Origin of the sequence: Vibrio cholerae ATCC 14035, from assembly GCF_000621645.1 — a bacterium.
GTDB lineage: Bacteria > Pseudomonadota > Gammaproteobacteria > Enterobacterales > Vibrionaceae > Vibrio > Vibrio cholerae.
In genome coordinates this window covers 115,344-208,622 of the sequence record NZ_JHXR01000009.1, presented here as the reverse complement: position 1 = coordinate 208,622, position 93,279 = coordinate 115,344, and the positions used below count along the sequence as shown (strand labels likewise).

71 protein-coding genes, 3 pseudogenes and 1 riboswitch (1 of these 75 cut by a window edge) are annotated in these 93,279 nt (G+C 47.4%); of the genes and pseudogenes, 37 read left to right on the top strand and 37 right to left on the bottom strand.

Translation table 11 applies throughout. The annotated features are described in order from the left end of the window. From tnpA to T411_RS0106920, 3 genes and pseudogenes are all read right to left on the bottom strand, one after another. Positions 1–225, bottom strand: a pseudogene (gene tnpA, locus T411_RS1000000120100) (IS200/IS605-like element IS1004 family transposase); the annotation flags it as partial. A 118-nt stretch (positions 226–343) separates the two neighbouring features. Continuing rightward, a pseudogene (rlmF, locus tag T411_RS0106925) lies at positions 344–1,204 on the bottom strand (23S rRNA (adenine(1618)-N(6))-methyltransferase RlmF); the annotation flags it as partial. After that, the gene (locus T411_RS0106920) at positions 1,201–1,707 is read right to left on the bottom strand and encodes a M48 metallopeptidase family protein (RefSeq protein WP_000553153.1); all 507 of its coding nucleotides are present in this window, start codon (positions 1,705–1,707) and stop codon (positions 1,201–1,203) included. The pseudogene rlmF and the gene T411_RS0106920, both read right to left, overlap by 4 nt. Positions 1,708–1,880: 173 nt before the next feature. Here T411_RS0106920 and T411_RS0106915 point away from each other — a divergent pair, with 173 nt between their 5' ends. Further along, entirely contained in the window at positions 1,881–2,114 is a 234-nt protein-coding gene (locus tag T411_RS0106915; RefSeq protein WP_000832721.1) for a glutaredoxin family protein, read from the top strand. A 29-nt stretch (positions 2,115–2,143) separates the two neighbouring features. Here the strand turns inward: T411_RS0106915 and T411_RS0106910 are convergent, their stop codons facing one another. Continuing rightward, positions 2,144–3,013 carry a LysR family transcriptional regulator gene (locus T411_RS0106910; protein ID WP_000453906.1) on the bottom strand — a complete coding sequence of 290 codons (870 nt, stop codon included), beginning with the start codon at positions 3,011–3,013 and terminating at the stop codon, positions 2,144–2,146. Positions 3,014–3,118: 105 nt separating this feature from the next. On the opposite strand from T411_RS0106910, the gene T411_RS0106905 reads away from it, so the two are divergent. Together T411_RS0106905 and T411_RS0106900 are read left to right on the top strand one after the other, a co-directional pair. After that, the gene (locus T411_RS0106905) at positions 3,119–4,336 is read left to right on the top strand and encodes an MFS transporter (RefSeq protein ID WP_000571083.1); all 1,218 of its coding nucleotides are present in this window, start codon (positions 3,119–3,121) and stop codon (positions 4,334–4,336) included. 56 nt (positions 4,337–4,392) lie between these two features. Next, complete coding sequence (locus T411_RS0106900; RefSeq protein ID WP_000102804.1) at positions 4,393–4,941, top strand: DUF1415 domain-containing protein; 549 nt, start codon at positions 4,393–4,395, stop codon at positions 4,939–4,941. Positions 4,942–5,050: 109 nt separating this feature from the next. Here T411_RS0106900 and T411_RS0106895 read toward each other — a convergent pair whose 3' ends face one another. Beyond that, positions 5,051–11,464 (bottom strand): choice-of-anchor K domain-containing protein, encoded by a 6,414-nt coding sequence (locus T411_RS0106895; protein WP_027694889.1) that lies wholly within the window; start codon positions 11,462–11,464, stop codon positions 5,051–5,053. 420 nt (positions 11,465–11,884) lie between these two features. Between T411_RS0106895 and T411_RS0106890 the strand changes: the two genes are divergently transcribed. Continuing rightward, positions 11,885–13,198, top strand: a complete 1,314-nt coding sequence (locus tag T411_RS0106890) for a TolC family outer membrane protein (RefSeq protein WP_001911385.1) — start codon at positions 11,885–11,887, stop codon at positions 13,196–13,198. 1 nt (position 13,199) lies between these two features. Beyond that, positions 13,200–13,838 (top strand): OmpA family protein, encoded by a 639-nt coding sequence (locus T411_RS0106885; RefSeq protein ID WP_000023794.1) that lies wholly within the window; start codon positions 13,200–13,202, stop codon positions 13,836–13,838. 135 nt (positions 13,839–13,973) lie between these two features. Here the strand turns inward: T411_RS0106885 and nspC are convergent, their stop codons facing one another. From nspC to T411_RS0106845, 8 genes are all read right to left on the bottom strand, one after another. Continuing rightward, the gene (nspC, locus tag T411_RS0106880; RefSeq protein WP_000910117.1) at positions 13,974–15,107 is read right to left on the bottom strand and encodes a carboxynorspermidine decarboxylase; all 1,134 of its coding nucleotides are present in this window, start codon (positions 15,105–15,107) and stop codon (positions 13,974–13,976) included. Positions 15,108–15,372: 265 nt separating this feature from the next. Beyond that, positions 15,373–16,617, bottom strand: a complete 1,245-nt coding sequence (locus T411_RS0106875; protein ID WP_000025716.1) for a carboxynorspermidine synthase — start codon at positions 16,615–16,617, stop codon at positions 15,373–15,375. Positions 16,618–16,630: 13 nt separating this feature from the next. Beyond that, positions 16,631–19,516, bottom strand: a complete 2,886-nt coding sequence (locus T411_RS0106870; protein ID WP_000100694.1) for a pyridoxal phosphate-dependent class III aminotransferase — start codon at positions 19,514–19,516, stop codon at positions 16,631–16,633. A gap of 597 nt (positions 19,517–20,113) precedes the next feature. Continuing rightward, positions 20,114–21,262, bottom strand: a complete 1,149-nt coding sequence (gene nhaA / locus T411_RS0106865) for a Na+/H+ antiporter NhaA (protein ID WP_001281946.1) — start codon at positions 21,260–21,262, stop codon at positions 20,114–20,116. Between the two features lie 278 nt (positions 21,263–21,540). Beyond that, positions 21,541–22,659 carry a lipocalin-like domain-containing protein gene (locus tag T411_RS0106860; protein WP_001252418.1) on the bottom strand — a complete coding sequence of 373 codons (1,119 nt, stop codon included), beginning with the start codon at positions 22,657–22,659 and terminating at the stop codon, positions 21,541–21,543. Then, a complete protein-coding gene (locus tag T411_RS0106855; protein ID WP_000964609.1) occupies positions 22,660–25,113 on the bottom strand; it encodes an ABC transporter permease in 2,454 nt (817 codons plus the stop codon). Then, positions 25,094–25,765, bottom strand: a complete 672-nt coding sequence (locus T411_RS0106850) for an ABC transporter ATP-binding protein (RefSeq protein WP_000939696.1) — start codon at positions 25,763–25,765, stop codon at positions 25,094–25,096. The genes T411_RS0106855 and T411_RS0106850 overlap by 20 nt, the downstream gene beginning before the upstream one ends. Before the next feature lie 125 nt (positions 25,766–25,890). Then, positions 25,891–27,267, bottom strand: a complete 1,377-nt coding sequence (locus tag T411_RS0106845) for an MATE family efflux transporter (protein ID WP_000117911.1) — start codon at positions 27,265–27,267, stop codon at positions 25,891–25,893. 127 nt (positions 27,268–27,394) lie between these two features. Between T411_RS0106845 and T411_RS0106840 the strand changes: the two genes are divergently transcribed. Continuing rightward, positions 27,395–28,831 (top strand): DUF2867 domain-containing protein, encoded by a 1,437-nt coding sequence (locus T411_RS0106840; RefSeq protein ID WP_000757236.1) that lies wholly within the window; start codon positions 27,395–27,397, stop codon positions 28,829–28,831. A gap of 103 nt (positions 28,832–28,934) precedes the next feature. Here the strand turns inward: T411_RS0106840 and T411_RS0106835 are convergent, their stop codons facing one another. From T411_RS0106835 to rsuA, 3 genes are all read right to left on the bottom strand, one after another. Next, positions 28,935–29,594 carry a DUF2913 family protein gene (locus T411_RS0106835; RefSeq protein ID WP_000024969.1) on the bottom strand — a complete coding sequence of 220 codons (660 nt, stop codon included), beginning with the start codon at positions 29,592–29,594 and terminating at the stop codon, positions 28,935–28,937. After that, a complete protein-coding gene (locus tag T411_RS0106830; RefSeq protein WP_000108084.1) occupies positions 29,594–30,799 on the bottom strand; it encodes a Bcr/CflA family multidrug efflux MFS transporter in 1,206 nt (401 codons plus the stop codon). The genes T411_RS0106835 and T411_RS0106830 overlap by 1 nt, the downstream gene beginning before the upstream one ends. Positions 30,800–31,117: 318 nt before the next feature. Then, positions 31,118–31,813, bottom strand: coding sequence for a 16S rRNA pseudouridine(516) synthase RsuA (gene rsuA, locus T411_RS0106825; protein ID WP_001234866.1), 696 nt, complete (start codon positions 31,811–31,813; stop codon positions 31,118–31,120). 133 nt (positions 31,814–31,946) lie between these two features. On the opposite strand from rsuA, the gene radD reads away from it, so the two are divergent. From radD to rplY, 5 genes are all read left to right on the top strand, one after another. After that, positions 31,947–33,731, top strand: coding sequence for a DNA repair helicase RadD (gene radD / locus T411_RS0106820; RefSeq protein ID WP_000288439.1), 1,785 nt, complete (start codon positions 31,947–31,949; stop codon positions 33,729–33,731). Positions 33,732–34,001: 270 nt separating this feature from the next. Continuing rightward, positions 34,002–34,403: a PepSY domain-containing protein gene (locus T411_RS0106815; protein ID WP_001165430.1), complete on the top strand. Its 402-nt coding sequence runs from the start codon at positions 34,002–34,004 to the stop codon at positions 34,401–34,403. 11 nt (positions 34,404–34,414) lie between these two features. Then, on the top strand, positions 34,415–35,074 hold the full coding sequence (locus T411_RS0106810) for a response regulator transcription factor (RefSeq protein ID WP_000699609.1): 660 nt from the start codon (positions 34,415–34,417) through the stop codon (positions 35,072–35,074). After that, positions 35,064–36,437 (top strand): ATP-binding protein, encoded by a 1,374-nt coding sequence (locus T411_RS0106805; RefSeq protein WP_001121900.1) that lies wholly within the window; start codon positions 35,064–35,066, stop codon positions 36,435–36,437. The genes T411_RS0106810 and T411_RS0106805 overlap by 11 nt, the downstream gene beginning before the upstream one ends. A gap of 157 nt (positions 36,438–36,594) precedes the next feature. Then, positions 36,595–36,873: a 50S ribosomal protein L25 gene (gene rplY / locus T411_RS0106800; protein WP_000667185.1), complete on the top strand. Its 279-nt coding sequence runs from the start codon at positions 36,595–36,597 to the stop codon at positions 36,871–36,873. A gap of 149 nt (positions 36,874–37,022) precedes the next feature. Here the strand turns inward: rplY and T411_RS0106795 are convergent, their stop codons facing one another. Continuing rightward, complete coding sequence (locus T411_RS0106795; protein ID WP_000547542.1) at positions 37,023–37,796, bottom strand: EAL domain-containing protein; 774 nt, start codon at positions 37,794–37,796, stop codon at positions 37,023–37,025. Between the two features lie 91 nt (positions 37,797–37,887). Beyond that, a complete protein-coding gene (locus T411_RS0106790; RefSeq protein ID WP_001143309.1) occupies positions 37,888–38,289 on the bottom strand; it encodes a ribosome recycling factor family protein in 402 nt (133 codons plus the stop codon). Between the two features lie 274 nt (positions 38,290–38,563). Here T411_RS0106790 and T411_RS0106780 point away from each other — a divergent pair, with 274 nt between their 5' ends. After that, positions 38,564–40,270 (top strand): methyl-accepting chemotaxis protein, encoded by a 1,707-nt coding sequence (locus tag T411_RS0106780; RefSeq protein WP_001908182.1) that lies wholly within the window; start codon positions 38,564–38,566, stop codon positions 40,268–40,270. 385 nt (positions 40,271–40,655) lie between these two features. Next, positions 40,656–41,846, top strand: a complete 1,191-nt coding sequence (locus T411_RS0106775; RefSeq protein WP_000549490.1) for a DUF3103 domain-containing protein — start codon at positions 40,656–40,658, stop codon at positions 41,844–41,846. Between the two features lie 116 nt (positions 41,847–41,962). Here the strand turns inward: T411_RS0106775 and T411_RS0106770 are convergent, their stop codons facing one another. Continuing rightward, positions 41,963–42,571 (bottom strand): HAD family hydrolase, encoded by a 609-nt coding sequence (locus tag T411_RS0106770; protein ID WP_001007814.1) that lies wholly within the window; start codon positions 42,569–42,571, stop codon positions 41,963–41,965. Positions 42,572–42,741: 170 nt separating this feature from the next. Next, positions 42,742–42,906, bottom strand: coding sequence for a hypothetical protein (locus T411_RS1000000121080; protein ID WP_000470863.1), 165 nt, complete (start codon positions 42,904–42,906; stop codon positions 42,742–42,744). 229 nt (positions 42,907–43,135) lie between these two features. On the opposite strand from T411_RS1000000121080, the gene T411_RS0106760 reads away from it, so the two are divergent. Then, positions 43,136–44,899, top strand: a complete 1,764-nt coding sequence (locus T411_RS0106760) for an SgrR family transcriptional regulator (RefSeq protein ID WP_001281667.1) — start codon at positions 43,136–43,138, stop codon at positions 44,897–44,899. Positions 44,900–44,979: 80 nt separating this feature from the next. Here the strand turns inward: T411_RS0106760 and vesC are convergent, their stop codons facing one another. Then, entirely contained in the window at positions 44,980–46,626 is a 1,647-nt protein-coding gene (gene vesC / locus T411_RS0106755; protein ID WP_001043985.1) for a GlyGly-anchored extracellular serine protease VesC, read from the bottom strand. 327 nt (positions 46,627–46,953) lie between these two features. Here vesC and T411_RS01000000119130 point away from each other — a divergent pair. Next, positions 46,954–49,373, top strand: a pseudogene (locus T411_RS01000000119130) (M9 family metallopeptidase). Between the two features lie 33 nt (positions 49,374–49,406). Here the strand turns inward: T411_RS01000000119130 and T411_RS0106745 are convergent. The 3 genes from T411_RS0106745 to T411_RS0106735 are packed head-to-tail and all read right to left on the bottom strand — an operon-like array spanning position 49,407 to position 56,279. After that, positions 49,407–51,068, bottom strand: a complete 1,662-nt coding sequence (locus T411_RS0106745) for a response regulator (protein ID WP_000290511.1) — start codon at positions 51,066–51,068, stop codon at positions 49,407–49,409. Positions 51,069–51,079: 11 nt separating this feature from the next. Continuing rightward, entirely contained in the window at positions 51,080–52,834 is a 1,755-nt protein-coding gene (vieA, locus tag T411_RS0106740; RefSeq protein WP_002034356.1) for a two-component system response regulator VieA, read from the bottom strand. 4 nt (positions 52,835–52,838) lie between these two features. Further along, entirely contained in the window at positions 52,839–56,279 is a 3,441-nt protein-coding gene (locus tag T411_RS0106735; protein ID WP_001889586.1) for an ATP-binding protein, read from the bottom strand. Between the two features lie 521 nt (positions 56,280–56,800). After that, a riboswitch (M-box (ykoK) riboswitch) is annotated at positions 56,801–56,970 on the top strand. 102 nt (positions 56,971–57,072) lie between these two features. Between T411_RS0106735 and T411_RS0106730 the strand changes: the two genes are divergently transcribed. After that, entirely contained in the window at positions 57,073–58,425 is a 1,353-nt protein-coding gene (locus tag T411_RS0106730) for a magnesium transporter (RefSeq protein ID WP_001912515.1), read from the top strand. Positions 58,426–58,507: 82 nt separating this feature from the next. Here the strand turns inward: T411_RS0106730 and T411_RS0106725 are convergent, their stop codons facing one another. After that, positions 58,508–59,371, bottom strand: a complete 864-nt coding sequence (locus T411_RS0106725) for a DMT family transporter (RefSeq protein ID WP_001260369.1) — start codon at positions 59,369–59,371, stop codon at positions 58,508–58,510. Positions 59,372–59,707: 336 nt separating this feature from the next. Between T411_RS0106725 and T411_RS0106720 the strand changes: the two genes are divergently transcribed. From T411_RS0106720 to T411_RS0106700, 5 genes are all read left to right on the top strand, one after another. Continuing rightward, a complete protein-coding gene (locus tag T411_RS0106720; protein ID WP_000655352.1) occupies positions 59,708–60,961 on the top strand; it encodes an aromatic amino acid transport family protein in 1,254 nt (417 codons plus the stop codon). Positions 60,962–61,129: 168 nt separating this feature from the next. Next, positions 61,130–62,077, top strand: coding sequence for an HlyD family secretion protein (locus T411_RS0106715; protein WP_000616209.1), 948 nt, complete (start codon positions 61,130–61,132; stop codon positions 62,075–62,077). A gap of 9 nt (positions 62,078–62,086) precedes the next feature. Then, a complete protein-coding gene (locus tag T411_RS0106710; RefSeq protein WP_001286637.1) occupies positions 62,087–63,013 on the top strand; it encodes an ABC transporter ATP-binding protein in 927 nt (308 codons plus the stop codon). Next, positions 63,010–64,107, top strand: coding sequence for an ABC transporter permease (locus T411_RS0106705; protein WP_001086615.1), 1,098 nt, complete (start codon positions 63,010–63,012; stop codon positions 64,105–64,107). The genes T411_RS0106710 and T411_RS0106705 overlap by 4 nt, the downstream gene beginning before the upstream one ends. A gap of 164 nt (positions 64,108–64,271) precedes the next feature. Continuing rightward, entirely contained in the window at positions 64,272–64,487 is a 216-nt protein-coding gene (locus tag T411_RS0106700) for a hypothetical protein (protein ID WP_000828213.1), read from the top strand. Between the two features lie 5 nt (positions 64,488–64,492). On the opposite strand, the gene T411_RS0106695 is transcribed toward T411_RS0106700, so the two are convergent. Continuing rightward, on the bottom strand, positions 64,493–64,759 hold the full coding sequence (locus T411_RS0106695) for a DUF1289 domain-containing protein (protein ID WP_000436139.1): 267 nt from the start codon (positions 64,757–64,759) through the stop codon (positions 64,493–64,495). A gap of 146 nt (positions 64,760–64,905) precedes the next feature. Between T411_RS0106695 and T411_RS0106690 the strand changes: the two genes are divergently transcribed. The 5 genes from T411_RS0106690 to T411_RS0106670 all read left to right on the top strand — a co-directional run bounded on the left by T411_RS0106690 (position 64,906) and on the right by T411_RS0106670 (position 69,660). Beyond that, complete coding sequence (locus T411_RS0106690; protein WP_000778133.1) at positions 64,906–65,349, top strand: META domain-containing protein; 444 nt, start codon at positions 64,906–64,908, stop codon at positions 65,347–65,349. Positions 65,350–65,556: 207 nt separating this feature from the next. Next, entirely contained in the window at positions 65,557–66,705 is a 1,149-nt protein-coding gene (locus T411_RS0106685; protein ID WP_000738534.1) for an ABC transporter substrate-binding protein, read from the top strand. A gap of 13 nt (positions 66,706–66,718) precedes the next feature. Next, positions 66,719–68,419 carry an ABC transporter permease gene (locus tag T411_RS0106680; RefSeq protein ID WP_000946515.1) on the top strand — a complete coding sequence of 567 codons (1,701 nt, stop codon included), beginning with the start codon at positions 66,719–66,721 and terminating at the stop codon, positions 68,417–68,419. Further along, complete coding sequence (locus T411_RS0106675) at positions 68,385–69,047, top strand: ATP-binding cassette domain-containing protein (protein ID WP_000577782.1); 663 nt, start codon at positions 68,385–68,387, stop codon at positions 69,045–69,047. Before T411_RS0106680 ends, T411_RS0106675 begins: the two co-directional genes overlap by 35 nt. Beyond that, positions 69,040–69,660, top strand: coding sequence for a CDP-alcohol phosphatidyltransferase family protein (locus T411_RS0106670; protein ID WP_000887116.1), 621 nt, complete (start codon positions 69,040–69,042; stop codon positions 69,658–69,660). Before T411_RS0106675 ends, T411_RS0106670 begins: the two co-directional genes overlap by 8 nt. 58 nt (positions 69,661–69,718) lie before the next feature. Here T411_RS0106670 and T411_RS0106665 read toward each other — a convergent pair whose 3' ends face one another. Continuing rightward, positions 69,719–70,426: a TIGR01621 family pseudouridine synthase gene (locus T411_RS0106665; protein WP_000459673.1), complete on the bottom strand. Its 708-nt coding sequence runs from the start codon at positions 70,424–70,426 to the stop codon at positions 69,719–69,721. A gap of 107 nt (positions 70,427–70,533) precedes the next feature. Continuing rightward, positions 70,534–71,868, bottom strand: coding sequence for a sodium-dependent transporter (locus T411_RS0106660; RefSeq protein ID WP_059443372.1), 1,335 nt, complete (start codon positions 71,866–71,868; stop codon positions 70,534–70,536). Between the two features lie 567 nt (positions 71,869–72,435). On the opposite strand from T411_RS0106660, the gene cls reads away from it, so the two are divergent. Continuing rightward, on the top strand, positions 72,436–73,890 hold the full coding sequence (gene cls, locus T411_RS0106655; protein ID WP_000362111.1) for a cardiolipin synthase: 1,455 nt from the start codon (positions 72,436–72,438) through the stop codon (positions 73,888–73,890). 80 nt (positions 73,891–73,970) lie between these two features. Continuing rightward, entirely contained in the window at positions 73,971–75,161 is a 1,191-nt protein-coding gene (locus tag T411_RS0106650) for a cystathionine beta-lyase (RefSeq protein WP_001288985.1), read from the top strand. 86 nt (positions 75,162–75,247) lie between these two features. Here the strand turns inward: T411_RS0106650 and T411_RS0106645 are convergent, their stop codons facing one another. From T411_RS0106645 to pspA, 7 genes are all read right to left on the bottom strand, one after another. Beyond that, positions 75,248–75,829, bottom strand: coding sequence for a DNA-3-methyladenine glycosylase I (locus T411_RS0106645; RefSeq protein ID WP_001881458.1), 582 nt, complete (start codon positions 75,827–75,829; stop codon positions 75,248–75,250). 86 nt (positions 75,830–75,915) lie between these two features. Further along, positions 75,916–79,014 (bottom strand): efflux RND transporter permease subunit VexK, encoded by a 3,099-nt coding sequence (vexK, locus tag T411_RS0106640; RefSeq protein ID WP_000003254.1) that lies wholly within the window; start codon positions 79,012–79,014, stop codon positions 75,916–75,918. Then, on the bottom strand, positions 79,007–80,086 hold the full coding sequence (locus T411_RS0106635) for an efflux RND transporter periplasmic adaptor subunit (protein WP_000691878.1): 1,080 nt from the start codon (positions 80,084–80,086) through the stop codon (positions 79,007–79,009). Before T411_RS0106635 ends, vexK begins: the two co-directional genes overlap by 8 nt. 1 nt (position 80,087) lies before the next feature. Beyond that, the gene (locus tag T411_RS0106630; protein ID WP_001044376.1) at positions 80,088–81,119 is read right to left on the bottom strand and encodes an efflux RND transporter periplasmic adaptor subunit; all 1,032 of its coding nucleotides are present in this window, start codon (positions 81,117–81,119) and stop codon (positions 80,088–80,090) included. Positions 81,120–81,290: 171 nt separating this feature from the next. Continuing rightward, entirely contained in the window at positions 81,291–81,680 is a 390-nt protein-coding gene (gene pspC, locus T411_RS0106625; protein ID WP_000043976.1) for an envelope stress response membrane protein PspC, read from the bottom strand. Continuing rightward, entirely contained in the window at positions 81,673–81,906 is a 234-nt protein-coding gene (gene pspB / locus T411_RS0106620; RefSeq protein WP_000093876.1) for an envelope stress response membrane protein PspB, read from the bottom strand. Before pspB ends, pspC begins: the two co-directional genes overlap by 8 nt. A 13-nt stretch (positions 81,907–81,919) precedes the next feature. Beyond that, complete coding sequence (pspA, locus tag T411_RS0106615; RefSeq protein ID WP_000511053.1) at positions 81,920–82,588, bottom strand: phage shock protein PspA; 669 nt, start codon at positions 82,586–82,588, stop codon at positions 81,920–81,922. Positions 82,589–82,797: 209 nt separating this feature from the next. Between pspA and pspF the strand changes: the two genes are divergently transcribed. From pspF to T411_RS0106580, 7 genes are all read left to right on the top strand, one after another. Next, positions 82,798–83,814 (top strand): phage shock protein operon transcriptional activator, encoded by a 1,017-nt coding sequence (gene pspF, locus T411_RS0106610; protein WP_001187692.1) that lies wholly within the window; start codon positions 82,798–82,800, stop codon positions 83,812–83,814. A 152-nt stretch (positions 83,815–83,966) separates the two neighbouring features. Continuing rightward, positions 83,967–85,550: an ABC transporter substrate-binding protein gene (locus T411_RS0106605; protein ID WP_000173173.1), complete on the top strand. Its 1,584-nt coding sequence runs from the start codon at positions 83,967–83,969 to the stop codon at positions 85,548–85,550. Then, a complete protein-coding gene (locus tag T411_RS0106600; protein WP_000498493.1) occupies positions 85,550–86,512 on the top strand; it encodes an ABC transporter permease in 963 nt (320 codons plus the stop codon). Before T411_RS0106605 ends, T411_RS0106600 begins: the two co-directional genes overlap by 1 nt. Next, positions 86,499–87,386, top strand: a complete 888-nt coding sequence (gene sapC / locus T411_RS0106595) for a putrescine export ABC transporter permease SapC (protein ID WP_000947600.1) — start codon at positions 86,499–86,501, stop codon at positions 87,384–87,386. The genes T411_RS0106600 and sapC overlap by 14 nt, the downstream gene beginning before the upstream one ends. Next, positions 87,386–88,381 carry a peptide ABC transporter ATP-binding protein gene (locus T411_RS0106590; protein WP_001128844.1) on the top strand — a complete coding sequence of 332 codons (996 nt, stop codon included), beginning with the start codon at positions 87,386–87,388 and terminating at the stop codon, positions 88,379–88,381. The genes sapC and T411_RS0106590 overlap by 1 nt, the downstream gene beginning before the upstream one ends. Beyond that, on the top strand, positions 88,378–89,166 hold the full coding sequence (locus T411_RS0106585) for a peptide ABC transporter ATP-binding protein (RefSeq protein WP_001275032.1): 789 nt from the start codon (positions 88,378–88,380) through the stop codon (positions 89,164–89,166). The genes T411_RS0106590 and T411_RS0106585 overlap by 4 nt, the downstream gene beginning before the upstream one ends. Next, positions 89,167–89,937, top strand: coding sequence for a DUF2927 domain-containing protein (locus tag T411_RS0106580; protein ID WP_012034275.1), 771 nt, complete (start codon positions 89,167–89,169; stop codon positions 89,935–89,937). Positions 89,938–89,954: 17 nt separating this feature from the next. Here the strand turns inward: T411_RS0106580 and T411_RS0106575 are convergent, their stop codons facing one another. Together T411_RS0106575 and T411_RS0106570 are read right to left on the bottom strand one after the other, a co-directional pair. Continuing rightward, complete coding sequence (locus T411_RS0106575) at positions 89,955–90,344, bottom strand: DUF2750 domain-containing protein (protein WP_000070239.1); 390 nt, start codon at positions 90,342–90,344, stop codon at positions 89,955–89,957. Positions 90,345–90,478: 134 nt separating this feature from the next. Then, positions 90,479–91,384 (bottom strand): manganese-dependent inorganic pyrophosphatase, encoded by a 906-nt coding sequence (locus T411_RS0106570; RefSeq protein WP_000604829.1) that lies wholly within the window; start codon positions 91,382–91,384, stop codon positions 90,479–90,481. A gap of 185 nt (positions 91,385–91,569) precedes the next feature. Here T411_RS0106570 and T411_RS0106565 point away from each other — a divergent pair, with 185 nt between their 5' ends. Both T411_RS0106565 and T411_RS0106560 read left to right on the top strand, forming a co-directional pair. Continuing rightward, positions 91,570–92,778 (top strand): putative manganese transporter, encoded by a 1,209-nt coding sequence (locus tag T411_RS0106565; RefSeq protein ID WP_001896851.1) that lies wholly within the window; start codon positions 91,570–91,572, stop codon positions 92,776–92,778. 63 nt (positions 92,779–92,841) lie between these two features. Further along, positions 92,842–93,279: the 5' portion of a substrate-binding periplasmic protein gene (locus T411_RS0106560; protein WP_000464739.1), read on the top strand. The gene runs 294 nt beyond the window's last position; only the first 438 of its 732 coding nucleotides appear in the window; its start codon is at positions 92,842–92,844; its stop codon lies off the right edge, out of view.

Genomic DNA, 93,279 nt, shown 5'->3' with positions numbered 1-93,279 from the left:
CGAAATCGATACTTTGGGCGGAATTATCGCAACTAAGTGGACATGACCTGGCTGAACATTGAGTTCCAAAACTTCACAATCTTTCATATTACAAAGAATGTAGATCGAACGATTTAGCTCTTTGGCAACATTACCTTTTAAGATCTTAAAACGAAATTTTGGTGTCCAAACGATATGATATTTGCAACGCCAATAGACGTGTGATGAACTTCTGTAGTCGCCCATGTTATTTGAATCCTCTTACTTATGGTGAATAAGAGTTTGTCTTCTAACATGGGCGCATTTTCGGGCAAAAGCCCCTAGGGACAATTACCACCGCTAAAAGCGGTGGTTTAGGGATGACAATGAAAGCCGCTTCTCCTCCTGGACACCATAACTCGGCTTTCTGACCACCAAAATTTAACCTTGAGTGGCTTAACGTTGGCGTTGCTAAGCGGCCTTTCTTGCGCTGATTTGCCTGTAAGTTGGTCAACTTTCGCTGGGTTCCTTGCTGAGCGTCAGCTAAGGATGCATGAAAAGGCGGGTTGCAAGTCGTCAGCGTATAACGCTCATTCGCCCCAATAATGCCGTTAAAAATATGTTGGCTGTTCTTTTGCAGGCGAAATTCAATATGGCCTTGCAGCTTCGAGTTGCTTTGAACAATCAAACTCGCTTGTTGTATTGAGACAGGATCGACATCACTGCCAACCCATGACCATCCGTATTCCGTCACTCCAACAATCGGATAGATACAATTTGCGCCCACGCCAATATCCAGTGCTGTGACTTGCGAAGGGTTTAATTTTGGATTCTCCTTAAGCAGCAGATCGGCCACGCGATGAATGTAATCCGCACGACCCGGAATGGGCGGGCATAAGAAGCCCTCTGGAATATCCCAATAGGTGACACCGTAATGCAGAGCCAAAAGCGCTTTATTGAGTAACTTGACCGCGATCGGATCGGCAAAATTAATCGTCCATTGCCCTTTAGGATTTTTCATAACATGGGATTGCAACTCTGGCACGACCTTAATCAGTGCCGGAAAATCATACTGCCCGCGATGACGATTGCGTGGATGTAACCCAGATTTAACGGCAGCGACTTCCTCACCTTGTACTTTGTGGGTTGGCGGCTGCTTAGTTTGCTGCTTTTTCACAACTGGCTTATTGGCTTTCGGTTTTTGATTTGTTTTTTGCCCATGTTTTGGCTTAAGTGGAGTGTTCATGCTTTGCCTGCCTTGAGCTCTAGCACCATCATGTATAACCGTGCATCCAGTTCAAGCTGATGATAATTCGGTTCCATATGGCAACAGAGCTGATAAAACGCTTTGTTGTGTTCTTTCTCTTTTAAATGCGCCAGTTCATGCACTACCAACATGCGCAGTAGCGGTTCAGGTGCTTGTTTAAACACATTGGCAATACGGATTTCATTTTTTGCTTTCAGTTTATTGCCATGCACCCGTGAAACGTAACTGTGTAGCCCCAGCGCATTATTAATAAGATGAATTTTTCCGTCATACACCACTTTACTGAGCGGAGCCGTTTTCTTCATATATTGGTTTTTTAAAGCCATGGTGAAGTCAAACAGCGCTTTTTCACTCTGGATATCGTGCCGCTCAGGATATCGCTGCTCAAACCAAGGTATCAGCTTGTCGTTTGCGATCAGTTGAGCAACTTGTTCAACAATGTGTTGGGGATATCCCTGAATGTACTTCAGTGCAGGGTGCATACTCATTTCGCGTGCTCAGTTCGGGTTACAAAAAAGGTCGGCAAGTTTACTCAATTTCCACTTAAGAATCACCTACACCAATAAGCATGATCGCTTCAAGTAGGAAGAGGATATTTGCATCTCAAGCCGACACTCGATACACTTTGCGCCCTTTTGATACATGAGAGACTCCAATGAAACGCGTGGTTTTGTACATAAAAGATAAATGCCCACACTGCAAAGACGCCCAACGTTATCTGGACTCAAAAGGCATTAAGTACCGCTTATGCAATGCGAAAATGGAACGCGGCCGCAAAGAGCTTGATGCTCTCGGCGCTCGCAGTGTACCAGTACTAAAAATTGGTGATCGTTTGATGATCGGCTGGAACCACACCAATTTTGAACGTATCTACAGCAGTAAAGATTAATAGCAGCAAAGATGAATGCTCTTCTGGCGCTAAACGTACTTTTTCACAAACTCGATGAAAGTACGGTCGGCATTGGACAGATAACCTTCTTTACGCCAAGCCAATGCAAGATCAAGCCACACCGGCGGTTCAAACGGAATCGCCTTCACTTCCGGTTCATTGCTGGACACCAACTCCAGCAGCGCGGTAATCGCATATTCATGTTTCACTATGCTTAAAATCATAGGTAACAAATTGGTTTCAAAAGAAAAATCTGCAGTAAACTTATGTTCTCGGCACACTTTATCGATAAAATCTCGGTGAAAATAGCCGGGTTTAAACATTACCAGTTCATGCTCAAAAAACTCGGCAAAAGTAAGATGCCGACGTTCAGCTAGTTCATGATTTTTGCCGACTACAGCAACCATTTGCGAAGAGAGCAGCGGATCTGCAGCCAAATCGTCCGGCAGATCGTGATTCAAAATCACCCCAATATCCAACTCGCCTGAGAGCAGCATTGTACGGATCGATTGAGTACCCGCTTCAATCACCGTCATTTTCAGATTCGGAAAGTGGCTTTTAAACGCCATAATGATTTGCGGGAAAAAGTAAGAGCCCATCATGCTTGGCGCGCCAAGACGCACCTCGCCTTTCACAACACCTTTGAGCTCATCAACCGCCAATTGGGCATCATTGACTTGTTGCAAAATGCGCTTGGCATGTTCAAGCAACACTGCACCTTCATGGGTCAGCGCAACTTTTCTTTCATCCCTTTTAAACAGAGTAACACCGAGCTGCTGCTCAAATTTTTTAATCGAAATACTCAGTGCAGGCTGCGCAATATGTAGTTGCTGCGCGGCTAAGGTAAAACTTTCCCATTCAGCCACAGTCACAAAGTGACGCAGTTGTCGAACTTCCATTATATATCCTGTATATCACAACCATATTTTTAATATATTTCATTAATCGAGATTCCACTGCTATCGTGATCACATCACCGCCTTTTCGCACCTTGGATCCGCTGTATGATTGAACTGCATTCTCCTCAATATTTAAAAGTGACCTTTGCCCTCGCTTTCGGTTCATTTTTAGTTTTCTGCAATCTTTATCTTTTCCAACCCATGCTACCTTATTTGGCGAATCACTTTGCGGTTTCGGAAACCCAAATTAACTGGTTGTTTGCAGCTTCCACCTTAGCTTTATCACTTTGCCTCGTGCCTTGGGCGGTCACTTCGGAAGCCGTTGGGCGACGCTTAGTGATGCTGACCGGCTTATTTGCTATGCCTGTGATTGGCTTAGCCATGCTTTATGCTGAGCAATTTTGGTTTTTGGTACTCACCCGAGCTTTAATGGGCGTGGCTTTAGCGGCTTTTGCTTCGGTTGCGGTGGCGTACATGGTGGAAGAGCTTTCTCCGCAAGCGTTTGGTAAGGCGATTGGTGGCTATATCGCGGCAAACTCATTGGGCGGTATTACCGGCCGCATTGCTGGAGGGTTACTCACCGATGCCCTTGGCTGGCAACATGCGGTCGTTGCGATGGCCATTTTTACTCTGCTCGGCGCGCTTTTGGTCGCGTATTTGCTGCCCATTCAACAGCATTTTAAACCGCAACGTGGGCTGTTTTTCCATCACAATCGTGCGTTAGTCAAACATCTGCAAAACCGCACACTCTGGCTAGCTATGTTGATTGGCGGTGTTAACTTCGCACTGTTTGTTAACCTCTATTCCGTGATGGGATTTCGTTTAGTCGCCGAACCCTACTCACTGCCCATAGGTATTGCTTCACTGATTTTCGTCTGTTATTTAGCTGGAACACTGAGCTCAAAGCTCACCGCCAACTGGAACCGGCGTTTCTCGGCGATTCCCGGCATGATGCTTGGCGCACTCATCAGTATGGCAGGCATGTTGATTGCGTTGATTGAAGCGATACCCGCCATGCTGGTCGGCTTGATTTTGATTAGCTTCGGCGCCTTTTTCACCCATACTTTGGCTTACGCTTGGGTCAGTCAAAAAGCCACACAAGCCAAAGCCACCGCGACTGCACTTTACTTGGTTCACTATTATATTGGCGGTAGTTTAGGCGGTTTTTACCTGCTGTACTGTTGGCAACACGGTGGTTGGGAAATGGTCACACTCGGCGGGTTGGGGCTTTACTTCATCTTGTTTATCCTTGGTTGGCGCTTAAGCCGACAAAATAAACAAACGCCACAGGGCAGTCAGGCTTTGGCCAGCCCTTCGGCCTAAGTTGTGCTATGCTCAGCGCCAAATGATAAATGTAAAACGAAGAATCTGAGCTCAACATGTCAACGGAAACCATTATTCAAGAAGTCGATCATTGGCTTAATCAGGTCGTGATCGGCTTAAACTTATGCCCATTTGCCGCAAAACCACAGCGTAATCAGCAAATTAAAATCTATGTCAGTGAAGCCCGTGATGAAGAAGCACTGCTGCAACATATTTACGATCAGTTGCTTGAACTTGATACGAAAGAGCCGCAAGAGCTTGAAACCACGCTCGTTGTTGTCCCAAACCTGCTGCACGATTTTGTTGATTACAATTTTTACATCGACTGGGTGGAAGCATTAATTCGCCAACAAGACTGGGAAGGTGTGTTTCAAGTCGCGACGTTTCATCCTGATTACTGCTTTGCAGGCACAGATCCAGAGGATGATGAGAACCTCACCAACCGCTCACCCTACCCGATCTTTCACCTGATCCGCGAAGAGAGCATGGAAAAAGTGCTGAAACACTATCCAAATCCAGAAGCCATCCCAGAGACCAATATTGCAAGAGTCAGCAGCCTTTCTGCACAAGAAAGAAAACAGCTTTTCCCTTATCTGTTTCTCTAAACACATCAGCATATTGATGGCTAATCGTGCCAACTAACAGGAAGTAGACTTCATTCTCTCCAGAGACAAAAATCCCGCCAGTTAGCGGGATTTTTATTAAAGGCAAGTGCTAGTCTTCTTTAATCTGAATTATAGATGCTAGGTTGTTAATAAGTTCAACGGACGACACGCCATCTAATTGAATTGTCACCGAAGAACCATCATTTTTCTCTACTTTGAATGACGATGAATGATCATCACCCTGCACCGTTGATTTAATGCTATCCAATAGTGCCGTCACCTCTTGCTCTGATGGATTATCGAACAAATCACTTAAATCAATCTTATCCTTCTCAGATAAATGGAAATCAGTAATTCGATCTGTACTTCCATCCAGATCTCCATCAACCCATTTGAAGAGATCTTCTCCTGAGCCACCGGTTAAAATATCATGGCCAAGACCACCAATAAGAACGTCATTGCCTGAATCACCACGTAAAACGTCATTACCACGACCTCCTGAAAGATAGTCATTATCCGCACCACCTCTGAGTGCATCGTTGCCATCACCGCCAATCAGAGTGTCATTACCCGCTCCGCCATAAGCGGCAAGGTTTCCACCTCCGCCATAAACTGTATCGTTACCACTACCTAAATTCACCGTATCAGTGATCGGCTGAATTTGGCTTTGTACCGATTGTAATAACACACCATCATGATCAGTAATCACGTCATTTTTCATAAACGCGCTATCCGCCAGTGTAGATTGTGACGGCGTGGAATTATTAAAGTTAGGAATTGAGCTACCGGTATAAACCGTATTATCCGCGCGACTAATACCTAAATCGATATAATCGTTACTATTTCCTGAATGAATCACCAAGTCCGTATCAATCGTTACTGCTACTTGTTGCGTCACAGGTGCGACCGCTGTGGTGCCTTCATAATAAGCATTGAGAGCAATATTTAAGTTAGCATTATCGCCATTGCTTTTGGTCAACAAGAAAGAGTCAACACCGCCACGTCCCAAATACTCATTAGGATGTAATACCGTGACCGGAATTGTCGCACTCGTCGTTGCACTATCTTGGTTACTGCTTTCAGTCGCCGTAGCTTCAACAGTAATATTGAAATTACCATGGTTCGGCGTTTTAATTTGTAAGCTGCTGTAATCCCATCCTGTAATATCTACCTCACCGTTTGAACCCACTGTAACTTCATGACCTTTATCGTCTTTCAAGATCGACCCTTCTGGCATTCCTTTTAATTTAAGACTCAAGGTTTCAGAGGTATCGGTATCATTCAGTGAAGTGGAAATTTCACTCAGTTTAATGAAATCTCCGCGGTAGCCCATATTATCAACAACTTTAAACGCCAAATTATCTAAAATCGCCCCATAGCTATTAGCATCATCGCTTTCAAACAACAGACGATATTCCCCAGTTTGATCAATAGGGAGCGTAACTTTTTGATCTCTCAACCAGTTCGCATTGGTTGGATTGAAATCATAAAGAGTGATCGCCTCGGCAAGGATAGGAACACCGTAAGCATTCAGAGGAACAAGCTTAATGGTTAAACCTGAACTGTTCACAGAACCAGCACGAGCTGCAATATCAAAATCTAGCTCATAAAAACGACCCGCTTGAGCATGAATATCGGTATACAGCGTCTTGTCACCGTTATTGAACTCAATTTCCATGACTTTATTTGTTGAAGAACCACCGGAGACATAGATATTTTCGTAACCGATTTCAACTTTACCGCTATTATTGCTGGTATGCCACGTTCCAATCGTGTTCAGACCTTTAATCTGATTAGCAACCACGCCATCCCAACTGCCATTCAATCTCGCATCCTCGAAATTGATTGCAGCAACAGAGGTATAGCCATTGATAGTCAGGTTCGGCACATCAGCCACCGCCTCAACATGAATGTTCAGAGTTCCAGTTGCTCCGGTATTGGTGGTATAGGTAATTTCTGGTAGTGAGCCACTCCAGTTATCTTTTGGATCAAAGGTATAATCACCATTTGCCTTAAGCACTAAAGTACCTTCAGCCAGCTGATACATCGTATTACCAGCGGTATAAACACCATTGACTCCCTCAACATGGAAGCTGGTGACTGAGAGAGCGCTGTCTATATCGCAATCGTTGGCCAGCACATTACCCGTCGCAATAGTATCTTCTGCAATCGACTTATGATCAGGTTGAGTAACCGTCGCATCATCAACAGGGGTGATGGTGATGGCGAGTGTGCTCGTTTTTCCAGTGTGGGTTGTGTAGGTAATAACCGGAACTTCACCATTCCAGTTATCTGCTGGCTTAAATGTGTAACTGCCATCCGAATTAAGCGTCAGCTCACCTTGCTCTAAGCTAACAGGGCTACCCACCACGTGAGAAGTGGCATCATTACCTACCGTGAAATGATCCACTGAGGTATTTTTGCTTCCATCATTGTCTAACACATTACCGGCCACCACGGTGTCTTCCAAACCAACCTTGTGATCTTGGTTAGCATTGAAATCCGCCATCGTAACTCGGTTCACATTGATAGAAAGTAACGCAGTTGAGGTATCACCATCACCATCTTTCATGGTGTAAGTGAAAATCTCGATTGCATCATTAGGAATCGAAGATGCATTCGCTGTCACTTGGTATGTGTAGCTACCATCAGCGAGCAGGATCAAATTGCCATACAGGCCCGCAATCATAGATCCAACGCTGCCTGAGACACCGGAACTCACGTGATTACCAGAGGCTGCTCCGACAACCGTCATATCGACATCTGCCCCAGAAACATCATTGGATAATACGTTGCCTGATGTGGATGGCAATTCATACCCCTCACCAGGTCCAACACGTACAACCAATTCATAGCTGTTAGTTGCGTTTTCACCCGTTCTAATTTCCGTCACAATTTGATTGGTGCCAGGAATCCTAAAGCCAATCACTTGCAAGGTATAGAGAGCCCCTGCATTCTCAAAAGTCACATTGGTATTACCAACTTTAATGATGTCTTTTGAGGCTTCTGGATTATTGGTATTTGGCGTTTCATTGTGATCAAAATTCAGTTTCAACGTTACAGGTGTAAGTACGCCGTGGGCATCTGTCACTGAGAACGCAACATCCATACTGGCACTGGTAATCGCACCACCTGAATAAACGGGATAATTGTAATGAGTAAAAGTACCCAAAATAATATCTTGGTTTAAGGCAAACTCACCGTTTAGCGCACTATCATTATCGATAAATCCGTAGCCAGAGCTGTATGAGCTAGCGGGTTGACCCCAACGGATTTGGTCTTTGCCACTGTCATTATCTAAGCCACCACCATTTGGTGCATTAGTTCCATCAAACGTGGTTACGTTGGTACCATTACTCCATGATGTCCAGTTAGCAACCACACCAGAGACCGTGAAACTGTCAACAACAATGTCCACTTCACCACGGTCATCAAGAGCCGTAGAAGCATCATCAACAATTTTAACGTCTAAGCTATCTGTGATCTGGCTGCCATCCACATCAATCACAGTCACAGAGATATGATCGGTATAGTCCGTGTCATTTGCATTGGTGGCTGAATCGTTATCCACATTTTCGTTCAACGTATATTCGTATTGAACTGTTCCACCAGTGAGATCACCACTGAACCCCGTCAAGGTGAGTTCACCATAAGGCGTTGAAATTGTTGCTTCAGATGAATTCAACGCAAGAAGTTCTGCCACATTAAAACTATGACCCGCGATTACTAAAGACGCTAAGCCGTCAATAGAAGTAAAACTGAAACTCCCAACTTTGCTAAGAGCAGAGTGATCTGGCGACGAACCACCTGAAAGATTAGATTCATGGATAGTTAACTCAGCATTAGCTCCATTCAACCCTGAAATACTAAGCTCTTCATCAATGTTCTGCTCGTTGAGCTTGACTGTGATGTCGGTGGTCTTCACGCCCCCCAGACCTGCGTCTTCGGTCGCAGTCACCACCAAGCTGTGCACGTTGGCCAGCGCCTCAAAGTCGTTCGCCGCCGCCTCTGCACCTTTCGCAGTCAGGGTGATCACGCCCGTGGTCGCATCAATCGCAAACCAGCCGTTGTCGTTGCCTGACTTGATGCTGTAGGTCACCGTCTCTTTATCCGCATCGGTGGCCTTGACCGTGCCCAGTACGGTGTCCGCCGCGCTGTTTTCGTCGTAGCTGAAGCTGTACTCACCGTCGGTGGTGCCTTCAAACTTCGGTGCGTTGTCATCGATGTTGGTTTCGTTCAGCGTCACCTCGATGGTGTCTGTGGTGTCCGCGCCCGAACCGTCTGTGCCCGTCGCCGTCACCGTGATGGTGTGCGTGTTTCGGCCAGACTCGTAGTCGTTGGTGAACGCTTTCTCACCCGCCTCGGTCAGACTCACATTGCCGTTCGCATCCACCTGGTAGAACGGACGCTCTTTATTCACATCATCCGCCGCGTACACGTTGTGCTCTTGCGCGATGCTGTAACTGATGCTGTCGCCATCGGCGTCGGTCGCTGTGACTTTGCCCAGCGTTACACCCGCCGCCGTGCCTTCCGCATAGTTGAACGTCTCACTCTCTTTGGTGAAGACCGTGTCACTGTCGTTGACGTTAGTCAGGTTGAGTGTGATGTCTGCAGTGTCTTTGTTCACGCCGTCAGTCGTTTCGACTTTCAGGACGATTGACGTGGCACTCTCGTAATCCAACTTCGTGGTATCCAGCACGGTGATCTTACCGGTGCCTGGATCGATGCTGAACGCACCGTCTTCACTAGTAGTGCTACGGGTGTTGTTGCTGTGCACGAAGGTGTATTGCAGTGCTTCACCATCGAGGTCGGTGTCGTTGCCGGTGCGCGCTTCATGTACGTCGTACACTTCGGTGCCGTTCGCGATGCTCTCTGACAAGTTATTCACGGTCGCGTCGTCGATGACCGGCGCGTTGTCGTTATCGACGATGGTGCCGATCGCCTCTTTGCCACCGATGGTCAGCTTGACGGTTTCGTCGGCTTCCTCGATGCTGTCGTTGGTAGTAGGTACGTTGACGGTGAAGCTGGTCACGCCAGTCGGCACGGTGATCTTGCCGGTGCTGGCGTCGTAGGTCACACCGTTGCTGAAGCTGGCCGCACCGTAGTCGTCGGACGTGGCGGTGCCATCTTGCAGCAGGAAGTCGAAGGACGTGCTGGTGCTGCTGACATTGCTCAGTTTCACCGTGAAGATCAGCGCGTCGCCTTCGGTCGCGGTCACATCGCCGGTGCCGATCGACTTGATGGTCGGTACCTCGTCGTTGTCGACGATGGTTCCGGTCGTGGTAATCGCCGTCCCTTGAGTCGCGGTCTTTCCGCTCAGTGTGAAGCTTTCGCTCCCTTCATATACGTTATCGTCGGTGGTTTGAACCGAGATACTGAACGTGGTGTCACCCGCTGGGATCGCCACTTCGAAAGAACCATCGCCATTGACGGCCACGGTTTGTGTGGTGCCATCTTGATAAGTGATGGTCACTTCGCTACTGGTGAAGTCTGTGCCTGCAGTCGCGCTGCCACCCGCCAATGTCAAAGTGACGGTGGTCGCTGTTGTGCTGGCGTTGCTCAGGCTAACGTCAAACGTTGCGCTTTCCCCTTCTGATACGGTTGGGCTGCTGATGCCATTTACTACTGGGCTGTCGTCTGTGCCGCCGTTGCTGCCATCATCAGTGATGGTCGCTGTACCTGTGACTATGCTATTTGTGCCCGCACCACTTAGGGTGAAGGTCTCATTTCCTTCGTAGATATTGTCATCAATGGTAGAGACTTGAACGCTAAAGCTGTTTGTATTGGTCGGCACTGTTACTTGGAAGGTGCCATCTTCATTAACTGGCACTGTCTGGCTCACACCATTAATAACGACAATAACTGACGTACCATTGAAATCGACACCTTTGGTCGCAGTGTCACCAGCCAGTGTCAGCACAATTGTAGTTTCCGCGGCAGTAGTACCTGATAGGCTCACGGAAAAGGTATTGTTGCTACCTTCGGCTGCGTTATCGCCTGTAATACTGCTAATTACAATGGGAGAGGCAGGCTCTTCTGGATCAACTGGTGGAATAGGGGTAATTGGAGCCGTAGGAGCTTGCAGTAGGTTCAGCAAACTCAAGCTTTGCGTTCTTGATAGGCCAATGGCTTCGAAGCCGGATGTATCAAATTGTGTTGACGCGATGGTTTCAGCACCATCACGCTCAATGGAGGCGCTACCCGTGATGGATGACCCTTGAAGGCCACCTGCTGCTGGGGCGAGATCATCTAGTGCAGTCGGGTCTGCGCCTTCTTCTAATGCGGCTAAAATCTGCTCTATATCGTCGGTGATCGGCTGGACGTTACCCTCAGCATCCACCAGTTGTGCTACGGGCAGTGGCTCCTGCTCAGGCATCAAATTGTTACTATTCGGGTCGAGGATAATCGCACCTTCAGGAACCGCCTCTCCTGCGTTGATGATCGCGATATTTCCGTTTTTATCAATCACGAGCAGCTGATTTGCTGCTAGATTTGTTAAAGACAACAAAGCATGAATTCCCATATAAAGCCTCAGACCCTAATACTTTTGAGTGTATTGATAATTGACACTCTTCCTTCGCCACAAAATCAGTTCAGATAAACGCTAACTTTAGTTAAAAACATGTTTAAATCTTTACATCACAGACGTACCGCTTATGCTGTCTCATCTAGCAACAACATAAATCTTGAACTAAAGTCACATCACAACACTTTGGAAGTGTTAACTTTATTCCAAAATCATCCACAACTGAAATGATTTAATACTTTTAGTTTACATCGTTATGACTGGTTCACAGGGGTTTATTTAAGTAAATATGTGATACGCTTCTCGCGTGCGTCATATTGTTGACGTCAAATATCCTATATGTCTTATAAATGATAATGAATCTGGATTAGACTAAAGGTCATTCATTGAGTAATGGCCCACACTGGGGAGAACGTTTTGAAAGGATTACCATTAAAGGCGATTGCGCTCGCTATCGCATTGAGCAATCCGGTTTCTGCGCAAACGTTGGAGCAAGCTGTATCCATCACGTTGGCATCCAACCCGGAGCTAAAAAGCGCATTTAATCAATTTAAAAGTCGTGAATATGATGCAGAGGCATCGTCAGGCGCTTACTTACCGAAAATCGATCTTGATGCAGGTATCGGTTATGAGGCAATTAATCCTGCAGAATCTAGTGGTAATAGAAACACAGATTTAACTCGTAAAGATGCTACCCTTACCCTCACTCAATTGATTTGGGATGGGTCTGCCACACTGAATGATATGGATAGAACGGCAGCGGAAGCTGAGGCGGATCGCTATCAGTTATTAGCCGATGCCTCTAACATGGCTCTGGAAGTCGCCAAGATTTATCTGGACGCAACCAAAGCTTCTGAAATTCTAACGCTGTCAGAAAACAATCTGGCTATTCATAAAGATATCTACCGCGATATTAAAAAGCGCGCCGATTCAGGGATTGGCTCTACGGCCGATGTGACTCAAGTTGAGGCTCGTTTAGCAAAAGCGCACAGCAACTTGGTGGCTGCACAAAACAATCTTTTTGACATCTACACTCAGTTTCGCCGTTTAGTGGGTCAAGAACCTGTGAGCTTAGAGTTTCCTCGTGCCGATCAAAATGCGATACCGCCGACATTAGAAAATGCTTTAAATATGGCGCAAGAAAATCATCCAGTGATTAAGGTTGCTCAAGCGGATGTGGATGCAGCACGCTTCCAGTATAAGCAGTCTAAAGCGCCAAATTACCCCACACTCTCTTTCGAAGCGGCTCAAAGCTGGCGTAATGATGCAGGCGGTATTGAGGGCAGCAGTGATGAGCTCAGTGCGATGCTCCGTTTGCGTTACAATCTCTACAATGGCGGCAGTGACAGTGATCGTACAGAAAGTGCGGCTTATCAACTCAATCGTTCCAAGGATCTGCGTGAAAAAACCTTCCGTACCGTTGAGGAAGGGCTTCGCTTATCTTGGAGTGCCTTGGATCTCACTCTGCAACAGAAACAGTTTTTGGCAGATCACGTTGATTCTGCATCCAAAACGGTTGTTTCGTATCGTAAACAGTATCAAATCGGCCAGCGTACATTGCTCGATCTCCTCAACACTGAGAATGAGCTTTTCGAGGCACGCAAGGACTACCTCGATGCACGATATGCTGAACAATATGCAAAATATCGTGTCATGAATGCATCTGGTAACTTGTTAGATGCCTTAAGAGTCGATATCCCGCAGGAATGGACAGCTAAGGTGGAGTACTAATATGTCAATCAAATCATGGGCTCTGCCACTATTTCTTTGCACTGTAACCACGTCGGCATTGGCAAATCAAGGTCAATATACAAAGCACGAAGGTGATGAGTACGACTATCGTCCAACTCCACTCGCGAATCAGATTGCGGATCTGCAAGATGACGATAGAGACGGTGTTATCAATGCTCGCGATCTTTGCCCTGATACACCTAAGGGCTCTGAAATCGATAATGATGGCTGTGGCACCTTTGTCAAATCATCACAGATGCAGCAATTACATATTCTGTTTGCTAATGACTCGAGCTCGATTGAGCCTGCGTTTTTAACGCAAATCCGTCAAATGGCTGAGTTTTTGCAAACCTATCCTTCAACATCTATTGAGTTACAAGGCTACGCGAGCAAAGTAGGCAGCGCGGAACATAACCTTGCCCTCTCTAAGCAGCGTTCAGAAGCGGTTCGTGACCAATTACTGCGTTATGGCGTAGCGCCAGAGCGCGTGAACATTGTCGGATACGGGGATAGCGTTTTGGAAGTAGAAGGTACCGATGATGTGAGCCACGCTCGTAACCGTCGTGTTACTGCAACAGTTGTTGGCTACAAAGGTGAAGTGGTCAAAGAGTGGACGATTTTTACGACACTTCCTATGTAATCACTATCTTCACACATCAAAAAGCCGTGATTACTCACGGCTTTTTTGTTGTTTTTTATTGGCTATCGTCATCAAGGGTGAGTAATCCTAATCGCTTAACCTCACCGCTTCGAGTCCAGACAAAATATGTACTCGCTACTCAATTGACCATAAAGATAAGGTGCGTTTGAAATCCTCATAGCCAAACTGGTTGATCTTCTGGATTTGACCATTTTTGCGCTCACAATAAACCGACGGCATTTTCAGGCCATTGAACCAATTGAGTTTAACCATGGTGTAACCCGCGCTGTCCAGGATATGCAGTTTCTGCCCGACCTGAAGCGGCTCATCAAACTTAGCCACACAGAACTGATCGCCCGCTAAGCAAGAACAAGAGCCAATAACATATTCGTGCTGTCCCTTGTCACTGGCTTCCAACACCGATGCAGGCTCTTTATAGATCAGCGTATCTAAGCGGTGCGCTTCCGTTGCGGAATCGACAATCGCGGTTTTCATCCCGTTTTCCACAATGTCTACCACTGTCACCACAAGATCCGTGGTTTTGGTAATGATCGCCTCACCCGGTTCAAGATAGAGCTGAACAGCGTGACGCTCAGCAAACGCTTTCAGTGCTGCGCCCAATTTCTCAACATCGTAACCTGGCCAAGTAAAGAAGACGCCCCCACCTAAACTCACCCAGTCTAATTTATCGAGATAACGACCAAAACGTTCGGAAATGGCATCCAGTAAGCCAATAAAGGCATCAACGTCTTTATTTTCACAGTTCATATGGAACATCACGCCATTAATCGAATCGAAGACACTTTCATCGATATGATCGGCCTGTACCCCTAAACGCGAAAACTGACGCGCGGGATTAGCAAGGTCTTGACCTGCATAGCTGACGCCGGGGTTGATACGCAAACCTAGCGATGCTTTGCCTTCCACAAGATGGCGATAAGCGGCCAGTTGCGATTGTGAGTTGAAGATCATTTTGTCACAAATATCAATGACTTCTTTTACATCCTCTTCACTGTAACCTACTGAGTAAGCATGAGTTTCACCACCGAAAGTTTCATAGCCTAGTTTTACTTCAAACGGACCCGAACTGGTTGTGCCATCCAGATAGGGTTTGATGATGTCAAAAACACCCCAAGTTGAGAAACACTTCAGTGCCAACACCATCTTCACACCCGAAATCTCCTTCAGGTGCTTAGCAATTTCTAGGTTAGCGATGAGTTTTGCTTCATCAATCATGAAGTATGGGGTTCTCAATTCGTCTTTTAGCATGTTTGTTCCTATATCCTGCAATGTTTCCATTCATGCTTGTGATGGCAAATATCTCGATAACAAGAATGGAAAAACAGCCATAACCTTTCGGTTATAGCTGTTTATACCCAAACTACTTGGAGTTACAGGTAAGCGGCAAGTGATTTCATCCCCATGAGCATAGATACACTATGTGATTGGGGTGAACGAACGTAGCCAACACCGCTGCAGCTTCAAGTAGGAAGGGTATAGAGTTAATCACTGAGGTTTTCACTCTCAGTGTGCATTATTTCACCACTTGAATATCTGGCTGTCCGGGCTCCAGTTCCATCACATCCCAGCCTAGACCGATCGATGGCATCGTTTCTAGGAAAGGATCAGGATTAAGCTGCTCCATATTGAATACACCCGGCTCTGCCCATTCACCACGGAAAAACTGCAATGCCGCGGTAATCGCAGGCACACCCGTTGTATAGGCAATCGCCTGGTGCTCCACATCATGGTAAGCCACTTCATGATCAGCATGGTTATAGATGAAAACGCTACGCGCTTTACCGTCTTTTTTGCCCTGTACCCAAGTACCAATGCAGGTCAGACCTTTGTATCCCGGCGCAAGCGATGTGGGGTCGGGCAACATCGCTTTCAATACTTGCAGGGGCTTAACAACCGTTCCATCTTGCAGAGTCAGAGGCTCAGGGCTCAATAAGCCAATATCACGCATCACATTGAAATAATTCAAGTAGCGATCACCAAAACCCATCCAGAACTCAATGCGCTTGGCAGGAATGAACTCTTTCAGCGAACGCAGCTCATCATGCGACATGGAGTACACTTTGAATTTGCCACATTTAGGGAAATCAAACTCCAACATCCGAGTATGGCAAGGTACGCGTTTCCACTCCCCTGCATCCCAATAGATGGAGTCACCCTGAATTTCCAATAGGTTGGTTTCAGGGTCAAAGTTAGTCGCAAACTTCTTGCCGTGATCGCCAGCGTTAATGTCTAAAACGTCAATGGTGTCGATTTCATCGAACAGATATTTCGCTGCGTAGGCCGCAAATACGCTGACTACACCCGGATCAAAACCCGCACTTAAAATCGCGGTGATACCGGCTTGCTTAAATTTGTCGCGAAACGCCCATTGTGCGTCATACGCCTCAGGTACTTGCTGGCCTTTGGAACAGAGATCGACCGAAACGGAGGTGTCCAAATAGGAAACTTTCGCTTGGTAACACGCTTCCATAATGGCGACGTTGACCCATGGTGGCCCAGCATTAATGACTAAATCTGGTTTTACTTCATTAATCAGTTTCACCAGTGATTCGATATCATCCGCGTTAACCTGACGCGCTTCTAGTTTCTTGGAAGAGTCTTTAAGGTTGTTTTTACCCTTAATCGACTCAATGATTTTTTCACACTTCGCAATCGAGCGAGACGCAATAGTAATATCACCCAGCACATCGTTGTTTTGTGCGGCTTTGTGCGCCACCACCCAACCAACACCGCCTGCACCAATCTGTAGAATAGACATAGTTCCTTTACCTTTAGTTCGCTAGCTCAGCAGCTAGAGCTTCAATTTTAGCCAGTAGAGAGTCGAAATCCGACATCGTCAAGCATGGGTTCAAGATTGTGAATTTTAAGGCCGTTTTGCCATCCACTATGGTTTCGCCAAGCACAGCGACACCACGTACCAGCGCCTGTAGACGAACGGCTTTGTTCAATTCATCCAGATCAGCAGCTTGTTCATTTACCGCGCGGAATAACACGGTAGACAAAGATGGCTCAGCTAAAAGCTCAAAGCTTTGATGCTGACGTACCAGTTCCGCCACCTGCAATGTTTGAGCGAGCAGGTGATCGTACATGGCGCCCAGTTGTTTAGGTCCCACGTTTTGCATGGTCATAAACACTTTTAGGGCATCAAAACGTTTAGTAGTCGAAATCGATTTATCGACTAGGTTTGGCAGCGTATCGTGCTCACGGTTTAGGTAATCTGCATGGTGCAGCAGATACTTAAAGTTATGCTTGTCTTTGAGCAGCAATGCGCCACAGCTAATGGTTTGGAAAAACAGCTTATGGAAATCCACACTGATGGATTGAGCGCGCTCGATGCCATTGAGGCGATCTTTATGACTGCTCAGGATCAGTGCGCCACCATAGGCACTGTCCACGTGCATCCACAGTGCGTGCTTCTCAGCCACATCGGCGATCGTCACCAGATCATCAATCGCACCATGGTCGGTAGTGCCTGCGGTACCCACAATGGCAAAGGGAATAAGCCCTTCAGCTTTGGCTTGTTCAACCGCAGCTTCAAGCTTAGTCACATCCATCGTGCCATTAGGTAGAGCGTCAACAGCAAGAATGGCTTTCTCACCGAGGCCCATCCAAGATGCCGATTTTTGTACCGTGAAGTGAGATTTCTTCGAGCACACAATACGCAGTTTGTCCGCATACTCAGGTAGACCCAATTTCTGGATTGAATGGCCACTGAGCTTATCGGCGATCCAGTCACGAGCCAGCATTAAGCCCATCTGGTTGCTTTGCGTGCCACCGCTGGTGAAAATACCGTCCGCTTGCGCGCCCAGTTCATACTTTTCACACATCCAATCCACCACTTTCTGCTCAACAAAGGTTGCTGCAGAAGATTGATCCCATGAGTCCATGGATTGGTTCAATGACGCAATAATGGCTTCAGCAACAACGGAAGGCATTAAGGGTGGCGTGTGCAAATGCGCAATACAGTCAGGGTGTTGAACCATGATGGAGTTCTTCGCGATCAACTCTGCGGTTTCAGAGATAACTTCTTTTAGTGACGCATTTTTGTTATCCAGATCCACCGCGTAAATCGCTTCTTCCAGCACTTTAGGATCAAGGCCTGAATAGGGTGCTTTCACCTCTTCAAACACGGCTTTCATCGCAGCGGTCGTATGGTTCATCACTTGTGAGAACTCTTGGCTGCCCATGTGGCCAGTGTGAATAAAGTGTTTTTTCCACTCTTGATTAACTTGCTCAGGATCTTTTTTGCCGCCGCCTGCAGCAAGAATCGCCTCTTCAAGCACGCGTAACGCGAAATCGAGCTGTTCAAACGAGATGATGACTGGTGGCAAGAAACGAATCACGGAACCATCACGGCCGCCTTTTTCTACCATCAAGCCGCGCTCAAGTGCCGCACGTTGAATTGCCAGTGTCAGTTGTGGTGCTGATTTTGGCTCACCAAACTTGTTCAGTTCGCCGCTTGGATCTTTAATCTCAAGACCGAGCATCAAGCCTTTTCCACGTACTTCGGCAACACAGTTGACTCGGCTTTGGATTTTTTCTAGGCCAGCGCGTAGGTATTGACCCGCAATACGCGCATGCTCAACGAGGTTATCACGCTGAATGATTTCAAGCGCTTTAGCGCCAGATACCATTGCAAGCTGGTTGCCACGGAAGGTTCCGGTATGCTCACCCGGACGCCATGTGTCGTGTTTTTTGTTGATAACCAGAATCGACATGGGTAAACCGCCGCCGATCGCTTTTGATAAGCAAAGTACATCAGGAATAATGCCGGACTCTTCAAATGCAAAGTTGTGGCCTGTTTTGCCTACACCACATTGGATTTCGTCAAAGATCAACAGGATGCCGTGCTCATCACAAATGCGGCGCAGTTCGCGCAACCAGAATGCTGGCGCAGGGATAACACCTCCCTCACCTTGTACGGGTTCAACGATGATCGCAGCAGGTTTCATGATCCCCGCTTCATCATCATTCAGCAGACGTTCGATGTAGCGGATACTGGCTTTCGCACCCTCATCACCCCCTAAACCAAACGGACAGCGTAAGCTGTACGGGAAAGGCATAAAGTGCACATCAGACATCAAGCCCGTACGGCGCGCTTTGGTATTGAGGTTACCCATCATCCCCATCGTGCCGTTAGTCATACCGTGGCAGGCACCACGGAAGGCAAACATGGTGTTACGCCCCGTGGTTTGCTTGGCAAGCTTAATTGCAGCCTCAACCGCATCGGCACCCGATGGGCCACAGAACTGGATCACACAATCTTCACCCAAGGCCTTAGGCAAAAAGCCTTTCACGGTCTTGATGAAATGGGTTTTCGCTTCGGTTGCAATATCCAGAGTTTGGTATGGCAGACCAGAGTCGAGTTGTGCTTTCAGTGCTTGATTGATTTCTGGATGGTTATAACCGAGCACCAAAGTACCTGCACCGGCTAAGCAATCCAAGAAAATCTGCCCACGCGTATCTTCCACCAAACAGCCATAGGCTTGCTTAATGGCAATAGGAATACGGCGTGGATAAGAACGCACTTCAGATTCATGCGCAGCTTGATCGAGCAGCACTTGGTCTGGAGTGAGATCGTAAAGACCGTCTAGCAACGGCACTTGAGTTGAAAACAGAGTTGCGATGTGGTTATCGACTTCAAAGGCTGTACTCATCTTTTTTCCCCTTGAGATGATTCGTTTCCGCCTTTCCGGTTTAGGTTATGGAAATGGCGAATAGCAAAATGCTCCGCGTTTGCGCATAGGCAAGCCGGAATGTGGGTCATCGCTTGGATGACGAATTGCTAAATCAGAGAATCAAGGTTCAGTAATGCTACTGTCCTGTTGAACAGGGCATAAAGGAAGTACAAAGCTGATTAATGTGTATAAGTTAAGTGAGTTCAATGTTGGGTTTCCCATTCACATGCCGCTCCGCAGCAAGAGTATCCCGTCTATCGACAAAAGGACTTGTCGATACCTACCCTACGTGGTGTCACAATCAGCCTGAATGGTCACCACGCGTGTCCCCCAGAAGCTCAGTCCGAGATTGGCGCGAACCTTATCATAAAAAGAAAGTCAAGCGCAATCGTTTTTAATAATTATTCGCATCGGTTGCATAGCCTTATTGATATGAATGGTTATAAGAATTTTTGCACTTTAACTTCACTCTAGGTTCTCAATTGAGTTGCAAACTCAGCACACTGCCATAGTGTGAAACTACAAAAAAGCCCCCGCATTGCGGAGGCTAGAATTGTTCAAAGCCTGATGAAATGATTACGCTTTTTTGAGCGGCAGAGAGAGTCGTAGTAAAGAATAACCAAGTAATGCCGCGGTGGTTGACCCCATTAAAATACCTAAGCGCGCATAAGTATCATAAGCTTCATTCGCTTGACCAAAGGCCAGTGATGAAATGAAGATCGACATAGTAAAACCGATGCCACACAGTACCGATACTGCAAAAATATGCTTGAAGTTGATCCCTTCTGGCAGTTTTGCTACCCCGAGTTTAACCGCAGCCCAACTGAAGCTAAAGATGCCGAGTGGTTTACCAAGGAACAGACCCAGTGCTACACCCAGTGGCAGCATAGAAGTAAGCCCTGCTAATGACACGCCTTGCAGTGAGATACCAGCATTGGCAAAAGCAAACACAGGTAAAATCGCAAAGGCAACATAAGGATGCAGTGCATGCTCAAGGTGTTTCAACGGTGAATGCTCACCCTTATTGCCTTTCAGCGGAATAGCAAATCCGATCACTACTCCAGCCAATGTGGCGTGGACACCCGACTTTAATACGGCGATCCATAGGATGAGGCCTGCCACCAAATAAATACTCAATTTAGTAACGTGCTTGGCATTAAGCATAAACAGCACACCCGTCATGATAAAGCCGATAGTGAGTGCAATGGTTGATAAATCACTGCTGTAAAACAGAGCGATGATCACTACTACGCCAAGGTCATCAATGATCGCCAGCGCCAGCAGAAACACTTTCAAACTCACAGGCACACGCTTACCCAGTAGCGCCATGATCCCGAGCGCAAACGCAATATCGGTGGCCGCAGGAATCGCCCAACCTTGAATGGCAGCCGGATCGTTAAAATTGAAGGCTACATAGATTAATGCAGGAGCGAGCATACCGCCTACCGCCGCTATCGCAGGGAAAATCGCTGTTTCACGGGATTTCAGCGCTCCTTCCAGCAGTTCACGTTTGACCTCTAAACCGATCAATAAGAAAAACACCGCCATTAGGCCATCATTAATCCAGTGTGAAACCGACATACCAAAGACATAGGTATGTAAAAATGCTTGGTACCCTTCACCCATTGCTGAATTGGCAATGACCATAGCAATCGCCGCCGCAATCACCAGCAGAATGCCCCCCGCAGATTCCATCTTGAAGAAATCTCGAATCATGTCAGACATAGGTTTGTCCTTAAATTATGTTAATAATTGATTAACAAAAGAATGTTCCAGAGTGTAGCTAGGCTTAGTGTAATGGAAAAATCGATTGTAATGAGGATTTACTTCGGTTTTTTCGAATCCATGAGTATTTCACTGCGAATTTCACCTTAATTGAGTATAGACAGTCTCAGTTTCATACCAAGATCAAAAATAGTAACTGATTGTTTTATCTTGTTCTCATAACCAAAAAAGCGCTTAACGCGCCTTTTTGTCAAACCCTAAATAATCATCACAGGAAATTAATAGCCTGATAACTGCATAAAACCGGTCTGATTGTGGCTTCCAAGCACTTTAATACGCCCTTCCCAATACGGAATTAAGAATGTCTGCCAAGCGTCACGATCCAATGGCTCAATAGATACATTCACTTGATACTTAGGAATCGCTAACCGCCAACGTAGAGGGACTCGCTTTCCATTACTCAATGAAGAGGAAGAAAGCGCTTCGAGTTGAATATCCCGATTCAACAACGCGACACTCTTACCGTTGAGGTTATGCAGCATGCCGTACACAGAATCTGGCACTCCACGGTGGCGAAAGCGATTCACCGTCAACCACTGCTTATCATTGAGTGGGATGACGAAACTATCCGTGCCCGCTAGCTCGTTAGCGACTAACTCACTGCCCCACTCTTTACTCAACCAAGCGCGTCCGCGGACTCTCAATGCGGGTAGCTCAGGACTTACCACCAAATCGCCATGAACTGCGATATAGGGCTGTTGAAACTGGTAACTCGCAAGAGAAAGCAGTTCTTGTTTGACCTGATAACCGTGATCCCCCGATAACACATAAGGACCAAGAGCGCGCAGTTGCATATTTAGAGCGAAGTGATCGGTGCTGAGGTGCAAATTACCGGGTAAAGGTCCCATGCCCAATGAACGCCAAGTCCAGTTATCAATCCACATCCGAAAAGGCTGATCGCCCATTCCGGCTTGACCAATGCCGCCACGAGCTATTTTTTGATCGCGTAGGCTCACTTTCTTGCCATTAATCACGATAGAAGAAAAATAAAGCTGAGGCGTCTGCCATCCTAACGTATCACGCTCATCCTGCGCCAAACGCAAAAAGTTCCATTGCACACTAAGCGGATTGCCTTGTTCATCCTCCAGCAACGCGTATAGCTTCCACCACTCTTGTTCAAATTCAGGGCGAGAGGCAAAATCAGCCGGTAAACGAACGGGATGATTGGGTAAAACGGGCTCAAACACTGCCTGTACCGTCGAGTGTTCAGGATCAGCCGAGTGCAGTAACATGCTGTGATACTCCTCCTGCTCATAGCCAATAAAGCCCACCATAAAAAACAGAGCGCCGAGGCAGAGCCATACCCAAGGTTTCAAGCGCAAACGAAAGCGGCGCATTTACAAAGCCTCTCGCAGTGATTTCATCGGTGATTTTCTTGCCAAGCGAATAATCGGCAAAGCGCCCGCCAAAATTAAAGCCATCATAGACCACACCACTGTGTACACATACTCTCCCGGCACCATTTGCAACTGCATAGTCCATCCAAACGAATGCTTGATCACCACATCAATCACTAATTTGGCCAAAGTTAATCCCAAGGGCAGTGCAATCAATAAAGAGATAGCGCCGAAAACAAATAACTGCATACCGCCGATCAGCACTAGCTCTTTACCTGACACACCAAGGCAACGCAACAAAGAGATATGGCGTAAACGCGATGTTTCTCCCGCTAGAGTTGAGAAGAAAATGCCACAGACGGCGATAAATAAGGTGATATTGCCCAGCGTTCCCGCAATCGAAAACGTGCGATCAAAAACCCGCATCGCATGGCTATGAATATTGGTGTTATCAAAGATACGATCCGCATCCAGCCTGAAAATGGTATCAAGGCGTTTTTTGACGCTTTCTCCGGTGAGCCCTTCTTTGAGCACAACCGCCAAGGCCACGTTGCCAGTGCCGGCAAAGGCTTTCATCCAGTTTTGATGGGACATCATCACTTGATGATAAGGATTGCCGTAATCGTAATAGACCCCAAAAACCGCCCACCCCGAGCCCATCGGCTCCGGTAAATCGATCAGGTCACCGGGACGAATCCCGAGCTTCAACGCCATCGATTCACTGATCATTACCCCCCGCGCATGATGCAAATGGTACCAATAATTAGGCACGCCCAGTTTGACGGTTAATGAGTCTAGCTCACCATCCGAAGCGCCCGTACTGACGATTTGTACTGGCCCGTGTTGCGATGCGAAATCTTTTTCCCAACGCCACCAAACCGCGTCAACTTCAGGTTGCTGGCCAAGCCATTGGCTCATACGAGAAGCGACACTGTTACTCGGATAAAGGTAGATATCGGCCGCAAGGCGCTGGCTCAGCCAGCGATCTGTGGTATCTCGGAAACTGCCGACCATGGTTTCAACACCAATATTGGCCGCTAAAGCGACCATAAATGCCATCGTGGCCACACCACGATAACTCATACTCGCGGCGGCATCGGCAAAAAACCAACGCACTTTGACCCAGCGCAGCGTGTAAGAAAAGCTGGTGAATAACGTCCAGATAATGTAGGGAGTAAACAGCGCAACGCTCAGCAGCATTAAGCCAATAATCGCAAACCCTGATTGCTGACTTTTCGGGGCTTGATAAATCGCGACCGCCGCCACACACAAAGCACAGGCCAATAGCGCTTGTAGCTTAAACTCTTTCCCCGCAAAGCGAACCAATGACAGGCGTGCCGATAAGCGAATGGGTTGAGAACGCAACAAACGCACCAAAGGCCATGTACAAGAAGCAAAGGCCGCCAATAGTGCCATCAAAAGACTGTAACTGCTCCATGACCAATCCCAACCAATCGCTAAGTCCACATTGGCGTTATACAGATAACCCAAACTGCTCGCGACAGATGGAATTAATTGATTGGCAAGCAGTAAACCCAAGACGTTACCGCATACCCAACTCACCAATACCAATACCAACAGTTCAATCAGCAATGCTTTGGCCAGTTGCCAACCATTAACACCAATTTGTCTTAGCGTGCCCACCAAAGGCTGACGCTGCACCATAGACAGTGACATCGCTTGATAGAAAATAAAGATACCGACTAAAAAGGCCAACATGCCCATCGCGGTTAAGTTGAGATGGAAAGCTTGCGTTAAAGACTCCAACTCTGAACGTGTACTTCGGGTGAGCGTTAAGCCATTGGGCAAGCTTTTTTTCAGTTTATCGAGCTTGGCCGGTGGCATATCCGCACACGCGATCACCGTCAATCCAGAGCCTTTTTTGAGCATACGGACCAAAGATAGGTCGGCCACTACTCGCATTCCCGTGACTTGGTTATGTCTATCAATCACAATCGGGCCAAGCTGAGAACCATCCGTCAGCGCGATGTAGTCCCCTTCTTGCCAATCTTGCAGTTTGGCTAACTCTTGACTCACCATGACCGGATATGGCGGGTTCATCAGTTGCAAACCACTTTGTTGAGCTAAGGGTTTGCCGTTGTCGATAGAGAGTAAAGCGACGGGATCAATCCCTTGTAAAATCAGATCTAAACCTGATGTGGTACTAAAACGGTAATCATCGAAAGGAACACACTGCTGAAAACCGTCACGACGTAACTGAATATATAAGCCTTGCGGAATTTTATTAGCAATATGCTTGGAGCGAATACGATAGGGTAAAGGATTAGAAAATAGCTTCTCACCATGCTCATAACTTTGTCTGGCATGATGGTTAATGGCTGTAACGCCCACCAATAGAGAGACACCGAGAGTCAAGCCAAGCCAGACCAGACAAATCTGTAATGGATAGCGACGATAATGACCCAATAGCGCCTTAACTACGGGCCATAACATGCAGCTGTCCTCCTTGCAGACGAATACAGCCATCCATGTGCTGCGCAACTTTTTCACTGTGCGTCACCAAAAGCAAGGCACAATTGAGCTGACGAGTCAGAGTCGTGAGCAAGCGCATTACCGCCTCGGCATTGCGTTCATCTAAGCTGCCGGTCGGCTCATCCGCAAGTAAAATCTTCGGTTCCATATACAAAGCGCGCGCAATCGCCGCTCTTTGTTGTTGACCACCAGACACCTCTTCAGGGTAGCGACCCAGCAAAGGCATGAGATCGAGAGCCGACAGAATTTGTCGCCACAAACCAGCATCTTCAGGTAAGCCTTTCAGTTGACGACAGAAACGAATGTTATCGGCAATGTTGAGTGTGGGTAGCAAGTTATATTGCTGGAAGATTTGGCCAATATTGTCACGACGAAATGCCGTGCGATGATGCTCAGAAGTGTGATGCATGGGAAATCCGGGAAACCAGATTTCCCCCGAGTCAGCACTATCCAGACCAGCGATCAAGTTCAGCAGAGTACTTTTACCAGAGCCACTCTCGCCCATGAGCGCCAGCTGATCACCTTGGTTCAACGTCAACTCAGCTCCCTGCAAAACGGGATGAAATTCATCACCATCTACATAGCCTTTGCATAGGTCTATTAGCTGTAACATCGAACCACTCATTGCCGAAAATGAAACCGGACACAGAATCTACACCAAAACCCTAAGCGGAGAAAGTATTTTGGCTAGCAGATCACACTATATGCATTAATTTGCACCAATCGAACGATGAGTGTCTAATTTTCAATCAAATTCTTCATCCACTTCTTGCTTTTCATGCGATGTAGTGAGCCAAACCACTTCACCACTTCTTCAGTCAAAAACAGCAGGTAAATCCACTCCGGTTCGACCTTTAACACTAGCGCAGCAAAGGCGGCTAACGGGATACCAATACACCACTGCGCGACGATGTCTTGGCCGAGACAGAATTTTACATCGCCGCCCGCGCGCAACACGCCAACGATCGCGGTCATCGGGAATGAACGCAGCACGATACCTAAACACAAGATCAGCATGAATTTTTCTGATAACTCGCGCGTTTCAGGCGTTAACGCCGTAAACGCACCAAGCACCGGAATTTGCACCAGATACAGACCAATCGCGACAACAATACCGACCAGCACACTGCATGCGGTTACACCTATCGCTTGGTAGTACACCGCTTCATAGTTTTTCGCGCCAAGTTGATTGCCCACCAAGACGGCCGCCGCAGTAGACATGCCAATCAGTAAACTCAGGGAAATCGATTCAACCGGAGTCATGACGGATAGCGCAGCAAGCCCCTGAACCCCCGTCTGCCCCATGATAGCGTGGTAGGTAAATAAACCGGCAGCCCAGATCAGAAAGTTAAAGGTGGTGGGTAATGACAAACGTAGAAAACGGCTAATTTTCGGCCAATCAATTACCGCTTTGATGTCTTGCCAGCCAAAGGCCATCAAATGTTTTTTGCCATACAAGTAACTGTACAAACAAGCAATTTCAATCGCGCCACTCAACACGGTGGCAATCGCCGCCCCTTGAATACCCATCGCTGGGAATCCAAATTTACCGAAAATTAAGATCCAGTTCAGTACCACGTTAGACACAATGCCGATACCGCTGAAAAACGTGCTTACCCCGGGCTTGTGCATCGCGCGAAGTCCGACTGCCATACTGCTGACACAAGCCACCGCAAACATAGTGAACGAGGTGATGATCAGATATTGACTACCCAGCGCATTAACTTGCTCCGAATCGGTCGTTAACGACATGATTTGCTGTGGGAAAAACAGGAACAGCAATACCGTGAAAAAGGCAAAGAAGTTAGAGACTAACCAAGTCAGTGCCGTACTTTCACGCACACCTTTGCGATCGCCCGCCCCCCAATATTGCGCCGTGAGCAGTGCGCCGCCTGTGGTCACGCCCACCAGCATAATCGTAGTCACAAAGGTCGCTCGTGCCGCGACACCCACGGCGGCAATTTCGGCCTCTCCCAGTTGCCCGAGCATTAGTACATCGACCAAACCGCGGCTGGAGAACATGATATTTTGTAGCGTGATCGGCAGAGCAATCGCGATCAAGCGGCGGAAGAAATCCCCTCTCATGTGGGATAAAACTTGAGAGACAACAGACACAGTATCACTCCAAAGTGTGAGGACTCCCTATTACCTGTTAAGGTTAAGGACATAGTAGGCAGAAAAAACAGCCGCTATTATACTCACGCACGCATAAGCACAACAAACGATTAAAAAGGACCGTCGGATGAAAAAGGTATTAGTGTTAGGTGCATCAGGTTATGTAGGGGCGCAGTTGCTGCCACTGCTACTGAATGCGGGATACCATACCACGGCCGCCTCTCGTCATATCGAGACATTGCATGCGCGCTTGCCCACTCATCCCAACTTAACTCGGCTCACGCTGGATTTAGCGGATCGTCAGAAAACGCTCGCCACCATCCCCAATTATGATTTGGTCTTTTTCTTGGTTCATGGCATGGCGCATGGCGGGGATTTTGTCGATTACGAGCTTTCATTGGCACAAAACGTAAAAGACGCGCTCGATCTTGCGCATAGCCAAGTACGACATGTGATCTATTTAAGCTCGCTCCAACCGGAGTCTGGCCGCTCCCCTCATTTACAAGCACGTTACGCTACTGGGCAGATACTGCGCCAGTCATGTGTCCCGATCACGGAGCTGAGAGCGGGGGTTATCATCGGCCCTGGCTCGGCTGCATTCGAAATCATGCGCGATTTTGTCTACAACTTGCCAGTACTCATTACGCCTAAATGGGTTGACTCCCAAGCCAATCCGATTGCTCTGGCTAATCTCAACACCTATTTACTGAAATTTGCCGAAGAGCAGCCAAAGATGCATCAGACGTTTGAGCTTGGCGGGCCTGATATTCTCAGCTATCGCGAACAGTTTCAGATTCTGTGTGAATTGACCGGGAAACACTATCGCTTATGGTCGACGCGCTTTCTCACTCCAAGCATGGCTGCACGCTGGCTCGGTATGGTGACTTCGGTGCCAAGCTCAATTGGACGCTCGCTGCTGGAAGGGTTAACACATGATTTTATTGCCGACACCCAAGCGATTGAAGCACGCTATCCACAGCCCTTGATCGCCTATCGAGAAGCGGTCAAAGCGGCGATCAGCAGCGAAGGGACCTTTGTGCGTAGCCAAGTATGGGGATTTGACCCTCACGCGATTGTCCGTTGGCAACCGGGCTTTGGTTATTACCCCAAGCAAGCGGGGGCCAGCATCGAAACCGAGTTAAGCAGCCATGCGCTGTGGAAAGTCATCCGCACTATAGGCCGCCGCGATCAAGGGTATTTTTTTGCCAATATTCTGTGGCGTACTCGTGAATGGTTGGATGTGCTGTTTGGTGGTGGCAAACCGATTCGTCGCTATCCCGCTGGCGCTGAACTCGCAGTGGGAGATTATATCGACTCTTGGAAGGTGATCCGCTGCCAACCGCAGCAGTTTTTGTCCTTACTGTTTGGTATGAAAGGTCCGGGGCTAGGACGTTTGGAATTTACCATCGATGATTTGGGCGATAAGCGACGCCTGAATGTAACGGCATGGTGGCACCCACAAGGTTTTCTCGGCTTGATGTACTGGTATGCCATGATGCCAGCGCATCTGTTTATCTTTCGTGGCATGGTAAAAGCAATCATAAAAAAATCCCGCCGAGATTAAGCGACGGGATGAGGTTTTCTTCAGTCAGGCTTTTGAGCGCCGTTTTTCAAACTGATCTAACTGAGCTATTTAGTTAGCATGAAAAGTTAGTTAGCACGAAAAGTTAGTTAGCACGAAAAGAAATCGGAATTTCCGCCAACTGAGTACCTTGGTTGGCGGGGAAAATCAGGTACTCACCATGGTATTTCACATTCGATTTGTAATCGGTTTGCTTGTGCACCATAAATCCCGCCGCAAAGGCTTTCTCAATAAAGCCAGCGTGGTGACCGCGCACAAACCAGTTCATTGGTTTCACTAACCGTTCACCATCAAAACAAGCTTCACACTGCACAGAGCAAAGAGCCAATGAATTCTGGCCGTCAGTAAAAATCTGCACTTTTCCTGCATTGACTAACGGCTCAGAGGTGGAAACTTCCCAACCGGCTTGCTCCATCTCATCCAAAAACGCTTCTATTTGTTTATCCGTGATCGGTGTGTGCTCTTGCTCTGCAAAAAAATGCGCGTAATACGCGGAGATGCGTTGAAAGGTCGGTAACAGTTGTGATTCTGTTCCTTTTGAGCGCCCCGCTTTCTGCCACTGAGTTAAATCATCACCCACGCAGCGGTGAAAACGTTGTGCTTTCAGCGCTTTCGTCACCCAATGCACTAAAAAATGGTTGTTAGCCACTGGCGCATTGGCAAGCTTGCCCGCTTTATGTTCGGCCTCTAATTCTGCCAGTGCAGTATTGACCACATTTTGAATTTCTAAATGGTAATTCGCCATTACGCTTTTCTTCCTAACGTCCAGTAAAAGGCACCTGATAACACAGAACAAGCCGCCATCACAAATATCATTGGCCATGTTTCAGTACCCGGCAACGCTGCCACGACAGCGCCGATGATTGAGCCCGTACCAAAACGCAATGTGCCCGCTAATGATGATGCGGTTCCCGCCATACGCGGGTATTTACTCAGCAACAACCCCATCGAGTTACTGCCAATGGTTGAGATTGTACCGACAAACAACACCACGAATGGTACGGTTCCCCATAATCCCCAATCCAGAACCCAGCTAACAAACAGACCAATCCCCGCCATCAACTGTAAAAAGAGTGCGAAGCGTAGCATGTTGTGTGAGCCGATTTTTTTGACAAAACGGCCATTGATCGTGGTCAACGCAATCATCGCGACAATATTAAGGCCAAACAGGTATCCGAAACCGTCTGGGCTAACACCATAAATATCGATGTACACAAACGCGCCGGCTGTCAAAAACGCGAACATACCCGCAAACGAAAATGCGCCAGAGAAAATCAGCCCCATAGCTACAGGGTTTTTACACAAATCAAAATAGTTGCGCATGGTGCTACGAAAACGCAGCGGCTGACGATTTTCAGGGCTCAGTGTTTCCGGGATTTTCCACATCACCATCGCGATAACGAGTGCCGCAAACAGCGCCAACACCCAGAAGATAGAACGCCAGCCAAACCAAATCGCCAAATGCCCACCGATCATGGGCGCCACCAAGGGAGCCAAAGTCACCACTAAAGTAACAAACGACATCGCCCGCGCAAAATCTTCGCGGTCAAACATATCGCGTACCACCGCTTGAATGACCACGGCCGCCGCCGCACCCGCAAAACCTTGCGCGGCACGAATATAGGTTAAGGCTTCAATACCATTGGTCGTCGCGCTCACTATAGCGGCAATACCAAAGAGGAAGATACCGCACAGCATCACCGGACGGCGACCATAACTATCGGCTAGCGGACCATGCAGCAATTGGCCAATGGCAAAGCCTGCCGTATAGGCAGTTAGAGTAATTTGCACCGCACCAGCGTTAACGCCGAAATCACGGGCAATGGTCGGCATAGCTGGCAAATACATATCGATCGCCAGCGGTGTCAACGCACCGAGCGCACCGAGCACAATATAAAGCAACAAACTCATTTGCGGTGTTTGTTGGGTATTCACGGTTGAGGTAGACATACTTCTCCGTAGAGTTAAATTGGTTTTTTCGCCTACACCCATAAGTGTATGCGAATTAGAGATTGCTTGATGAGGCAATAAAACGTGGGAGGACTTAACGCTTAAATTCAGCGCTAAGTCCTATCGGTCTATACCCTTCCTACTTAAGCTGCAGCGATGTTGGCTACGTTCGTTCACCCCAATCACATAGTCTCTCTATGCTTAGGGGGACTCACTTGCCGCCTACCTGCAACTCCAAGTTGTTTGGGTATATGATCTTAATAATCGCCGCGATTAACTAGTGCTAATTCAGAAACAATCTATTTCCTAAATCTTGGTTTATTTCCAGATTGAGGCCACTTCTTCTTCCGTCAAATAGCGGTATTCCCCCGGTTCAAGGGTTTCATCTAAGGTAATCTGACCAATGCGTTCACGATGTAACCCTATGACTTTGTTACCCAAAGCGGCAAACATACGCTTCACTTGGTGATACTTGCCTTCATGGATGGTCAATAGCACTTCCGTTTCACTGATCACCTCCAGTTGCGCAGGCAAAGTCAGCTCACGTTCACCACGCAATTCAATACCTCGGTTAAATTGCTCTGCGTAATCAGCTTGAATGGGATCCGCCAACCACACGCGGTAGGTCTTCTCGCACTTATGTTTTGGTGACGTGACTCGGTGCGACCATTGCCCATCATCAGTGATCAGCAGTAAACCTGTGGTATCGACATCCAAGCGGCCTGCAAAGTGCAAATCTTCAACATTCACTTCATCAAGCAAGGTAAACGCCGTTTGGTTAAAACCATCTTCATGTGAGCAGACCACGCCATCTGGTTTGTGCATCATGATGTAACGCGGACCATGCAACATAATTTCACGGCCTTGCCACTCAACGCACGACGTCTCTTTGAGTTTGAATGCACCGCTTTTTTGCACCACATCATCGACGGTTACTTCACCACTTTTGAGAAGTTGAGTGGCCTCTTTGCGCGTTGTACCGAGCGCATCACACAGGAATTTGTCTAAACGCATGCTTACCTCATCTGCTGGAAGTCGGCTATTATACAGACCTCACACAATAATTACCCAGCGCAATTGCTTGCGGCCGACATCAAACGATGCAAAAGCCGTCAATTGCCCAGATAACCTCGGTAACTCCCAGCGGATGTATACGTTACGACCTTATCAAGCCGACTCAGTGAAAGCCGTCGTGCACTATTTTCGCCAGCACTCTACCCCGGCCGTGATTGTGCTTCCGACCGGCGCAGGAAAAAGCTTAGTGATCGCAGAGCTTGCGCGCCTTGCCCGTGGCCGCGTATTGGTGTTGGCCCATGTCAAAGAGTTGGTTGAGCAAAACCACGCCAAATATGAAGGCTATGGCTTAACCGGCGCGATTTTTTCCGCAGGCTTGGGGCGCAAAGAAACCGATCAACAAGTGGTGTTTGCCTCAGTGCAATCGGTGGTGCGCAACTTATCTGAGTTCCAAAACCAGTTCTCTTTATTGGTGATTGATGAGTGCCACCGCGTCCCCGATGACAAAAACAGCAGTTATCAAAAAGTGATCACGCATTTGCTGGAACTCAATCCGGGCATGAAAGTGCTCGGACTGACCGCAACCCCCTATCGACTCGGGATGGGATGGATTTACCAGTATCACACTCGTGGTTTAGTGCGCAGTGAAGAGCCGCGTTTTTTCCGCGACTGTATTTTTGAGCTCCCCATTCACTATTTATTGGATGAAGGTTTTCTCACCCCCGCTCAATTGATTGATACCCCCGTCATGAGCTATGACTTTTCGCAGTTGAAACCAGCCAATACCGGGCGCTATCGTGAATCAGAACTCGACTTGGTGATTGAGCAGTCACAGCGCGCCACTCCGCAAATTGTTGCCCAGATCATTGAGCTTGCCAAAGCGCGACAAGGGGTGATGATTTTTGCGGCGACCGTGCGTCACGCCGAAGAGATCTACCGTTTACTGCCTACCGAGCACGCTGCTTTAGTGATCGGTGATACCCCGACGCCAGAGCGTGATCGCATTATCCAAGCGTTCAAACAACAACAGATTAAGTTTTTGGTCAATGTGTCCGTGCTCACTACCGGATTTGATGCGCCGCATGTCGATTTGATTGCGATTTTAAGGCCAACGGAATCGGTCAGTCTCTATCAACAAATTGTCGGCCGCGGGCTACGCCTTGCGGCGGGCAAATCCGACTGTTTGGTGCTCGACTATGCGGGTAATCAGTACGATCTGTATCAACCTGAAGTGGGCGATCCGAAACCCGATTCAGACAGCGAAATCATCACCATTCCCTGCCCCGCTTGCGGTTTTAACAATAACTTTTGGGGCAAGCTCGATGCGAACGGCTTTCTGATTGAGCACTATGGCCGCCGCTGCCAAGGCTATTTCACCGATGATGAGACGGGTGAGCGCGAGCATTGTGGCTACCGTTTTCGTGCGAAATACTGCAATGAATGTGGTGCGGATAACGACATCGCCGCTCGCATCTGCCATGAGTGTGACACCACGTTAGTGGACCCCGATAAGAAACTCAAAGAGGCACTCAATCTTAAAGATGCGCTGGTGTTTGAATGTACCGACATGAGCCTAAAAGTTCATAAAGACGCCAAAGGGAAAAGCCAGCTTCAAGTGACTTACCACGGGCAAGATGCGGTGCAAGTACACCAGTTTTGGCCACTGAATACGCCGCGCCAAAAGCAGCAATTTCACGACCAATTTGTACGTCCACATCTGGCTGACAAACATCGGCCTTTTGAGGCAGCAACGCCCGCCAAAGTCGTGGATCATCAGCACCGTTTTCGGCCACCCCTGTTTGTGATTGCGCGAAAATCGGGCCGCTTTTGGACCATTCGCGACAAAGTATTTGCCGATGAGTTCGCCTCCCCAATCGACGTTCACTTATCAAACCGAGCTTATACCATTCCTACTTGAAGCTGCAGCGGTGTTGGCTACGTTCGCTCACCCCAATCACATAGTTTATCTATGCTCATGGGGATTCACTCTCTTGCCGCCTACCTGCAACTCCAAGTAGTTTTGGTATAGACAAACCAAAATTAGACAGAGAGTGGGAAAGCCGAGACTAGGCAAACCCAAAGCAGACGTTCATCATCTAAACCATAGCGATGGGGGTTTCGCAATTCACTTTCTGTTCATTTTTATCTCGTTATACTCGGCAACAGATTCAACATTCAGGTATTGACTATGCAGATTTTTCGTATTCAGCAAAGACCGCAAGCCAGCCTCCTACTCCTATTGTTGTTGCTAGGGTTTGCACTGCCTACTCACGCTGATAACAAGGTGCGAGACTGGGAACAAGGCTCGTATCGTGAAGGGACGCAAATTGAAATTGATGAAGACCAAGATGACGTTTATCGCGCCGTCCAAAAAGGGTTGATTCGCCCTTTTGCCGAGCTCTATGCCACGGTCGATCAGCAGTTGAATGGGCGTTTGATCAAAGTCGAGCTTGACGAAGATGACGATGAGTGGATTTATGAGCTGAAATTGGTGTATGACAATCAAGTCTTTCGTGTCGAATACAACGCCGCTACATTGGAGTTGATGTCCATTCGCGGACGTAATGTGATTCGTGCCATCAAAAAATAATCGAGCAGACCATGAAAATATTAGTTGTTGAAGATGATGTTCAGTTAGGCCAGCAGATCCTCTCGGCGTTAGAGCAAACAGGTTGGGTTCCCGAACTGGCACAAGATGGCATCGATGCCTTATACCGCGCCACCGCGGAAGAGTGGGACGTCATCGTACTCGATCTCGGTCTACCGAAATTGGATGGTTTGACCGTCCTTAAAGGCATTCGAGACGAAAACATCAACACTCCTGTGGTGATTTTGAGTGCACGCGACACCCTCACTCAACGGGTCGAAGGTTTGAATGCAGGAGCGGACGATTACCTCACCAAACCCTTTGAAATGGTTGAGTTGATTGCTCGTATTCGCGCCCAACTGCGCCGTGCGTCCGGCAATGCCTCCCCAGTGATGCAAGTCGGTGACCTGAGTTTAGATACGCGCACTTCCAAAGTAATGTGGCAAGGGCAAGCGGTTAGCCTCACCGCCCTCGAATATAAAGTGATCGCCTATTTCATGCATAACCCTGAGAAAGTGATTTCACGCACTGAGCTTGTCGAACATATCTATAAGCAAGATTTTGACCGCGATTCCAATACCATTGAGGTGTTCATCGGACGCATTCGTAAGAAAATTGCGCCGGATGTGATCAAAACTGTGCGCGGTCTTGGGTATCAGTTGCATGCCAATTAAATCTCGGGCGTTACGTCATCTCAGCCTAAAAACCCGCTTGCTCCTTGCTGCGGCACTATGGCTGGGCGCGATGATCTTGGCCGCCGGCTATTTGATCCCAAATCTCATCCATCAATATTTGCTGGAAGATGTGCAAAACCAGTTGCAACTGTCGATGGATGAGATCACCGCCAACTTGGAAGCCAATCCACAAGGACAATTAACCCTCACCACTCGACTTGCGGATCCCCGTTTTACCCAGCCTTATAGTGGCCTTTACTGGTCAGCCACTTTAGGCGATCAAACGCTTCGCTCACGCTCGTTGTGGGATCGCTTTTTGACCGAAGAAACCCATGTTCACGGTACGATTTATCTTGGCGCGAAAGAGGAATCGTTAATTGTATTAAAGCGTACGGTTTATCTGCCCGAATTTTCACAACCCATCACAATCACGATAGGCTTAGATGATGCCCCGCTAAAAGCCACGCTACAGCGCGTGAGCAAAGAGTTGTGGATGATTTTGGCTCTATTGTTCAGCGGGATACTCGTTTTAACTGGCGTACAAGTGACGTGGTCACTCCGCCCACTTTCGAAAATGCAGCGCGAACTCTCAGCCTTGCGAGATGGCCAGCAAAATGCGTTGAATGGCGATTACCCACAAGAGATTTCACCGCTAGTCAATGATCTCAACGCTCTCCTCTTTCATTACCAAGAGCTGCTTGAGCGAGCCAGACACCATGCGGGGAACTTATCCCACGCATTAAAAACACCACTTTCTGTGCTCAAAAACGAAGTCACTCAGTTGAATGATGCCCAGCTCAGAATCCAGTTACAGCCTTCTGTTGAGCAGATCCAGCAGCAAATTGACTACCATCTAGGGCGTGCTCGTATGGCGGGTTCCGCCAATATTCTTTCGGTTAAAACCGCACCCAGTGCGCGAGTCGATGCTATTTCACAAGCATTTGATAAGGTTTACGCTGAACGTGGAATCACCTTGGTGAATGAGCTGGATTCGGACTTAGAAGTGGCCGTTGAACCGACTGACCTAGATGAAATGATCGGTAACCTTCTGGAAAACAGCTACAAATGGGCCAACAGCTTAATTCGTGTACACAGCCAAATACTGAGTGACGATTGGGTACAGATCTGCGTGGAAGACGATGGCGCAGGCATCAGTGCAACGAACCGCGAAAAAGCCCTCAAACGCGGAGTGCGCTTGGATGAAACCACGCCCGGCACTGGGCTTGGGCTTAATATTGTGAGTGAAATGGCGCACAGTTATCGTGGAGCATTGGCTTTAGGAGAGAGTCAGTTAGGCGGCTTAAAAGCCACTCTGACCTTAAAACAACCCACTCGCGCAGCCAAAGCCGTCAAATCCCATTAAATGCGGTGCAAAAACGGATTTTCAGTTGCCCGAGAGAGCAATGAATGCTAGTATCCGCGCTCGTTTCTGACCCTCCTATAGGTTTGGAAACTCTACGACACGGGCAAGGTCGCATTGCCCTGTCACTCTGTTTTTTACTAATTTGAGAGTAAATACTATGAAATTCGAAGCAGTATTACGTACTGATCTAGGTAAAGGTGCGAGCCGCCGCCTACGTAACACTGGTTACTTCCCAGCGATCGTTTACGGTGGTGAAGCAGCTCCAGTTTCTATCTCACTGAACCACGATGACGTGATGAACCAGATGGACAAGCCTGAGTTTTACGAAGCTATCGTTCTGGTTATCGACGGCCAAGAAGTGAAAGTGAAGCCTCAAGACGTTCAACGCCACGCGTACAAGCCAAAAGTTGAGCACATGGACTTCATCCGTATCTAATTCCCTACCAAGGAATTACTCGGATTAAATCCAGCCTTTTGCATAAATAAGATCATCGGCATTACCAACCGAGAAATCTAAAAATTCGAAACCCCGATAGCTACCAACTGTCGGGGTTTCACCGTTTTAGAACCAATCTAATTTACAATTCACGCTTCGCTGAACTCAGGATTGACACTTGGTAGGCTCTCAAAGCCGGGCTTTGCAAAATAATAGCCTTGCATTAACTCAACGCCTGCCGCTTTTAACCAAGCAAACTCAGCATGACTCTCCACACCTTCAGCCAGCGGTTGAATATTTAAATCACTAAACAGCTTTAAACAGTTTTTCATGATCGACTGACGAACCTGATCGGCATGGATATTTCTTATCAACCCCATATCCACTTTTACAATATTGGTTTGAAAATCAGCCAATAAATTTAACCCTGAATAGCCAGAACCAAAATCATCAATTGCTGTTTGAAAACCCAAAGATTTATAGTATTCGACAATCCTTTTTATGTGATTAACATCTTCTACCCGCTCAGCCTCGGTAAATTCGAACATAATATTTTCGATCGGAAACTGGTAACGTTTCGCGGCCTCTAACGTAGTACGAATACAACGCTCTGGCACATAAATAGCGTTGGGGAGAAAGTTTATACTTAATTTACTGGTCAGTCCTAACTTGGCGGCAAGAGCAATCGCTTTAACTCTACACATTTGATCAAATAAATAGCGATTATCTTCATTAACTCTTGAAATAACCGAATAAGCCGATTCGTTATTTAAACCTCGCACTAAAGCTTCATAGCCAAATATTTCTTTCGTTCTGCAATTTACTATAGGTTGAAATGCCATAGTAAAATCAAAATCTAGCGAATTTTCATTCACACCACATGAACAAGTTTTGGGATCTGACGCCACAGGAATAATATGCATTTGACTATGCCTTAATTATAGACTCATTAAAGACTAGTTATATTCGACACATAAAGCAAAGATTCTACTTAATCTTACTTCATCAAAAAGGTCACTCAAAGCTCTCCTCAGCAAAACGAGCCGCTCGCGCCTGCATCAAGCTGCAATGTGTAGCTGCCATGAGTTCCGCTAAGGTTATGGACGGATTTTGCTGAACTAAACGCTGCAGCTGGACTTCGATGGGTTCGATCTTGTCGCTCGGCAGCCTTAAACCGGCTTCCACGCGTCGAATCAGATATTCAGCAACTTGATATTCGGTCTGCTTGATTTGGATAACAAATTTCTGCATCGAGGCCGCTTCACCTAATAACTGCCAATTTCGCGAGCGACGAATACGCTTTAACTCGCAATCAAAAGTCTGTGCCTGCAGTTTCAATCGCTTAACGGTATCGCTACCTATACGATGAATCAAAGAAGGCAAAGTAATGGCTATCGCTTGATCGGTTGTTGGCATCTCTCCACTCCAGTTATTAAGGTTCTCTCAAATACGTTCTGGATAGTGATGATAATTAACATCAATATACCAAGAGCATTCAATGGGTATTTTATAACAGTGGGTTCATTTTCAGTGTCTGATATTGTCAGTAGACCGTCATCCTTGTGAATATCATCCATAAAAATCATGATCTACGTATCATAACGTTATGAAATTCAATCCAATTATCCAGTTTGGACCATACTCAAATCAGTATAATTTCATTAACTTTTTACTTTTTGTCGGGGGATGGATGATGGTATCCAATCAACATAACAATGCTCATCGCACAATAATAGCGGGCACTACAAACTCACTGCATAGCGTTGGCCTACGCTTGAAACTGATCGTGGTGCTGATCGTGGTTTCCATTCTTTTCTTGGGTTTCAAAGGCTTGACAGGCATGCAAAGTGCTTCAGATTCGATTGAATCGCTTTATACAAAAGGAATGCAACATACGATTCGTGCTGGACGCATATTGGATGAGTTAGGCAGCGCGCGCAGCCAACTGCTGTTAGCTTTCCAGCATGACCCTTCCTCCAAATACGCGCTGATGCATGATCATCCGATCACAATGCACGTCGAAGGTATCCAAACATCGCTGACCAATTTGCACCGTATTGTGGATAACGAAATATTGGCTACCGTATTGGATGTTCAAGAAAAAGCCGTGATCCAAACCTTGAAAGAAAAGCTGGATCAAGTCACTCGTCAAGGATTTGAACCCGCTCTCCAACAGCTCAAGGCTGAAAAATACGATGCGGCTAACTTAATTCTGCTCCAAGTCATTAACCCTCTTTATAACGAGATCAAAAAAGCGGCGGAAGCCTTTCTCGACATTCAAACCCAAGAAGGAAAAAATAACTTTTCTGCCTCTCAACACGAGATTAACCAATTTATCTGGATGGTCAGCTTACTGGGTGCTTTTGCCTTGATAGTGACTACCAGCTTAGCACTACTGATTGCTAAGCGAGTCAATAATGCAGTGCACCACTTAGCCAGTTCTGCCACCCATATTGCCGCTGGCGATCTCACTCAACGCATCCCCGTCACTGGGAACGATGAATTTTCGGATATTGCTAAATACGTCAACCGAATTGTAACGAGCTTTCAAGAAGTCATTAGCAGTAATCGCCACTCAGTCTCTGCTTTAGCGACGGCTGCCGAGGAAAACGCGGCCGTTGCGATGCAAACGAAGCAAAACATCGTCGAACAGCAGTCGCAAACACAGCAAATTGCTGCCGCAATCCATCAGTTCACCGCCACCGTACACGAAGTCGCGCAAAGTGCAGGCCTTGCTGCAGAAGCCTCTGAAGAAGCAGAACAAGCCGCGATGCAGGGACGCAAGGTCGTTGAGGAAAATATTGCGATGATTGAAGGGCTATCCAACGATTTACAAAAGATGCTTGCCGCCATGCAGTTACTTGCCAAAGATTCAGAAGACATTGGCAGTGTTGTGGATGTGATTCAGAGTATTTCAGAGCAAACCAATTTATTGGCGCTGAATGCTGCGATCGAAGCCGCTCGCGCGGGTGAACAAGGACGAGGATTTGCAGTCGTCGCCGATGAGGTCAGAACCTTAGCAAGCCGCACCCAAGAATCGACGAAACAGATCCTACAGACAGTGCAGCGCTTACAGCAGAGCAGTCGAGATTCGGCGAATTTAATTGAACAAGGGGTTTCTGGAGCATCAAAAGCCGTTGAAAAAGCACGTTTGGCAGGGACGGCGCTGTCTCAAATTACGGCTAACGTCGATCGTATCTCGACCATGAACACGCAAATTGCGACAGCGTCAGAGGAGCAAAGTGCGGTGACTGAGGAGATCAATAAAAACATCATCACCATCAGCGAAATCTCCAACCAAACCGCGTTGGGAGCACAACAAAGCTCTGAAGCAACCTTGGAGCTGGCAAGACTCGCCGAGAGCATGCAACAGGAAGTCGCGCGTTACAATGCCTGACATATCCCAAAACGACTTGGAGTGGCAGCGAAACGAAAAACGAGTCTATCCTCATCAACATCTCAAACGATGTGATTAGGATGAGCGAACGTGCGAACACTGCTCCTTCAAGTGGGGAGAAATGCCTTAAATAGGTTACGTGATGCTAATTGCTTGAAACAGAAGATAATTCGACGTTTAACCAAACTTTGACAACTCTAAAAATCATTCACCCGAGCACAGTAGCACTTTATGCTGCAATCTCACCCTTATGTTGCAGAATTTGATCTTGAGCCACAAAGATAAATCTGCTGAATAGTTTCTCTCTGTGTAACGTGCAAAGCGTGGTAGTTTGAGCCCAATAGAGCTATGGCTCTATTCACTACAACAAGAAAAGGGTTCACCTATGCATAAACCACTCTCCATAGCAGTGCTTCTGACTGTTGCACTGGTTGGCTGCCAATCAGAAGAAACACAAAGCAACACCGGACTAACAGCGCAAGCGAAGGCGGATGCCGTCGTTGCACAAAAGCGTCAATTGGCGGAATCCTTCAGCCAAAACTATGCCGCTTACGCGCACACACTCAAAACACAAATCAGTGCAGATAACTTGAGCATTTCAGTCTCTGAACTGGTGGAATCCGCGCCAAATACTGAGATGAGCCAACAGTTACGCTCTGCAGATAAGAATGTGCGCACCTTAAAAGGTATTGACCAGTTTACAGAGCAACTTCTGCAACTGCGTTTGGCCGATGCTTCGATGCTCAAAGAGTGGCAAGAAGGACAAAGTCCGCTGTTTGCTTTTGAGCCGAGTGGTAACGATGATAGCTGGCAATACATTGAAGCTTATGATGTGTATGGCCAAATCCACCAACTCGATGTCTACCAATTGCCAGATGTTCCCGTCTTTGTAGTTGATAACGACAGCGCCGTCGAACTCAAAGCGGGTCTGCAAGCCATGCGGGCGGAAATGCAGCGCTTGGGGCAAAGCCCACAATTGTCTACGCAAGAGAGTAGCTCAATTGAAGCATCGACACGTTCTTTGAGTCGCTCTGCATCCGCCGATACAGCGCCCATTTCCACCACTGTTTTAAAGAAAATTCGTCTGCAAGATGACAAAGAACCTTGGATTTCAGGCCGTGCCGAAATTTATGCGCTAGTCACTGGAGTTGATCCAAGCCGCGATAAACCAACCATTGATCTGATTGATATGCCTTATCTGGATTACGATAAGCAAGATTATTTCCCGAATCAGGTAGTCATTCACTGGACTCGCTATCGCTGGGGTGCTGCGGACATGATCCTCATGGAGCAAGATGATGGCACGGATTATAAAGAACTAGCGAAACAACTGGTGAAAGTGGCGGAAGAGGTGCTCAAACTTATCCCTGATCCTGAAGTGCAAGGCTACGCGATTATTGCGCAGATCACGGGAAAAATTATCGAGGCCATTCCCGATGGTGTCCTTGTAAATGATGACGACTTCGTTGATGTGTTTTATACCCTAATGCAAGACACACAATACACCGATCATCCGGGAGCCAACGGCAATGCAACGGCGACGTTTGAGCCTTTGACGATTTATCCGACGAAATAGCCACAAGACAAACAAACACATAGGGCAGGTTTTTCACCTGCCCTATTCATTGCGCTAACCAAACGGCTTGACGTTACCACATCAAGTATTCATCTTTTTAGCCAAAGTGCTGACCTTTAAAAGTGCAGCCCCATTTGCGCTAGCTGCACTCTTGCTTGGTGCGCATCAACAAATTGAATGGCATGAAATCCTTGTTGGCGCGCCCCCTCGACATTGGCTGGCATATCATCCATAAAGACACTTTCTTGCGGGAGAATGCGCTGGGAGTCTGCCAGATGCTGGTAAATCGCCGGATCAGGTTTAAGCAAACCACACTCACTCGACACTACTGCGCCAGTAAATTTGGGCCAAAAGCCATATTGTTTTTTTAAGTAAGCGACAATCTCGTTCACATTGTCGGTCAACGCGTAGAGGCGATAACCTGCTTTGAGGAGATCATCCATTAATTGCAAGGTTCCGGGCAGCAAAACTTGGGTATTTTTAATATGGAAAAAGAGTTGTTCTAGAGTGTCAGAGGAAAGTCCTAATTGCTGATGGAGTGCGCGTTTCACTTCCGCTTCAGTGTATTTTCCTTTATTCAAATCGCGCCAGAACTCACTTTTAAATACAGCCGTTGCCATGAAGGCACTCTCTTCTCCCTCACCAAACGTCAGTTGGGCAATGTCTTGTGGTGCCCATTTTACGATCACATTACCAACATCAAATACCACATTACGGATTGCCATCACCCTCTCCTATTCATTCAGTGAGGGAAAGAGTTTAGCGAACTCAGCTGTACATTATTGGCTATGTGCTCACAAAGTCACCCTACGCAGGTAGTAAAGAAGCAGCACTTGCGTATCAGCTTGGGGGAAGCGTCAGGAGCAATAGTGCAAGTGCTGCGGGTTTTATCTCGTTATGGGGTTGATGATTTGGGCTGTTCTGGCTCAGGGGGCGTTTGAGTAAAGAGCAACTCAAATAACGCAACCAACGCCATTCGCTCAATCACACTATGAGTTTGCTGCAGCCGTTGTTGATAGTAGGCGGCCATCGTCTGTTCGTTAACGGGTGATATGAACATACTCTGCACTCCTTGTTGTGTTGATGCTTTTATTGTCATCCTGATTAAGGAAACAAAAAAGTGAGCGATTTAAATCACTTTGCTCCGCATTACACCGTTTTACGCAGAAAATTGGGAATTTCGCACTGAGAAGTCGAGAAATGAGGAACAAACCACCCGTAGGTTTTCACCATTAACTCCACCTTTTTTCACTACAATAGCCGCAGATGAGCTAAGCGTTGAGGTAACCATGTCTGATCTCAATTTATTGCGCTATTACGCTAGGCTGACTCCCTTGGGTGTGGGTCACGATATTAAAACCACTTTGCCTGAACTGGCGGAGCGACTGTTTACGAGTCCTCGTCACGCAAGAAATTTGCTGGTGCGTTTGAATCAATTGGGTTGGTTAACTTGGACACCGAAGGCAGGACGACATCACCGCTCTTCATTATTACTGCACAGAGAACTTGAGCCACTCAAGGAGCAACTGGCGGCCAAACGAGTACAGATCGGTAAATACGAACGAGCATTAGCGATTTTAGATAACGATGAGGTCGCTTTTGCCAAACTGTTAAAGAAAACGTCTGGTGCTACGGTACAAGAAGGACGGCTGCATATTCAGCTCACTTATAAGCGTCCATTTGAACCGCTGCTGCCCCATCTTCCTCAGCGAAGTAGTGAGCGTTTTTTGATCCGTCAGATCTACAGTTGTTTGGTCAGCTCTGATGCTAATGGCCATGTACACCCCGAACTGGCGCATCATTGGCATTATGATCCGCACACTTGGCAATGGACGTTTTATCTGCGACCCGAATTAACCTTTCATAATGGTGCGCCGCTGGATGCCAATACCATTGTCAGCCTGTTTGCTAAACTCTCTAGTCTAGAAACACACCGTGCAGAGCTGGCACATATTAGCGATATTAAAGCGCCAACCCCTTTTCAAGTGGTATTCAACTTAGAGCGCCCAGATCCGGGATTTGCAGGGATGATATCTGGCGTGAAATACGCCATTCAACCGGTCAGTCAATTGAATTACAGCCAATTTCATGAAGGACAAATTGTTCCTGTGATAGGTTGTGGCCCTTTTGAAGTTCAGGAACACACCCGCAATAAACTCAAACTCAAAGCATTCAGTCAATTCTACGGCTGTCGAGCCTTGACCGATCGTGTGACCATTTGGCAAGTCGATGAGGAGCGTTTAAGTCGCCCACTCATTGAAACTAATCAGCCGGAAGCCAATACGACCAGCCATCATCAAGTCTCACTATCAGACTCGCCTCATTTAACCTCTGCCGCCCAACAGCAAAGCCGCGTCGAAGATGGGTGTTTAATGGTGCTGTTTAACCAGAGAGCCAAGCAACCGTTGGATCAAGCTCAAGCACACCGACTCAGCGAGCTACTCAATCCAAACACGATTGAGCAAGATATTCGCTGTCACGGAGAGATGTTTGGCGTCGAACCCGCGCACAACTTGCTGCCAAGCTGGCGCGCTGTGTTGAAATCTCCAGCTCCGAAAGTTGCGCTTCCCACGCAGTTGACCTTGGCCTTGTACAACTACACCGCATTACAGACCTGTGCCCAAGCGATTGCCAGATTGCTTGCAGCTCAAGGCATTACATTAAGCATTCACACTTACACTTATCGGGAATTGAATCAACGTGCGCTCAAGGGCGAGCTGGATGAAACCTTGGTACTGACCAACATTAATTTGGATGACAACCGCCACGCTTCCGCTTTTGCTATGTTATTCAGCAACCCGATTCTGCATGCGTGCGCCAGCCAAGATGAGGTGATATGGCTGATGCAGCAATTAAATGCCGTACGTGAGCAAGCGCAATTACCTCAATATCTCGATCAACTGGAGCCGATTGCTTCACTTCTGGTCAGTGAATCTTGGCTGGCGCCTCTTTTCCACCATAGACAAACCTTGCGTTTCCACGGTGTATTACATGATGTTGCGCTCACCAACTGGGGTTGGCCGGATATTCGCAATGTGTGGTCGGCGGACTAGCTCTCCCAACGATTTGCCAAAAACGACAAAGCCAACCTATCACGGTTGGCTTTGAGTAAACAAAATTGGCTATCGATAGATCAGACGCGTTGACGACGACGTAACCAGCCACAACCAAAGAGAAGAGCTAAGGCTGCCCCACCTAGGCTACCGCCGCCACTATCACCGATACGAATATCAAGCGGTGGAGGTAGATCAAAGAATTTTGGATCGTAGCTTATTTGGCTCAATATGGCTCGACTTTGGTCATCAGTACTACCGCTATGTCTTCTGTATACAAATCGAACCTTGTTATTCGTACCATACATATCAAGTGTGGCTAGATTTTCCGTGTTGTTAAAGTATTTACCCTTAAACTTATCATTCACGTAGACAAATAGCTGATCGAGAACTTCACTTGACGACAGTTTATAGTGGAATTTGAGTCTACCTTGAGGTAGGTTTTCCAACAAAATTACAGACTCTTCTCCAGCTGGTAAAGCTGAAGTCTGCAGACCATTACCGACAACCGTCCAAGGGTGATCATTCACGTGGGTATTATGGACAGGTAAATTCGCTAAAAAGCTTACTGTTTCTGAAGGCGCAGCGTCCAAAGCATCAAAATAGAGGTAGGCATGAACAGCACCCGTCTTATAAGTACTTGATCCTATTATCAATTTTACATAACTCTGTTTATGTTCAGTAATATTATAGCTAAACTCAACGTCACAACTCGCTCCTGAAGCTAACACTCCTGTACAGCTATTATTCACAATCGCAGCAGCGTCTGTTCTAGAAATGCCAACAACAAAAACAAAGGTATTGCCCAAGTTGATGTCAGCATTACCGTTATTCGTAAAAGTTAAATTATGAGTATACGAACCTGGTCTTACTACTCCTAAGTCTCGTTTTTGGCGATAGGATAGACCTAGTTGCTGATCATCTAACCAATCATTAAAAACGCTGAGGTTAGTATAAACACCAGGACTATTGGCTCGACCACAGCCATCCCCCCAGCTAACAACGCCCATCTGCTTTCGACCATTGTTGGAATCAAAAAAGATAGGGCCACCGCTGTCACCAGAACAAGCGTCTTTGCCAAACGAACCGGCACAAAACGCGTTATTGGTTAGTTGAGAGTAATTGTTTTTAGCGTCCTGATCACTGCCTTTTGTTTTACATTCCGGGAGTGGAACAAAGGGGACCTGTACTTGGTGTAATATGGTTGCAGGATCGGATTTCTCACCATCGACTTCTTTACGATTACCAAAACCGATCACCGTCATTGGCGAATCTTTTGTCAACTCATTGAAATCCGATGAATCTGAAATTTGCACAGATCTTCGAGGTAAGGGATCCCGTTCCAATTCAAGAACAGCAATATCATTGCCCATTGAAGCAGTAATATAGCTATTATGCACATAAATTTGTCTGACATGAATTCTCTCTGCAGTATTAACATCATTCATGTCAAAAGCACCGAGCAGTACATCCCCCTTAGCAGGATCTTCTTTATCCACACAGTGCGCAGCAGTCAAAACATAACGACCACCAAGATAACTACCACCACAAAAAACGTGGCTACTATTTCGAGCGGTTAGCGCAACCATATAAGGCCATTCGCCTGCAGTCGCTTGTTCTCCACCAATAATACGGCTAGAGACTCCGGATTCCGTTCCAGAAGCACTGAACTGAAAAGATGTAAAAAGAAGTGTTCCAACCACTCCTGATAAAAATGTTTTGTTCATAGATACCTCTGATAACTCCCACCCAGACCATTGATGGGAACGATACCATATCATGAAAAAATAAAATGTAAAGCAATGTGAATAGAACATTTCTATCTATTGCAGAGTATGAACGGATTTCACACTAAATATCCTCGAATTATTAGTGATTTATCACTAAACCATTCAACAGAAAAATGTATAAAAAGTGACCTTGATTCATTGGATTAGAATAAAAACTCCATTTATTGAATAAGCCTCATAATTCATACGCATCAGATTTTATTGAAACCAAGAAAGACCTTATAAACCACAGCCCAAATATATTCATCATAAATAGGTTTTGCAGTGTCTTTTCAACAACGTATCCAACATCACCCCATTGCTTGGGCGTGCGTCATCGCTGGTCTTTCTTACTCCTCCTATTCACAAGCAGCTTGTGAGATACAAGATTTACAGCCCGCGCGCGATCTTCCTGCGCAAATTGCCGTGGCTACACAAGCTTGTTACAACTCATGGTTTTACGCACCAACGGCAACCTTGGATAACCTCTATAGCGAAGCTTCTCTAGCGCATTTACAAACTGTGCTCGATGCTGAAATTGCTCGCTATACTGGTGAAGCGCAGCAAGCTCGTCGCTTGGAAAACTATGGTGAGTTCATTCGCGCAGCGTATTACGTGCGTTATAACGCTGGGCGTGAACCTTATTCTCAAGCACTCAGTCAACGCTTTGCTCAATCGATCGACCGCTTTTTACGTCATCCGCATGCTTTTGACCAAGGCCGTGAACAGGTGGGCGCAATGAAGAGCCTAAGTTTAATGGTGGATAACGTTAAGCAGTTACCGCTCACTATGGATGCGATGATCTTAGCTCTGCACCGCTTCAATCGAGAAACGGCGCAAGATACACAATGGGTCGATGGTTTAAATAACTTATTCCGTGCGATGTCTGGCCATGTGGGTAACTCGGAGTTTTACCGCTACTTAGCCGCCAACACTCAACATATTGATACCTTGTATCGATTCGCTCTGGACAATGAGTGGGCATTAGAAACCGACGCTGAGTTTTTGGTTTACAACGCTCTGCGTGAAACTGGCGCTTATTGATTAGCCCAGATGCCATTACCAAGCAAAAGGCTCGTCATGTGATGCGACAAGTGATTGCTCGCTATCCTTTAGGGAGTAAACACGACAAATTGTGGTTAGCTGCCGTTGAGATGTTGCATTATTACGCACCTGAGGTGCTGCAACAGCTCGGTATCGATCTTGATGCAGCGAAGCGCGATTTAGCCGCGCGCATTTTGCCAAACCGCTTTGAATGCCAAGGCCCTGCCATTATTCGCTCGCAAGATCTTTCCGATGCGCAAGCCGCGCAAGCCTGTGACGTATTGGATAAAAAAGAGCAAGATTTTCACCAAGTGGCAAATACGGGATTGGCACCGGTCGCTGATGATTACAACACTCGCGTTGAGGTGGTGGTGTTTGCCAATAACAGCAGCTATGTCAATTACTCCTCGTTTTTATTTGGCAATACCACCGACAATGGCGGGCAGTATTTAGAAGGCAACCCTGCGGATCAAAACAATCAAGCCCGTTTTGTCGCCTATCGTTATGCCAATGATGCGGATTTGTCGATTCTCAATTTAGAGCATGAGTACACTCATTATCTGGACGCGCGCTTCAACCAGTATGGTTCGTTCAGTGATAACTTAGCCCATGGTCATATTGTGTGGTGGTTAGAAGGTTTCGCGGAATATATGCATTATAAGCAGGGCTACCAAGCGGCGGTTAAGCTGATTTCTCAAGGTAAATTGAGCCTTTCTGATGTGTTTGCTACCACCTACTCGAATGATACGAACCGCATTTATCGCTGGGGCTACTTAGCGGTACGCTTTATGTTGGAAAAGCATCCACAAGACGTGGAAAGCTTGCTGGCACTCTCTCGTACTGGGCAGTTTGATCAGTGGGCACAGAGTGTCAAATTACTGGGTGAACGCTATAACACCGAGTTTTCGGCGTGGCTGGATACATTGCAACGCGATAATCCAGATAATCCAGATAATCCAGAACAGCCTAACCCAGAACCCAATGCGGTCACTCAGTTAGCGGCCAATTCGTCCTTAACACTGACAGGAAAGGCGTACAGCGAGCATCTGTTCTATGTGGATGTGCCAGAGTACAGCCGAGAGTTCCACGTTCAGATCTCCGGGGAGGGAGATGCCGATCTGTACATGAGCTACCAGCAGGTTGCCCATTACTATGATTATCAGGTAACGGAATTTACCTATGGCAGCAACGAGCAAATTACCTTCAAACCTGAGCAGAATGGTTACATCAAACCCGGACGCTACTATTTAAGTGTGACAGGACGTGCGGATTACTCAGCAGTCATCCTCAACACACACCTAGTCACTGAACAGCCTAATGAGCAACCGACTATCAAAGATGATCTTGCTCCTGTGCTTTTAGAAGCGGGTAACAGTCAAAGCCTTACCGTGCATCGACAACGTTACGTCGCCATCTACGTGCCAAAAGGCGTCAGTGAAGTACAAGTATGGCTCACCGCTTCAGAACAAAACCGAGGCAATGTCGATCTGTTTGCAGCAAAAGCGTATTGGCCAACTCGAGAGCAGTTTGAGCACGCCTCAACTGGTGCGGGCAGTCATGAGTATTTGCGTATTCCTGTGACACAAGAAGGCTATGTGCACTTTTCGTTAAACGCACAACAACTCGGCGACACGGTCGAAATGGTGGCCTATTTCGACTGATGATACGGCGTAATCGTCCTCTGTAGAGGGCGGTTACGCCTCAACTGATTCGGTTCGCTGTAAACGATAGCGACTACGAAAAGTGAGTGCTTTTCGATACAACTCCGCGTATTGAGCTTGCTGTAACTCTTCTTCATTCATCAGTTGTCGGATGGTGCGATGACAACTTTTCAGCAAGCGTTCTGCTTCCGATTCCGTTAATGCCGTCGGCCAGTAGCGAGAAAATATCGTCACCACTTTCATACATACAGTACGCAATGTCGGGCACTTTTCTAAAATTTCGATGTAAATCGCAAGCAGCGAGTCGATGGTCTGCTGTTTATTACAAAGTGCGTGATAGCGTTGTTCAAGCCATTGCAGCTTCTCTTGATTAGCTTCTTTTAATGCCTTAGCTAAAGCCACTTTACTTTCTAAAACGATGTCTGTTTCTTGATTTAACAGGGTTTCATTACACCAACTGATGCATTTGGCAAATTCAGAGTCAAACCCCATCACATTGAGTAGCCACGTAAAATGGTAGCGGTCTTCAAACAATTCGAACGGTTTAGCGCGATAAATCTTGTTTAAAATTTCCACTGAAACCCCAAATTCACCCTCTTCCATCGCTAAATGCGCAGCCACTAATTCGAGTTGGGCAAGCAGATCTTCATGCTGGCCTTTATCGTAAAGCCCTTTCAGAATGGATTTCGCCTCTTGCACCCACAGATCACGCTGTTCCGATTCCGCTTGTCGGGCGGCATAAAGCAAAGTACGAATAAAATTGAGGTGCATCTGATGATTGTTACGATAAGTCTCTTTGTTAATTTCCACATACAAGCGATAGCGCTCGAGAGCAGAGGCTCCATCCCCAACCGATAAGCACAGATTCGCCAGTACCCATTCACGCTCTGAATGTCCGGGGACAATTTGGTTGGCAACCTGTAAATGGTGAATGGCTTCAGGAATTGAGTTATTGCATAGACTGATGCTCGCCGCTTCCACCCGAGCTCGCACATTATTGGGAGCACTCGCCAGCAGTTCTTGTATCACTTGTGTGGCTTCGACTTGACGCCCGGTCTGCTTGAGGGCATTCGCAAGACCAATTTTTGCCCAATCAAAGTCTTTATGCTCTAACGTTTCGAGGTAGACTTCGCGCGCGTGATCAAAACGGCGCAACTGAGTTAAAAATTCCCCACGAAATTTTTGGATCACGAAATAGTAATCGTTGTAAAAAGGCTCCAGCTCGTCACACAAACTCAGACCTAATTCAGCATCGCCATCGCGTTCTGCTTGATAGAGGGCTTTGAGCGCATGTTTGCGTGAGATAGCGTTAGTTAAACGCTCCTGCAAGGTCATGATATTGAAGGGTTTTAGGATATACTCATCCGGTTTGAGCTCCAGAATCGAATGCACGACATACGCCGAATTCTCACCTGTAACTAATACAAATACCGCGTCTTGCTTGATGAGTTTATAGTGTTTTAGCTCCTCAAAAACTTGCTTACCATTCAACCCCTTACCGAAGTTGTAATCGCAAATAAAAATATCAAATCTCTGCCTTCCGGCCATGAATACCGCGGCTCGTGGGCTTTTACTCCACACTATGTTTGGCTCAGTGAAACCCAGCTTGAGCAACATGCTGCGTAAACTGGCAATGACTATCGGCGCATCGTCGATGATTAAAACTTTTAATTCAGCAAAAGTAGGTACAGCCATAACTCTCGGTACTATTTTAATGTTACAAAACGCACCAATTCCATGGCCGATTTAATCCCTAACTTGGTCATAATCCTAGTCTTGTAAGTGCTTACTGTTTTTTGGTTGATATCGAGTTGTAAGGCGATTTCTTTATTCGTTAGACCTTCAACTAACATTTTCGCAACCGTCAACTCTCGCTCAGAAAGCTGAGCAAGCTCTTCTTGTTGCGCCTGTGGGCGCACATTGCTCTGCTGCGCTTGCAGTAAGATCCGGGAGCTGGTTTCCATCAAAGTATTCGCTTTGACGACGATGGCTTTGGGCTCATCCTCTTGAGCTTCAGCGGTTAATCCATCATGCAGCACCAAGAGCGCCCCTCGATAGTAAGGCTCAAGCAACTCGTGAAATGCCGCAGGACTGATTGTCGATAAAAACCGACTTTCGACGACCAGCAGGTTGATCGGTAAATCGCGCAGTTTGTGCAGCGTCTGCTCAATATCTTGCGCCACAAACACCTTGCTGACGTTCTCTTCTTTATTGAGCACTTTTTGTAATGCCGTGGCGCTGAGCATATGGTTATCCACCAGCAAGATTTGCCAGCCATCATCCATGCTTTGACAACCTAAACACTGACGACGATTTTTAGTGTAAAGTTCGCTCAACTGAGCAATCGGCATGGGCTTAGCGGCGTAGTAACCTTGGCAAGTATCTACCCCAAGTTGACGCAAGTATTGCCATGTTTCTTCGTTCTCTACCCCTTCGACGACGCAGTGCAACCCCAAAGATTGAGCCAGCAACAAACACATATTGGTCAATTGTTGGTGTTTGTAGTTGGTTGCCAAGTCATGCACAAAGCTGCGATCAATCTTGAGTTCCGTAAAAGGCAGTTGAGCCAGTTGACCTAATGACGCGTAACCCGTACCAAAATCATCAATCGATAGCCCAACGCCATACATTCGCAGTCGAGCAAGGTTGGCCAATGAGGTCGGGGTTCTGTTGTACACCTCATGCTCCGTCATCTCTAGAGTCAGTTTGCTTGCGGGAAAACCATACCGCTCACAGATGGCGAGAATGGGATCACAGATTGAGTGTTGCAAGTTGCGCTGGCTGATGTTGACGGAAAGCTGCAAGTCAGCACCAATACTGGCCAGTGCAGAGACCGACTTTTCTAATACGGTAAGGAAGAGTTTCTCATGCAAGCCACACTGCTCAATTAAAGGCAGAAACACTGCTGGGCTTAACATGCCATGAGTTGGGTGCTCGTAACGTACTAGCGCTTCAACGCCGACCATCGCCCCACTGCGAAAATCAAACTGTGGTTGATAGTAATTAAAAATATGGTCGTGCAGAAAAGCTTGTTCAATCTCGTCACAGGTTAGCGTGATTGCAGGTTTGTGACTGGTTTCGGGCTCCGTTTGCTTTTGAAACCCCTCGACAACACGCTGTAAATCCTCCACTTCGTAGGGCTTAGGTAGGCGATCAACATAAGCAAATCCAGCCAAACTACACATGTTGTGGGTTAACTCAAGAATCGTATCTTCCACAGCGCTGAGTATCACCACACCTAGCTTAGGTGCCTGTAAACTCAGTTGTGATAACAAACTGATCCCATCCATCTGCGGCATTCGAATATCGCAAAACATCAAATCGATACCCACTTTGTTACACAGTTCTAAGGCAGCAAATCCGTTTTCAGCCAAGATGACGTCATCCAACCCAAGCTGTCTTAGCTTGAGCTTCAGGCTAGTCGCCTGAATTCGATCATCTTCTACTATCATTATTTTCATAACGTTATTCGCTCTGATACTGATGAAGCCACTGTTGTGCCTGCTCGACCACTTCATGCATGGCATTGATCAGTTGCTGCTTATCGGCCACAAGTTGTTGTGGATCGTTTTGTTTCTCAACGGTTTTAGCCAAATCGGCTAACCGCTGTAGTTGAAGGGAGCCGGCTGCCCCTTTGATTCGATGTGCCAGTGCTTTGACATCACAGTCTGGCTGATTGAGTAAAGCGATATCTTGAGCAAGTGACTCAGCCACTACCATTGCCATCTCCTCGCGTTCCTCTTCTTGGTAAGCGTCAAGCCAAGATTGTTCAGGCAGTGCGACCCATTGTGTTGTGAGATAACGACTGAGTACTTTGCGCAAATTGGCTAAGGTATAAGGTTTGTAAATCACCTTATCCATACCCGCTTGCAGAGCTTGTTCCGCTGCTAGGCGCGAATCTTCTGCAGTACAACCCACAACTGCGCCTTTAAATAGGGATATCTCTTGCTTCACTTTTCGCGTTAAAGCAAACCCATCAAGATGTGGCATATGGCAGTCAGTAATCAACAAATCATACTGCTCAGGATGTTGCGAGAGCTTTTCGAAAGCTTGCAATCCATCACTCACCAAGGTGGCACTCAAACCAAGCTCACTGAGCTGTTTTTTGATCAATAAACGGTTAATCGCATCATCATCGGCCACTAATACGTGACCTTGTAGCAAACGAGAATGGGCAGGCTCAGTTTGAGCCTGAGTCAGATTGGAGACCTCTCTGAGCCTATTGAGCAGCAAATCTGGATAAATATTGTGGCCACTCTGCTCGACCCACTCTTCATTCTCTTCCACTCGCATTCCCAGCGCTTTTGCCCACAGCATATAAGGGGAGCGATAAGACATAGCAACGACTTGCCCACGAAACTCATCACAAGTTTGCGTCACAAGAGGCAAGTTCACTTGGATTTGCGTCCCTTGCTCAAACTCACTCTTCACCTCAATCTTGCCATTCATCAGTTCAATCAGGTTGGCGACAATCGACATACCTAAGCCTGTTCCACCAAAGCGACGAGTGATTGTGCTGTCAGCTTGTGCAAAAGGAACAAACAGCGACTCGATTTGCGTTTGAGTCATACCGCAACCGGTATCTTCGACCACGATAGTTAACATCTCAGGTGCAACGTCGATTTTAAAAACCACTCGTCCTTGGTCAGTAAATTTGATCGCATTAGAAAGAAGATTGGTCACGATCTGGTTAAAACGCAAGGCATCGAAGTTCGCAAGCAGTAACGAATTCGGCGACCAAATCACATCAAACTCAATCTCTTTGAGCTGGGCACTGGCTTCAAATCCACGCAATAACGGCCCAAGTTCATCGGTTAAATTGTACAGCCCAATATCCAGCTGTAACTGCTGCGCCTCTATCTTTGAGAAATCCAAAATATCGTTAACGTGTAATTTCAAACGCTCTGCCGAGCTTATCGCATTGGTCAATAGCAGTTGGCTTTCGCTGTTTTTTAAACGTGAAGCCAAAATCTCCATCAGTCCCAGCATCGCCGCAATCGGTGTACGTAACTCATGACTGACGACTGCCAAGAAATGATTTCGCGCTTCTACCGCCTGTAACGCTTGCTCATTAGATTGACGCAAAGCCTGCTCAGTTTCTTTTAATTCCGTAATATCGTTGAACAGCGTTAAATAGTACTTACGTTGATTAATCGGGTGAGAAATGGCACGACGTGTTACATGGAAATAGTGTTCGCCGATAGAGCAATTAGATTTGGGAGCTTGAATAATGATCGAGAATTCCGCTTCATGTTGGTCTGGAAGCGCAAGAAATGAACACTCAGGCTGCGGTTGAACACACCCTTTTTCACAGCAGGTGTGATAAATTTTCCGATAAGCCGCATTGGTTAACACAACCTCATCTTTTTCATCCGAAATAAATATCATGCTCGGAATGGCGTCCAGTAATTCCGTCAACCAACGTAGCTGCTCAGTAGATAACTTAGCAACTTGTTCGGAGCTGCGTAATTTACCGCGTAAACGACTCAGCGATAAGGTGAGAATAAGTCCAATACTTAATAAACCACACAATATGATTAAGGCATATATCAGGACTTTCTGTTTGTCATAGCCAAAATAAACTGTGACTCGGTCATAGGCACCTTTGATTTCATCAATCTCTTGTTGGCTGAAGGTGGCTAACACCTTTTGCAGCATGTTTTGTAAACCTCGGGCATCTTTACGTACAAGCATCGTCATATCGGCTCGAAGATCTTGCCCCTCAGTCAATGGGGAGAGTTTGAAAGCGTCTTGATGACCATCCAACAACATCTGATTAATCAGTACTTTATTAAGAAGCCCATGCGTAATATCCCCCTTCTCTAACGCTTGCTCAAGGTCATACATGCTGCGGTATACTTTCACATCAGATAAATTCTTTTGTACCGCAATATAAGCGTTAAACTTGCCTGTGCGATCAAGAATGCCAGTAATTGGGGTGGTATAAGGCCGAGTTGTTTCTATATAGCCAAATTGGATATCCGTGTATCTGCCTGTATGGATGAAATATCGGTCATCGACATAAGTCATATTAAAGCTAGGGATAAGATCCACTTTGCCATGACGCAGCATATCTTCTACATCTCGGCCGTAGGCAGGAACAAACTCGAATTTAAGAATACTCTTAGTACTGATTCTCTCTAATAAATCATGTACATAACCTTTGTATTTTTTCTCTTTTTCATCCCAATATGACATCGGAAATAAGTCGTCTTGAATTGTATAGCGAACGACTGGATTAACATTTTCATTTCGTAAAATATTTAAATTCGCTTGATCATTTAGGAAGTAAACATCTGCCGAATTTAATTTATTCTCCGTCAGTCCCTGTTTGTCAGCGTCAATAACTTTATTGATTGCTGACAATAACAGAGGCTCATTGTTATTGATCAATATACGGTTTGTTTGTACGCCCAAGTCTGGATCAAAAATCACTTTACCCAATGCTAAACGCTTTTGGCTTAAGTAGTGATTTAAGGAAACATAATTTGTCACCGTCGCATCCGCAATCCCTTGACGAATCATTTCCACAGAGCTGCTGTAGTTACGAGCCATAATAATATTGGGATAACCACGATCTTTGAGAATTTCACAATAGGATGTGCCTTGAATACAGACCCATTTTAAACTGGCAAAGGGTTTTTCTTCCATGGCTTTATCGCGTAACCAAATAACGCGTACATTCTCATATAAAGGCTTAGAAAATAGGAACTTTCCTTCACGCGCAAGGGTTTGCCCAAACCCTATCGCCATATCCGCTTTACCCGTGCTGACGGCGTTAAGTAAGGCTTCAATGGTATCAAAGCCTTTGTACTCAATGTTGATCCCGAGCTCTTTGGCTATCCCTGAGGCAAAATCATGCTCAATACCTATCGGCTCCTGACCTGTCCCACCCCAGTAAGGCATCCAGATTTCTTTTAATACTGCAATGGTGACTGTAGATTTTTGCTCTACATACGCTTGCTCATTCGGATCCAAATAATCCGCAGCACGCACAAATAATGCAAAAACACTTAACAGTAATGTAAAGAAATATCGTTTCAATCGTCACAGACCCATAGCAGAGATCACACTTATAGATAAATAATAATGTAATAAAGATAAAATAGGCAACGTTATTAATAGCTTTAGCGTAAATAAATCCTCCTATTCTGTTGTTGTGATCTTTTTGAGAGAAAATTCCTACAGAAGAAAATTAGTGAGATGAATATTATTTTATTCAGCACCAAGCAATATCATGCAAATGCATAGTTCTGACCAAAACTTTACGTAACTATTACATTTTTCACCACATTTCGGCTTGCACTGGCAAATCTATCGCACCTATAATCCCCGCCGCTCAAGCTGTTGAGCATTAAAATCCTTTTGATGAGGAAGTCATGGCCTTCAAGCCTATTTTTTGTCAAAGGGAAATATACTGTGTAATTACAGCATCTCGTTAGGCGAGGCTCCTGTACAAACATAGGCCACTGATCTCACGACATCCAGAGATGCCCAAGATCAGGACAGTTTTCATCGGATTAAGGTGTTAACCCAAGTGGCTTTCGCGTGAGCGAATACGTTGTGCAGTGCTGAAGCTGGGACTCGGGGATGAAGCCTTTTTCATACCATTTCCTTTTCGCTCGTCCAATTACTGCTGTTTTCTTGCATCAAAGTTCAAACAATTCAGGTCTGTCCTGAGTCACATGAGGTATGTGTGATGAATGTAATGAAAACAAACCACTCTGTTGTTGCGGCAGCACAACTGAAACAACTCAATGAATTTGCTCGCAAACTCGCGCACTCTTCACGTCGCGATAAGTGGGTGGAAAAACTGTTCAAACTCACCGAACCAGAAATTCATTTTGTTTTACAACAGCTCACTGGTGAACAACTGGCTGAACTGATCCTGTTGCTATCTCCTCCCCGTGCAGGTCATTTATTGTGTGTTATGGATAGCAATGCCCTCAATCTTGGCTTGGCTTACGCCAATCCTCGCGTTGTCGAAAAAGCCTTACGTAGCTTAAATGAAGATGAGCTGCATGGCGTTTTCAACATGATGAATCCGATCAATGCGGAGCGTTATCGGGAACGCCTGCGTTGGGGAGAAGAGAGCGTTGCAGCGCATATGCACACGCAACGTTTACCGCTTCTCGACTCACAAACTGTGGTCGAAGCCAAAGAGGTTCTGTACGAATCTTGGGGAGATCCGCAAGCTCGTCATCGTTTGTATGTCACCAACCAACATGGTTTGTTACTCGGTGCCATCAATCCTAAAGCGCTGCTGATGGCGCATTCCGATCAGGCGTTGAGTGACCTTATTGAGCCACAATGTCTGACTCTCGATGCCGATCTTGACCAAGAACAAGCGGCGCGTCTGCTGCTTGAGCATAACTTATCGGTGCTGCCCGTCGTACATCAGCAGCAGTTAGTCGGTTTTTTCCATCTGGAAGAAGCGGTCAGTATCTTAGAAAAAGAAACCACGGAAGATGCTGAAATGCAAGGTGGCTCCATGCCACTTGATGCGAGCTATCTACAAACGTCACCTTGGCAATTGTGGAAAAAACGCATTGTCTGGCTTTTGGTGCTGTTTGTGGCGGAAGCCTACACGGGCACGGTTTTACGCTCTTTTGAGGAGCAGTTGGAAGCGGCGATCGCCCTCGCCTTCTTTATTCCGCTACTCATCGGTACTGGTGGTAATAGTGGTACGCAAATTACCACCACCATAGTGCGCGCCATGGCTGTCGGTGAAGTGAGTTTACGCAATCTTGGCACCGTACTTCGCAAAGAATTGTCAACCAGCACACTGGTTGCGCTGGCGATGGCAATGGCTGCGTGGATCCGTGCTTGGACGCTGGGTGTCGGCCCTGAAATCGGTTTGGTGGTGATGCTAACGATTCTGGCGATAGTGCTATGGAGCGCGCTGGTATCATCGGTCATTCCTATGGTACTGCGCCGTATGAATGTCGACCCAGCGGTAGTCTCCGCACCGCTCATCGCGACCTTAGTCGATGGTACTGGGCTTATCATCTACTTTGAAATCGCCAAACTGATCTTACCTGAATTGGCTTAACCCGCATTGGATTGAATGTATAACGAACACCGCCAGCGTCATGCTGGCGGTGTTATATGAGGCCTTTTGCTTTGCTCCGTAGTTATCGCAAACGCAGCAAGCTGACTCGATACAACAGCAAAGAGGCTAACAGAAATCCACAGCCCAACATTTTGTTAAATGGCATGGTTTCTTGGTAAATCACCACGCTTAACACTAACGTCCACACCGGCTCCAACAGCATCAGTAGCGCCGCATTCGTCGGATTGGCACTCTTTTGTCCCATGGTTTGCATTAAATAACGCAAGCTAGTGGCCAGTAACACACTCAATGCAAACCACTTCCAGGTCACTAGACTGATGGTCGCAGGCCAACTTTCAGTTAACCAAGATAACGTGATACCCAAACAGCCTGCAGTAAACAATTGTAAGGTCGTCAATAACATAGGCGGAAGCTGGCTTGAGAAACGGCTATTGAAGTTAAAATGCAGCGCCAAACAACATGAGGCCGCTAAAAACCACAACTGATTCGCGGCAAATTGCCAAGTGCCATTCCATGCCAACAAGAATAGTCCCACGACCGCCACGGGCAGTGAAAGCCAAAAGGCACGAATCGGTCGCTGTCCGAAAATCGGCCATGCCAATAGCGGTACAAACAACATAGAGAGGCTCATGATAAACGCGCCCTCACCCAAGGTATCACTGATTGAAATGGCATGGATCCAACAAAAAAGTGACGCGGCGAGTAAAACCCCGACCCCCATCGATTGTAAACACGCTTGCCGTGAGGCTTGTTTCAACGCATTCAAGCAAAATGGCAACAAACAAAGCGAGGCCGCGATAAAGCGTAAGCCAATAAAGCCAAACGGGGGCAATTCTTGAATCGCTTGCTTCGAGAAAACCCAGCCTCCCGCAGCTAATAGGGTGGTCACAACAAGCAGCAATTCAGCAGGAAAACGAGTACGCATGTTTCATAAGATTGATAAGAAGAGTTATGACAGCGATTGTGCGCGAAAAGCGTGCCGCATACCAGTGTCGATTCCAGTTTAAGCACCTTCTCACCTATCATTGAGCAAAAATAAAGCAAACAATCAAATTTACTAAAAAACATAAAATTTTAGTATTTAGTTTCAAACAAAAACTACAAACTTAGATTAATAACCTGAGTTTTTCAATTTTTCATAGTTTGCAAACTAAGCACATACGGAAAATTTCAGTGATTATGACCAGTGTCGCAAAATGATCATAACCACTAATAGGAGTAGGATTCGCCACATTATTATTTTTAGAGAAGTGAGATTTCAGTGAAAGACTCTCAGGAAGTAACCCATTTTAGTGCTGCCCGTTCCTCAAAATGGACTCAACATGATACCTATTGGTTACTGAGCTTATTCGGTACAGCAGTAGGTGCAGGGATTTTATTTTTACCGATCAATATTGGTTTAGGCGGATTCTGGCCGCTGGTGCTGATGGCAGTATTAGCCTTTCCTATGACCTATCTTTCGCATCGTGGACTGGCGCGTTTTGTACTTTCATCACGTCGTCCAAATGCCGATTTTACTGATGTGGTCGAAGAACATTTTGGCCAAAATGCTGGCCGATTGATTTCCCTACTCTATTTTTTATCGATTTTTCCTATTCTGCTTATCTACGGTGTTGGCCTTACCAACACAGTCGATAGTTTCTTGGTTAACCAAGCGGACATGGTATCGCCGCCACGCGCACTACTTTCTGGTGCTTTAGTGTTTGGGCTTATCGCTATCATGCTCAGTGGCGAGAAAATCATGCTGCGCGCTTTTGCCATCATGGTTTATCCGCTGGCGGCGATCCTTGCCCTACTCTCGCTGTATTTGCTCCCTTACTGGTCAATGCCTTCGTTTGATTTTCCGCAAACCAGCGATTTCCTGCACACTGTATGGCTGGCCGTACCGGTAGTGGTGTTCTCATTCAGCCATGCTGCGGCCATTTCAAGTTTTGCCAATATCCAGCGTCGTCATTATGGTGAACAAGCTGATCAAAAGTCTGAGCAGATTCTGCGCCACACTAGCGTGATCTTAATTTTGTTTGTGTTGCTGTTTGTCTTCTCTTGTGTACTTGCCCTTTCGCCACAAGCACTGCAAGAAGCCAAAGCGCAAAACGTTTCGGTGCTGACTTATCTGGCCAATGTCACTGACAACCCATTCATCGCGACGCTCGGGCCACTGGTCGCCTTCATCGCCATCACCTCTTCCTTCCTCGGCCACTTCTTAGGGGCGCGTGAAAGTTTATCTGGCCTACTGACCAAAAACTTAGGGGTATCACTAGGTTTGGCGGAACGTCTCACCATCGGCTTTTTATTTGTCACCATCTGGATCGCTGCAATCCTCAATCCAAGCATTTTGGGCATGATGGAGGCGCTTTCGGGCCCAGTCATCGCAATGATTTTGTTCATCATGCCGATGATTGCCGTCTTCAAAGTGCCCGCCCTGCGTGAACATCAAAAACGTTTCAGCACTTTCTTCGTGTTACTGGTTGGATTGCTCGCCGTTTCGGCTTTGCTCTACAGTTTACTTCGCTAAATTTCCTGCGCGATTGGCTCCCAGCTGGGAGCCAAATTCCACACTGCCTCATTTCTGATGAATAAATCCAGTTCAACCTGTCACAGAGTTGGCCAATAATCAGTGCAACAATCCTTTATCACAACATACACTTAGATGTAGGTTATTGAGCACAATGGCGGTGGACACATGATTCAATCTCTCTCAATAGCAAGCCTACTGGCGTTGCTGCTCAGTGCTTGTAGTGCAGAAAACCCACCTCAAGCATTAGGAACCCTAGAGCGCGATCGCATCACTTTCAGCGCAACCAGTAACGAAATCATTCGTGAACTCCCCATCGCAGAAGGCGAGCACGTTAAAGTCGGTGATGTACTGGTCAAGCTCGATAGCCAGATCCAAACGACCCTATTGACTCAAGCATTGGCACAACAAGCCAAAGCTCAGGCCTCATTGACTAAACTGACGAACGGCGAGCGACCCGAAGATATCGCCGTTGCCCAAGCTCGCGTCGCGAAAGCACGGGCGCAACACAAAGAAGCTGAATTGACACTAAACCGTAAAGCAGAGTTGGTGGCAAAACGGTTGATCAGTCAATCGGAAGTGGATGCTGCACGCTCAGCGCGTGATTCTGCGCAAGCAGAGTTGGCGTCGGCACATGAAGAATTCACTAAATTGACCGCTGGAGCTCGAATCGAAGACATAGAACAAGCCAAAGCCGAACTGGCCGTAGCCCAAGCCAATGTCACCTTGCAACAACAAAAACTCGATGAACTGACTATCCTTGCCACCCGCGATGGCATTCTCGATAGTCTCCCTTACCATCTTGGTGAACGCGTAGCGAACAATGCTGTGGTCGCGATTGTGCAAGCCGACCGCTTACCGTACGCACGGGTTTATGTGCCCGCAACTCACCGCGCAGCGTTTGTGGTTGGCCAAACGGTGACCGTGCATGTGGACGGCATCAAAGATCAATATCAAGGCAAAATTCGCTGGGTCGCGAATGAGCCTTCTTTTACTCCTTACTATGCGTTAACAGAAAAAGAGCGCTCACGTTTGATGTATTTGGCCGAAGTGGATCTGCCTGAGAGTGCGATGGATCTGCCATCGGGTTTGCCCGCCCAAGTCGATTTGCCGTAAGGAGCCGCAATGAGCGATTACGCCATCCATGCCGAAAATGTCGTCAAACAATTTGGGCACTTTACCGCTATAGAAAACATTAACTTAAAAGTAGAACGCGGCAGCATCTATGGCTTTTTAGGGCCGAATGGCTGCGGTAAATCGACCACGATTCGCGTGTTAACTGGTTTGCTGCAGCCTACCGCTGGGCAGATCAAGGTACTTGGGCTCTCGATTCCCAAGCAATCCGAACTGCTGCGTTTGAAAATTGGCTATATGACGCAGAAATTCTCATTGTATGACGACCTTACGGTGCAAGAAAATTTGCAGTTTATTGGCCAGATTTTCGGTATGAATCGCAGTACATTACAACAGCGCACCCAAGCGCAACTCAAAACTTATGGTTTAGATGAACGACGTAAGCAGCGTGTTTCAGGCATGAGTGGTGGACAAAAACAGCGTTTGGCATTAGCCGCTGCAACGATGCATAACCCTGAGTTACTGTTTCTTGATGAGCCCACGTCTGCGGTTGATCCTGAGAACCGCCGTGAGTTTTGGGAGCAATTGTTTGACCTTTCCGCGCAAGGCACCACGATTCTGGTTACCACGCACTATATGGATGAAGCTGAGCGCTGCCACCGTTTGGCCATTATGGAAGCGGGGGAAATTCGCGCTGACGATGAGCCTGAAAAATTGATGCAGCAGATGGGGGTAAATGTGGTGGAAATAAAAGCTCCGGCGCTGCGGAGTCTAAAAGAGAAGTTGCTCAATTTTTCGCAAGTTCGCTCAGCTGCACAGCTCGGCATTCGCTTACGCGTACTAGTCCATCGTGACGTTATTGACCCTATCCTATGGCTTCGCCATACCTTTCCTCAATTGGCCGCCGCAGAATTAACCCTTGCCCGGCCGAGCTTGGAAGATGTCTTTGTTACCGTCACAGGTAAGGGGCGACAATGAACAGCCTGTTTCGCATTAAAGCGGTCTTGGTGAAGGAGTTTCGTCAGTTATCACGCGATCGCATTACTTTTGGCATGGTTGTGATGATCCCACTCATTCAACTCTTACTATTTGGTTTTGCGATTAATACCGATGTGCGCAATATACCGATTGGCGTGGTGGATCAAAGCGACTCCTCATTCAGTCGGTTACTTGTGGAATCCGTCAAAGTCACTCAAGTGATCCGCGTCAAGCAGCACTATCTCACGGTTAATGAGGCGGAAAAAGCGATTGCCAGTGGTGATATTCGCGCAGCGCTGATCTTGCCGAGCGATCTGGTCGCACGCAGCCAACAACAACGTGAATTAGGGCAATGGTTGATTGATGGTTCAGATACCATGATCGCAGGCGCGCTGTTAGGGCTAAAAAATATGCCGCTTACCGATCTTCCAACCCTCGGCATCCAACCTTTAACGCCCACTTTTGAAATCACTTTACTTTACAACCCCAGCCGCCGTTCTGCGGTGAATATCGTTCCCGGATTACTCGGGGTTATCTTAACCATGACCATGATCTTGTTTACCAGTGCAGCAATTGTGCGTGAGCGCGAACGAGGCAATTTGGAGCTTTTGATCACCACTCCTGTCCATTCCATTGAGTTGATGATAGGAAAAATCGTCCCGTACATTTTTGTTGGTTTGATCCAAGTGGCGATTATTCTTGGTTTAGGGCATTTTATTTTTGCCGTTCCGATTAATGGCGCGTTAAGCCAAATTCTCTTCGGCACTTTACTCTTCATTTCTGCCAGTTTGACCTTGGGTTTAGTCATTTCCACCATCGCCAACACCCAGCTCCAAGCCATGCAGATGACAGTATTTATTCTACTTCCTTCCATTCTCCTCTCCGGATTCATGTTTCCGTATGAAGGAATGCCTACCGCAGCACAATGGCTCTCTGAACTGCTCCCCGCGACTCACTTTATGCGTTTGATCCGTGGCATTGTATTACGTGGGGCAGATTTAGCTGACTTGTGGCGCGATACGCTCTGGCTCGCGCTCTTTACTCTCTTTGGATTGATGCTGGCTGCGCTGCGCTTTAAAAAATCGCTCGATTAGCCCTCTATTGGGGCAAACAGAGTGATAGCACCGAAAAATATGAACGAGATAGCGAAATAGAGCGCAAGAATAGCATTAGAAAATGTACGGCAAATGACCATTGACGATAGTGTGACTGAGTTCTAACTTTTAAACTCAGTCGCTCAACAATTGGAGGTTTGCCAATGAAACGCAATAGCAAGAGTTATCGTCTAAAGCTGATAAGAGAGGTCGCCACTCGTAAGCAACAAGTAGAAAGCTGCAGCGATCCCATGGCTCGCTACATTTATGAAATGATGACCCAAGTAAAAGATCCGAGTGCTAATGAACCGCGTAAATTTGCGGGCAACCATTTCGATGATCAAGTAGGAGGTTGGGTCAGTGATTTGTGGTCTGAATAGACAGGTCAAAACAGAGTCTGCTGAGCGTCAGTCGGCGGTACTGTACTCTCGCTCAGATTTTCCGTTTTGCTCTGACCACGCGCCTCCAGCTGTTTACGGCGATAACGTTGCCGACAGAGTTTAATCACATGTAATTGCTGCGCAGGAGTCATGCTCAGCCACTCAAAACGCTCCTCACGCTTACGTAAACAACCTTTGCAATAGCCTTTCTCATCGACACTGCATACCCCAATGCAAGGGCTGACAATATTGAAAAACTCCAATTGCTCCATAGGTGAATCACATCCTTTTCTACTGGCTTCGTAGTGGCTTATAAAGCGACTAGGTTCAAAGTTTCATATAAACCATGACCTTATGCTGACAAAAACAGTGTTTTATTCACTATACTGTGCGGGTTTCCACATTCGGAGTGAATAATATGAAGCTTAGTTCAAAATCATTACTTGCCGCAATCACCCTTCCTGTATTGATGACCGCTTGTGCAAGCAATGGTGATGCCGTGCAGATTACCGCTCAAGATCTTCAACACCATAATTGGCAACTGACTCAAATTGATGGCAAAGATGTGGTGAAAAGCGAACACGAACAAGCACCACGTTTGGAGATCGGTGAACAGATGATGGCCAGCGGGAATGCCGGCTGTAATAACTTCTTTGGTAAGGCTGAACTCAAAGATAACCAATTCCGCATTGAGAAAATGGGCATGACCATGAAAATGTGCATTGGTGATGCCATGGATACGGAGCAAGCCGTGTCACAAACCTTGACCGACTGGAGCCAGATCACCCTGACCAAAGAGACGCTGACGCTGAAGAACGATGTTCACACGCTAACGTTTACCCTGCGTGACTGGGTCAAATAACGCTTTTCCCAGAGCGGTAGCTTAACGTCGGCATAAGATAACGGCAGCGCACATCGCTGCCGTTTTTATTTCACCCTATTTAATCCTGACCTCGCCACACTTAAGGCAAGCAAAACAAGCATTTTGAATTTTTTCCTTCATAATGAAAGACAAGCATCTTTCACCCGGTCTAGAAATACTGTAAAGCCGAAATTTTAAGGACAATTCATGAAAAAAATGCTGACTTTTCTCACGACCTGCGCCCTCTCATTTGGCGTTTCTGCGCAATCATGGGAAGAGACTACCGAGAAAGCCCGCGGACAAACGGTTTATTTCCATGCTTGGGGTGGCAGCCAAGAGATTAATAGCTACTTGCGCTGGTCTGCTGACCTACTCAAATCCCGCTATGGCGTCACCTTGCAGCATGTGAAAGTAACGGATATCGCCGAAACGACTACCCGTTTGATCGCAGAGAAAGCGGCAGGAAAAAATGAGCAAGGCAGTGTCGATTTGGTTTGGATTAACGGTGAAAACTTCAAATCAATGAAAAACAACCAGTTACTCTACGGGCCATTTGTCGAAGATTTACCTAACTGGCCGAAAGTCGACAAAAGCTTACCCGTTGACAGCGATTTTTCCGAGCCAACTGAAGGCTTAGAAGCGCCTTGGGGCGTCGGACAATTGGTGTTTATTCATGATAAGCAGCAAGTGAACAATCCTCCGGCTTCATTTGCCGAGCTGCTCAGCTATGCGCAGGCTTTTCCAAACCGCATTAGCTACCCACAGCCCCCTGAATTTCATGGTACCAGCTTCTTGAAAGCAGCCCTGATCGAACTGACTCACTATGCGCCAGAACTCAATCAAGCCGTAGAGCCTGCCACATTTGAGCAGCTCACCCAACCACTATGGCAATACTTAGATGAATTGCATGCTGTGGCTTGGCGCAAAGGCAAACAGTTTCCCGCTGGCTCTGCCCAGATGATGCAACTGCTGGATGATGGTCAACTAGACCTCGCGATCACCTTTAACCCGAATGCGGTATTTTCAGCGCAAGCTACTGGCAAGCTCGCACCGACAGCGCAAAGCTATGCGATGAAAAAGGGCGCTTTAACCAATATCCACTTCTTAGCAATTCCTTGGAACGCTAACGCAAAAGAAGGGGCGCTGGTGGCGATTAATTTCCTCCTGAGTGACGAAGCACAATCTCGTAAAGGGGATTTGTCTATTTGGGGCGACCCTTCCATATTGAAACCTCAGTTTCTGACAGGCAGTGCCAAAAATACCATCCTATTCCCTGCGATTGCTGAGCCGCACCCAAGTTGGCAAAGCGCGCTCGAAGCAGAATGGCAAAAGCGCTACGGTAATAGCTTAAAGTAACGGTTGTCAGACCATGCTTAGAACTGCCTATTGGGGTTTCATTTTGCTTTGTGTCGCGCCGATCCTACCTGGGTTGGCGGGAGTCTTGATCTCAGCCTCAGGCTATCTGCCCGTACTTGGGCATCACCACGTATCTTGGCAGGGTTTTAGTCAAGTTTGGCAATGGCAAGGCGTTGAATACGCCTTGCTCCTTTCTGTTACTTCGACCCTATTCAGCACTTATCTTGCCCTCTTGATGAGCTTCGCCATTTTGCAGCGATTTTGGTTTCATCCTCGCTGGAAGCGCATAGAAAACAGTTTATCTATCCTGCTTGCCTTACCCCATGTGGCCTTCGCGATCGGTTTTGCTTCTTTGTTTGCCTCGACCGGGTGGTTGGCTCGTCTGCTCTATTATGGCTTCGAACTCCGTGACAACTCGCATGAGGTGACGTGGTTGGTGCACGACCCTTACGCCATCGGCCTTACTATCGCTCTGGCGCTGAAGGAAGTGCCATTTATTCTGTTGATCAGCTTGCCCATTTTACAGCAGTTGAATTTAACCAAGATGAAAATGCTCAGTGCTTCACTGGGTTATTCGGAGCCACAAATGTGGTGGAAGATTGTTTTCCCGCAGTGGCTGCGCAAAATCCGCTTTACTTTGTTTGCCGTCGCCGCATACGCTATTTCCGTGGTCGATTTCAGCTTAGTGTTAGGGCCGACTACTCCCCCAACGTTTTCAGTCCTAGTTTGGCAGTGGTTTAATGAACCCGATTTGAACCTACTCCCCAGAGCCGCCTCTGGTGCGGTAGTGCTATTACTTCTCGCAAGCATCGTGTTAGTGGCGATTGTTGCGCTTGAGTGGTTATTCACTCGCGGCTATCGCGCGTGGCAATCTTCCGGTCGCTCTCACTTTCCTTTGCCTCACAAAAGCATACTCACGCTCTTGTTCACCATTTCAGGAGCCATGATTCCGCTCACATTGATTTGGAGTTTGGCACAGCGCTGGCGCTTCCCAGACCTCTTCCCAACCCAATGGACGGGACAATTTTGGTATGACGAGTGGCCGAATGTCCTGCACAACATGGAAACCAGCGTTTTGCTTGCCCTTGGCTCCGGTAGCTTAGCGTTATTGTTGGGCATCCTTGCCCAAGAGTATCGGCTGCACACTCAACGGGCGATCCCGGTTTACATCATCGCGTTACCTATGTTGCTGCCCCAGCTCTCCTTGTTGTTCGGTATTCAAGTTTTGACTCTGCTGATGGCTTCTCAAGCCTATACTTGGTGGGTGGTATGGGCACACACATTTTTTGCATTTCCCTTAGTTTACTTAGCCTTAAGTGGACCTTGGCAAAGCTACAATTCGAATTTCTCAAAGATTGCGCGCAGTTTAGGTAAAAGCGAATGGCAAATTTTCTGGAAAATCAAATTGCCATTGCTGTTTCCTGCCCTGCTTTATGCGTGGGCCGTCGGGATCAGTGTCAGTTTGGCGCAGTATCTCCCGACCTTGATGCTCGGCGGCGGACGCTTAACCACTATCACAACAGAGGCCGTTGCCCTTTCTAGCGGTTACGATCGTCGAGTGACAGCCATTTACGCCCTCTGCCAAGCACTCCTGCCTTTTGTGTTCTTTTCAATAGCTCTGCTACTCGGACGCATGCAAATTCACCGCTACCGAGCAGCACAATTGACAACGGTATTTCATGATATTTTCTCTCGAAAACCTCGCCATCCATAAACAAGATGGCCGCTGCCTTTTGGCAGAGTTTAATTTGACTATCGCAGAAGGCGAGATTGTGAGCCTAATGGGCCCTAGTGGCTGCGGCAAATCCACCTTATTGAGCGTGATTGCGGGTCATCTCGCCACGGATTTTACGTTTCAAGGTTCGATGAAACTTGGGGATACGCAGCTCAACACCTTACCGGCTCATCAACGCCAAGTAGGCATGCTTTTTCAAGAAGATTGGCTTTTTCCACACCTCAATGTGTGGGAAAACTTAGCGTTTGCGTTGCCGAATTCGATTAAAGGCGAACAACGTAAGAAAAACGCTTATGCCGCTTTAACGAAAATTGCCCTCACTGAGCTGGCTTGCTCGTTTCCCGAGCAGATTTCCGGTGGCCAACGGGCACGGATCAGTTTGATGCGTATGCTGCTCGCCGAGCCTAAATTGGTTCTGCTGGATGAACCCTTCAGTAAATTAGATAAAGCCTTACGCAGCCAATTTCGAGATTGGGTTTTCAATCAGCTGACCAGCGCAGGGATCCCAACACTTATGGTCACTCATGACCATGAGGATGTGCCAGTGGGCAGTCGTGTCATTGAATGGCCCGTCATTGAGCAAGAAACAGAGGTAAACCATGCTTGATCGCTACGCGATAAAAATCATTCGCTGGCCACTTCATCAAGCCGCAGGATTGCTGGATGAAGCGGGCGTCACCGCCAATCAAACCACGGTATTTGGCTTTGTGATTGGGGCATTAGCATTACCTGCGCTTGCGATGCAGCAATACTGGCTCGCCTTGTTATTGATTGTGGTTAATAGGATCTGCGATGGACTGGATGGTGCCCTCGCACGCCGCCAAGGGCTGACAGATGCGGGAGGATTTCTCGATATTAGCCTCGACTTTCTGTTCTACTCTTTAGTGCCGTTTGGCTTTGTCCTTGCAAACCCAGAACATAACTCGGTCGCGGGCGCTTTCTTGATTTTTGCCTTTATCGGGACGGGTAGTAGCTTTCTTGCTTTTGCAGTCATGGCCAGTAAACGTAACATCACCAATCCGGTGTATCAGCACAAATCCTTGTATTACATGAGCGGTCTGACAGAGGGCACAGAAACCATCGCCTGCTTCATCTTGATGTGTTTATTGCCTCACTCTTTTTCAACCCTAGCTTGGCTGTTTGGTGCTGCCTGTTGGTTTACTACGGCAACACGCATCTATTACGGTTTTCAAACCTTGCAACACGTCGAACAAGGGTAAAGTTCGCACCCTCAACGTGAGTTGATCGATACGTTGAGGGCACAATGAGAACGCTCGCCTACTCTTTCACCCCCACTTTCAGCGCTGGCCAAGGTAAATCCCAAGGTGATAGCCAATTTTCAATCCCTTGGCTCACCGCTTCTTCGTGCCATTTCTGACCTAAGTGTGAAAACTGACGCGGATCGCACTGCCATTGGTAAACCTCTCCTTGATAGGTAAAACGCAAGGCAAAAGCGTGCAGATAACCGCGATCGGACTTATCCGCCGTATTGTAAATAGGATCCCCTACAATCGCAGAACCAATCGATTTTAACGCTACGCGAATTTGGTGGGTTTTTCCGGTATGGGGCTTACACAAAAACAAGCGCTCCCCCGGTGCCGCGGTCGCAGAGAAAAATTGCGTGATCGCCGGATTTTCTTGCGAGTTCACCAGCTTCCATGATGAGCGACGTGAGCGCTCCATATCTCCGCAAATCAAACCTTGTTTTTTCTTCGGCTTTTTACTGCCAATCGCCAGATAGAATTTTTCAACCTTGCGCTTAGCAAAGCCTTGCGAAAGTTCACTGGCCGAGGTGGCATTTCTTGCCAACAACAAAATCCCTGACGTCATCTTATCCAACCGATGCACCAAATAGAGCTGGGCATCCCCTGTTTGCGTCGCCACTTCTTGCAGCAACATAGTATCGCCATCATCTTTATGGACCGATACGTTGGGGTGTTTATTGATAAGCAGAAAATCAGGATGGGTAAACAGAATATCAAACATAAATACGCCTCACTTTGCGACGTGATTATACTTAAAACCCTCTCAGCCTAAAGATAAAGCGGCTGAAAAGCCGCTTTACTGTAAAACCTATCTCTCTGATATTTCGATTAAGCAAAAAATACCATCAACATCAGAACCGGGCAGACAAGACGCACATACCAAGGCCAGATTTTCCAAAATAGGCTGTTTTCAATGTCAGGGCAGCCTTGTTTCAGCTCCGATAGGATCTGGTTACGATTCCAAATCCAACCCGCAATCAAGGTAATTAAAAGTGCGATGATCGGTTGCGAGTAAACCGTGGTGAAATTAATCACTAAACCAAACAAGCTGGAAAAATTCAGCACAATCACACCGGAAATGATCGTGACCAAACCGCCAATCCATAACACCGCACTAGATCGTTTCTGCTGTAACTCTTCCACTGCGCAAGCGACGGGCACTTCCAACATAGATATTGAAGAAGTCAATGCGGCAATGATCATCAAAAGGAAGAAGATAATACCAATCACAGCACCTACCGCCCCCATGGTGTCAAACATCGCAGGTAACACGGTAAAGACTAAGGTATCAGAATTGAGTAACTCACCGGATGGAGAGAAAATCTCCACACCGTTGTGTTTCGCAACAAACATGGCAGGCAGTACCATCAAGCCAGCAATGAAGGCGACACCAGTATCAATCAAAGCCACTTGTGCTGCGGTTTTCGGCAAATTTGCTTCTTTGTTGAGGTATGAGCCATAAGTGGTCATCACGCATACACCCAGTGACAGCGAGAAGAAGGCTTGGCCCATCGCGCTAACCACAACATCAGGCGTAAAGTGGCTCAAATCTGGTACCAGATACATTTTGAGTCCATCCAGAGCACCCTCTTGAGTGAAGATGTACACCGTCAGTAAACCAAACAAAACAAATAGCAGTGGCATTAAACGGGTAGACCATTTTTCAATCCCGTTAGCGACACCGTTACGCACCACAAACATGGTCAATACCATGAATGACACCATCAGAATGAGATTTCGCTCAGTACTGAACGAGGTTAGCCACTGACTTGCACTGTCGGCACCAATCAGCGTTAAGCCACTACCAAACAGGGAGCCAACTAGCCAGCCTGCGACGATGGCGTAAAAGCTAAGGATAAGTGACACCACGACCATGCCGATAACACCAAGCAAAATCGCACCCCATTTGCCTTGCGGCCAAACAGAGCGAAATGCACGTATCGGGTTAGATTGACCATAACGCCCAATGGTTAACTCCGCCACCAACATCGGGTAAGCGAGAAGAAAGACCATACAGAGATAAACCAAAAGGAAAACGGCACCACCATTACTGGCAGCTTGAGTTGGGAAGCCCCACACATTGCCAAGCCCCACCGCAGAACCCGCTGCAGCCATAATAAATCCAAATCGAGAGGTGAACTGACCTCTAGAACCACTTGCCATATTTGCTACCAATGAATTGTGTTTGTTTGCTTATGATTGTAGGTGTAAAAATAAAATTACACATGACAAAATCATCACTAACTTTGTAAGTATGGCAAGTAAATCAGTTCAAGAATAAAATTGGAAGCCCGAACAGTCTATTTTGCTATTCACCAGTAATATTTCTGGTGCGTTTGTTTGTTTTTCATCCAAAGCTTGACGTCTTACACTCATTTTTACAAATTAATAACAACAACATCCTACCTATACCCAAACGACTTGAAGTTGCAGGTAGGCGGCAAGTGAGTGACAAATTTGTCGGGAACAAATTTGCACAGCCGAAGGCTAGCCTCTGGTGAGAGCCAAGGATGGCTCTCATAATCCCCATGCATAGGCAGACTATGTGATTGGGGTAAACGAACGTAGCCAACACCGCTGCAGCTTCAAATTGGAAAGGGATATACTCGGACGACTTGCCGTTTCAAGCAGGATAAGCCTAACTATTGTATTAATTTGGCCAGTTCGCTTCCTTCTCTTATGCTTTCGCTTTACTATCTCCTTTGAATATCAGTTTGTTATTGGATAGGCATGGACAAGGTTTATCACTTCCTCACTTTGCTCAGTATCGGCATCTATTGGCTTTTGGTCGCCGGTGTCACGATTCGCGTTGTCTTGAAAAGACGTGCGGTCAGCGTTTCTTTAGCTTGGTTGATGGTGATATACATCATCCCGTTTGTGGGGGTGCTCTGTTATTTCCTGTTTGGGGAACTCAACCTCGGCCGTAAAAGAGCCGAACGTGCTAAAGAGATGTTCACGCCTTTCGGCCACTGGTTCCGCTCTCTCAATGATTGCCAAGCCCATGTACAAGAAGGGATGGGAGCACACATCTCACGAATTGATGAGCTGTGTAACAACCGGATGGGCATACCCGCACTCAGTGGCAATACCTTATCTTTACTCAACTCTCCGAATGAAATCTTGCACGCCATCATTGATGATATTGAACGCGCCCAGTTTCAAATTCGTATGGTGTTCTACATCTGGCATCCTGGTGGTTTAGCCGATGCCGTTGCTTCGGCCGTGATTCAAGCCTCAAAACGCGGTGTCAACGTCAAACTGTTGCTCGATTCTGCTGGCAGCCCACGTTTTTTCCGTAGCCCTTGGGAAAAAATGATGCGTGATGCCGGAATTGAGGTAGTACAAGCGTTAGAAGTCAGCCCTTGGCGGATCTTCCTACGTCGGCTAGATCTGCGCCAACATCGCAAAATCATTGTGATTGACGATGAAATCGCCTACACCGGCTCCATGAATATGGTTGACCCTGCCTACTTCAAGCAAAATGCAGGCGTGGGCCAGTGGATCGATATTATGGTTCGAGTGACAGGACCGACCGTGAATGTCCTCTCGGCCATTCATTGCTGGGATTGGGAATTTGAAACCGGCTCACGCATGTTGCCGAAAAATCCGGAATGCCGCCTCGAACCGAATCAGCCTCAGCATCCAATCCAAGTTGTCCCTTCTGGCCCTGGTATGCCTGAGAATTTAATTTCTCAAGTGCTGACGTTAGCGATCAACCAAGCCAATCGCTCAGTCTGCATCACTACACCTTATTTCGTGCCAAGCGCAGATTTGCTGGCCACATTAAAAATGACGGCGCAACGTGGCATCAAAGTCGACATTATTATTCCGAAAAAGAACGACTCGCTCATGGTGCAATGGGCTTCAAGAGCGTTTTACGGCGAATTGCTCGAAGCTGGCGTACAGATCCATGAGTTTGATGGAGGTTTGTTGCACACCAAGTCTGTCGTGATTGACCAGCAGTTCTGTTTAGTAGGGACGGTGAATCTGGATATGCGCAGCTTATGGCTTAACTTTGAGCTTACACTCGCAGTGGATGATCTGGAATTTACTCAACAGATGCATTGGCTGCAGCAGCAGTACATTGATCAGTCTCATTCCGTCGTTTATGCCGAGTGGGAGCAGCGCCCATGGTACAACCGATTCTTGGAGCGCGTATTTTATCTCTTTAACCCATTATTGTGATTTTCTCACTGAGTGGGGTTGCCATCCGGCACGGCACCATGGTTTAAATAACGTTTTGTAAAGTCAGACAAGGACAGCAGATGTCAGAAGGTAAAAAGACCCGCCTCGTTACCGCGGGACGCAACAAAAAATGGACACTTGGCGTGGTTAACCCCCCAGTACAACGCGCTTCTACTGTGGTGTTTGATACGGTCGCACAAAAAAACCAAGCGGCGATCAATCGCGCCAACAAAACCCTGTTTTACGGACGTCGTGGCACCACAACTCACTTCGCGTTTCAAGAAGCAATGGTTGAGATTGAAGGCGGCGCGGGTTGCGTGCTCTACCCTTGTGGCGCAGCGGCCATCACCAACGCGATTCTCTCTTTTGTTGCGCAAGGTGACCATATCTTGATGGTCGATACCTGTTACGAACCCACCCGTGACTTTTGTGAGAAAGTCCTGAAAAAACTTGGTGTATCAACCACCTATTATGATCCTATGCTTGGCGAAGGTATTCGCGAGTTGATTCAACCTAATACCAAGGTTCTGTTTACCGAATCACCGGGCTCACTGACCATGGAAGTGCAGGATATTCCGACACTCTCTCGCATCGCTCACGAGCACGACATCGTTGTCATGTTGGATAACACTTGGGCGGCTGGGGTACTGTTCTCACCCTTCGAACATGGCGTCGATATTTCCATTCAAGCAGCGACCAAATACATTGTCGGTCATTCTGATGTGATGCTCGGTACTGCGGTCGCCAATGAGAAGTGTTGGGCACAACTGCGTGAACACAGCTATTTGATGGGACAATATGCCTCACCTGACGATGTGTACATGGCAATGCGTGGATTGCGCACCCTCGATGTACGTTTACGCCAGCATGAACAAAACAGTTTACAGATTGCCCAGTGGTTGCAAACTCGCCCAGAAGTCGATCATGTTCGCCACCCTGCGTTAGCGACCTGTCCGGGGCACGAGTTTTTCGAACGTGATTTTACTGGCGGCAATGGCTTGTTCTCTTTTGTGTTGAAAACGACGCATCCAGAAGCCACAACCGCTCTACTCGATGGCATGCAACACTTCAGCATGGGCTTTTCTTGGGGTGGATTTGAAAGTTTGATCTTAGCCCACGAACCCAAAGCCTTTACCTCTCTTCGCTCAGTCGCAAACCCTCACTTCTGCGGCACTCTACTCCGGGTTCATATCGGGTTAGAAGATGTCGAAGATTTAATCGCCGATCTGGAAGCGGGTTTTGCGCGCTACAACCAAATCCTGCATGCATAGCAGTTTTTCGTTCCATGATCAAAATAGGGGCTTCAGCCCCTATTTGCTTTGATTTTCTGTATTTTCCCAAACCAGCTCTTGGTGAATCAGAGCTTGTCTGCATTAGAGTGATTGGGACAGCCAACTAAGTGGTCGTTGACCAAACCACACGCTTGCATAAAGGCATAGCAAATTGTTTCGCCCACAAACTTAAAGCCACGTTTTTTCAGAAATTTGCTCATGGCTTTTGATTCTTCCGTTGAGGCGGGTACATCGCTCATGCTTACCCAGCGGTTGATTTTGGGTTGACCACCGACAAATTGCCACAACGCGGCATCTAAAGAGCCGAACTCCTGTTGTAACGCCAAGGCGGCTCGCGCATTCGAGAACACAGAAGCAATTTTGCCGCGATGCTTTACGACATCATACTCGGCAATGATCTGCTCAACATGGCTTTCATCACACTGTGCAAGGCGCTGTAAATCATAACCTAAAAAGGCTTGGCGATACCCTTCGCGCTTTTTCAATACCGTGAGCCAGCTTAATCCCGCTTGCGCCCCTTCCAATGTAAGAAACTCGAATAGCTTGGTATCATCATGCACAGCTCTGCCCCACTCTTTATCGTGATATTCACGCTCTAAGGGATGGTTCATCGCCCAAGCACATACGCCCTGTTCCGCATTCATCATGCTTATCCTTCTTCATTCAATGAGCAACGTGGCTCCAAAGAGCCACGTATTTTAAGGTCTCTAATCAGCGTTCACTGACATTATCGCTATTGTGGGACTTTTACATGATGGAATAAGCGATACAGTACCGGCACGACAATCAGAGTCAGTACGGTCGCAAAACCCAAACCAAACATGATGGTTACCGCCATAGGCCGGAAGAAAATATCCGGCAGCAATGGGATCATACCGAGTATGGTGGTGACCGCCGCCATACAGACGGGGCGAACACGGCTCAAAGACGCATCGACAACCGCCAAATACGGATCTTTGCCGGAGTGCATTTCAATTTCGATCTGATCCAGTAACACAATGCCGTTTTTGAGTAACATACCCGAAAGACTCAAGAAGCCGAGCAAGGCCATAAACCCAAACGGCGTATTCAGCGCCAACAAACCTGTCGTCACCCCGATCACCGCCAAAGGTACTGTCAGCCAAACGATCAGCGACTCCTTCACCGAGTTAAATAAGAATACGGTGATAAGGAACATGAACAAATAACCCAATGGCATGGTTTTAAACAAAGAAGCTTTAGCATCACCGGATGACTCATACTCACCGCCCCATTCAAGGAAATAACCCGGCGGTAAAGGAATGGCTTCAATCTGTGGCTGCAAACGCTGTTGTAACGTGGCAGCGGTTTCTTCGCCTAACAAATCTGGGTCCGCCATCACCGTCAGCATGCGCTTACGATTTTTACGCACAATCAGCGGATCTTCCCAACGCATTTCGTAACCAAGAGTCACTTGCTGCAATGGAATATACTCACTCAGTGCTGGGCTCCAGATTTTCATGCCTTCGATATTACGAATGTCCACCCGCTCTTCTTCCGGCAAACGTGCCACAATCGGCATCAAGGTGGTGCCATCCCGATACACCCCTATGGTTTTACCCGAGAATGACATGGCTAAAAACTCATCCACATCCGCCTTGGTGATCCCATAACGACGCGCTTGGCTTTCATTAAACTGCGGCTCCAACACTTTGGTGCGTTCACGCCAATCGTGGCGGATGTTGTAGGCACCGGGGTCAGCGTACATCACATCCATCACTTGCGCTGCGATACTGCGCAGTACCGTTGGGTCTGAACCTACAATGCGCGCTTCAATTTTGGCTCCGCCACCTGGCCCTAACTCAATCTGTTTCAGCTTGTAGTTAATCTGAGGATAGCGGGCGTCTAAGTGCGCCCGAAAACGCGCCATCAAGGCAGCGAGCTGTTGGTAGTCCGTAACCCGTGTGGTGATCTCACCGTAAGCGGCATAACTTTTCTCTGGTGAGTAAGTCAGCATGAAGCGTTGTAGACCTTTGCCTGCGGTAGTGGTCACGCTGTCGACACTTTCTTGAGCCGACAACCATTTTTCCAGCTCTAATAAAATGGCATCCGTCGCTCGAATATCCGTCCCTTCAGGCATCCAAACATCGACCATAAACATAGGGGTAGTCGATGATGGGAAGAAAGCTTGTTTCACTTTGGTAAAGCCATACAAACTCGCTGCAAGTCCGAGCACCAACACGCCCATCGTTAGCCAAGCGCGCCTCATACAAAACTCAAGGAATCGGCGATAGACCACAAAGATAAAACCTTGGTAGGGATCGCTTTCTTCACCGCTGGCTGGCGCTTTCTGACCACGGAAGAACAGATCGGCAAAAAATGGCGTCAGCGAAATGGCCGTAAACCAACTCAGCATCAGCGAAATAAGCAATACCGTGAACAAGGTTCCACAGTATTCACCCGTTGCATCTTCCGACAGGCCAATGGGCGCAAAGGCAGTCACGGCAATCACTGTCGCCCCGAGCAGTGGCCATTTGGTTTGGGTGACAATGTCCGTTGCAGCTTGCAAGCGCGTTCGGCCTTTCTGCGTGCCAATCAAAATCCCCTCGACCACCACAATCGCATTATCCACCAACATCCCTAAAGCGATAACCAGCGCGCCCAATGAAATACGCTGTAGGTCGATTTTGAAATACTGCATGAAAATGAAGGTGCCCAGTACAGTCAAAAGCAGGATAAGACCAATCAACAGCCCCGAGCGCAGCCCCATAAAGAACAATAATACGATGATAACGATGGCGACCGCTTGTCCAAGGCTCACCACAAAACCACTGACCGATTTATCGACTTCTTTGGGCTGGCTATACACTTCGGCAATATCAATCCCGATCGGTTGTTGATATTTGAGCTCGGCCAAACGGCGATCGAAGCGTTGCCCGACTTCCACCACGTTGACGCCTTGAGCAAACGAGACCCCCACGTTAAGCGCGAGCTTACCGTTAAAGGTGATAACGTTACTTGGAACTTCCACGTAGCCACGTTTAACTTCGGCCACATCGCGTAGATAAATCAGCCCTTGTGCGCCTCTTTCACTCAGGATCAGGTCGCCCAATTTCTCCACATCGTCAAACTCACCTGTCGGATGAATGCGAATATACTCAGAGCCGATCCGGATCGCTCCGGCATCCGAGACTAAGTTTTGTGTCGAGAGCAGATTGAAGACGGTTTGCGGCGAAATTCCCAGCGTGCTGATCCGTTTCATCGAGATCTCGATGAAAACCTGCTCTTGCTGCTGCCCGCTGACTGAGACTTTACTGACGCCATCAATTAACTCCAATTCACGGCGCAGATAATCCACATAATCAAGTAGCTCTTTGTAGCTGTAACCTTCGCCAGTAACTGCCAACAAGATGCCATACACATCACCGAAATCATCGATCACCAAAGGCGGATTCACACCCGGCGGTAAAGCGCCTTTTAAATCATTCACTTTACGCCGCAGCTCATCCCAGATTTGCGGCAAATCATCCGGGCCATAATTGTTTTTCATTGTCACCGTGATCTGGGATAAACCACGGCTCGAAATCGAATTCACCTCATCAACATAGGTTAATTGCTGAATCGCTTTTTCCAGCGGATAAGTCACTTCCTCTTCCACTTGCTGAGGAGTTGCACCCGGATAAGAGGTCACCACCATGGCATCTTTAATGGTAAAAGCGGGGTCTTCCAAACGTCCTAAATTAAAAAATGCGGCCGTCCCTCCAATCAAAAAAATCAGCGAAACCATCCAACTGATCACGCGATTATTGATGAAGTAAGCGGCAACACCTTGGTTCTCATAATTCTCTGGCGGGGTCTGCTTCTGTTCACTCATGGCCACGCTCCTCAAGGATTTGTACTTTCATTCCATCTCTCAATCTTGCAACGCCAGCGACCACTAAACGATCTCCCGCGTTAATTCCTTCACTGACTTGAACATGGCTGCGTGACGCTTTCGCTAACCGCACCTGACGTTTGCTCACCGTATTGTCGTTGTTGAGCAACCAAACATATTGAGCAGTTTTGTCTAACTCATCACCGTCGGCATTAAAAATCGCCTCAATCGGAATACTGATGGTGTTGAGTGGGTTTAGCCCGACATGTTGCCCTTTGGCACTCACTTCAACAGCCATGCCATCCAAGATCAGTTCTTGCTCTGGCATGGGCAGAGAAAGGGTGACAGTAAATGTCCCCGTGGCAGGGTCTGGCTCAGTGGTGAATTCTTTGATACGTGCGGGATAAACTTGACCACTTGGGACACGCACCACGGTTTCTATCTTCGCCAACTCGCTGGCCGTCGGTTGTGTCGCATACAGGCGATCAGGCAGTTGAATCAAAACTTCAACGCTATCGATATTGTGAATATTGACGATTTGTTGGCCAACCTGAACACTTTCAAACTGCTCAGCGCTGACACGCGAGATGATGCCATCCATTGGTGCGCGTAATTGGGTGAAGGAGAGACGAAGTTTCGCCAACTCAAGCTCAGCACGAGCGATTTGGCGCTGCGCAGCAATTTCGTCAAACTGTGATTTGGCTAATAAGCCTTTTTCGACCAGTGGTTGTGAACGCCGATATTGGCTATCAATCACGGAAAATCGTGCTTGAGCATTATCGACAGCCAAACGGTAATCGGTCGGCTCAATTTCAGCCAAGATGTCGCCTTGCTTAACGCGAGCGCCCTCTTTGACATGGAACTTACTGATTTCACCTGCCACTCGAAAACTCAAATGAGAACGTTCAGCCGCATTGGCCACCGCAGGAAAAAAGAGCTTATCACTGACTTTTTCACCTGCCTGCGCCACCTTTACTCGCGGTAGCGTATCGCGTTCAAGCTTCGTGGGTTCACTGCATCCTGCGATCAACAGTAAGTGAGCCAACCAAGCGGTGTAACGAATTATTTTCATCCTACAGTCCTCGCTCCTTGACCCATTCACGCACTTTTATGCCCTCGGTCACACCACTGACACCGGAAATAATGATCCGGTCACCATCATTTAAACCTGTAAGCACTTGGCGTTGATCATTCAAAGTGACCGCAGCTTTACTGACCAGCCCCGCTTCATCGACTCGCCATACGTATTTTCCCCCTTGCTCTGCAAACAATGCAGAAGTGGGGATCACCGTCGCGCTACCACTCGGAGCCATGAGGCTTACACGTCCCGCCATACCCGGCAAAATGCCGACATCATTGGGTCTTTCCATCACCATAGTCACTTTATAGGAGCGGGTTTTGGAATCGGCCTCGGTATCTATCTCTTGAAATTGCAGCGGATATTGGCGGTTAGGGAACGAGTCAAACACCATATGCGCTTCTACACCGTCACGAGAAAAGCGATTAAGCAAATGATCGGGAAGGAGAAACTGCACTTTGAGCAGTTGATTGGTTTGAATATTCATCACCCCTTGCTTGGCTGCGACATACTCATACTGCTCTGCTGGGATCAGCGAAATGGTGCCATCATAAGGGGCGATCAATTGGGTATAACGCAGATTGGCTTTGGCTTGTTCCCAGGTGGCTTTCGCGGAATTGTGATTGGCTTGAGCTTGGTCGAAATCCTGCTCGGACACGACTTTGTCTTGGCGTAATCGCTGTGCCCGCTGAAATTGCACATCGGCTAATTGAAAATTGGCGTTGGCTTGCTGTTCTAACAACGCATATTCGTCAGGGTTGAGTCTGGCAAGTACCTCACCTTTCTTCACCTCTTGTCCGGCTAAAACATCAATGGTTTGTAGTTGTCCGGGTACACGGAAAGCGAGCACCGCGCGATCGCCAGCCGCCGTAGTGGCTGGAAATTGGCGAGAAAAGGTGTTGTTACCTACGGACACAGTCGTCAATTTAGCTGGCCGCGAATCGGGCTCAGGCACGGGAGGAAGCTCTTTTCCACACCCCACCAGCAAAGTGGAGCAGATGGAAAAGGCCAAAAGGGTTTTGTTCATACCAATTACCTATGCTTAGACATAGCTCAAACATAGGTGAATCAGTGCGTTAACTCCACTCGCGCCATCGATTTTTAACCAAATATTAGCGAAAGTGAGAGCGGCATTTCATACCGCTCAATAATAACTCGCGCCTATCTATTCACTACGATTTGTAATTGGCGCTGGCGGCTAGAGCTTGCGAAACTCGCGGTTGACCTTAAACGCTTCGGAGGTGACATACGCCTCCACACCACGAATTCGACTCTCGACTTGGCTGAGATCGCGATCTAGCGTGTGCAACAGCTCTTTTGGTGCTTGCCCTTGTGCCCAAGGTTTGCTTTTCAGCGTATGCGCTTGCTGACTACGAATATCTTCGCGGTACTGCTTCGGTAGCTTCTCCAGCATCAGAGCCATTGCCACATAAGCAACCAGCACTAAAAACGTCCCACCCAGCAAGGCGGCGGTGATCACTAAAATTCGCACCAGCCAAACCTCTAGGCCGAAGTAATTCGCTAACCCTGCACAAACCCCCGCTATTTTGCCGTTATATGGGTCGCGGTACAGCTCGCGTTTACTCATAGCGATTTCTCCAGTTTGGGGTTTCATCGTCCAAGATCCGCTCTAAGGTTTCCACGCGGTCTTGCAAGCGATTTGCCTTATCCGACAGGGTGCGCAGAAGTTGCAGCTCCTCATCCGATAGACCATCCCCGGTTTTGCGTTTACTCCGGTAGTGGAGGATCAGCCACAGCGGTGCAACAAAGATACAAAAAACGATCAATGGCACAGCGATAAAAAATGAGGACATAGTCTACTCCCAATTATTGGTCTGATTTCATCTGATCTTTAAGCTTGTTGAGCTCTTTTTCAATCTCATCTTGTGCTTGTAGCTCAGCAAATTCTTGCTCCAAAGAGCGCGCTTGGCCTGATTGTGCATAAAGATCGGCTTCCGCTTCCAGCTCATCGACTTTACGCGAGAACTGCTCAAACTTTGCCATCGCTTCTTCGCTACGACCCGCGTGCAAATGACGCTGCACATCGCGACGATGACTCGCCGCTTGGCTACGAATCGCTAACGCTTGCTGTTTCGCACGGGTTTCAGTGATTTTGGTTTCGAGCTTACCAATTTCGCCTGTCAGCTTTTCAATGGTTTCTTCGACAAGCGTCTGCTCTGTGTGCAAGCCTTTCAGTACATGTTGCAGTTTCTGCTTCTCGATCAGTGCCGCGCGCGCCAAATCTTCACGTTGTTTAGTCAGCGCCAGCGTCGCTTTGTTCTGCCAATCCTCTAACTGCTGTTCAATCGACCTCACTTTACGCGCCAGCTCTTTTTTATCTGCCATTGCTTTGGCTGAATTGGTACGCACTTCCACTAACGTATCTTCCATCTCCTGAATAATCAGGCGGATCATTTTTTCTGGATCTTCTGCTTTATCCAGTAGCGCGCTGATGTTGGAATTTACGATGTCTGCAAAACGAGAAAAAATACCCATGACGTTTCTCCTATCCTTCAGTGCCAAACACTGAGATTACCGCTGCAGCCCCATGCTGTGCGTTGGTTGCAAAGATAAATCCAAATTACGTGCCAACTTTTAAACCCATACTTTTCAAACAATTACAAATATACCGACTTTTTCACTCAGCATGCTATGATGAAATTCACCAACAGTTGGTCAATTTCACCACTTTGAGGAAATAGAGGATGCAACAGAGCTTGCTCGGAGAGTCACCTGCGTTTTTAGCGGTGTTAGACAAAGTCTCACGTTTGGCGCCGATCGATCGTCCTGTGCTGATCATTGGCGAGCGCGGAACGGGTAAAGAGTTGATCGCCCAGCGCTTGCACTATTTATCAAAACGTTGGGAACAACCGCTGGTGTCGCTAAACTGCTCAACGCTCAGTGAAGGGCTGATCGATTCAGAGCTGTTTGGCCATGAATCAGGCTCGTTTACTGGAGCCAAAGGACGCCATCAAGGACGTTTTGAACGTGCCGAAGGCGGTACGCTGTTTTTAGATGAATTGGCCACTGCACCACTCTCAGTGCAAGAAAAACTGCTACGCGTGATCGAATACGGCCAATATGAACGTGTCGGTGGCAACCAAGTATTAAACGCGAATGTGCGCTTGGTATGTGCAACCAACGCGAATTTACCGCAAATGGCTCAGCAAGGCACATTTCGCGCAGACTTACTGGACCGACTGGCGTTTGACGTGATTCATTTGCCCGCACTTCGCCATCGACCAGAAGATATTGCGCTGCTTGCCGAACATTTTGCTATTCGCATGTGCCGTGAACTACAAGTGCCACTCTTTGTTGGCTTTAGCCCCAATGCATTACACCAACTGCAAGCCTACTCTTGGCCGGGCAATGTGCGTGAGCTGAAAAACGTGGTGGAGCGCGCGGTGTATCAACATGGGTTGAATAGCCAACCAATTGAACAGTTAGTCTTTAACCCGTTCCAATCTAGTGACATTGTCACCGACGTATCTGAGCAGGTGGACGTTCGCCATACCACTCGTACCGACTTCCATTTGCCTCTTGACTACAAGGCATGGCAGCAACAGTGTGATATTGAGTTGTTACAAGCGGCACTCACGCAAGCGAAATTTAATCAAAAGCACGCCGCGCAGTTGCTGGGACTCAGCTATCATCAATTTCGAGGCATGATGAGAAAGTACCCACAAATGAACAGTGAAAACGCCTCACCTCACGTTGAGTGATATGCGGTAAATGCGCCTTTTCACTTGGTTTCGTTCGAAAAACAATGGTAAATTAGCGGGATTTTGAGGCTTGCCAGACTCTGGCCAACGCCTCGTGACTGACTCAGATCACTATGAATGCATTATTACGATTTACGCTAGGGCTGTGCAGCATGACTCTGCTGGCAGGCTGTGGAGAAAACATCGACCACAGTAAGATCCGCAGTAGCGGCTTTGTCTACTGTGGTGAAAGTGCGCCGAGCACCTTTAATCCGCAGTTAGCGGATAACGATATCACCACTGATGCACTCGGTCCGCAGCTCTACAACACCTTGCTGACGATAGACCCCGAAACACACTTACCCGTTGCCAGTTTAGCCAGTAGCTGGACCGTTAATAGCACCGGACTTGAGTATGTGTTTAAGCTGCGTCCCGATGTCGCGTTTCAAACCACTCCTTGGTTTGGCCCGACACGTCCACTCAATGCCGATGACGTCGTGTTCAGTTTTCGACGCATTATTGACCCGACCAATCCTTACCACAAAATGGGCCAAACCGAATATCCGTGGTTTAAAGGCATTGATTTTCAGAATCTATTGGTTGATGTCAGCGCGCTCGATGACTTAACCGTAAAGTTTGTCCTTAGCCGGCCTGATAACAGTTTTTTATCCAACATCGCCACTAGCCACGCGGTGATTCTGTCGTTGGAATACGCCAATCAGCTCATCATTGATGATGAAAAAGAGAAGCTGGATAACCTTCCTCTGGGTACTGGGCCTTTTTACCTTGCCGAATACCATCCGCGCGATTTAATTCGTTTGAAACGTCACCCCCAATATTGGGAAGGTGCGGCAAAAGTCGAGCAAGTGGTGTTTGATATTTCACAACGTGGGACTGGCATGCTGGCCAAATTGCTGCGCAATGAATGTGATGTGCTCAATGCACCGATTTCCAGCCAGCTGCCCGCGATTGAAAAGAACCCAGATATTGTGCTGCAAACCACACCTGCGATGAATGTGGCCTTTATCGCGGTGAACACTCAACATCCTGCGTTAAATGACAATCGCGTGCGTAAAGCACTCAATTTCGCGATTAATCGACAAAATATCTTAGATTCTGTCTATTACGGCACCGGAAGCATTGCTTTTACCATCTTGCCCCCCACCTCTTGGGCCTATCAGCAAGATACTGCGCAGATTCGCTACGATCGTAACTACGCGCAAGCTTTGCTGCGTGAGGCTGGATTTGCAACGGGTCTGGAGCTGACCATGTCAGTGCCTGTAGAGCCGAAAGCGTACAATCCTAGCCCGCGCAAAACGGCAGAGCTGATCCAAGCGAATCTCGCCGACATTGGGGTGACATTACGCCTCATCAGTGAAGATCGCTCAGAGCGCCAAGAGCTGAGTATACGCAACAATATTGACCTGTACTTAAGTGGTTGGACGGGAGATACGGGTGACCCGGATAACTTCTTACGCCCTTTACTCTCTTGTGATTCCAACCGTGCAGGTCTCAACGTCTCCATGTGGTGCGACAGTGATTTTGATTTTCTGTTGGACTTGGCGCTAGAAGCCAATAAACCGCGCTATCGCCTCAATCTGTATCATCAGGCGCAAAATATCCTCAATCAGGAGTTTCCGGTGATTCCTCTCGCCCACGGCATACAGTTTACCGCTTATAGCAAATCATTAACGGGCATTCGCATTAGTCCATTTAATGTCCAACCGTTTAATACTGTCGAGAGGGTGGCCGAGTAATGTTCGTCTATACGGTCCGTAAATTTAACTTATTTATCATCACCTTGCTTATCTTGACCATGGTCGGCTACAGCTTAGCCAGATTTGACCCGCACTCGCCTTGGACGCTGATCGGCTTTTGGCAAGGATGGTCAAGCTATTTAGTGCAACTGATGGAATTCAACTTTGGCCTCAATAAAAATGGGGTGCCGATTATCCATGAGTTACTGGTGGTATTTCCGGCTACCATTGAGCTGTGTACCATCGCGTTTATCCTCTCTTTGCTCGTAGGAATTCCTATCGGAACACTGGCGGGAATGCGACAAGGGAAATGGTTAGACACTATTATCTCGTTCATTTCGATGTCGGGATATTCTGCCCCTATTTTCTGGCTGGCGCTGATGATGATCATGGCGTTTTCACTGCATTTCCCGGTATTTCCTGTGGCGGGACGCTATGACTTGCTGTATCAAATTGATCACGTTACCGGCTTTGCCCTGATTGATGCCTTTTGGTCTCAATCCCCCTACCGCAGCCAAGCACTGCAAAGTGTGATAGAGCATTTAACGCTGCCCTGCTTAGTGCTGGCGCTGGCGCCGACCACGCAAGTCATCGGCCAAATGCGCGCTTCGGTTGCCGAAGTCATGAACCAAAACTACATCCGTGCCGCCAAAATTAAAGGCTTGTCTAACTATCAAATCGTCACTCAGCACGTTTTACGCAATGCGATTCCACCGATGATCCCGAAATTTGGCGTTCAACTTTCCAGCATGCTGACCTTAGCCATTATTACTGAATCGATCTTTAACTGGCCGGGTATCGGCCGTTGGTTATTGGATGCATTGGCCAACCGTGATTTCATGTCGATTCAAGCAGGCGTTATCGTTGTCGGTACTCTGGTCCTAACGGCCAATATCCTCTCTGATTTGATTGGCGCAGCAGCTAACCCCTTGGTAAGGAAAGAGTGGTATGTTAAGCGATAGTATTTATCAAGAAGAACATATTCCAACCCAGTTTGAGCGTTTCTGGCGAAGCTTTCGCGCGAATAATCTCGCCATGTTTGGCTTGTGGTCTTTGCTGTTTATTGCATTGGTGACCATTTTGTCGCCTTGGATTGCACCTTACGACCCGCAAATGCACTCCAGCGTATTGCTCCTGCCCCCTTCTTGGGAGCCCGAAGGTACCGTTGATTATTTCCTTGGCACCGATGATCTGGGGCGAGATATCTTGTCTCACCTGATTGATGGTTCGCTGTTTAGCATAGGTGCTGCCGTCCTGATTACACTGATTGCAACCCTAGTCGGTGGAACCATTGGTGCACTGGCTGGCATGACCAAAGGACTGCTTTCTAGTACCTTAAACCATATTCTCGATACGGTGATGTCTATCCCCTCACTGCTATTGGCGATCATTTTTGTGGCTTTTTTGGGTGCCGGTGAGTTCAACATTTTACTGGCGATTGGTCTGGCACTGATCCCGCGCTTTATTCGCTCCGTGTATGTTGCGGTACACAATGAAGTGGAAAAAGATTATGTCATGGCTGCCCGTCTAGATGGTGCAAATGAATTTTATCTGCTCTGGCATTCCATTTTCCCTAATATTCTGCCCATTATCGTAGCGGAAATTACCATGGCACTCTCGATTGCGATTCTGGATATCACCGCGCTCGGATTTTTAGGGCTTGGTGCTCAATCGCCCAGTACAGAGTGGGGAGCGATGCTCGGTGATTCAGTCGAGCTCATCTATATTGCCCCTTGGACAGTGACTCTCCCCGGCTTAGCCATTATGTTTACGGTGGTAGTGATTAACTTGGTCGGCGATGGTGCACGCCAAGCCCTCAATGCGGGAGTCGAATAATGCCGTTACTTGATATTCGTCACTTGACGATTGAGATTGATACTCCACAAGGCCTTGTGAAAGCGGTTGATCGTATGAGCTTGACCATGAATGAAGGGGAAATTCGTGGCTTAGTGGGTGAATCAGGCTCAGGTAAGAGCTTGGTTGCGAAAGCGATTGTCGGTATCTGTAAAGAAAACTGGCGCGTCACGGCTGACCGTATGCGTCTTGGCAATATTGATTTGTTGCAGCTCACCCCGCGTGAACGCAGACGCGTGATCGCACGCGATGTGGCAATGATTTTCCAAGAGCCTTCCACCTGTCTTGATCCATCTGAAGAGGTTGGACGACAACTGATTGAGTCCATCCCATTTCACACCTTCGAAGGACGCTGGTGGGAGCGTTTCACATGGCGGAAAAAGCAGGCGATTGCTTTGCTGCACAAAGTCGGCATCAAAGATCACAAAGACATCATGTCTAGCTACCCTTATGAGCTGACGGATGGCGAGTGTCAGAAAGTGATGATTGCGATGGCCATTGCCGCTAAACCGAAATTGCTGATCGCAGATGAACCCACCAACGACGTGGACCCCATCACTCAATCGCAAATTTTGCGTTTGCTGAGTCGCATGAATCAGGTTAATAACACCTCGATCCTGCTCATCGGCCATGACTTAACCACCATTACTCAGTGGGCGGATCGCATTACCGTCATGTATTGCGGGCAATCGGTGGAATCTGCGGAAACTGCAAAAATTGTGGCAGAGCCAAAGCACCCGTACACCGCAGCGCTGCTGAAAGCCATGCCAGATTTTAGTGACTGGATCCCGCACAAACAGAAATTACAATCTCTCCCCGGCTCAATTCCGCCACTGCAACACTTACCGATTGGCTGCCGCTTAGGGCCACGTTGCCCTTACGCTCAGCGTCAGTGTGTTGAAGTCCCTCATTCACGCTGGGTAAAAAACCATAAATTTTCTTGCCATTTCCCGCTCAACATGGAGTCGCCACAATGAGTGCGCTGTTAGAAGTCACCAATCTGCACAAAGACTTTGTCACTCGCTCAGGCTTTTTACGCAAACAGATCCAACATGCGGTAAAGCCAGTCAGCTTTACTCTTGAAGCAGGACAAACCATTGGTTTTATTGGTCAAAATGGCTCAGGAAAATCTACCCTCGCTCGCATGTTAGCGGGGATGGTTGCACCGACCGGTGGCGAGATCCGCGTCAACGGGGAGTTGTTAGAACATAAAGACTACTCGACGCGCTGTAAATTGATCCGGATGATTTTCCAAGACCCGAATACCTCGCTCAATCCACGTTTACAGATTGGGACGATTCTGGAAGGGCCGCTGAAACGAAATACCAGCATGACACCTGAAGCGCGAATGCGCCGTGTAAAAGATACGTTGCAACGTGTCGGTTTACTGCCAGAGCATGCTTACTTCTATCCGCAGATGCTGGCGACTGGACAAAAACAGCGTGTCTGCTTGGCTCGTGCGCTCATCTTACAGCCTTCCATCATTATTGCCGATGAGGCGTTGAACGGTCTGGATATGGCGATGCGCTCGCAAATCCTCAATCTGTTTTTGGAACTGCAAGAAGAGATGGGCGTCTCCTTTGTGTATGTATCCCAGCATATCGGAGTGATCAAGCACATCACTGACAAAATCATCGTCATGCATGAAGGAGACGTGGTCGAAGCGGGGGAAACTCACGAAGTGTTGGCGGATCCTCAGCATCCCATCACCCAACGCATGATTGAGAGCCACTTTACCAAGGCTCCCACCTTTAAGTATTGAGTGATGAAAAGAGGGATTGCGATCGGGCTTCTCACCCTTATTAGCCACTGTGCCTTTGGTCAAGAGAATTGGCGCGATCCCGCCTTTATTGAACGGGCATTTATCAACGTTGCACTGCGTAACGAGTACTCCGCAGGTGAAAAACCGCTCAGTAAATGGCGTGAGCCTCTACGCATCTATTTTGATCACCAAGTGCCTGATAAAGCCCTGCATGAGCAATTAGCACGCGATCATGTACAACACCTCTCCCAAGTGACTGGGCACTCAATTCAGGTGGTGACCAGCCGCACTGAGGCCAACGTAATTTGGGTGTTCACCCAACAATCAAAGTGGCAACAAGCCTTAGAAGAGGTGGCGGGTAAATCCGCCACCCAAACCATGCATGGTGCAATCTGTCAGGCCAATTATTCCACCAATTCGGCCTCTGAGATTGTTGCGGCTTCAGTCGTGATTCCGGTCGATCAAGCTCGTGACCATGGCAAACTGCTGGCGTGTATTGTCGAGGAGATCACTCAGGTGATGGGATTACCCAATGATTCAGAGCTCGCCTACCCTTCGATCTTTAACGATAAAACGCCGGAAGATTTGCTGTCCCCATTGGATGTGATTTTACTCAAGCTGCTCTACGAACCTGAATTAAGCAGTGGCATGAGGCAACCGCAACTGCAAAGTTTGCTCAAAGCAAAGCTCAAACAGTACGAGCAGCAAGGTGTGTTGGAGAATGCGGTGCAAGAAGCGCGTTCTTCACCGCTGTATGAGTGGTTACGCTAAATACTTCACCGCATCAGTTAGCGGCGGTGAGTGAGTTTTTTCAGTTCAAAGTCAAACTCATCAGGGAACAAAATCACCCCTTCTTCATTGTCATTTGGAAAAACCACGACTGACAAATCATCCTGCTCTAACCCTTGTGTCCAGCGACTAAACCATTTGTTCAAGCCAATCGATTCTGGCTCACACTCAGCCCATTCGCCGGTTGCCCACGCTTGCGCAAATTCACGATGCGGCCATACCGGAACACACTCTTCCTCTTCCGTATTAAGCATTACGCAGCCGTGCTCATTTTTTAAAATCCACACTTGCTGGTTAGCCACAATCTCTTTCAGGCAGTAGTTGAATCGTTGCTCTTGGTCATATTGGTTGATGAGCGCCATTTGCTCTGCGGTTAATGGATTGGACATGTTTTCCCCACCTATTGTTGCCATTCTACTGAACGATGAAATTGCAGGATACCGCCTACAATCAGAGATAAAAAAACGCCCACGGCATACAGCGTGAGCGTTGCTTAACAAGAATGTTAACCGCGAAGTGGCAATCAAGCCAGTTCCGTTTGTAGCCAAGGCCAACCTTGCTTCTTACGACTTAGGGTGTTTTCCATCATCAGTACGCCGTCTTTTGCATGCTTAGCCAGTTTTTCTGACCATTCTCCTTTAAACAGCAGACGAGTTTGCGCGGTAGTGATGTCGGTCAGCATCAGTGCTGCAAGAGCCAATGATTCCTCATCACAACGACGTTGCAGATCTGCCTCCAAGGCATCAATCATATCCACGACTTGCTCTAGCGTAGCCAGTTCAACCTGACCAACCACCAACTCACGGCCATTGAATGGGTAAGCTTTAAGATCTTTTTCGACCAGCTGCGCCGCACTTAAACCTTCAATGTCAGTTTTCGCAATCAGTAGCGCTTTGATAAAGCCTTCCAGATTGGTAATGCCCGCTAATACCGATAACTCAGCCACCGCATCACGATCTTTTTGCGTGCAGGTTGGTGAGGCAAAGCCGACCGTGTCAGACAAAATGGCAGAGATCATCAGTAACGCGAGTGGGCGTGTGATTTCTGCATTTTCCATTTTGAACAGATTGAACAAAATAGTGCTGGTACAACCGACAGGCCAAATCCACGCTTCCAGTGGATTCACTGTCATCACATCACCAAGACGATGGTGATCGACAATCCCAAGAATTTCGGCTTGATGGAGATCATCCGGTGCTTGCGCTAAATCGGTGTAATCCACCAACCACACTTGTTCGCCCGCTACACTGGTACGTAATTCTGGTTGCTCAACGCCTGCCACATTCAGAATATGTTGCGTTTCACGGTTGATTTCACCTTGGCGTACCGCCTTCGCTTCTAAACCACGTGCTTTTAAAAGCTCAGCCGCCACTAATGCGCTACAAATACTGTCACTGTCTGGGTTTTTATGACCAACGACTAAAATCATTCTGTTACCTATTTTCTCTTTGCCATCAAACGGGCGTAAACAAAGGGTGCACTCTACTCAATTTCATAATTTCTTCATGGTGCTAAATCAAAAAAACCTTTTTCTGCCAACAACTCGCTTGAAATTGCGAATAGTTCTCAACTATATTGTCGATAATAATTCTCATTCATTGCGCGCGATATTCTATGAACTCTCTAAAATGGCCAAACATGGCAAATCATCGCGTCCTTGTCTCTCTGTTTAACCTCAGATACAAGCGACTGCTGCTGCCTATCGCTCTCTTTGCTTTGCTTGTCAGTGAGAATACTCGCGCAGTGACAGTCGAAACCTTAGCGGATTCATTCTGGGCAGTGTCAACTTATGTGGCCTTTACTTTAGCAATTTATCATTGGGTGTCTCGCTGGCTGGATGGTGCACACGCTTTAGTCAGCGCTTATCACCGCTCGCGAAACCTACAAGTGGTGATTGCCGCTCTACTGGGTGCTTTGCCAGGTTGCGGAGGGGCGATTGTTGTCACTACGCAATTTGTCAGCGGCAAAGTGGGTTTTGGAGCTTTGGTCGCGGTATTAACGGCCACGATGGGCGATGCCGCTTTCTTGCTGCTCGCCAGCCAACCAGTGACTGGGCTTTATGTGATTGGGATTGGGGTTGTAACGGGTTGTATCACTGGTCTAGTGATCAATGCTCTGCATCGGGATGATTTTATGCGTCCTGCGCTCACTGAACTGAGCAATAAACTGCGGACATCTTGCTGCTCCGCCACTAGCACCGTCTCTTTTAAAGCGATCAATCTCCAAGGGTTGTTCTGGAAATACCTTTTACTCCCTGCATCCCTAGTGGCGTTTGCCTCTTCATTTCAAATCGACATCAACCAAGTGTTGTCACTGCCTGAAATGAGTATCGAATGGATCGGTGCTTTACTGGCCGTTAGCAGCATGTTGCTGTGGGCGCTCACGCAAGAAATTGAAGATTATCAATCCACCGTGAGTGAAGACGATAAAATCCGCACTTCACACCCGATGCAAAAAGCCGCGCAAGATACCAACTTCGTAAGTGCGTGGGTGATCATCGCCTTTCTTGCCTTCGAATTGACCCTGCACTTTACGGGATTTGAAATTGGCGCAAATTGGGGGAATTGGGGCGTATGGATGCCAGCACTCGGCATTATGATTGGCCTCTTACCCGGCTGCGGACCGCAGATCCTCGTCACCAGTCTGTACTTGTCGGGTGCACTGCCATTTTCAGCTCAATTGTCGAATGCGATTTCGAACGATGGTGATGCGCTATTCCCCGCCATTGCGTTAGCACCTAAAGCCGCGTTAATGGCCACGCTCTATTCCTCAATTCCCGCCGCGATAGTGGGCTACGGTTACTTTTGGTTGTTTGAACGATGAGATAGCCATACTCATACTCTAAACAGTGACTATACTCACTACTAGTCTGGTAGGAGAGCTTGTATGTTTTTTTTTGGGCGTGAAATGTGCTTGTTTGGAAGGCTTTTTTCTATCCTTGTACTTAGCTTAATCGGCATCTCACAAGTTAAAGCCTATGAGATCGCCTTAGGTGAGACTTACGTAAATGAACTTTTCTCAGAACAGAATCAATTAGTCAAATTAACGGATGATCTTACCTCGATATACCAACAAATCGGTATATCACCCACCTTCGTCGTACTACCCGATGAGCGAGCCGTCAGGATGAGTAATGAGGGACATTTTCAAGCGTTGGATTTACGAATTGGCGCTCTGCCTAATGCCAGCAATCTTATCAAAGTCGAGCCCGCGCTTTATTCAATGACTGTTGTCGCTATTTCCGCCAATCAAACCTTATTCTTCGACGATCTTAATGCATTAAAAGATCTCAAAATTGTCATTCTTAATGGTACGCAATATGCC

Coding starts and splice junctions, on each gene's coding strand:
- T411_RS0106920 (WP_000553153.1), bottom strand. CDS start 1,707: ATGCACCCTGCACTGAAGTACATTCAGGGATATCCCCAACACATTGTT.
- T411_RS0106915 (WP_000832721.1), top strand. CDS start 1,881: ATGAAACGCGTGGTTTTGTACATAAAAGATAAATGCCCACACTGCAAA.
- T411_RS0106910 (WP_000453906.1), bottom strand. CDS start 3,013: ATGGAAGTTCGACAACTGCGTCACTTTGTGACTGTGGCTGAATGGGAA.
- T411_RS0106905 (WP_000571083.1), top strand. CDS start 3,119: ATGATTGAACTGCATTCTCCTCAATATTTAAAAGTGACCTTTGCCCTC.
- T411_RS0106900 (WP_000102804.1), top strand. CDS start 4,393: ATGTCAACGGAAACCATTATTCAAGAAGTCGATCATTGGCTTAATCAG.
- T411_RS0106895 (WP_027694889.1), bottom strand. CDS start 11,464: ATGGGAATTCATGCTTTGTTGTCTTTAACAAATCTAGCAGCAAATCAG.
- T411_RS0106885 (WP_000023794.1), top strand. CDS start 13,200: ATGTCAATCAAATCATGGGCTCTGCCACTATTTCTTTGCACTGTAACC.
- nspC (WP_000910117.1), bottom strand. CDS start 15,107: ATGCTAAAAGACGAATTGAGAACCCCATACTTCATGATTGATGAAGCA.
- T411_RS0106875 (WP_000025716.1), bottom strand. CDS start 16,617: ATGTCTATTCTACAGATTGGTGCAGGCGGTGTTGGTTGGGTGGTGGCG.
- T411_RS0106870 (WP_000100694.1), bottom strand. CDS start 19,516: ATGAGTACAGCCTTTGAAGTCGATAACCACATCGCAACTCTGTTTTCA.
- nhaA (WP_001281946.1), bottom strand. CDS start 21,262: ATGTCTGACATGATTCGAGATTTCTTCAAGATGGAATCTGCGGGGGGC.
- T411_RS0106860 (WP_001252418.1), bottom strand. CDS start 22,659: ATGCGCCGCTTTCGTTTGCGCTTGAAACCTTGGGTATGGCTCTGCCTC.
- T411_RS0106855 (WP_000964609.1), bottom strand. CDS start 25,113: ATGTTATGGCCCGTAGTTAAGGCGCTATTGGGTCATTATCGTCGCTAT.
- T411_RS0106850 (WP_000939696.1), bottom strand. CDS start 25,765: ATGTTACAGCTAATAGACCTATGCAAAGGCTATGTAGATGGTGATGAA.
- T411_RS0106840 (WP_000757236.1), top strand. CDS start 27,395: ATGAAAAAGGTATTAGTGTTAGGTGCATCAGGTTATGTAGGGGCGCAG.
- T411_RS0106835 (WP_000024969.1), bottom strand. CDS start 29,594: ATGGCGAATTACCATTTAGAAATTCAAAATGTGGTCAATACTGCACTG.
- T411_RS0106830 (WP_000108084.1), bottom strand. CDS start 30,799: ATGTCTACCTCAACCGTGAATACCCAACAAACACCGCAAATGAGTTTG.
- rsuA (WP_001234866.1), bottom strand. CDS start 31,813: ATGCGTTTAGACAAATTCCTGTGTGATGCGCTCGGTACAACGCGCAAA.
- radD (WP_000288439.1), top strand. CDS start 31,947: ATGTATACGTTACGACCTTATCAAGCCGACTCAGTGAAAGCCGTCGTG.
- T411_RS0106815 (WP_001165430.1), top strand. CDS start 34,002: ATGCAGATTTTTCGTATTCAGCAAAGACCGCAAGCCAGCCTCCTACTC.
- T411_RS0106810 (WP_000699609.1), top strand. CDS start 34,415: ATGAAAATATTAGTTGTTGAAGATGATGTTCAGTTAGGCCAGCAGATC.
- T411_RS0106805 (WP_001121900.1), top strand. CDS start 35,064: ATGCCAATTAAATCTCGGGCGTTACGTCATCTCAGCCTAAAAACCCGC.
- rplY (WP_000667185.1), top strand. CDS start 36,595: ATGAAATTCGAAGCAGTATTACGTACTGATCTAGGTAAAGGTGCGAGC.
- T411_RS0106795 (WP_000547542.1), bottom strand. CDS start 37,796: ATGCATATTATTCCTGTGGCGTCAGATCCCAAAACTTGTTCATGTGGT.
- T411_RS0106790 (WP_001143309.1), bottom strand. CDS start 38,289: ATGCCAACAACCGATCAAGCGATAGCCATTACTTTGCCTTCTTTGATT.
- T411_RS0106780 (WP_001908182.1), top strand. CDS start 38,564: ATGATGGTATCCAATCAACATAACAATGCTCATCGCACAATAATAGCG.
- T411_RS0106775 (WP_000549490.1), top strand. CDS start 40,656: ATGCATAAACCACTCTCCATAGCAGTGCTTCTGACTGTTGCACTGGTT.
- T411_RS0106770 (WP_001007814.1), bottom strand. CDS start 42,571: ATGGCAATCCGTAATGTGGTATTTGATGTTGGTAATGTGATCGTAAAA.
- T411_RS1000000121080 (WP_000470863.1), bottom strand. CDS start 42,906: ATGTTCATATCACCCGTTAACGAACAGACGATGGCCGCCTACTATCAA.
- T411_RS0106760 (WP_001281667.1), top strand. CDS start 43,136: ATGTCTGATCTCAATTTATTGCGCTATTACGCTAGGCTGACTCCCTTG.
- vesC (WP_001043985.1), bottom strand. CDS start 46,626: ATGAACAAAACATTTTTATCAGGAGTGGTTGGAACACTTCTTTTTACA.
- T411_RS0106745 (WP_000290511.1), bottom strand. CDS start 51,068: ATGGCTGTACCTACTTTTGCTGAATTAAAAGTTTTAATCATCGACGAT.
- vieA (WP_002034356.1), bottom strand. CDS start 52,834: ATGAAAATAATGATAGTAGAAGATGATCGAATTCAGGCGACTAGCCTG.
- T411_RS0106735 (WP_001889586.1), bottom strand. CDS start 56,279: ATGCCTTACTGGGGTGGGACAGGTCAGGAGCCGATAGGTATTGAGCAT.
- T411_RS0106730 (WP_001912515.1), top strand. CDS start 57,073: ATGAATGTAATGAAAACAAACCACTCTGTTGTTGCGGCAGCACAACTG.
- T411_RS0106725 (WP_001260369.1), bottom strand. CDS start 59,371: ATGCGTACTCGTTTTCCTGCTGAATTGCTGCTTGTTGTGACCACCCTA.
- T411_RS0106715 (WP_000616209.1), top strand. CDS start 61,130: ATGATTCAATCTCTCTCAATAGCAAGCCTACTGGCGTTGCTGCTCAGT.
- T411_RS0106710 (WP_001286637.1), top strand. CDS start 62,087: ATGAGCGATTACGCCATCCATGCCGAAAATGTCGTCAAACAATTTGGG.
- T411_RS0106705 (WP_001086615.1), top strand. CDS start 63,010: ATGAACAGCCTGTTTCGCATTAAAGCGGTCTTGGTGAAGGAGTTTCGT.
- T411_RS0106700 (WP_000828213.1), top strand. CDS start 64,272: ATGAAACGCAATAGCAAGAGTTATCGTCTAAAGCTGATAAGAGAGGTC.
- T411_RS0106695 (WP_000436139.1), bottom strand. CDS start 64,759: ATGGAGCAATTGGAGTTTTTCAATATTGTCAGCCCTTGCATTGGGGTA.
- T411_RS0106690 (WP_000778133.1), top strand. CDS start 64,906: ATGAAGCTTAGTTCAAAATCATTACTTGCCGCAATCACCCTTCCTGTA.
- T411_RS0106685 (WP_000738534.1), top strand. CDS start 65,557: ATGAAAAAAATGCTGACTTTTCTCACGACCTGCGCCCTCTCATTTGGC.
- T411_RS0106680 (WP_000946515.1), top strand. CDS start 66,719: ATGCTTAGAACTGCCTATTGGGGTTTCATTTTGCTTTGTGTCGCGCCG.
- T411_RS0106675 (WP_000577782.1), top strand. CDS start 68,385: ATGATATTTTCTCTCGAAAACCTCGCCATCCATAAACAAGATGGCCGC.
- T411_RS0106670 (WP_000887116.1), top strand. CDS start 69,040: ATGCTTGATCGCTACGCGATAAAAATCATTCGCTGGCCACTTCATCAA.
- T411_RS0106665 (WP_000459673.1), bottom strand. CDS start 70,426: ATGTTTGATATTCTGTTTACCCATCCTGATTTTCTGCTTATCAATAAA.
- T411_RS0106660 (WP_059443372.1), bottom strand. CDS start 71,868: ATGGCAAGTGGTTCTAGAGGTCAGTTCACCTCTCGATTTGGATTTATT.
- cls (WP_000362111.1), top strand. CDS start 72,436: ATGGACAAGGTTTATCACTTCCTCACTTTGCTCAGTATCGGCATCTAT.
- T411_RS0106650 (WP_001288985.1), top strand. CDS start 73,971: ATGTCAGAAGGTAAAAAGACCCGCCTCGTTACCGCGGGACGCAACAAA.
- T411_RS0106645 (WP_001881458.1), bottom strand. CDS start 75,829: ATGATGAATGCGGAACAGGGCGTATGTGCTTGGGCGATGAACCATCCC.
- vexK (WP_000003254.1), bottom strand. CDS start 79,014: ATGAGTGAACAGAAGCAGACCCCGCCAGAGAATTATGAGAACCAAGGT.
- T411_RS0106635 (WP_000691878.1), bottom strand. CDS start 80,086: ATGAAAATAATTCGTTACACCGCTTGGTTGGCTCACTTACTGTTGATC.
- T411_RS0106630 (WP_001044376.1), bottom strand. CDS start 81,119: ATGAACAAAACCCTTTTGGCCTTTTCCATCTGCTCCACTTTGCTGGTG.
- pspC (WP_000043976.1), bottom strand. CDS start 81,680: ATGAGTAAACGCGAGCTGTACCGCGACCCATATAACGGCAAAATAGCG.
- pspB (WP_000093876.1), bottom strand. CDS start 81,906: ATGTCCTCATTTTTTATCGCTGTGCCATTGATCGTTTTTTGTATCTTT.
- pspA (WP_000511053.1), bottom strand. CDS start 82,588: ATGGGTATTTTTTCTCGTTTTGCAGACATCGTAAATTCCAACATCAGC.
- pspF (WP_001187692.1), top strand. CDS start 82,798: ATGCAACAGAGCTTGCTCGGAGAGTCACCTGCGTTTTTAGCGGTGTTA.
- T411_RS0106605 (WP_000173173.1), top strand. CDS start 83,967: ATGACTCTGCTGGCAGGCTGTGGAGAAAACATCGACCACAGTAAGATC.
- T411_RS0106600 (WP_000498493.1), top strand. CDS start 85,550: ATGTTCGTCTATACGGTCCGTAAATTTAACTTATTTATCATCACCTTG.
- sapC (WP_000947600.1), top strand. CDS start 86,499: ATGTTAAGCGATAGTATTTATCAAGAAGAACATATTCCAACCCAGTTT.
- T411_RS0106590 (WP_001128844.1), top strand. CDS start 87,386: ATGCCGTTACTTGATATTCGTCACTTGACGATTGAGATTGATACTCCA.
- T411_RS0106585 (WP_001275032.1), top strand. CDS start 88,378: ATGAGTGCGCTGTTAGAAGTCACCAATCTGCACAAAGACTTTGTCACT.
- T411_RS0106575 (WP_000070239.1), bottom strand. CDS start 90,344: ATGTCCAATCCATTAACCGCAGAGCAAATGGCGCTCATCAACCAATAT.
- T411_RS0106570 (WP_000604829.1), bottom strand. CDS start 91,384: ATGATTTTAGTCGTTGGTCATAAAAACCCAGACAGTGACAGTATTTGT.
- T411_RS0106565 (WP_001896851.1), top strand. CDS start 91,570: ATGAACTCTCTAAAATGGCCAAACATGGCAAATCATCGCGTCCTTGTC.